Origin of the sequence: Pseudomonas sp. NPDC089918 (genome assembly GCF_050280605.1) — a bacterium.
Classification (GTDB): domain Bacteria; phylum Pseudomonadota; class Gammaproteobacteria; order Pseudomonadales; family Pseudomonadaceae; genus Aquipseudomonas.
In genome coordinates this window covers 1-115,343 of record NZ_JBNNVP010000006.1, presented here as the reverse complement: position 1 = coordinate 115,343, position 115,343 = coordinate 1, and the positions used below count along the sequence as shown (strand labels likewise).

81 protein-coding genes and 5 pseudogenes (1 of these 86 running past the window's edge) are annotated in these 115,343 nt (G+C 58.8%); 56 read left to right on the top strand and 30 right to left on the bottom strand.

Going from position 1 to position 115,343, the window contains the following annotated elements:
* The 4 genes from ACQKPC_RS06640 to ACQKPC_RS06625 all read right to left on the bottom strand — a co-directional run.
* Window positions 1-273, bottom strand: the start of a protein-coding gene (locus tag ACQKPC_RS06640) for a trypsin-like peptidase domain-containing protein (protein ID WP_427623839.1). Its footprint begins 327 nt before the window's first position; only the first 273 of its 600 coding nucleotides appear in the window; it begins with the start codon at window positions 271-273; its stop codon lies off the left edge, out of view.
* Window positions 274-603: 330 nt separating this feature from the next.
* Entirely contained in the window at window positions 604-1,833 is a 1,230-nt protein-coding gene (arsJ, locus tag ACQKPC_RS06635; RefSeq protein ID WP_427623733.1) for an organoarsenical effux MFS transporter ArsJ, read from the bottom strand.
* A 9-nt stretch (window positions 1,834-1,842) separates the two neighbouring features.
* Window positions 1,843-2,847: an ArsJ-associated glyceraldehyde-3-phosphate dehydrogenase gene (locus ACQKPC_RS06630; protein WP_427623731.1), complete on the bottom strand. Its 1,005-nt coding sequence runs from the start codon at window positions 2,845-2,847 to the stop codon at window positions 1,843-1,845.
* Between the two features lie 47 nt (window positions 2,848-2,894).
* Complete coding sequence (locus tag ACQKPC_RS06625) at window positions 2,895-3,257, bottom strand: metalloregulator ArsR/SmtB family transcription factor (RefSeq protein WP_427623729.1); 363 nt, start codon at window positions 3,255-3,257, stop codon at window positions 2,895-2,897.
* A 183-nt stretch (window positions 3,258-3,440) separates the two neighbouring features.
* Here ACQKPC_RS06625 and ACQKPC_RS06620 point away from each other — a divergent pair, with 183 nt between their 5' ends.
* The 3 genes from ACQKPC_RS06620 (at window position 3,441) to ACQKPC_RS06610 (ending at window position 6,688) form a co-directional block, all read left to right on the top strand.
* Entirely contained in the window at window positions 3,441-5,564 is a 2,124-nt protein-coding gene (locus ACQKPC_RS06620; protein ID WP_427623727.1) for a TonB-dependent receptor, read from the top strand.
* Window positions 5,565-5,889: 325 nt separating this feature from the next.
* Window positions 5,890-6,153 carry a PepSY domain-containing protein gene (locus ACQKPC_RS06615; protein ID WP_007900892.1) on the top strand — a complete coding sequence of 88 codons (264 nt, stop codon included), beginning with the start codon at window positions 5,890-5,892 and terminating at the stop codon, window positions 6,151-6,153.
* Between the two features lie 7 nt (window positions 6,154-6,160).
* Window positions 6,161-6,688, top strand: coding sequence for a cytochrome b/b6 domain-containing protein (locus tag ACQKPC_RS06610; RefSeq protein ID WP_427623724.1), 528 nt, complete (start codon window positions 6,161-6,163; stop codon window positions 6,686-6,688).
* A gap of 68 nt (window positions 6,689-6,756) precedes the next feature.
* Here ACQKPC_RS06610 and ACQKPC_RS06605 read toward each other — a convergent pair whose 3' ends face one another.
* Window positions 6,757-8,433, bottom strand: a complete 1,677-nt coding sequence (locus ACQKPC_RS06605) for an MFS transporter (RefSeq protein ID WP_427623722.1) — start codon at window positions 8,431-8,433, stop codon at window positions 6,757-6,759.
* 363 nt (window positions 8,434-8,796) lie between these two features.
* Here ACQKPC_RS06605 and ACQKPC_RS06600 point away from each other — a divergent pair, with 363 nt between their 5' ends.
* From ACQKPC_RS06600 to ACQKPC_RS06520, 17 genes are all read left to right on the top strand, one after another.
* On the top strand, window positions 8,797-9,468 hold the full coding sequence (locus ACQKPC_RS06600; RefSeq protein WP_007900901.1) for a GntR family transcriptional regulator: 672 nt from the start codon (window positions 8,797-8,799) through the stop codon (window positions 9,466-9,468).
* A gap of 113 nt (window positions 9,469-9,581) precedes the next feature.
* Entirely contained in the window at window positions 9,582-10,514 is a 933-nt protein-coding gene (locus tag ACQKPC_RS06595) for a 4-hydroxyproline epimerase (protein ID WP_008013051.1), read from the top strand.
* On the top strand, window positions 10,511-11,626 hold the full coding sequence (locus tag ACQKPC_RS06590; RefSeq protein WP_427623720.1) for an NAD(P)/FAD-dependent oxidoreductase: 1,116 nt from the start codon (window positions 10,511-10,513) through the stop codon (window positions 11,624-11,626). Before ACQKPC_RS06595 ends, ACQKPC_RS06590 begins: the two co-directional genes overlap by 4 nt.
* Window positions 11,619-11,855 (top strand): (2Fe-2S)-binding protein, encoded by a 237-nt coding sequence (locus tag ACQKPC_RS06585; protein ID WP_063340377.1) that lies wholly within the window; start codon window positions 11,619-11,621, stop codon window positions 11,853-11,855. Before ACQKPC_RS06590 ends, ACQKPC_RS06585 begins: the two co-directional genes overlap by 8 nt.
* A complete protein-coding gene (locus tag ACQKPC_RS06580; RefSeq protein WP_427623719.1) occupies window positions 11,852-13,108 on the top strand; it encodes an FAD-dependent oxidoreductase in 1,257 nt (418 codons plus the stop codon). The genes ACQKPC_RS06585 and ACQKPC_RS06580 overlap by 4 nt, the downstream gene beginning before the upstream one ends.
* 71 nt (window positions 13,109-13,179) lie before the next feature.
* Window positions 13,180-13,929 carry a helix-turn-helix domain-containing protein gene (locus ACQKPC_RS06575; protein ID WP_427623718.1) on the top strand — a complete coding sequence of 250 codons (750 nt, stop codon included), beginning with the start codon at window positions 13,180-13,182 and terminating at the stop codon, window positions 13,927-13,929.
* A 469-nt stretch (window positions 13,930-14,398) separates the two neighbouring features.
* On the top strand, window positions 14,399-14,758 hold the full coding sequence (locus ACQKPC_RS06570; RefSeq protein ID WP_427623716.1) for a DUF6124 family protein: 360 nt from the start codon (window positions 14,399-14,401) through the stop codon (window positions 14,756-14,758).
* A 467-nt stretch (window positions 14,759-15,225) separates the two neighbouring features.
* Complete coding sequence (locus ACQKPC_RS06565) at window positions 15,226-15,585, top strand: DUF6124 family protein (RefSeq protein WP_427623714.1); 360 nt, start codon at window positions 15,226-15,228, stop codon at window positions 15,583-15,585.
* Window positions 15,586-15,954: 369 nt separating this feature from the next.
* Window positions 15,955-16,773, top strand: a complete 819-nt coding sequence (locus ACQKPC_RS06560; RefSeq protein ID WP_007903735.1) for a transporter substrate-binding domain-containing protein — start codon at window positions 15,955-15,957, stop codon at window positions 16,771-16,773.
* A 10-nt stretch (window positions 16,774-16,783) separates the two neighbouring features.
* The gene (locus ACQKPC_RS06555) at window positions 16,784-18,562 is read left to right on the top strand and encodes an aconitase X (RefSeq protein ID WP_427623711.1); all 1,779 of its coding nucleotides are present in this window, start codon (window positions 16,784-16,786) and stop codon (window positions 18,560-18,562) included.
* Entirely contained in the window at window positions 18,555-19,220 is a 666-nt protein-coding gene (locus tag ACQKPC_RS06550; RefSeq protein WP_123721031.1) for an amino acid ABC transporter permease, read from the top strand. The genes ACQKPC_RS06555 and ACQKPC_RS06550 overlap by 8 nt, the downstream gene beginning before the upstream one ends.
* Window positions 19,221-19,230: 10 nt before the next feature.
* Window positions 19,231-19,881 (top strand): amino acid ABC transporter permease, encoded by a 651-nt coding sequence (locus ACQKPC_RS06545; RefSeq protein ID WP_008007292.1) that lies wholly within the window; start codon window positions 19,231-19,233, stop codon window positions 19,879-19,881.
* Complete coding sequence (locus ACQKPC_RS06540; protein WP_007903722.1) at window positions 19,874-20,596, top strand: amino acid ABC transporter ATP-binding protein; 723 nt, start codon at window positions 19,874-19,876, stop codon at window positions 20,594-20,596. Before ACQKPC_RS06545 ends, ACQKPC_RS06540 begins: the two co-directional genes overlap by 8 nt.
* A gap of 134 nt (window positions 20,597-20,730) precedes the next feature.
* Complete coding sequence (locus ACQKPC_RS06535) at window positions 20,731-21,759, top strand: trans-3-hydroxy-L-proline dehydratase (RefSeq protein ID WP_427623708.1); 1,029 nt, start codon at window positions 20,731-20,733, stop codon at window positions 21,757-21,759.
* 361 nt (window positions 21,760-22,120) lie between these two features.
* A complete protein-coding gene (locus ACQKPC_RS06530) occupies window positions 22,121-23,038 on the top strand; it encodes a dihydrodipicolinate synthase family protein (RefSeq protein WP_427623706.1) in 918 nt (305 codons plus the stop codon).
* Between the two features lie 71 nt (window positions 23,039-23,109).
* Window positions 23,110-24,507: a fosfomycin efflux MFS transporter AbaF gene (abaF, locus tag ACQKPC_RS06525; protein WP_427623704.1), complete on the top strand. Its 1,398-nt coding sequence runs from the start codon at window positions 23,110-23,112 to the stop codon at window positions 24,505-24,507.
* A 212-nt stretch (window positions 24,508-24,719) separates the two neighbouring features.
* Window positions 24,720-26,300: an aldehyde dehydrogenase (NADP(+)) gene (locus ACQKPC_RS06520; RefSeq protein ID WP_427623702.1), complete on the top strand. Its 1,581-nt coding sequence runs from the start codon at window positions 24,720-24,722 to the stop codon at window positions 26,298-26,300.
* A 69-nt stretch (window positions 26,301-26,369) separates the two neighbouring features.
* Here ACQKPC_RS06520 and ACQKPC_RS06515 read toward each other — a convergent pair whose 3' ends face one another.
* Entirely contained in the window at window positions 26,370-27,377 is a 1,008-nt protein-coding gene (locus tag ACQKPC_RS06515) for an Ldh family oxidoreductase (protein ID WP_427623700.1), read from the bottom strand.
* Window positions 27,378-27,622: 245 nt separating this feature from the next.
* On the opposite strand from ACQKPC_RS06515, the gene ACQKPC_RS06510 reads away from it, so the two are divergent.
* The 9 genes from ACQKPC_RS06510 to ACQKPC_RS06470 all read left to right on the top strand — a co-directional run bounded on the left by ACQKPC_RS06510 (window position 27,623) and on the right by ACQKPC_RS06470 (window position 38,512).
* On the top strand, window positions 27,623-28,615 hold the full coding sequence (locus ACQKPC_RS06510; protein WP_427623698.1) for a SphA family protein: 993 nt from the start codon (window positions 27,623-27,625) through the stop codon (window positions 28,613-28,615).
* Between the two features lie 59 nt (window positions 28,616-28,674).
* On the top strand, window positions 28,675-29,856 hold the full coding sequence (locus tag ACQKPC_RS06505) for an MFS transporter (RefSeq protein WP_427623696.1): 1,182 nt from the start codon (window positions 28,675-28,677) through the stop codon (window positions 29,854-29,856).
* Between the two features lie 48 nt (window positions 29,857-29,904).
* Window positions 29,905-31,350, top strand: a complete 1,446-nt coding sequence (locus tag ACQKPC_RS06500) for a carotenoid oxygenase family protein (RefSeq protein ID WP_427623694.1) — start codon at window positions 29,905-29,907, stop codon at window positions 31,348-31,350.
* Between the two features lie 310 nt (window positions 31,351-31,660).
* Window positions 31,661-32,512 carry a fumarylacetoacetate hydrolase family protein gene (locus ACQKPC_RS06495; protein WP_427623692.1) on the top strand — a complete coding sequence of 284 codons (852 nt, stop codon included), beginning with the start codon at window positions 31,661-31,663 and terminating at the stop codon, window positions 32,510-32,512.
* A gap of 3 nt (window positions 32,513-32,515) precedes the next feature.
* Window positions 32,516-33,337 carry an IclR family transcriptional regulator gene (locus tag ACQKPC_RS06490; RefSeq protein ID WP_427623690.1) on the top strand — a complete coding sequence of 274 codons (822 nt, stop codon included), beginning with the start codon at window positions 32,516-32,518 and terminating at the stop codon, window positions 33,335-33,337.
* 21 nt (window positions 33,338-33,358) lie between these two features.
* Window positions 33,359-35,005, top strand: coding sequence for a bifunctional 3-(3-hydroxy-phenyl)propionate/3-hydroxycinnamic acid hydroxylase (locus ACQKPC_RS06485; RefSeq protein ID WP_427623688.1), 1,647 nt, complete (start codon window positions 33,359-33,361; stop codon window positions 35,003-35,005).
* A 20-nt stretch (window positions 35,006-35,025) separates the two neighbouring features.
* A complete protein-coding gene (locus ACQKPC_RS06480; RefSeq protein WP_427623686.1) occupies window positions 35,026-35,874 on the top strand; it encodes a VOC family protein in 849 nt (282 codons plus the stop codon).
* Between the two features lie 74 nt (window positions 35,875-35,948).
* The gene (locus ACQKPC_RS06475; RefSeq protein ID WP_427623684.1) at window positions 35,949-37,427 is read left to right on the top strand and encodes an aldehyde dehydrogenase family protein; all 1,479 of its coding nucleotides are present in this window, start codon (window positions 35,949-35,951) and stop codon (window positions 37,425-37,427) included.
* Window positions 37,428-37,513: 86 nt separating this feature from the next.
* On the top strand, window positions 37,514-38,512 hold the full coding sequence (locus tag ACQKPC_RS06470; RefSeq protein ID WP_427623682.1) for a helix-turn-helix domain-containing protein: 999 nt from the start codon (window positions 37,514-37,516) through the stop codon (window positions 38,510-38,512).
* A 91-nt stretch (window positions 38,513-38,603) separates the two neighbouring features.
* Here the strand turns inward: ACQKPC_RS06470 and ACQKPC_RS06465 are convergent, their stop codons facing one another.
* The 4 genes from ACQKPC_RS06465 to ACQKPC_RS06450 form a co-directional block, all read right to left on the bottom strand.
* Window positions 38,604-39,305, bottom strand: a complete 702-nt coding sequence (locus ACQKPC_RS06465; protein ID WP_427623680.1) for an MlaA family lipoprotein — start codon at window positions 39,303-39,305, stop codon at window positions 38,604-38,606.
* Window positions 39,306-39,405: 100 nt separating this feature from the next.
* Window positions 39,406-40,803 carry an efflux transporter outer membrane subunit gene (locus ACQKPC_RS06460; RefSeq protein WP_427623678.1) on the bottom strand — a complete coding sequence of 466 codons (1,398 nt, stop codon included), beginning with the start codon at window positions 40,801-40,803 and terminating at the stop codon, window positions 39,406-39,408.
* On the bottom strand, window positions 40,800-43,946 hold the full coding sequence (locus ACQKPC_RS06455; protein WP_427623676.1) for an efflux RND transporter permease subunit: 3,147 nt from the start codon (window positions 43,944-43,946) through the stop codon (window positions 40,800-40,802). The genes ACQKPC_RS06460 and ACQKPC_RS06455 overlap by 4 nt, the downstream gene beginning before the upstream one ends.
* 2 nt (window positions 43,947-43,948) lie before the next feature.
* Complete coding sequence (locus tag ACQKPC_RS06450) at window positions 43,949-45,145, bottom strand: efflux RND transporter periplasmic adaptor subunit (protein WP_427623674.1); 1,197 nt, start codon at window positions 45,143-45,145, stop codon at window positions 43,949-43,951.
* 113 nt (window positions 45,146-45,258) lie between these two features.
* Here ACQKPC_RS06450 and baeS point away from each other — a divergent pair, with 113 nt between their 5' ends.
* Together baeS and ACQKPC_RS06440 are read left to right on the top strand one after the other, a co-directional pair.
* Window positions 45,259-46,677 (top strand): sensor histidine kinase efflux regulator BaeS, encoded by a 1,419-nt coding sequence (gene baeS, locus ACQKPC_RS06445; RefSeq protein ID WP_427623672.1) that lies wholly within the window; start codon window positions 45,259-45,261, stop codon window positions 46,675-46,677.
* 3 nt (window positions 46,678-46,680) lie between these two features.
* Window positions 46,681-47,364 carry a response regulator gene (locus tag ACQKPC_RS06440; protein WP_427623670.1) on the top strand — a complete coding sequence of 228 codons (684 nt, stop codon included), beginning with the start codon at window positions 46,681-46,683 and terminating at the stop codon, window positions 47,362-47,364.
* A gap of 18 nt (window positions 47,365-47,382) precedes the next feature.
* Here the strand turns inward: ACQKPC_RS06440 and ACQKPC_RS06435 are convergent, their stop codons facing one another.
* From ACQKPC_RS06435 to ACQKPC_RS06425, 3 genes are all read right to left on the bottom strand, one after another.
* Complete coding sequence (locus ACQKPC_RS06435; RefSeq protein WP_427623838.1) at window positions 47,383-47,832, bottom strand: hypothetical protein; 450 nt, start codon at window positions 47,830-47,832, stop codon at window positions 47,383-47,385.
* A gap of 107 nt (window positions 47,833-47,939) precedes the next feature.
* A complete protein-coding gene (locus tag ACQKPC_RS06430; RefSeq protein WP_427623668.1) occupies window positions 47,940-49,202 on the bottom strand; it encodes an ATP-binding protein in 1,263 nt (420 codons plus the stop codon).
* On the bottom strand, window positions 49,199-49,882 hold the full coding sequence (locus ACQKPC_RS06425) for a response regulator (RefSeq protein WP_427623666.1): 684 nt from the start codon (window positions 49,880-49,882) through the stop codon (window positions 49,199-49,201). Before ACQKPC_RS06425 ends, ACQKPC_RS06430 begins: the two co-directional genes overlap by 4 nt.
* Before the next feature lie 222 nt (window positions 49,883-50,104).
* Between ACQKPC_RS06425 and bamA the strand changes: the two genes are divergently transcribed.
* Complete coding sequence (gene bamA, locus ACQKPC_RS06420; protein WP_427623664.1) at window positions 50,105-52,471, top strand: outer membrane protein assembly factor BamA; 2,367 nt, start codon at window positions 50,105-50,107, stop codon at window positions 52,469-52,471.
* A gap of 96 nt (window positions 52,472-52,567) precedes the next feature.
* Here the strand turns inward: bamA and ACQKPC_RS06415 are convergent, their stop codons facing one another.
* The 7 genes from ACQKPC_RS06415 to ACQKPC_RS06385 form a co-directional block, all read right to left on the bottom strand.
* A complete protein-coding gene (locus ACQKPC_RS06415; protein ID WP_427623662.1) occupies window positions 52,568-54,211 on the bottom strand; it encodes a fatty acid--CoA ligase in 1,644 nt (547 codons plus the stop codon).
* Window positions 54,212-54,242: 31 nt separating this feature from the next.
* The gene (locus ACQKPC_RS06410; RefSeq protein WP_427623660.1) at window positions 54,243-56,021 is read right to left on the bottom strand and encodes an acyl-CoA dehydrogenase C-terminal domain-containing protein; all 1,779 of its coding nucleotides are present in this window, start codon (window positions 56,019-56,021) and stop codon (window positions 54,243-54,245) included.
* 7 nt (window positions 56,022-56,028) lie between these two features.
* Window positions 56,029-58,545 carry an efflux RND transporter permease subunit gene (locus tag ACQKPC_RS06405; RefSeq protein ID WP_427623658.1) on the bottom strand — a complete coding sequence of 839 codons (2,517 nt, stop codon included), beginning with the start codon at window positions 58,543-58,545 and terminating at the stop codon, window positions 56,029-56,031.
* Window positions 58,546-58,560: 15 nt separating this feature from the next.
* Window positions 58,561-59,649: a WD40/YVTN/BNR-like repeat-containing protein gene (locus ACQKPC_RS06400; protein ID WP_427623655.1), complete on the bottom strand. Its 1,089-nt coding sequence runs from the start codon at window positions 59,647-59,649 to the stop codon at window positions 58,561-58,563.
* A 150-nt stretch (window positions 59,650-59,799) separates the two neighbouring features.
* Window positions 59,800-61,158, bottom strand: a complete 1,359-nt coding sequence (locus ACQKPC_RS06395) for a DUF1329 domain-containing protein (RefSeq protein WP_427623653.1) — start codon at window positions 61,156-61,158, stop codon at window positions 59,800-59,802.
* A gap of 41 nt (window positions 61,159-61,199) precedes the next feature.
* Complete coding sequence (locus ACQKPC_RS06390; protein ID WP_427623651.1) at window positions 61,200-63,212, bottom strand: DUF1302 domain-containing protein; 2,013 nt, start codon at window positions 63,210-63,212, stop codon at window positions 61,200-61,202.
* Between the two features lie 129 nt (window positions 63,213-63,341).
* Window positions 63,342-63,908: an RBBP9/YdeN family alpha/beta hydrolase gene (locus ACQKPC_RS06385; protein ID WP_427623649.1), complete on the bottom strand. Its 567-nt coding sequence runs from the start codon at window positions 63,906-63,908 to the stop codon at window positions 63,342-63,344.
* A gap of 356 nt (window positions 63,909-64,264) precedes the next feature.
* On the opposite strand from ACQKPC_RS06385, the gene ACQKPC_RS06380 reads away from it, so the two are divergent.
* The gene (locus ACQKPC_RS06380) at window positions 64,265-65,317 is read left to right on the top strand and encodes an AraC family transcriptional regulator (protein WP_427623647.1); all 1,053 of its coding nucleotides are present in this window, start codon (window positions 64,265-64,267) and stop codon (window positions 65,315-65,317) included.
* A 235-nt stretch (window positions 65,318-65,552) separates the two neighbouring features.
* Here the strand turns inward: ACQKPC_RS06380 and ACQKPC_RS06375 are convergent, their stop codons facing one another.
* From ACQKPC_RS06375 to ACQKPC_RS06345, 7 genes are all read right to left on the bottom strand, one after another.
* A complete protein-coding gene (locus ACQKPC_RS06375) occupies window positions 65,553-66,563 on the bottom strand; it encodes a YeiH family protein (RefSeq protein WP_123497775.1) in 1,011 nt (336 codons plus the stop codon).
* Window positions 66,560-66,886 (bottom strand): Rieske (2Fe-2S) protein, encoded by a 327-nt coding sequence (locus ACQKPC_RS06370; protein WP_427623646.1) that lies wholly within the window; start codon window positions 66,884-66,886, stop codon window positions 66,560-66,562. Before ACQKPC_RS06370 ends, ACQKPC_RS06375 begins: the two co-directional genes overlap by 4 nt.
* Complete coding sequence (locus tag ACQKPC_RS06365; protein ID WP_427623645.1) at window positions 66,883-67,545, bottom strand: DsbA family oxidoreductase; 663 nt, start codon at window positions 67,543-67,545, stop codon at window positions 66,883-66,885. Before ACQKPC_RS06365 ends, ACQKPC_RS06370 begins: the two co-directional genes overlap by 4 nt.
* Window positions 67,542-68,873: an MFS transporter gene (locus ACQKPC_RS06360; RefSeq protein WP_427623644.1), complete on the bottom strand. Its 1,332-nt coding sequence runs from the start codon at window positions 68,871-68,873 to the stop codon at window positions 67,542-67,544. The genes ACQKPC_RS06365 and ACQKPC_RS06360 overlap by 4 nt, the downstream gene beginning before the upstream one ends.
* 91 nt (window positions 68,874-68,964) lie before the next feature.
* Entirely contained in the window at window positions 68,965-70,017 is a 1,053-nt protein-coding gene (locus ACQKPC_RS06355; RefSeq protein ID WP_427623643.1) for a 3-keto-5-aminohexanoate cleavage protein, read from the bottom strand.
* A gap of 87 nt (window positions 70,018-70,104) precedes the next feature.
* Complete coding sequence (locus ACQKPC_RS06350) at window positions 70,105-70,953, bottom strand: TauD/TfdA dioxygenase family protein (RefSeq protein WP_427623642.1); 849 nt, start codon at window positions 70,951-70,953, stop codon at window positions 70,105-70,107.
* A 14-nt stretch (window positions 70,954-70,967) separates the two neighbouring features.
* Window positions 70,968-71,948 carry a quinone oxidoreductase family protein gene (locus ACQKPC_RS06345; protein ID WP_427623641.1) on the bottom strand — a complete coding sequence of 327 codons (981 nt, stop codon included), beginning with the start codon at window positions 71,946-71,948 and terminating at the stop codon, window positions 70,968-70,970.
* Window positions 71,949-72,180: 232 nt separating this feature from the next.
* Between ACQKPC_RS06345 and ACQKPC_RS06340 the strand changes: the two genes are divergently transcribed.
* The 4 genes from ACQKPC_RS06340 (at window position 72,181) to ACQKPC_RS06325 (ending at window position 76,466) form a co-directional block, all read left to right on the top strand.
* Complete coding sequence (locus ACQKPC_RS06340) at window positions 72,181-73,683, top strand: PLP-dependent aminotransferase family protein (protein WP_427623640.1); 1,503 nt, start codon at window positions 72,181-72,183, stop codon at window positions 73,681-73,683.
* Window positions 73,684-73,793: 110 nt separating this feature from the next.
* Window positions 73,794-74,864, top strand: coding sequence for a sugar phosphate isomerase/epimerase family protein (locus ACQKPC_RS06335; RefSeq protein ID WP_427623639.1), 1,071 nt, complete (start codon window positions 73,794-73,796; stop codon window positions 74,862-74,864).
* Window positions 74,865-74,902: 38 nt separating this feature from the next.
* The gene (locus ACQKPC_RS06330) at window positions 74,903-76,168 is read left to right on the top strand and encodes an MFS transporter (RefSeq protein ID WP_427623638.1); all 1,266 of its coding nucleotides are present in this window, start codon (window positions 74,903-74,905) and stop codon (window positions 76,166-76,168) included.
* Between the two features lie 16 nt (window positions 76,169-76,184).
* Window positions 76,185-76,466, top strand: a complete 282-nt coding sequence (locus ACQKPC_RS06325; protein ID WP_427623637.1) for a hypothetical protein — start codon at window positions 76,185-76,187, stop codon at window positions 76,464-76,466.
* 37 nt (window positions 76,467-76,503) lie between these two features.
* Here the strand turns inward: ACQKPC_RS06325 and ACQKPC_RS06320 are convergent, their stop codons facing one another.
* The gene (locus tag ACQKPC_RS06320; RefSeq protein ID WP_427623636.1) at window positions 76,504-77,076 is read right to left on the bottom strand and encodes a hypothetical protein; all 573 of its coding nucleotides are present in this window, start codon (window positions 77,074-77,076) and stop codon (window positions 76,504-76,506) included.
* 203 nt (window positions 77,077-77,279) lie between these two features.
* On the opposite strand from ACQKPC_RS06320, the pseudogene ACQKPC_RS06315 reads away from it, so the two are divergent.
* The 5 genes and pseudogenes from ACQKPC_RS06315 to ACQKPC_RS06295 form a co-directional block, all read left to right on the top strand.
* A pseudogene (locus tag ACQKPC_RS06315) lies at window positions 77,280-77,638 on the top strand (DinB family protein); the annotation flags it as partial.
* A gap of 238 nt (window positions 77,639-77,876) precedes the next feature.
* Window positions 77,877-78,416: a winged helix-turn-helix domain-containing protein gene (locus tag ACQKPC_RS06310; protein ID WP_427623635.1), complete on the top strand. Its 540-nt coding sequence runs from the start codon at window positions 77,877-77,879 to the stop codon at window positions 78,414-78,416.
* Window positions 78,370-78,683: pseudogene (locus tag ACQKPC_RS06305) on the top strand (DMT family transporter); the annotation flags it as partial. The gene ACQKPC_RS06310 and the pseudogene ACQKPC_RS06305, both read left to right, overlap by 47 nt.
* Before the next feature lie 328 nt (window positions 78,684-79,011).
* Window positions 79,012-80,465: pseudogene (locus ACQKPC_RS06300) on the top strand (tyrosine-type recombinase/integrase).
* A 187-nt stretch (window positions 80,466-80,652) separates the two neighbouring features.
* Window positions 80,653-80,961: pseudogene (locus tag ACQKPC_RS06295) on the top strand (MerR family transcriptional regulator); the annotation flags it as partial.
* A gap of 13 nt (window positions 80,962-80,974) precedes the next feature.
* Here the strand turns inward: ACQKPC_RS06295 and ACQKPC_RS06290 are convergent.
* Window positions 80,975-82,018 carry an NAD-dependent epimerase/dehydratase family protein gene (locus ACQKPC_RS06290; protein WP_008072392.1) on the bottom strand — a complete coding sequence of 348 codons (1,044 nt, stop codon included), beginning with the start codon at window positions 82,016-82,018 and terminating at the stop codon, window positions 80,975-80,977.
* Window positions 82,019-82,650: 632 nt separating this feature from the next.
* On the opposite strand from ACQKPC_RS06290, the gene ACQKPC_RS06285 reads away from it, so the two are divergent.
* From ACQKPC_RS06285 to ACQKPC_RS06220, 14 genes and pseudogenes are all read left to right on the top strand, one after another.
* Complete coding sequence (locus tag ACQKPC_RS06285; RefSeq protein WP_008072393.1) at window positions 82,651-83,979, top strand: DUF1302 family protein; 1,329 nt, start codon at window positions 82,651-82,653, stop codon at window positions 83,977-83,979.
* Window positions 83,980-84,037: 58 nt separating this feature from the next.
* Window positions 84,038-85,717, top strand: a complete 1,680-nt coding sequence (locus ACQKPC_RS06280) for an AMP-binding protein (protein WP_008072394.1) — start codon at window positions 84,038-84,040, stop codon at window positions 85,715-85,717.
* 66 nt (window positions 85,718-85,783) lie between these two features.
* Window positions 85,784-86,203: an acyl carrier protein gene (locus ACQKPC_RS06275; RefSeq protein ID WP_008072395.1), complete on the top strand. Its 420-nt coding sequence runs from the start codon at window positions 85,784-85,786 to the stop codon at window positions 86,201-86,203.
* A 208-nt stretch (window positions 86,204-86,411) separates the two neighbouring features.
* Window positions 86,412-96,428: an SDR family NAD(P)-dependent oxidoreductase gene (locus ACQKPC_RS06270; RefSeq protein WP_427623634.1), complete on the top strand. Its 10,017-nt coding sequence runs from the start codon at window positions 86,412-86,414 to the stop codon at window positions 96,426-96,428.
* Window positions 96,429-96,462: 34 nt separating this feature from the next.
* On the top strand, window positions 96,463-99,753 hold the full coding sequence (locus tag ACQKPC_RS06265; protein ID WP_008072397.1) for a beta-ketoacyl synthase N-terminal-like domain-containing protein: 3,291 nt from the start codon (window positions 96,463-96,465) through the stop codon (window positions 99,751-99,753).
* A gap of 30 nt (window positions 99,754-99,783) precedes the next feature.
* A complete protein-coding gene (locus ACQKPC_RS06260; protein WP_008072398.1) occupies window positions 99,784-100,410 on the top strand; it encodes an HAD family hydrolase in 627 nt (208 codons plus the stop codon).
* Window positions 100,411-100,425: 15 nt separating this feature from the next.
* On the top strand, window positions 100,426-102,111 hold the full coding sequence (locus ACQKPC_RS06255) for an FAD-dependent monooxygenase (RefSeq protein ID WP_008072399.1): 1,686 nt from the start codon (window positions 100,426-100,428) through the stop codon (window positions 102,109-102,111).
* Window positions 102,112-102,162: 51 nt separating this feature from the next.
* Window positions 102,163-104,703 carry an efflux RND transporter permease subunit gene (locus ACQKPC_RS06250; protein ID WP_008072400.1) on the top strand — a complete coding sequence of 847 codons (2,541 nt, stop codon included), beginning with the start codon at window positions 102,163-102,165 and terminating at the stop codon, window positions 104,701-104,703.
* A 46-nt stretch (window positions 104,704-104,749) separates the two neighbouring features.
* Window positions 104,750-105,526 (top strand): thioesterase II family protein, encoded by a 777-nt coding sequence (locus ACQKPC_RS06245; RefSeq protein ID WP_008072401.1) that lies wholly within the window; start codon window positions 104,750-104,752, stop codon window positions 105,524-105,526.
* Window positions 105,527-105,530: 4 nt separating this feature from the next.
* A complete protein-coding gene (locus ACQKPC_RS06240; protein ID WP_008072402.1) occupies window positions 105,531-106,205 on the top strand; it encodes a hypothetical protein in 675 nt (224 codons plus the stop codon).
* Between the two features lie 25 nt (window positions 106,206-106,230).
* Window positions 106,231-107,058 carry an outer membrane lipoprotein-sorting protein gene (locus tag ACQKPC_RS06235; RefSeq protein WP_427623631.1) on the top strand — a complete coding sequence of 276 codons (828 nt, stop codon included), beginning with the start codon at window positions 106,231-106,233 and terminating at the stop codon, window positions 107,056-107,058.
* A gap of 562 nt (window positions 107,059-107,620) precedes the next feature.
* Window positions 107,621-109,030, top strand: coding sequence for a tyrosine-type recombinase/integrase (locus ACQKPC_RS06230; RefSeq protein WP_427623630.1), 1,410 nt, complete (start codon window positions 107,621-107,623; stop codon window positions 109,028-109,030).
* 447 nt (window positions 109,031-109,477) lie between these two features.
* A pseudogene (locus ACQKPC_RS06225) lies at window positions 109,478-109,999 on the top strand (methyl-accepting chemotaxis protein); the annotation flags it as partial.
* Window positions 110,000-110,442: 443 nt separating this feature from the next.
* Window positions 110,443-111,654, top strand: coding sequence for an MFS transporter (locus tag ACQKPC_RS06220; RefSeq protein WP_427623629.1), 1,212 nt, complete (start codon window positions 110,443-110,445; stop codon window positions 111,652-111,654).
* Between the two features lie 206 nt (window positions 111,655-111,860).
* Here ACQKPC_RS06220 and ACQKPC_RS06215 read toward each other — a convergent pair.
* A partial coding sequence (locus ACQKPC_RS06215) for an NAD-glutamate dehydrogenase (RefSeq protein WP_427623628.1) occupies window positions 111,861-115,343 on the bottom strand: 3,483 nt, incomplete at its 5' end.

Genomic DNA, 115,343 nt, shown 5'->3' with positions numbered 1-115,343 from the left:
GGGGCTCGCCCCCACGGCGGTGATGTGTTCACCCACACGCGGTGTGCGCCATGACGGGTAGCGGCCGTCGGCCTTGTGCTGGATGAAGACAAGGTCGCAACCGGTGCTGCAGCTGTATTTCACGTTGCGGATGAGGGGGGTGTGGCGAGTGGTGACGGCATAGTCTTCGTTCCATTGCACGGCCGAGGCCATGTACAGATAAGGCAAAGGAAAGCCCGAGAAGACTGAAAAGTATGAATCATTGGCAGGCCCCGACAAGTCGGGCTTTACCATACCGTTGCATCCTGCAAGAACAGCTCCTATTAAAAAGTAGGTCATGAATTTAATCATGATGATCACCGACTTATAAGGAGGATTGGATTTTTATTGTGGGGAAACTTTTGGTTGTCAGGTTCTTGTAGTTTTCCTCGCAACCCGGTCTGGTTGGTTATTTATGGCTTAAGTTTCAATAAATGCGTATGAATAAATTGTGCTAAGACTAATTACTTTTTGATCCATATAAGAAACTTCAACTATTTGACGCCTGAAAAATGGCACCCACATAATAAGCACACTAGAAATTAAACTTTCTTACTTGGTGTAAAGCCCATGAAACAGCGGCTTTCAGGGTAGTTGAATCGCCTTGGCATGCCGGGGTAACGCCACAGAAATCAGCGCTGCGAAAATAACAAATGCGCTGGATATCCATAAACACGCCCCCAGCCCGAAAGCCTGATAAACCCAGCCAGAGAGCACGGTGCCGATCAGCCGCCCCATGGCATTGGACATGTAGTAAAAACCCACATCCAGCGACACGCCGTCTTCCTTGGCATAGGACACGATCAGGTAGCTGTGCAGAGAGGAATTCACCGCGAACAGCGCACCAAAGACCATCAACCCGCCTAACAGCATCGCCTGTTGCGACAACCCGGTGTTCAGGCCCAGAGCGATTGCCGCGGGCAGGCCTGCCAGAGCAAATGCCCACAGAAAGGCAGCGCGACCATCAGGAACATGCCCCCGTTTCTTGCCAGTGATTCGCGGCGCGAACGATTGCACGATGCCGTAGCCGATCACCCAGGCCGCGAGGAATCCACCGACCTTCCAGAAGTCCCAGCCAAAGACGCTGCTCAAGTACACCGGCAAAGCCACGACAAACCAGACATCGCGAGCACCGAACAGAAACATCCGGGCCGCCGACAGAATGTTGATCGCCCGGCTTTTGGAAAGGATGTCGCGAAACCTGGGCTTGGCTTTGGCCTTGCCCAAATCCTTTTTCAACAGGACCAAACTGCTGACCCAGATCAGCGCCAAGACACCCGCCATGGCCAGCAATGCCCCTTTGAACCCGATCAGGGCGAGCAATGCCCCGCCAAGAAAGAAACCAACACCCTTGAGTGCATTCTTCGAGCCGGTGAGGATGGCTATCCATTGGTAAAGCGTGCCCTGCTGCCCCTCGGGCACTAACAGCTTGATCGAGCTTTTGGCGCTCATCTTGTTCAGGTCTTTGGCGATCCCCGACAGCGCCTGCGCGCCCATCACCCAAGGAATCGTCAGCCAGGCCACTGGCACCGTCAGCATCAACAACGCCACAACCTGCATCCCCAACCCGATGTTCATGGTCCGGTTCAGGCCCAATCGAGCGCCGAGATAACCGCCCAGCAAATTGGTGATCACGCCAAAGAGTTCATAGAACAGAAACAACGCCGCGATTTGCAGCGGGCTGTAACCCAACGCGTGAAAGTGCAGCACCACCAACATGCGCAAGGCACCGTCGGTGAGGGTGAAGGCCCAGTAATTGCCCGTCACGAGCAGGTACTGCCGCACTTGAGGCGTGAGGGCTGACAACGCTTTCATCACCGCGCCTTAAACGGCCAGGCCGACCATTCTGGCCAGTTCGACGGTGCGATTCGCGTAACCCCATTCATTGTCATACCAGGCATAGAGTTTGACCTGGGTGCCATTGATGACCATGGTCGACAGCGCATCGATGATCGATGAGCGCGGGTCGGTGCGGTAGTCGATGGACACCAGCGGACGCTCCTCGAAACCGAGAATGTCTTTCAGTTCGTTCTCGGACGCGTTCTTGAGGAACTGATTCACTTCTTCGACGGTGGTGACGCGCTCGACTTCAAAGACACAATCGGTCAGCGAAGCGTTGGCCAACGGTACGCGCACGGCGTGGCCATTCAGACGCCCGCGCAGTTCCGGGAAGATTTCGGCAATCGCGGTGGCGGAGCCGGTGCTGGTCGGGATCAAACTCATGCCCGACGCCCGGGCACGGCGCAAATCCTTGTGGGGTTGGTCGAGGATGCTTTGAGTGTTGGTCAGGTCGTGGATGGTGGTGATCGAGCCGTGGCGAATGCCCAGTTTCTCGTGGATCACCTTCACCACCGGCGCCAGGCAGTTGGTGGTACACGACGCGGCGGTGACAATGCGATGTTCCGCCGGGTTGAACAGCTGATGGTTGACGCCCATGACGATGTTCAGCGCGCCCTGCTCCTTCACCGGAGCGCTGACCACCACGCGCTTCACGCCTTGGTCGAGGTAAGCCTGAAGCACCGCGACGGTCTTCATCTTGCCGCTGGCTTCAATCACCAGATCGCAGCCCGACCAATCGGTGTCGGCAATCGCCTTGTTGGCCGTTACCTTGATGCGTTTGCCGTCGATGACGATGTTGTCGCCCTCGGAGTCGGCCTGGTCATTCCAACGGCCATGCACCGAGTCGAAGTTCAGCAGGTGCGCATGCGTTGCCGCGTCACCTGCCGGATCGTTGATCTGCACGAATTCAAACTCTGGCCAGCGCCAGGCTGCTCGCAGAGCGAGGCGACCGATGCGGCCAAAACCATTGATGCCCACTTTGATAGTCATGTTGGTGTGCTCTGTTTCTGTTGTCAGGGGTGGCGCTTTGGGAATCATCAAGCCGGGCAGCAAGCCGCTGCCCGTTCAGGACGGTCACCCATGTCTTCAAGGCGTTTGGCATCCGGGCTCAACCAGTGCTTGTTGGCTTCGAGCACCAAGGTCAGCACCTGATGCACCCAGTCCGGGAGATTCGGGTGCAGCCGGTAATAAACCCATTGGCCCTGCCGACGGTCCGAGAGCAATCCGCCTGTGCGCAACTGCGCCAGGTGCCTGGAGACTTTGGGCTGGCTCTCATTCAACGCACAGGTCAGCTCGCAGACGCACAGTTCACCCTCTCGGGCGATGAGCAGCATCATGCGAACCCGGTTGTCGTCAGCCAGGCATTTGAAAACAGTGGTCGGCGTCAGTTGGTCAGCCATTGGGTTTCTCAGCGTTTGGTGTACACGCGGTGCGAATGAATACAGGCATATGCGTTTTACCGAATATATGTTTCCCCGCATGTACGGGTCAACGGCAAATGTATCGGCTCCGTGTGCGAATGATATTTATTTACTTACAAAAGGTAATCGTTATCATTAGCGCAATAACTAAAAAAGGAGCTCATGGTGGCTTTACCGCGCATTTACCCGGCCTCTCTCTCATTGCTGGGGCTTTTTGCAGTACCTGATTTGCAAGCAGAAACCCAATCGGCATTGGCCCTTCCTGCAACCGCTGTGACCAGTGATTACAGCGAGCAGAGTTACAGGCCGACCGACAGCCGCAGTGCGCTGAAAATCGATGCGCCGCTGCGGGATATCCCGCAAACGGTGAACGTGATCCCCCAGAGCGTGATCAAGGATCAGGGCGCACAGTCGATGGAAGACGTGTTGAAGAACGTCCCCGGCATCGGTCTTTCCAATGGCGATGGCCAACGCGACCAAGTCACCATTCGCGGCTTCAGTGCCATCGGCGACATGTACGTCGACGGCGTTCGTGACGACGCGCTGTACTTCCGCGATCTGTCCAACGTCGAGCGCGTGGAAGTGATCAAGGGGCCGGCAGCGGTGCTCTATGGCCGTGGCTCATCCGGTGGCCTGATCAATAGCATCAGCAAGAAACCCAACTTCACCCCCAAACAGGAAGTGGGTGTCAGCTTCGACAGCGAGGGTAAAAAGCGCACGCAGTTCGACGCTGGCTGGGCCGATCAGCAGCAAAACGACAAGGCATTCCGGGTGACCGGTGCGCTGGAGAACAGTGACACCTTCCGCGATGACGGTTATATCGATCGCAAGGCCATTGCGCCTTCGGCCTACTTCAAACTCTCCGACGATCTTGAGCTGAACCTGGGGGCGACGTACCTCTACGACAAACGCTTGATCGACTTCGGCATTCCCGCGCGGGGCGATCGCCCGGTCGATGTCGATCGGGACAAGCGCTTCGGTTCCGCCGACCCGGATGACGATTACACCCGCAGCGAAGTGTTTTCGTTCACGGCCGGCGTCGACTACCGCATCAACGACGACTTCACCCTGAGCAACACCAGCCGCTACTACCACTACGATCTGGATCGCAACAACACACTCGCCGACTCCAGCCGGACCCGTTTCGTCACCGCGCCCAACGGCGAGCTGTTGGTAAAGCTCAATCGCGGCAATGTGCAGCGCAAGGAAGACGGCTGGTTCAACCAGACCGAACTGAAACAACAGGCCACGCTGGCCGGGATGAACCACAACTTGCTCTATGGCGTGGAGCTGGGGCGTCAGGTCAAGGATCAATCCGTCTTTAGTCAGAACAACGTAGCGCGGGTCCCGGTGTACCGCGATGGCTTGGTCGACGTACCGTTCCAGGCCAACCGACAAACCGCCAAGGGCACCACTACCCAGGACACGGCCGGTTTCTACGTCCAGGATCTGATCGAACTGACCCCGCAATGGAAAGCACTGTTGGGCGTGCGCTATGACGTGTTCGACCAGCAATATTCGGATGACCTGACGGGTGCCTCAATGTCCCGGACCGACAACACCTGGAGCCCGCGCGCAGGCCTGGTCTATCAGCCTGATCAGGTTCAGTCCTACTACATTTCGGTGAGTCGCTCTTATCAACCCTCCTCCGAAGTCTTCGCCCTGAGCACTACCAACCAGGACCTTGAACCGGAGCAAACCACCAACTTCGAGATCGGCGGCAAGTGGGACCTGCTCGACAATCGCCTGGCGTTGACGGCGGCGCTGTTCCGGCTGGAACGCACCAACATGAAAACGACCGATCCGGCGAACCCGACCAAGCTGGTCCTGTCGGGCGAGCAGCGCACCGACGGTCTTGAACTGACCGCCAGCGGGCAGTTGAGTGACAAGTGGCAGGTCTATGCCGGTTATGCCTATCTGGACGCCGAGATCACCAAGTCCAACAACCGAACCAATGGCGTCGCCAACGAAGGCCAGACACCAACGTTGACCCCGCGTCACAGTGCCAACCTCTGGCTGGTGCGCTCGCTGACCAACACCTGGCGCGTAGGCATGGGGGCGAACTATGTCGATGACCGTTACACCGCCCTGGATAACCAGGTGGTCATGCCCGCTTACACCACCGTCGACGCGGCGTTGCTCTACAACTTGCCGAAATGGGACATGGCGCTGCGCTTGCGCAACGTCTTCGACAAGGACTATTACGCCTCGGCCCATGGCTCGGTAGACCTGATCACCCCCGGAGCACCGCGAACTCTGGAGCTGAGCACCAACTACCGGTTCTGAGTGGAAACCTGAAAGCAAATGCCCTGCCTTCCAGGCAATGCTAATCAAGCACTGTTCCTCAGTCATGCTTACCTTTGTGGCGAGCGAGCTTGCTCGCGTTGGGCTGCGTAGCGGCCCCAAAGATCTGACAACAATCGTCGATTTTTGTGAGTGCTACGCACTCAAGCGGGAGCAAGCTCCCTCGCCACAGGTGTCGGTGACTCAAGACTCTCTTCAGTGAATAGCAACATCGTGACAACGATTCAAAGCTCGACTAACCTTCAGCGCGCACAAAGTGATTGAGAATCTCTCGCGTTGTCAGACAACAATATTTAGAGGAAAACCCATGCGTAAACTTCTGTTGCTCTCGCTTCTTGCCGCCTCCCCCTTGGCTTTCGCCGGAACTCAATGCACCACAGCCGACAAGGCCCAATGGCAGGACCAGGCCAAGTTTCAGGAAGATCTCAAGGCCAAGGGCTACAACATCAAGAAGTTCAAAGTCACGAGCGGCAATTGCTACGAGATCTACGGCTGGGACAAAGACAAGCGCAAAGTCGAGATCTACTTTGACCCGGTCACCGGCAAAGTCGTGAAAGAAGAAATCGAATAGGCCCCCTGTGAAAGCTGAAACCCTGCGCCTCTGGGACCCGCTCGTACGTATTTGCCACTGGTCCCTGGCGGTTGTCTTCATCAGCGACTACTTCCTCAATGAGGAAGGAGACGGCTGGCATCGCTGGCTCGGCTATTACGCCGTAGCTGTCGTGCTGGTGCGCGTGGTGTGGGGGTTCATCGGCCCGCCATCGGCGCGTTGGTCAGACTTCTGGCCGACGCCGACGCGGGTCGTTCAGCATGGCCGGGCGCTGTTTTCCGGCAAGGACTATCACCGCATGGGGCACTCGCCCATCGGTGCACTGGTGATGGTCCTCATGCTGCTGTTGATGACCGGCCTGGGTATCAGCGGTTTCTTGATGGAAGAAGTGGACTATTTCTGGGGCGAAGACTGGCTACGTGATGTTCACGAGTTTATGGCCAATGCACTGCTCACATTGGTTTGTGTGCATATCGTCGCAGCGTTGGTGGAAAGCCTGCGTTTGCGTGAAAACCTGCCTCTGTCGATGATCACTGGCCATCGTCGTAAGCGCTAACGCTCAAGCACGCTCCCCCACGCAAAGGTTCTTGCCCTCTCCCCCACGGGAGAGGGCGGGGGCCAACCCTATGTGTGATGTATTTCCCGATCCTTGGTTTCCGGCAGGAAGAACGTGCCAAGAATGGCCGTCATCACGGCGATGACGATCGGGTACCACAGCCCGTAGTAGATATCCCCCGTGGCCGCGACCATGGCGAACGCCACCGTGGGCAGAAAGCCGCCGAACCAGCCATTGCCGATGTGGTACGGCAGCGACATCGAGGTGTAGCGAATGCGCGCCGGGAAGAGTTCCACCAGCCAGGCGGCGATCGGGCCGTAGACCATGGTGACGTAGATCACCAGGATAGTCAGAAGCAACAGCACCATCGGATAATTGGTCTTGGCCGGGTCGGCCTTCTCGGGGTAACCGGCGTCCTTGAGGGCGGTGCCGAGGGTAGCGACGAAGGCATCGTTGCGGGCCTTGAAGTCGGCGGCCGGCATGCCGGTGCCCTCGAAGCTCTGGATCACCTTGTCGCCGATGCGGACCTGCGCGATTGCACCTGGCTCAGCCTTCTCGTTTTTGTAGGGTATGGCCTTCTTCGCCAGCACGGTCTTGGCAAGGTCGCAGGAGCTGGTGAATTTGGCCTTGCCCACCGGGTCGAACTGGAACGAGCACTTACTCTGATCGGCGATCACCGTGACCGGGTTCTTCTCCTGCGCGGCGAACACGTCGGGGTTACCGTATTGGGTCAACGCGTGGAAGATCGGGAAGTAGGTCAGCGCCGCGATAATGCAGCCGGCCATGATGATTCCCTTGCGGCCGATGCGATCGGACAGGCTGCCGAATACGATGAAGAACGGCGTGCCAATCAGCAGCGAGCCGGCAATCAGATAGTTGGCGGTCTGCGGGTCGATCTTCAGCGTCTGCAGCAGGAAGAACAGCGCATAGAACTGCCCGGTGTACCAGACCACCGCCTGGCCGGCGGTACCGCCAAGCAACGCCATGATCACTATCTTGAGGTTTTCCCAGCGGGCGAAGGATTCGGTCAGCGGCGCCTTGGACGACTTGCCTTCTTCCTTCATCTTCAAGAACACCGGTGACTCGCTGAGTTGCAAGCGGATGTACACCGAGACGATCAGCAGCAGGATCGACAGCAGGAAGGGAATCCGCCAGCCCCAGGCCTCGAAGGCTTCGGTGCCGAGAATGGTGCGGCAGGCGAGGATCACCAGCAGCGAAAGGAACAGGCCGAGGGTCGCGGTGGTCTGGATCCACGAGGTGAAGTAGCCGCGCTTGCCTTTGGGCGCATGTTCGGCCACATAGGTCGCCGCACCGCCGTACTCACCGCCCAGGGCCAGGCCTTGCAACAGACGCAGGGTGATCAGGATGATCGGTGCCGCCACGCCGATGGTCGCATAGCCGGGCAGAAAGCCCACTACGGCAGTGGAGATACCCATGATGACAATGGTGATGAGGAACGTGTGCTTGCGCCCGATCATGTCGCCCAGTCGGCCGAAGACGATGGCGCCGAAGGGGCGTACGGCGAAGCCGGCGGCGAACGCGAGCAGCGCGAAAATGAAGGACGTTGTCTCATTGACGCCGGCGAAGAAGTGCTTGGCGATGATCGCGGCGAGGGAGCCGTAAAGGTAGAAGTCGTACCATTCGAACACGGTGCCCAGGGACGAGGCGAAAATGACCTTGCGCTCCTCCCTGGTGATCCCGTGGTGGGGCGCGCTGCCTGTGGTCGTATTGTCGATTGCGGCCATGATTGTTCTCCGTCTTGCTCTTGTTATAGGCCGGAGTACTTCATTATTTTTTTACCGCACCCAGGCCCTAGGGCTATGTCATCGGATTACGGATTGCGCAAAGCATGCAAACAGGCTGACGGCCTCGCATCGCTGCAAGGTTTCTTGAAGCATAATCGGCTTCGCGCAGATATCCACTCGGCCATCCCGCCCAGACCCGGGCCGACGCGCTGCCGAATGACTATTCAGGCCCGTGAAATCCCACGCGAAGCGTCTGGGTGGCGCCCCGCTGATGCCTGTATCTTCGGGCGGCCATCGCCTGGAACTTCGCAGCGAAAGAATTTCGTATACCCTATCGCCATCTCACTCCAAACGACCGCTGCCGTGAACCTACCCAAACTCAACGCTCCCGACCTTGGCAATACACCTTCGACCTCGGAAATCATCACCCGTCATCTGCGGGACGCGATCGTCGCCGGGCATTTCGCCGAAGATGAGCCGATTCGCCAGGATGACATCGCCCGCCAGTTCAACGTCAGCAAGATTCCGGTGCGCGAGGCCCTCAAGCGGCTGGAGGCCGAGGGGCTGGTGATGTTCCAGCGTAATCGCGGGGCAATGGTCACGCGGGTTTCCGATGCCGAACTGGCGCAGATGTTCGAAGTGCGGATGTTGCTGGAGGACAAGATACTGCGCCTGGCCATTCCCAACATGACCGAAGAAACCTTCGCCCGTGCCGAGCGTATCTGTCAGGAGTTCATCGGCGAGGACGACGTGGGCCGCTGGGCCGAGCTCAATTGGGAGCTGCACGCTTGCCTTTACGAGCCGGCGCAACGGCCGTTTCTGGTCAGCCTGATTCGTTCGGTCAACGATAAGCTGGAGCGCTACTTGCGCATGCAGATGAGCCTGTCGGCCGGCAAGGAACGGGCTGATCACGAGCACCGTGAGATCATCAAAGCCTGTCGTGCCGGGGATGTGGATCTGGCAGTAAAGCTGTTGGACGAGCACATTGCCGGGGTCTGCAAGACCCTGTTCGAGCACCTGCCTCACGCGCACTGACCGCTAGAATGCTGTGCTGATTTCGTCATCGGCACAGGATAAATCCATCAAGCCGACACCCCGCTGCACAGGCCACTCTTTCGTTCACTCATCTGAACGGACGTGGCCCTCCCATGAAACGCATCACCGTGATCGACTCCCACACCGGCGGCGAACCGACCCGTCTGGTGACCGCAGGCTTTCCTGACCTGGGCACCGGCAGCATGGCCGAACGCCGCAAGCTGCTCGCCGAACATCACGATCAATGGCGCGCCGCTTGTGTGCTGGAACCCCGTGGAAGCGACGTGCTGGTGGGTGCCTTGCTCTGCACGCCTGTGGACCCGAGTGCGTGTGCCGGGGTGATTTTCTTCAACAACACCGGCTACCTGGGCATGTGCGGCCACGGCACTATCGGCCTGGTGGCGTCGTTGGCGCATCTGGGCAAGATCAGCCCCGGCGTGCATCGCATCGAGACGCCGGTGGGTACGGTGCAGGCGACCCTGCACGAAGATCATTCAGTGAGTGTGCGCAATGTGCCAGCCTACCGTTACCGCAAGGCGCTGGTGTTGCAGGTGCCAGATGTCGGTCAGGTGGTCGGCGATATCGCCTGGGGCGGTAACTGGTTTTTCCTGATCGCCGAGCATGGCCTGCGGGTGGCCGGCGATAACCTCGACGCGCTGACCGCTTACACCTACGCCGTGCAGCAGGCACTGGAGGCCCAGGGTATTCGTGGCGAAGACGGCGGGCTGATCGACCATGTCGAGCTGTTCAGTGATGACGATCACGCCGACAGCCGCAACTTCGTCCTCTGCCCCGGCAAGGCTTATGACCGCTCACCGTGCGGCACTGGCACCAGTGCCAAACTGGCGTGCCTGGCAGCGGACGACAAACTGCAACCGGGACAGATCTGGCGCCAGGCCAGTGTCATCGGCAGTGAGTTCGAAGGCTCTTACGAATGGCAGGGCGAGCGCGTTGTGCCGACCATTCGCGGCCGCGCTTTTATCAGCGCCGAAGCCAGTTTGATCATCGAACAGGATGACCCGTTCGCCTGGGGCATTCGCCCATGAACGAGGGCCTTGTGGCCGATGTGATCGTGATCGGCGCCGGCATCATCGGCGCCGCCTGTGCCCAGGCGCTGGCCCGTCGTGGCTTGCAGGTGCTGGTGCTGGACGCCGGCCTGCACGGCGCGACGGCGGCGGGCATGGGCCACCTGCTGGTGCTCGACGATAACCCGGCCGAACTGGCCCTGAGTCAATATTCCCTGCAACGCTGGCGCGAGCTGGCACCGGACCTGCCCGACGGCTGCGCCTACCGCAACAACGGCACGCTGTGGCTGGCGGCCAACGCCGAGGAAATGGCGGTCGCCCATGGCAAATACCTGAACCTGCAAGCCCAGGGCGTGGCGTGCGAATTGATCAGCGCCAGTGCCTTGAGCCAGCGTGAACCGGAACTGCGCGAAGGTCTGGAAGGCGGTTTGTTGATCCATGGCGACGGCATTCTTTATGCGCCGGCGACAGCCAACTGGATGCTCGACACGCCGAACATCCGTCAACGCCGGGCGCGGGTCAGCGCGGTCGATGACAACCGCGTCTGCCTCGATGACGGTCGCTGGTTGAGTGCCGAAGCGGTGGTGTTGGCCAACGGTATTCAGGCCAACGAACTGTGCCCGGAGTTGCCCATCGAGCCGAAAAAAGGTCACCTGCTGATTACCGACCGCTACCCCCGCACCGTCACCCACACCCTGGTGGAACTGGGTTACGTCACCAGCGCCCACAACGCCACGGGACCGTCGACGGCCTGCAATATTCAGCCGCGCCCCACAGGGCAATTGTTCATCGGTGCCTCGCGCCAATTCGGCACTACCGACCCGCAGGTCGAAGGCTGGATGCTGGCGAAAATGCTCAAGCGCGCCGCCGAGTACATGCCGGGGCTGGCCCGGCTCAACGGCATCCGCGCCTGGACCGGCTTTCGCGCCGCTAGCCCCGACGGCCTGCCGCTGGTTGGCCAACACCCGCAGCGCCAAGGCTTGTGGCTGGCCGTCGGTCACGAAGGGTTGGGCGTCACCACGGCCCCCGCCACGGCCGACTTGCTGGTGGCGCAACTGTTCGATGAAACCCCGCCGCTGCCCGCTCAACCCTATCTGCCCCAGCGTTTCCTCGGAGAACCTGTCTATGCCTGAATTGCTGCTGGATGGCCGCGCCTTGAAGGTGGCCGAGGGCACCAGCGTCGCCGCTGCCTTGGCGTTGGGCAGCGACGGCTGCACGCGCACGTCGGTCAGTGGTCAGCGCCGTGCACCGCTGTGCGGCATGGGCATCTGCCAGGAATGCCGGGTGACCATCGACGGCCGGCGACGCTTGGCCTGCCAGACTTTGTGCCGAGACGGCATGCAGGTGGAGACACGCTCATGAACGAATACGCCGATCTGCTGATCATCGGTGCCGGCCCCGCTGGCATGGCCGCCGCCCTTGCCGCCGCACCCAGCGGCGCACACATCGTCGTGCTCGACGACAACCCGCTGCCGGGCGGGCAAATCTGGCGTGACGGCCCTCAAGCCAACGTGCCCGACCAGGCCCGTCGCCTGCGTGAGCGTTTGCAGGCTTGCAGCAACATCCGCCATCACGCCGGTACCCGGGTGATCGCCAGTCCCGGTCCGAAACAACTGTTGGTCGAAGATGATGACGACGGCTGGTTGATCAGTTACGACAAACTGATTCTGTGCACCGGCGCCCGCGAGCTGCTGCTGCCCTTCCCCGGCTGGACATTGCCCGGCGTGACCGGGGCCGGTGGTTTGCAGGCGCTGATCAAGGCGGGTGTGCCGGTGCAGAGTGAGCGTGTGGTGATCGCCGGCAGCGGCCCGCTATTACTGGCGAGTGCCGCCACCGCGAAAAAACATGGCGCCCAAGTACAACGCATCGCCGAGCAAGCCTCGCGCACCGCCGTCGCCGGTTTCGCCGCGCAACTGCCCCGCTGGCCCAACAAGCTGATGCAATCGTTCAGCTTGTTCGACCGCCATTACCGAACCGCGACTCATGTGCTGGCCGCCCTCGGCACTGACCGACTGGAAGGTGTGCGCCTGCAACAGCAAGGCAAAATCGTCGAACTGGCATGTGATCGGCTGGCCTGTGGTTTCGGTTTGATCCCGAACATTCAATTGGGCCAGGCACTGGGTTATGCCATCGAGGGTCAGGCGTTGGCGGTGGATGCCTGGCAGGCCAGCAGCCGTGCCGATCATTATGCGGCAGGTGAATGCACCGGGTTTGGTGGGAGTGAACTGGCGTTGGTCGAAGGTGCAATTGCTGGTCACGCGGCGGTCGGAGACCTTGAAGCGGCCCGCCAATTATGGCCGCGCCGGGCACGCTGGCAGGGTTTCGCCAGAGCGCTGAATCAGGCATTCGCCCTCGCCCCGCCGCTCAAGTCCCTGGCCCAGCCCGACACCCTGGTCTGCCGCTGCGAAGACGTGCCTTACGCCGCATTGGCCGGGCACACTGACTGGCGCGAAGCCAAGCTGGCCAGTCGCTGCGGCATGGGCGCCTGTCAGGGCCGGGTGTGCGGCGGTGCGGTGCAGCACCTGTTCGGCTGGCAACCTTCGGCACCCCGCCCCCCCTTCAGCCCGGCGCGAATCGAGACCTTGATGTGCCTGGACGACACCCCGCCGACCTGATTCCCCCTCGGGGGTTTCGGCCACGCTGTCGAGCCTCTATGATCCCGGGGTCGCCATCAGACCCCAGCGCCATGTATCCCTCGCTCAGCACTTTCAAACCCTGCGACCTGCCAACGCTGCTGAACAGCCTGCAGCCGATTGCGCCGCTGCTCGATACCCTCTCGGATGTGGTGTTTTTCATCAAGGACAGCGAAGCCCGCTACGCCTTCGTCAACCAGACTTTGGCCCGGCGTTGCGGTTTCAAACATCGCGAGGAGCTGCTGGGGCGCACCGCCGAAATGGTCTTCCCGGAACGCTTCGGCCCGCTGTACACCGAACAAGATCGACGGGTATTGTCCAGCGGCCGCGAACTGGCCGACCAACTGGAGCTGCACCTGTATTACGGCAACCAGCCGATCTGGTGCCTGACCCACAAACTCGCCTTGCACGATGAACAGGGTCAGATCGTTGGCCTGGCCGGGATCTCCCGCGATCTGCAATCACCCCAATCCAACCACCCCGCATTCCAGAAACTCGCCGCCGTGGATGCACACATCCGCAGCCACTTCGCCCGCGCCATCAGCCTCGCCGAACTGACCGCCATCGCCGGTTATTCCGTGGCGCAACTGGAGCGTCACTGCAAACGGGTGTTCCAGCTCACCCCACGGCAGATGATTCACAAGGCGCGCCTGGAAGAAGGTTCGCGGCTGTTACTGCACACCGACCTGCCAATCACCGAAATCGCCCTGCGCTGCGGCTACACCGACCACAGTGCCTTCAGCCGACAGTTTCGTGCCTTGACCAGCCTGTCCCCGAGTCAGTTTCGGGATAATCAGCGCTAAGGATCGTTCCCACGCGCAGCAAAGGAATGCAGCCCGGGACGCTCCGCGTCCCACTCTCTAAAGCCGAACGCAGAGCGTCCGTTGAGGCATTCCCACGCAGAGCGTGGGAACGATCAACAGGCGATGTTTAATCGACACTTCCAGACACTCACCCAGGCTACACATCCTTGCGCCGTTGCCTACGACTACGCCAGAATCCGCCGGCTTGTGTGCCTTGAGGCCGGGCTCTATCGTTTCCGGGTCGCTGACGAATCAGCGATCGGATTTGACCGTCCGAATCAATCAAGGCGCGCCAGCGTCCAAGACCTAATTCAGGCATTGTCTGAAGTATCGTGTCGCGGTGGCTGTGCGTGGGACACCTTCGGGTGTGCCGGAGTCCTTGATGTCCGGTCGGTCAACCCGCGTACAGCTGCCACCTTGTTCGTTTGACCGCGAACGGCGGTAGCTCCAGTCATCAAGGAGCTTCACCATGTTCAAACCGACACCCAACCCACCTGAAACAGATCCAACATCCCCCTACGAATCCCTCGATTCCAAAAAACTCAACGAAGCCGCCGACCGCGCCCTCGATCACTACCTCAAGCCCTCCATCCCCAAAGACACCAAGCGCAAACCCAGCACCATTTACCATGTCGGCACCGAGATCGATAACGAAACCCTGCTGGTCAACGCCTGCGAATCCCTGGCGTCAGCGAGCATGATGCTCAGTGAGTTCGCCGGGTTGATGGACATGCCACATCGCAACCTGATGTTGGGGATTCAATCGGTGGTCATGCTCGGTGAGCTGGCGGTGAACCGGGTGCTGGATAACCTCGACCCGCGAGGTTAGCGAGGATGATCGTTCCCACGCTCTGCGTGGGAATGCAGCCCGGGACGCTCCGCGTCCCTTCCAGAGCCGAACGCAGAGCGTCCGTTGAGGCATTCCCACGCGGAGCGTGGGAACGATCAGCAGGCGATGTTTAAACGACACTTCCAGACACTCACCCAGGCTACACATCCTTGCGCCGTTGCCTACGACTACGCCAGAATCCGCCGGCTTGTACGCCAAAGGGCCGGGCTCTATCGTTTGCCTGTCGCTGAAAAACAGCGATCGGGTTTGGTAGCCCGGTTTTCTGGCGCATAGCGCAACCTAATACAGGGATTTTTTTGTCCTCTGTTTTTATGGTGGCTATGCGTAGGGCGCCCTTGGGCGCGCCGGGTTGCCAGATGACCGGTCTACCAACCTGCGTATGGCCGCCACCCATTCGTTTGGTAGCGAGGGTGATGGCTCCATTTTTATTATCTGGAGTTCCATCTATGTTCAAACCTACACCCAACCCACCGAAAACCGATCCAACATCCCCCTACGAATCCCTCGATTCGAAAAAGCTCAACGAAGCCGCCGACCGCGCCCTCGATCACTATCTCAAGCCCCCCATCCCCAAAGACACCAGGCGCAAACCCAGCACCATTTACCATGTGGGTGCAAAGGTCGATAACGAAACGCTACTGGTCAACGCCTGCGAATCCCTGGCGTCAGCGAGCATGATGCTCAGTGAGTTCGCCGGGTTGATGGACATGCCACATCGCAACCTGATGTTGGGGATTCAATCGGTGGTCATGCTCGGTGAGCTGGCAGTGAACCGGGTGCTGGATAACCTCGACCCGCGAGGTTAGCGAGGATGATCGTTCCCACGCTCTGCGTGGGAATGCAGCCCGGGACGCTCCGCGTCCCTTCCAGAGCCGAACGCAGAGCGTCCGTTGAGGCATTCCCACGCGGAGCGTGGGAACGATCAGCAGGGCCCGGTGTTCCTTAAAGGGGCGCCCCGCACAACCATTGCTCCCATCTGTAACACCTGCCGTTGCGGGTCCAAGCCTCCACGGCATCACTCCCCTCCAGTTGCGCCACCGCAACACCTCTACTTCAAGGCCTGACACTAAATTCGCGCCTCGGCCTGGAAATGGGCACGTTGATTGCTATTGTTAATATCGTATACGAAATCCCCAATACGATATCCAACAGCACTTCACATCAACGAGGCCTCTATGAAAAACCCCGCATTTGCCGTAGCCCTCAGCGCTGTTCTCAGTACCTCCTTCATCGCCACCGCACAGGCCGACAAGCTCGACGACATCATCGGTTCGGGCAAGCTGCGCTGCGCCGTGACCCTGGATTTCCCGCCCATGGGTTTTCGCGATGCCGGTAACAACCCGGCCGGTTTCGACGTGGACTACTGCCATGACCTGGCGAAAATCCTCGGGGTCGATGCCGAAGTGGTCGAGACGCCGTTCCCGGACCGCATTCCGGCGCTGGTCTCCGGCCGGGCCGACGTGATCGTCGCCTCTACCTCCGACACCCTCGAACGGGCCAAGACCGTCGGCCTCACGGTGCCCTACTTTGCCTTCCAGATGGTGGTGCTGACCCGCGACGACACCGGCATCAACAGCTTCGATGACCTCAAGGGCAAACCCGTGGGCAACACCAGCGGCACTTATGAGGCCATCGCCCTGGAGAAAGACGTGAAGAGCTGGGGCACCGGTACCTTCCGCGCCTATCAGTCGCAAAACGACACGTTGCTTGCCGTCGCCCAAGGCCATATCGCCGCCACCGTGGTCACCAACACCGTGGCCGCCGCCACTCTCAAGTCGGGCAAATACAAAAACCTGAAAGTCGCTGGTAACGCGCCGTACGTGATCGACTACGTTTCCCTCGGTGCCAAGCGCAACGAGTATGGCCTGCTCAATTACCTCAACCTGTTCGTCAACCAGCAGGTGCGCACCGGTCGTTACAAGGAGCTGTTCGTCAAATGGGTTGGCACTGAAATTTCGCCGACCAACCTGACCGTGCCACAGGTCTACTACTAAGGTGTCCGGCATGCCTAGGCCCACTTCTCTGACCGGTCGCAGCCTGGTCGCGGGCGCCGCCGAGGGCGCCCTGCTGTTCGCCGATATCGGGTTGAGTTTCTGGGGCGGGGTCGATCCGTATAGCGGCGAGATCATTGACCGTCATCACCCGCTCAGCGGCGAATACCTGGCCGGCCGCGTGCTGGCCATCCCCAGTGGTCGCGGCTCGTGCACCGGCAGTAGCGTGTTGATGGAACTGATCAGCAACGGTCACGCACCGGCGGCATTGGTGCTGGCCGAACCCGATGAGATCCTGACCCTGGGCGTGCTCGTGGCACAGACCATTTTCGAGCGTTCCCTGCCGGTGCTGTGCATCGGCCGGGAGGCCTTCGCCGCCCTGCGCGGCAAGGCCTTCGCTCGGGTCGAAGGCGCAACGCTGAGCCTGTTCGAGCACCTGCCGGGCAATGCCTGGCAGGCACTCGACAGCTCTTTGCCGAGCACCGATATCGTCACCGCGATCGAACTCACCGAACACGACCGGGCGTTGCTCGACGGCCAGTATGGCAAGGCCGCGCAGGTGGCCATGCAGATCGTTTTGCGCATGGCCGAATTGCAAGGTGCGCACAGTCTGGTGGACGTCACTCAGGCGCACATCGACGGCTGTATCTACACCGGACCGGCGAGCCTGCGTTTTGCCCAACAGTTGGTGCAATGGGGAGCAACAGTGCGGGTGCCCACTACCCTCAATTCGATTTCCGTGGACCAGCGCCGCTGGCGCGAGCTGGGCATCGACCCGGCCCTCGGTGAACCGGCCAGTGCCTTGGGCGATGCCTATATGGCGATGGGCGCACAGCTGAGTTTCACCTGCGCGCCCTACCTGCTCGACAGCGCGCCGAAGGCCGGCGAGCAGATCGTCTGGGCCGAATCCAACGCGGTGGTTTACGCCAACAGCGTACTCGGCGCACGCACCCTGAAGTACCCGGACTACCTCGATATCTGCATCGCGCTGACCGGTCGCGCCCCGTTGATTGGCTGCCACCTGGACGCGCAACGCAAGGCCCGACTGCAGATCGAGTTGCCCGCCCTGGGTGAATTGGACGACGCCTTCTACCCGTTGCTCGGTTACCACATCGGCGCGCTGGCGGGCAGCCGGATTCCACTGGTGCGCGGGCTGGAAAACCGCCAGCCGAGCCTGGACGACCTCAAAGCTTTCGGCGCGGCATTTGCCACCACCTCCGCCGCACCACTGTTCCATATCGCCGGAGTAACTCCGGAGGCTATCGACCCGGCGCAGGTGCTGGAAGTGGATGGGTTTCTACCCGTGGAAAAAATCCGACTGAACGATCTGTTGGTCAGCTGGCGCGAGCTCAACAGTGCCCGCGACAACCGGGTGGATGTGGTCTCGCTGGGCAATCCGCATTTCTCCCTCAGCGAGTTCGCCCACCTCGCGCGATTGTGCCTCGGTCGGCACAAACACCCTGACGTGGTCCTCGCCATTACCTGCGGCCGTGCCGTGCTGGAGCAGGCTCGCGAAGCCGGGCATATCGCCGTGATCGAAGCTTTCGGTGCCACCCTGGTCACCGATACCTGCTGGTGCATGCTCGGCGAACCGGTGATCCCGCTGGCCGCAAAAACCTTGATGACCAACTCCGGCAAGTACGCCCATTACGCACCCGGCCTGGTGGGCCGCAAGGTGCATTTCGCCAGCATCAAAGAATGCGTCGATGCCGCCTGCAATGCCACCGCCAGCGGGCGCCTGCCGGCGTGGCTACGACCTGCCGCCCTACTGGAGAGCCCTGCGCATGTTTGATTACAGCTTCCAATGGCGCTCAGCGCTGCGCGCCCTGCCGGACATGCTTGCCGGTGCCCTGGTCACCTTCGAGACCGCGGCACTGTCGATGATCTTCGGCGTACTGATCGCCCTGGCCCTGACCGTGATGCGCGAAAGCAAAAACCCGCTGCTGCGCGGCATCGGCAACGGCTGGGTATCGATCGCGCGCAATACCCCGTCGCTGTTCCAGATCTACGTCCTCTACTTCGGCCTCGGCTCGCTGGGCATGCACGTCAGTTCTTGGCTCGCCCTGCTGGCCGGGATCACCTTCAACAATGCCGGGTATCTGGCGGAGAACTTTCGCGGAGGCCTCAAGGCCGTACCGGACACACAAGTGCGCGCCGCACGTTCGCTGGGCATGAGTGCCTTCCAGGCCTACCGCATGATCATCGTCCCGCAGCTGCTGCGGATCGTCTTCTACCCACTGACTAATCAGATGGTCTGGGCGGTGCTGATGACGTCGCTGGGGGTGATCGTCGGGCTGAACAATGACCTGACCGGCGTGACCCAGGATTACAACGTCAAAACGTTCCGCACCTTCGAGTTCTTCGCCATCGCAGCGGTGCTGTATTACCTGATTGCCAAGGCGATCGTCGCGGCAGCCCGGCTGATGGCCTGGCGGTTGTTCCGTTACTGAGGAGCTGTCCATGTTTGACACCGGTTTTTCCTCCAATGACCTGTTGTTCCTGCTCAATGGTGCCTGGGTCACGCTGCAACTGACCTTCTGGTCGATCATGCTCGGCTCCCTGGCCGGCTTGCTCTTCGGCCTGCTGCGGGCCTTGCTGCCACGGGCCAGTTTGCCCCTGGCCTGGGTGCTGGACGTGTTTCGCAGCGTGCCGCTGCTGATCCAGTTCGTGCTGTTCAACTCGCTCAAAAGCATCGTCGGCTTGAACATCAGCGCCTTCAGCGTCGGCTGCATCGTGCTGGGAGTTTACGCCGCCGCGTACTTCACCGAGATCGTGCGCGCTGGCGTGCTGTCGGTGCCGTTCACCCTGCGCCGGGCCAGTCGCTCGCTGGGCCTGAGCTTCCTGCAGGACCTGCGCTGGATCGTCCTGCCGATGGCCACCCGGGTGGCTTTTCCCGGCTGGCTGAACCTGGTGCTCGGCGTGATGAAAGACACCGCGCTGGTGATGTGGATCGGCATCGTCGAACTGCTGCGCGCCTCGCAAACCATCGTCACCCGCATCCAGGAACCGTTGCTGGTGCTGTGCATCGCGGGCCTTATTTACTACGTCATGAGCCTGGTGGTCGCACGCCTGGGCGCTCGTCTGGAAAGAAGGTGGCAAGAAAATGATTGAGATCGACAACGTACATAAATCCTTCGGCGACCTCGCCGTGGTCAAGGGTGTCAGCCTGACGGTGAACAAGGGCGAGGTGGTGTCGATCATCGGCGGCTCGGGCTCCGGCAAATCGACCCTGCTGATGTGCATCAACGGCCTGGAACCGATCCAGAAAGGCAGCATTCGCGTCGACGGCGTCGAGGTCCACGACAGCGCCACCGACCTCAACCGCCTGCGGCAGAAAATCGGCATCGTGTTCCAGCAATGGAATGCCTTCCCCCACCTGACAGTGCTGGAAAACGTGATGCTGGCCCCGCGCAAAGTCTTGGGTAAAAGCAAGCGCGAGGCCGAGGAACTGGCGGTGCAGCAACTGACCCACGTGGGCCTTGGCGACAAGCTCAAGACCTTCCCGGGCAAGTTGTCCGGCGGTCAGCAACAACGCATGGCGATTGCCCGCGCCCTGGCCATGTCGCCGGACTACATGCTGTTCGACGAAGCCACGTCGGCCCTCGATCCGCAATTGGTCGGTGAGGTGCTGGACACCATGCGCATGCTCGCCGAAGACGGCATGACCATGGTGCTGGTGACCCACGAAATCCGCTTTGCCCGCGATGTCTCCGACCGCGTGGCGTTCTTTCGCAATGGCCTGGTGCACGAGATCGGCTCGCCGGATCAGGTGATTGGTAATCCGGTGCATGCGGAAACGGCGGCTTTTCTGAAATCGGTGAAATAACTGATGGCCTCATCGCGAGCAGGCTCGCTCCCACAGGGTTTGGTGGTGTACCTAAAATCGGTGACCGACGCAGGCCACTGTGGGAGCGAGCCTGCTCGCGATGAGGCCCTGACAAACGAAACAAGGAGCAGGCAATGCGCTCATCGAAAGTCATTCATGTTGTCAGTTGCCACGCCGAAGGCGAAGTCGGCGATGTGATCGTCGGCGGCGTCGCCCCACCACCGGGCGCCACGGTGTGGGAGCAATCGCGCTGGATCGCCAAGGATCAGACACTGCGCAACTTCGTACTCAACGAACCTCGCGGCGGCGTGTTCCGCCACGTCAACCTGTTGGTGCCGGCCAAGGATCCTCGGGCGCAAATGGCCTGGATCATCATGGAACCGGCGGACACGCCACCGATGTCCGGCTCCAATTCACTGTGCGTGGCCACAGTGCTGCTCGACAGCGGCATCCTGCCGATGACCGAACCGCAAACCCGACTGATACTCGAAGCGCCCGGCGGCCTGATCGAGGCTGTGGCCGACTGCCGTGATGGCAAGGTCGAGCGGGTAGAAATCAAGAACGTGCCCTCCTTCGCTGACCGCCTCGACGCCTGGATCGAAGTCGAAGGCCTCGGCTCGTTGCAGGTCGACACTGCGTATGGCGGCGACAGCTTTGTAATCGCCGACGCTGAACGACTGGGCTTTTCCATTCGTCCTGATGAGGCTGCCGACCTGGTAGCGGTCGGGTTGAAAATCACTCGCGCGGCCAATGAACAGTTGGGCTTCGTCCATCCGCTGAACCCCGAGTGGTCACATATTTCCTTCTGCCAGATTGCGGCGCCCATCGTCATGGAGAACGGCATTGCCACCGGAGCCAACGCGGTAGTGATTCAACCCGGCAAGATCGACCGCTCGCCCACCGGCACCGGCTGTTCGGCGCGCATGGCGGTGCTGCAGGCCAAAGGCTTGATGCAAGTGGGCGAGCGCTTTATTGGCCGCTCGATCATCGGTTCCGAATTCCATTGCCGCATCGATTCCCTGACCGAAGTGGCCGGGCGAGCGGCGATCTACCCGTGTATTTCCGGCCGGGCCTGGATCACCGGCACCCACCAATTGCTGCTCGATCCGAGCGATCCGTGGCCACAGGGCTATCGCTTGTCAGACACCTGGCCGGGTGCCTGAGGCCGAAGCAGAGCTTTTGTGGCGAGGATGTTTGTATGGAGAAGGTGCTTTTGTGGCCAGGCAGCTTTTTGTGGCGAGGGAGCTTGCTCCCGTTCGGCTGCGCAGCAGTCGTGAAACCAGAGTACCGATTGTTTCAGACAAACCGCGATTACAGCATTGGGGCTGCTGCGCAACCCAGCGGGAGCAAGCTCCCTCGCCACAAAAGCCCCCCTTACCACAAGGGCTGCCTCACCACACAAGCTCCCTAGCCACAGTGATTTCACCCACCAGCAAAAAACCCTGATTGATTGAAAAAAGCACTAGCCGAATATTGTCACTTGGAATATCGTATACGAAATACAAAAAAGAACCGGAGGCAACAATGAGCAAACGTATCAACTGGAGTGGCGTCTTCCCCGCGGTGACCACTCAATTCAACGATGACTTCTCCATCAACCTGGAAAAAACCCATCAGGTGATTTCCAACGTGATCCGTGACGGCGTCTCAGGCCTGGTGGTGTGCGGTTCGGTGGGGGAAAACACCTCGTTGACCGCCGAAGAAAAAATCGCCGTGACCGAAGTCGCGGTCGACGCCTCCCGGGGTCGCGTGCCAGTGATCTGCGGTGTGGCCGAGTTCACCAGCGTGCAAGCGGCCAAGGTCGCCAATGCCGTGCGCCGGGTCGGCGTCGATGGCGTGATGTTGATGCCGGCGCTGGTCTACGGCTCCAAGCCGTTCGAGACCGCCGAGCACTACCGCTACGTGGCGAAAAACGCCGACGTACCGCTGATGGTCTACAACAACCCGCCGATCTACAAAAACGACGTCACCCCGGACATCCTGATTTCCCTGGCCGACTGCGACAACGTGGTGTGCTTCAAGGATTCGTCCGGCGATACCCGTCGTTTCATCGACGTGCGCAATGAAGTTGGCGACCGTTTCGTGCTGTTCGCAGGTCTCGACGACGTGGTGCTGGAAAGCATCGCAGTGGGTGCCGAGGGCTGGGTCTCGGGCATGTCCAACGTGTTCCCGAAAGAAGGCGAAACCATCTTCCGCCTGGCCAAGGCCGGTCGCTTCGCCGAAGCCATGCCGATCTACGAATGGCTGATGCCGATCCTGCACCTCGATGCCCGTGCCGACCTGGTGCAGTGCATCAAGCTCTGTGAAGCCATCGCCGGTCGCGGCAGCGCGCTGACCCGTCCGCCACGCCTGGCACTGCCGGAAACCGATCGGGTGTTCGTCGAGCAGATCATGGCCAAGGCCCTGGCTAACCGTCCGGAGTTGCCAGACGTCGGTCTCTGAGTGATTGCCGGGCGGGTCTTTGCGGACCCGGCCCGGCTGCCTGTTTTTGCGCCTCTACAGGAAACGCCAGCATGTCCAATCCTCTACACACGCAAAGCGCAACCACCCCCTCGGGACTCAAACGCGTAGTGGCCGCCGCCATGGCCGGCACCGTCGCCGAGTGGTACGAATTCTTTCTCTACGGCACAGCCTCCGCACTGGTCTTCGGCCAGTTGTTCTTCCGCCAGACCGACAGCCCCATCGACGGCATCATCGCCGCCTTCGCCCTGTACGCGGTCGGCTTTCTCGCTCGCCCATTGGGCGGTCTGGTGTTCGGTCACTATGGTGACAAATTCGGCCGAAAACGCCTGCTGCAATTGAGCCTGGTGGTGGTCGGTATCACCACTTTTCTGATGGGCTGCCTGCCCGGCTTCGACCAGATCGGCTATGCCGCGCCGGTGTTGTTGGTGCTGCTACGGCTGATCCAGGGCTTTGCCTTTGGCGGTGAATGGGGCGGCGCAATTTTGCTGGTGTCCGAACACTGCCCCGACAATCGCCGAGGCTTCTGGGCCAGTTGGCCGCAAGCCGGGGTGCCGGCCGGCAACCTGGTGGCCACCGTCGCTCTGCTGCTGTTGTCGTCGAACCTGTCGGAGGAACAATTCCTCGCTTGGGGCTGGCGCGTGGCGTTCTGGTTCTCGGCGGTGGTGGTGCTGATCGGTTACTGGATTCGCACCAGCGTCGATGACGCGCCGATCTTCAAAGAAGCCCAGGCCCGTCAGGCGCAGACCAAGCAGCAACAGCTGGGCGTGGTCGAAGTGCTGCGTCATCACTGGCGCGCCGTGCTGGTAGGGATTGGCGCACGCTTCGCCGAGAACATCCTCTATTACACCGTGGTGACCTTTTCGATCACCTACCTGAAACTGGTGGTGCACAAGGACACCTCGGAAATTCTGCTGCTGATGTTCGGTGCGCACTTGGTGCACTTTTTCCTGATTCCGTTGATGGGGTATCTGTCGGATATCGTCGGGCGCAAACCGATCTACCTGACTGGCGCGGTGCTCACCGCGTTCTGGGGCTTTGTCGGTTTCCCGATGATGGACACCGGCAACAACTGGCTGATCATGGCGGCGATCATCCTGGGCCTGGCCATCGAGTCGATGACCTATGCGCCCTACTCGGCGCTGATGGCCGAAATGTTCCCGACCCATGTGCGCTATACCGCACTTTCACTGTGCTACCAAGTGGCGCCGATTTTCGCCGGATCCCTGGCACCGCTGATCGCCATCACCCTGCTCAACAAATATCACAGCTCGACACCCATCGCCTGGTACCTGGTGGGCGCCGCGCTGATCTCCATCGTGGCCGTCGGCCTGACCCGGGAAACCCGTGGCAAGTCGTTGCACCTGGTGGATGCCGAATCCGCTGCGCGCATTGCTGCCCTGGATAGCGCCGTGCCGGCCATGGCACGCCGGGGTGATTCGTTGGTTTGAGCGTTGTACCTGTCACACCCCGCTCTGTGGCGAGGGAGCTTGCTCCCGCTCGAGCGCGCAGCACTCGCAAAATAGGCAATTGTTGCCGCTATTTTGGGGCCGCTACGCAGCCCAACGCGAGCAAGCTCGCTCGCCACAAAACAGCGCACGGCTCAGCACCCTGATTGACCTGCAAAGGTCCTGCCTCACCTTTCCCGACAGGAGTTTTTTTGATGCCCGAGATCATCGGCCACAACTACATCGGCGGCGCCCGCAGCGCCGCCGGCAGCATCACTCTGCACAGCCACGACGCCAGCACCGGCGAAGCGCTGCCCTTCTCTTTCATGCAAGCCACCGTGGAAGAAGTGGACGCCGCCGCCCAGGCCGCTGCTGCCGCTTACCCGGCCTTGCGCAATCTACCGGCAACTCGCCGTGCAGAATTTCTTGAAGCGATCGCCACGCAACTGGATGCGCTGGATGATGAATTCGTCGCTCTGGTCACCCGCGAAACCGCGCTGCCGACCGGGCGCATTCAAGGCGAACGCAGTCGTACCACCAACCAAATGCGCCTGTTCGCTCAGGTTCTGCGCCGGGGCGATTTCTATGGTGCGCGCATCGACCGCGCCTTGCCCGACCGTCAGCCATTGCCACGGGTCGACCTGCGCCAATACCGGATCGGCGTCGGCCCGGTGGCCGTATTCGGCGCCAGTAATTTCCCGCTGGCCTTTTCCACTGCCGGCGGTGACACCGCTGCCGCCCTGGCCGCCGGGTGCCCGGTGGTGTTCAAGGCCCACAGCGGACACATGGCGACCGCCGAGCACGTGGCCGATGCAATCATCCGCGCCGCCGAGCAAACCGACATGCCCAAAGGTGTGTTCAACATGATCTACGGTGCAGGCGTCGGTGAAGCGCTGGTCAAGCATCCGGCAATCCAGGCCGTCGGTTTCACCGGCTCGCTAAAAGGCGGTCGCGCCCTCTGTGACATGGCCGCCGCACGGCCACAACCGATCCCGGTGTTCGCCGAAATGAGCAGCATCAACCCGGTGCTGGTATTGCCCGGAGCCTTGCTTGCACGCGGCGAAAAAATCGCCGGTGAACTGGTGGCGTCGGTGGTCCAGGGTTGCGGTCAGTTCTGTACCAATCCGGGGTTGGTGATCGGTATGCGCTCACCCCACTTCAGCGCTTTCATCGCGCGGCTCAGTGCCTTGATGGCCGAACAACCGGCGCAAACCATGCTCAACGCCGGCACCCTCGGCAGCTACGAAAAAGGCGTGCAGGCCTTGCTCGACCATCCGAGAATAATCCGCCTGGCGGGCCAGGATCAGCACGGCAATCAAGCGTGGCCGCAACTGTTCAAGGCCGACGCCAGTCTGCTGCTCAAGGGTGATCCGCTGTTGCAGGAAGAAGTGTTCGGCCCGACCACCCTCGTCGTCGAAGTGGCCGATAAGGCCGAGTTGCGACAAGCACTGAACAATTTGCACGGTCAACTCACCGCCACGTTGATTGGCGAAGCACAGGACCTGAAGGAACACGCCGATCTGCTGGTACTACTGGAACAAAAGGTCGGCCGGGTGCTGTTCAACGGCTACCCCACCGGCGTCGAAGTCTGCGATGCCATGGTGCATGGCGGGCCCTATCCGGCAACCTCCGACGCCCGTGGCACTTCGGTCGGCAGCCTGGCTATCGAGCGTTTCCTGCGCCCGGTGTGCTACCAGAACTGCCCGGACGCCTTGCTACCCGACGCCCTGAAAAACGCCAACCCGTTGGGCATTGCGCGACTGGTTGATGGCAACAGCCACCGCGAACCGCTGTAAAAACACAACCTCCTGTAGGAGCGAGCCCCCTCGCCACACAGCCTCGCTCCTACAGGATTTTCATCGCATTCAAGCCAGCAGTGCGTTCAGGTCGTTGTACAGCGCCTCGGGAATTTGTATCCCCTCCACCACACTGCGTGCCCGCGCCGCATAACGCCGTTGCGACGGCAAACGTGCACCCTGCCCTTCAATGCCCTGAAACAACACTTCGGCCCGGGCCAAATGTTCCTCGGTGGCCGCCCCCAGAAAACGTCGCGGATCCAGCGCAATGATCAACTCGCCATGGTACGGCGACGACTTGCTGCCCGCGTCATAGGCCAGCGATTCGGCACTGGTCAGATCACCGATCAAAGGCCCGGCGATCAACTCCACCATTGCCGCCAGCGCCGAGCCTTTGTGCCCACCGAACGTCAGCATCGCGCCGCCGTCGAGCACGACGTTGGCATCGGTGCTCGGCCGGCCCTTAGCGTCCACGCCCCAACCCTCGGGAATCGCCTTGCCGGCACGTCGATGCAACTCGATATCGCCGCGGGCAATCGCACTGGTGGCGAAGTCGAACACAAACGGATCCTGCCCCGCCCGCGGCCAGCCAAAAGCAATGGGATTGGTGCCGAACACCGGCACACGTCCCCCGGCCGGAGCCACCCAGGCATGACTCGGATTACACGCCAGCGCCACCAACCCGGCAGCGGTCAACTGCTCGATCTCCACCCACAGTGCCGAGAAATGCACACAGCGATTGATCGCCAACGCCGCAATCCCGTTGGCCCGGGTTTTCTCCGCCAGCAACCCAAGCCCGGCCTGAAACGCCAATTGCGAGAAACCACCAGCGGCATCCACCCGTACGATCGACGGCGCCTGGTCGATCACCTGCGGCTCGGCATCGGCCGACACCTTGCCGGCCCGCAGGGAATTCACGCAGCCCAGAATCCGATACAAACCGTGGGAGGCACAGCCATCGCGCTCGCCGGCGATCACCGTCGCCGCCACCGCTTGCGCGTGGGCCAGATTAAAACCGTTGTGCAACAGGATCGATTCGGCCAGTTCACGGGCTTGAATCAGGGTCAGTCGGATCATGGTCATCTCCTTGGACAGACCGGTCAGGGTGGTCTATTTGCAGGAGGGTGGCTTGATGGGTTTGGTCGCGGGGGGTGACGAAATTGGCACAGCGGTGGTGAAGGGGTGGCCTGAGGTCTTTCTGCATCATGGCACGCTCAGTCAACTCTGGCCGTTGTGCTCAAGCATCACAAAAATCCAGGAATTAAAGTCGAAGTGCCAGGGGAAGTTACCCCGCTCACAATGACAAAAATAGAGCCACTGCGATGAGCCTGACAAAATCCCTGCCAGCCTGCCTGGCACTCACCTTCGCATCATTTGCCGCACAAGCAGCAGATGGCCCTCCACCCCCCTCGGTGAACCAGCCCAGCGGTATCAACCTGGGCGGCACCAGTTTTTACGATGGTTTCGCGGGACCGCCCGGGTTGACGCATCAGACCTATCTGAAGTTCAGCACCGCAAGCAGCATCAGGGACAATGCAGGCAAGGATAATGGCGCCTTTGATAATCCGAAGATCAACGTCATCACGCTGATCAATCAGCTGAGCTATTACTCACCCGACACCATCGGGGGCGGTGCGCACTTGGGCTGGAGTTTGTTGGTGCCCATCGTCTCCCTGGATGGCGATTTCGGAGACAACGGTGCCAGGCTCCAGGATAACGCCACCGGCCTCGGTGACATCACGGTTGGGCCTCAGGTCCAGTTCGATCCGATCGTCGACGCCCACGGCAGGCCGGTTTTTGTGCAGCGTGTGGCTTTCGATACCATCCTTCCAACGGGTAAATACGACAAACATAAAGACCTGAACCCAGGCTCCAACTACTTCTCTGTGAACCCCTACTGGGCAGCGACCTGGATGCCCGCGCCGCGTTGGGAGGTGAGCTGGAGGTTGCAGTACCTGTACAACTTCAAGAACGACGACCCCGCCAGCAGCTCGGCGCAATATTTCGAAGGGCAATCCGTACGCGACACCCAGGCAGGACAGTCGGCGTGGGCCAACTTCACGGCCTCGTATGAAGTGATCCCAAAGGTCTCGGTCGGCATCAACGGGTACTACTTCAGGCAGATATCGGATGACGAGGTCAACGGAGGCAGGCTGAGCAATTCTCGGGAAAAGGTATTGGGTATTGGCCCGGGCCTGTTCTGGAAAATCACCGAAGACAAAGCTTTTTGGCTGAACACCTATAAAGAGACCGGCGTCGAAAACCGCTCCCGAGCGGATTACCAAGTGCAGGTTCGTTACGTTCACAAGTTCTGACTGACGTGTGCGCCCGCTCCTGCATAAGGAGCGGGCCCTCTTACCCGAGGTAATGCTCCATGAACGCGCTCGACTCCATCGACAGCAAAAAATCATTGGGCGCTATTTGCCTGATGATGGTCATTTCCCTAGGGACGCTGCAAATCCAGCCTATTCTGGGTGGCGCGTTGATCGATCAACTCGGCTTGCCGCTCAATGCAATAGGCGCCATTTTCGCAGCCGAACTTATCGCGATGGCCATCGCGTGCGGTGTTTGCGCACTATTTATGGCGAGCGTCGACCGGCGCCGCTTCGCCCTGGTTGCCTTACTGATCATGGCATCAGGGAATCTGGCCAGCACGCAATTCCACAGCCAGCCCTGGCTACTAATTTGCAGAATGATCTGCGGTGCAGGCGGTGGCGCTGTCATGGCGGTTGTCTACGCTACAGCAGCACTGCGCACGTCTAAAGATGCAACTTTCGCAGTCATCAATATCGGCAATCTCCTCTGGGGCATGCTGCTGGTGACCTCCATGCCCATGATCGTGCAAACATTCGGCGTAAATGGTGCGTTTTCCCTATTGGCCATCACCAGCGTGCTCGCGGCGTCGGGTTGCCGGAGGGTGCCCAAACGCTACCCGCAAGCACATCGTTCGGCCAACATCTCGACTCCGCCATTTGGTCTCACGTCCATTCTGTTGATCATGCTGTTTGCGCTGCTGTTTTTCGGACATTCCGCCCTGTGGGTTTACCAGGAGCGCATCGGCAAAAGCATTGGTCTGGAGCCGCAGCAGATTGGTGGCATTCTCGGAGGCAGCATCCTTGCTGGCGCCTTTGGAGCAGGTCTTGCCGGGCTGATCGGACGTCGCCTGGGTTTGCTGTTTCCGCAACTATTGAGCTTCGGTACAGCGTTGCTGGCGACCCTGGTCATGGTCTATGGCGACAGTGCCGTTGCTTTTGCCGCCACTGCCTGCCTGATCCATATGGTGTGGTTTTTCAGCCTGCCTTACCTGCTGTCCATGGCTGCCGAACTGGACCCTTCCGGTCGACTGGCGGGTTTGGGTAACGCCGCCATTTTTATCGGCCAAGGGCTCGGCCCATTTGGTGCAGCACTTGTCGTCGGTGAGGGACACTTCCGGGCGGTAGGATGGCTGGCCGCCTCAGCCTATTTGGCAGCCTTGATTATTTCGTGTCTGGTCGTTGCACGCTTTCGTCGAGGCGTGAAGCCTACCGGGCCGGCAATGTCCCCCCAATCGGTCTGAACGCTCTCCCTGAACATGAACGAAACCGCCTATTAATGAGATTTCCCGATGACTATTCCATTCCCTCAAACCCCTGAGTTTTCCGGCGCGCTCTATACGCCCAGCCGCGTAGAAGCAGAAGTGTTCGATCTCGAGATTGAAGGCACCCTTCCCGCCTCGATCCGTGGGACTTTTTATCAGGTTGCGCCAGACCCGCAATACCCACCTATGCTGGGCACCGATATCTTTTTCAACGGTGACGGAATGGTCAGCGGGTTCTACTTCGCGCACGGCAAGGTATCGCTGCGACGTCGCTACGTGAAGACGGATCGGTTGCTGGCCCAGCGTCGTGAGGGGCGTTCGCTCAATGGTATCTATCGAAACGTCTACACCAATGATCCGCTTGCGGCGAAGAACAACACCACCGCGAACACAACCGTCGTGCCACACAACGGCGTTCTGCTTGCACTCAAGGAAGATGCCATGCCTTGGGCAATGGATCTCGAAACGCTGGAGACCCTCGGCGAATGGAGTTTTGACGGGCAGATCAAATCAGCGACGTTCACCGCACACCCCAAGCTCGACCCGGCAACAGGAAACCTCTTGGCATTCAGCTATGAAGCCAAAGGAGAAGGCACGCCTGACCTGGCCTATTTCGAACTCTCGCCAGACGGAAAGCTGCTGCATGAGATCTGGTTCCAGGCACCTTATGCGGCCATGGTTCATGATTTCGCGGTGACCGAACGCTACGTCGTGTTCCCGCTCATTCCGTTAACAGTGGACATCGAACGCATGAAAAACGGGGGGCCACACTTCCAATGGCAACCCGATTTACCTCAGCTTTTCGCTGTCGTGCCACGCAACGGGCGCGCGCAAGACGTTCGTTGGTTCAAGGGGCCCAAGGAAGGTTTCCAGGGCCATACACTCAATGCGTTCGATGAGGACGGCAAGGTTTACGTCGATATGCCGGTCACCGGAGGGAACATCTTCTACTTCTTCCCCCAGGCGGACGGTTATGTCCCACCGCCTGAAACGCTAGCCGCCAGCCTGATGCGCTGGACCTTTGACCTGAATGGTTCGCAGGACGAAATCCAACCGCTGCCACTGACTGACTACCCCTGTGAATTTCCAAGGTGTGATGACCGCTACATCGGTCGAAAGTACGAGCACGGCTTCCTGCTCGCCTTTGATCCGCAGCGCCCCTACAACCCCGAGAATGGACCGATACCGTTTCAGTTTTTCAACTTGTTGGCTCACGTGAACCTGAAAACAGGAGCCACCGACGCTTGGTTTCCCGGTGACAGCGGATGCTTCCAGGAGCCCATTTTCATTCCGCGTTCCCCAGATGCGGAGGAAGCCGATGGCTATGTCGTTTCCCTGCTCAATCTCATCGCAGAGGGCCGTAGTGAGCTCGTCGTTCTGGACTCTCGTGACATGGAGAGTGGCCCGATTGCGCGAATCAAAGTCCCGTTCCGGATGCGCATGTCGCTGCACGGGTGCTGGGCACCAAGCTGAGCTGACGCATTCTGTGTCGCGTTGCCGAATGCAGGTTCCGTCCGCTGCTACAGATCGCTGACGGGTATTAAGCCCTCGTCCCTTTTCCAACCTCTCATAACATCGTTGCCATCCGCACCGTACGGGTGGCACACCTCCCTCATCGCCCTTTTTCCCTCGATCCTTCGGTCTGCCGAAAGCGGTAAACTTTACATAAATTTCATATTTTAGGATTTATGCATAAATCCTACTTTACAGGATTTATCTGCAAGACTAGATTAACCCTCATTGCATCCCGTGCGCATGCACCACTCTCTACCAAGGAGACTCCATGAAACTCGCGAGCTTTATTGTGCAAGGTCGTAGCACCTACGGCGTCGTCGAAGGCGATCAGGTCATTGATCTGGAATCGGTCAAGCCAACCTTTGGCACCGATCTCAAGCAAGCCATCGCCAACAATCGCCTGGGCGAGCTGACCAGCGTCGTCCTGGCGAACCTGCCGCGCATCCCTCTGACTGAAGTGACTTTCCTGCCCGTCATCCAGAACCCGGGCAAGGTGCTGTGCATTGGCATCAACTACGCCACTCATGTGCGCGAAACCGGTCGTGAGATGCCGACCTACCCGATGATTTTTACCCGCTTCGCCGACAGCCAGACCGCCCACCTGCAACCCATCATTCGCCCAAAGGCCTCGCACAAGCTTGATTTTGAGGGCGAGTTGGCAGTGGTGATCGGTAAAACGGCACGTCACGTCAAGCAAGCCGACGCGCTGGACTATGTAGCCGGTTACGCCTGCTACAACGACGGCAGTGTCCGCGACTGGCAGAAGCACACCATTCAGTTCGTACCGGGCAAGAACTTCCCGAACACCGGCGGTTTTGGCCCTTGGTTAGTCACCAGCGATGAGATCGGTGACCCACAGGACCTGGAATTGACCACTCGCCTGAATGGCGAAGTGATGCAGCACACCAGCACCAGCGACATGATTTTCGATGTACGCAAGCTGATCGAATACTGCTCCACCTTCACCGAGCTGGCCCCCGGCGACGTCATTGTCAGTGGTACCACCGGTGGCGTCGGCGCGTTCCGTGAGCCGCCGGTATGGATGAAGCCCGGCGATGAAGTCGAGATCGAGATCTCTCGAATCGGCATCCTGCGCAACAGCATCGCTGACGAGCAATAAACCATGACCAAACTGCACCCATCGGAACAACTGCCAGAACAGGATGCCGACACCAAAGGTTCGAGCCTGGAGCGCATGCTGCGGGTACTCGACCTGTTCACCGAAGAGAGCCCTATCTGGGCTGTCGACGACATGGGCGGTGCATTGGGATTCACCCGTTCGACTATTTACCGCTACGTGCGCGAACTGGCCGAGGCGAACTTGTTGTTCCAGGTCGAAGCCGGGCGTTACGCGCTTGGTGCCCGGATCATTACCTGGGACCGTCAATTGCGGCTAAGCGACCCCCTGGTACGCGCCGCACAATCACTGGAGCCGAGCTTCCCACGGTGGAGCGAGCAACAAGTCTGGCTGATCTGCCGGCTGTTCAAGGACCAGGTCGTCTGTATTCATCAGCACGGCGATTTGTTCAGTGAGGTCAGCTATTCCCGCGGTTCACCCAGACCCTTGCTTCTGGGTGCGACCTCCAAGGCGATCCTCGCCAACATGACCTCGCGTCAACACAGTCAGCTATTTCTGGAGAAACCCGACGAGGTACGCGCCAGCAACCTTGGCCAGACCTGGGAACAGTTTCGCCGTTCGCTGCAGCAATTGCGTCGTCAAGGTTATGTCGCCAGCGCAGGCGAGGTCGACGCTGGGGTCTATGGCCTCGCGGCACCGATCTTCGACGGCGATGGCAAGGTCGTCGGCAGCATCAGCTGCGTTCGCCCGATTCAAGAACGTGACAGTGCTCAGGAAGAGGGACAAGGACAGCAGATTCTCGCCCTGGCGCAGGACCTGTCGCAGCGCATGGCTGCACTCGCCAACCGTCCCAGGCAACTGGACTGAGCCATCCGGAAGGGAATAACAATGACAACCCTCAAAAGTTTCACCACCCAGGTACTGATCATCGGTGCCGGTCCTACCGGACTGACCCTCGCTAACCTGCTTGGCCAGGCCGATGTGGACACCTTGATCATTGATCGCAAGCCCGGCACCGTGACCGAGCCACGGGCCGTTTCGATCGATGACGAGTCTTTGCGCACCATGCAGGCCATCGGCCTGGATGAAGCCGTGTTGCGTGACGTGGTTCCTGGCTACGGCGTGCATTATTTCACTCGGCCCGGCGGCCGCTGCTTTGGCAAAGTCGAGCCTACCGGCAAGTTGTATGGGTTCCCCAAGCGCAATGCATTTCGCCAACCCCTTTTCGAGAGCACCTTGAAGAAAGGCCTCGAACGCTTTGCCAGTCTGAAGGCATGGTTCGGCCATGAGCTGCTGGAATTCAGTCAAGACCACCACGGCGTACGCGCGCTGATCCGTGACGCCGATGGCGAGATGATAGACGTCAGCGCTGCCTATCTGGTCGCCTGCGATGGCGGCCGTAGCCCGGTGCGCAAGCAACTCGGGATTGAGATGGTCGGGTCGAGCTTCTCCTCGCGCTGGCTGGTGGTCGATACCGATCAAGATGACGACCCGTTCTGGCAAACACGCGTGTATTGCGATGCAAGACGTCCCGTCGTCGAAGTGCCAGGCCCCCACCGTACTCGCCGATTCGAGTTCCTGCTCAAGCCGGATGAAACGGATGAGCAAGTGCTCAGCGATACTCGCCTGCAGGCGTTACTTCGCCCATTCAAGGGTGACGCCCCGGTTTCCATCGTGCGCAAGACTGTTTACACCTTTCACGCCCGGGTCGCCGAGCGGTGGCAGGTCGACCGCGTGTTTCTCGCCGGCGATGCCGCTCATCTGACCCCGCCCTATGCCGGACAGGGCATGAACAGCGGTGTTCGCGATGCGCACAATCTGGGCTGGAAGCTGATCGGCGTGCTGAAGGGAAAAATGGCTGAAACCGCCCTGCTGTCTTATGAAAGCGAACGTCGCGATCATGCGTGGGCATTGATCAAACTGGCCTTGAACCTCGGTGTGGTCATGGCACCGGCGACCGTCCTGCGCGCTCGTATGATAAGCGCTGCATTCGCCCTGATCGGCCTGCTGCCACCGTTGCGGGACTATTTCCTGCAAATGCGCTTCAAGCCTAAACCCCGGTTCACCAAAGGGCTGGTACTCACCGAAGGTGAAGCTGGAAAACTGTCCTGCGGGCAGATGTTCCCTCAACCGATGCTCACCGATACCCATGGCCACGAACGTCTCCTCGACGAAGCCATCGGCGCCGGCTTCGCCTTGATTCAATACAGTGACGCTACCCGCCAACGTATCGATGAACTCAAGCATGACCTCTGGGACCATCTTGAAGCCAAACGCATCCTGATCCTTCCCGAGCACGTCCAGGCCATGCCTTCGATTCCTGACTGCACGGTGCTCCAGGACCGTGAGGGTTTGCTCAAAGGAATACTGGGCGATTCAAACAAGTTTTTGCTGCTGCGCCCTGATCGCTATATCGCCGCCATCTTCGACAGGGCCACGGAAACAACGGCTGCCGAATCGTTGCAGTCGCTGTTGGGCATCGCCATGGCGAGAAGCAGCGAAATCGAGCCGGGCATCGCCCCCGTCTTTCATTGAACCCAGCCACAGAGGTGTTTATGCAAACACTCCAGACTTCCACACCGGCACGCCTGTGCTACCTGCACCTGGCGAGCAAAGAACCGCAACGGCAAATCGATTTCTATCGGCGGATGCTGGATATGGACAGCCTGGCGCAGGCCGACGGCAGCTGGATACTCAGCGGCCCGCAACGCGCCATGCTGGTCTCTCCTGCCGACCATAGTGGTCTGCTCGCGGCAGCTTATGACCTGGGTAATCAGGCTCGACTGGGAGAGCTGCGCGTTCGCCTGATCGAGAACGGCTGTGCGGTCGAAGACATTGACTCGCCGTTGCTCGAACCGGGGGCCTTTCTGATTCGTGACCCTCAGGGCCGGGAAACAATATTTGGCGTGGCTCGCGCCGATACCCAGGCCGATCGACCAGGCATGCCCGGCCGCCTGCAGCATGTGGTATTCCAGACCACTGAACTGGAAGCCATGATCGATTTCTACGTCAATACGGTGGGGTTTACCGTCTCGGACAATGTCGTCGATGAGCAGACCGGCCAGCTCATGACGTGTTTCCTGCGCTCGGACGATGAGCATCATACGTTGGCGTTTTTCCGCGGCTCGAAAAACGAATGGGATCACCACTGTTACGAAACCAACGAATGGAATGACATCCGTGACTGGGGTGATCGCTTCGCCAAGGAACGTATCACCCTCTTCTTCGGCCCTGGCCGACATGGGCCGGGCAACAATCTTTTTTTCATGGTGGTCGATGCCGATCGCAACCGCCTGGAGTTCTCGGCCGAGCTCGAAGTAACCGATGCCTCCCGCCAACCCGGTGTCTGGCCACAGGAGGAATACACGCTCAACTCCTGGGGACGCGCCTGGATCAGGAGTTGAGCACTTTTCACCTACAGCGTTTGCACCCTCAACTTTCTTGAACGACGCGGCCACCTGCCTGCGAAGGTAAGACTATGACGACTCAACAGCTCGCCCCCTACGCCATCAATGGCGACCAATACATCAACGGCACCTGGTGTGCAGGTCGCTCCTCTCGACGCCTGGATGACCGTAACCCCTTCAATGGCGAACAGCTGCTGGAGATGCCGCTGGCATCGATTGCCGATCTCGATGATGCCTATCAGGCTGCACATCGTGCACAAACGGCGTGGGCACAGCTGCACCCGACACAGCGCAGCGCACACCTTGAAAAACTGGCGCACGTCATCCAGAACCGCAGCGAAGAAATCATCGACTGGCTCATTCGTGAGTCCGGTAGCACCCGTATCAAGGCGAGCATGGAATGGCAGTTCACGCTGAACCTAGTTCGTGAGTGCGCCGCATTGCCGATGCAGGTTGAAGGACGGATCCTGACGAGCTACAAGCCCGGTGAACAGAGCTTTGTCTTTCGTGAACCCTTGGGTGTGGTCGGTGTGATCAGCCCATGGAACTTTCCCTTGTACCTGAGTATGCGTTCGGTAGTGCCCGCGCTCGCGCTGGGTAATACGATCGTACTCAAGCCCGCCAGCGATACGGCGGTGACCGGCGGCCTTCTGATTGCCCACCTGTTCGAAGAGGCAGGCTTCCCGAACGGTTCGCTCAATGTCGTGGTAGGCGCGGGTTCGGAGATTGGCGATGCCTTCGTCGAGCACCCGGTACCGAGCCTGATTTCATTCACCGGGTCCACGGATGTCGGTCGTAATGTCGGCCGCATTGCAACCGGTGGCAAACACATCAAACGCGTTGCGCTGGAACTGGGCGGCAACGCTCCCCTGGTGGTCCTGGATGATGCGGACATTGAGATAGCGGCCCACGCCGCAGTGGTCGGGCGCTTCCTGCACCAAGGGCAGATCTGCATGAGCGTCAACCGAGTGATCGTCGACCGCTCGCTTTATACAGACTTCTCGGCGCTGGTGGTGGAGCGCGTGCGCAACCTCAAGACTGGCGACCCCGCCAAGGCAGATACCGTGATCGGGCCTGTGGTCAATCAGAACCAGCTCGATGGCTTGCTGCGTAAGATCGATACGGCCCAGAGCGCTGGCCTGAAACGGCTTTGTGGCGGTCAGGCATCCGGGCTGGTGCTGCCCGCCCATGTATTCGGTGAAGTGGGAGCCGATCAGGAATTGGCGCGCGATGAAACGTTCGGGCCTTTGCTGCCGCTGCTGATCGCTGAAAACGAAGCCCATGCCCTAGAGTTGGCTAACGCCAGCGAGTATGGCCTGTCCAGCGCGGTGTTCACCCGGGACATGGCCCGTGGCTTGAACTTTGCCCGTGGCATTGTGGCGGGAATGACTCATATCAACGACATCACCGTCGACGACCAGCCCAATGCACCCTTCGGGGGTGAAAAGAACTCCGGCCTCGGACGCTTCAATGGTCATTACGCCCTGGATGAGTTCACCCGTGCCCATTGGGTCACCTGGCAGCCCGGAGGCCATCACTACCCCTTTTGATCATTGCCAACATTGACCCTGCCAGGATTGGGCAAGTTTTGACCCTTTTGCCCAGTCAGCAAATAACAATAAAAAAGAGGCGAAATATGAACAACTTAGCCTGTGTGTCTACCGATCAGATCGTTCGCTCCGACCGACTGATGAAGTGGAAGGAGTTCATGAGTGATCACCTGGGCCGCACGCCAGAGTATATAAAACGCCTGGAGTCGACGTTCATTGACCCGTTGCATGACAGCAACTTTCAGGGACGACTGGAGTATGGCGATTTGGGTCAGTTGCGCTTCTGTCGAATGACCGCCAGTGCCCATCGATATTCACGCCATCTGAGCAAAGCGGTCGACTCGCTCGACACCCCGCGCATGTTGATACTGCAGATTGCTGGCGTCAGTCATTTCGAGCAAAGTCAACAGAGCAGCGTATTGGCACCTGACGAAATGCTATTGGTCGACTGTGGCAAACCTTTCAACGTGACCAGCACTCAAGGCTGCGAACACTTCATCCTGCTGTTCCAGGGGACGCCCGGACAGCCCGCGCGAACAGGCGATGTGCATCTTAACGGTCGTAATGGACTGGGCCGCATGCTGATGCATTTGATCAGTGATGCTTACAACCAATACCCCTTGCTCAACAGCAACTCGGCCGGGCTGATCGGCGACAGTATCGCCGGGCTTCTGGATAACGTTCTGAAGAACAAACAGGAAGAAAAGCAACTCGAACACGACTTCCGCTTCTTCAAGCAGAACCGCCTCAAGGCCTATATCGAGCGTCACCTGGCCGACCGCGACCTGACCATCGAACGCATCGCCAATGCCGAACAGTGCTCGGTACGCAGCTTGCATCGAGCGTTCCAGGATGAGCTGGGCTGCAGCGTCAGCGAATACATCTGGCAACGGCGTTTGTCGCGCTGCGCCGAAGATCTGCGCAACCGGGAACATGCCCATCGCTCGCTCACCGAAATTGCCTATGCCTGGGGCTACGGCAGCAGTTCTCATTTCAGCCGGCACTTCAAGTCGACATTCGGCATGTCGCCCCGGCTGTTTCGTGAAACCGCCAGCGACACCCGCGCCAAATCCACCGCGGCATAACCCCAAGGCGCCGTCCATCAGCGCCGAAGCTTTGATGGACGGCTCTTGCGATCAATTCGGGATCGCCGAGCACGTTGTCGTCACGCACTGATCAAAAGTCATCCTTTACGTTTCCCCCCTTGATCTTGAACGCTCGGCTTTGCTGATAAACACTTCGGATAAAGTTGTACTTATCGCCAGTGATGAGCTTTTCAGATTTTAGATATTGAGCACGTCCGTCGATCATGCTCACACCGTACAGGCTATTACGCGTAGGGACGTCGCCGATGTAACGAACCGGGTTGGCGTAGGCATCGGGGAGGATGGCTGGTGCATCGCGAAGTGTGCTTGGCCCCAGGAACGGCAGTACAAGGTAAGGGCCGCTATTTACCCCCCAGTAACCGAGGGTTTGACCAAAATCTTCGTCACTGCGTTGCAGTCCCATAGGCGTCGCGACGTCTATCAATCCCACCAGGCCAATCGTGCTGTTGAGTAAAAAGCGACTCGTATCAACTCCGGCGCTATGAAACTTTGCTTGAAGTAAATTGTTAGCCAGATTCTTGATCTCCCCCAGATTGTTGAAAAAGTTATGAATGCCGTCTTGGGCAATGTGTGGGGTGACAAATTGATAACCTTGGGCGAGTGGCTTCAGCGTATACGTATCCAACATGTCATTGAATGAAAAGATAGGTCGGTTGATACCCTCCCAGGGATCCTTGTCGGAATCTGCGCGGCAAAGGGGTGAAATCGTTATGAAACAGGCACAGGTCAGCACCTGAACGTAACGGCTTAACTTGGAACGATATGCACACATGTTTATTCCCGATTGAATGAAGTAACCCGATTTGATGCGCGCAAGCCGTTCCATCGCTGCGGTTATGTAAGCAAGTGGCAGCGCTATTTCGCCTGAGCCATTAATTCCACCCGCCGCCCATCACCTTGTACAACGTCACCCGGTTGCTCTGTTCGGTCAGACGCAGGGTGATCAGGTCCTGCTGCGCGCTGTACAGTGAACGCTGGGCGTCCAGGGCTTCGAGATAACTTTGCGAACCGCCACGGTATAGGGCGTCGGACAGTTCGAAGCTTTTGCGGCTGGCGTCGGTCAACGCTTGCTGGGCCGTAATGCGGCGATCCAGTGTGCTGCGCACCGCCAAGGCATCGGCCACTTCCTTGAAGGCGCTCTGCAGCGTTTGCTGGTAGGTCTGCACCTGAATCTCGCGTTCGGTCTTGGCCGAGTCCAGCGTCGCGCGGTTACTGCCGCCATCGAAGATCGGCAGGCTGACGCTCGGGGCGAATGTCCAGGCGCCGCTGCCGGACTTGAACAGACCGGACAAGGCCGAGCTTGAGGAACCGGCATTGGCTGTCAGACTGATGCTCGGAAAGAACGCCGCACGGGCCGCACCGATGTCGATATTGGCCGACTTGAGCGTGTGTTCGGCGGCCAACACATCCGGGCGTCGTTGCAACAGGCTGGACGGAAGCTCGGCCGGCACCTGAACCAGCGCCGCAGCCGATTCCAGGTTCGCGCCTGGCAACAGCTCCTCGGGAATATCGCTGCCGACCAGCAGACGCAAGGCGTTGCGGTCCTGAAGAATCTGGCTTTCATAGACCGCCGCGTCGCCCCGGGCCGACTCCACGGTGGTTTGCGCCTGCGCCACAGACAGACCGGAAGAACCACCCAGTGCGTGGCTGCGCTGGGTCAAATCGTAGGTCGCTTGCTGACTGCGCAAGGTCTCCTGGGCCAGGTGCAGGCGTTCATTGTCAGCCGCCAGGGTCAACCACGCCGTGGCCACTTCGGCCACCAGGCTGATCTGCGTGCTACGCCGGGTTTCGGTCAGTGCCAGATAGTCTTCCAGCGCTTCGTCCTGAAGGTTCTGTACCCGCCCGAACACATCCACTTCATAACTGCTCAGGCCCAGTTGCGCGCTGTAGTCATGACTGGTGACCGCCGAGCCAGTGTTGGACAACGAGCCGGGCGTGCGGCTGTGAGTGCCGCTGCCGCTGGCATTGATTGAAGGCAAGGCCTCGGCTCGCTGGATGCGGTATTGAGCCTGCGCCTTTTCGATGTTCAGGCTGGCCAGGCGCAGGTCGCGATTGTTGGCCAGGGCCAGGGACTGCAAGCGCGCCAGACGGCTGTCAGTGAAGAACTGCTTCCACTCGATATCGGCGCTTACCTCCCCCTTGGGCGTACTGGCGGCAGGCAGCCATTGTTCAGAGACTGGCGCTTGCGGGCGCTCATACTGCGGCGCCAGATTGATACAGCCACCGAGCAGCGCGAAGACGGCCAGCAGTGGCCAGCGAAACTTGATCATGCATCACCTGACTGGGCGGATTGGATGGAGGTCGAAGTCGTGGAAACGCGGCCAAACCGGCGACGGATCTGCACGAAGAACAGCGGTACGAAGAAGATCCCCAGCACCGTGGCGCTGAACATGCCGCCCAGTACGCCGGTACCAATGGCCTGGCGTCCGGCGGAGCCGGCACCGGAACTCAACGCCAGTGGCAGCACGCCGAACATGAACGCCAGGGACGTCATGAGAATGGGCCGCAGGCGTTGCCGCACGGCGATCAGCGTCGCCTCCCGCAAGCTGTTGCCCTGCTCTTGCAGATGCTTGGCGAATTCGACGATCAGAATCGCGTTTTTGGCCGCCAACCCCACGGTGGTCAACAGCCCGACCTGGAAGTACACATCGTTGCTCAAACCACTGAAACGGGTTGCCAGCACCGCACCGACCACACCCAACGGCACCACCAGCATCACCGAGAATGGCACCGACCAGCTCTCATAAAGCGCAGCCAGGCAGAGGAATACAAACAGCACTGATATCCCGTAAAGCAACGGCGCTTGCGAACCGGAAAGGCGCAGCTGATAGGACTGCCCGGTCCACTCGTAACCGATGCCTTCCGGCAATTGTTTGATAATCGCTTCCACAGCATCCATGGCGACCCCGGAACTTACCCCCGGAGCAGGATCGCCGACCACCTCCAGCGAAGCGTTGCCGTTGTAACGCTCCAGCAATGGTGAGCCATAGCTCCACGAACTGCTGGCGAACGAGGAAAAAGGCACCATCTCATTGTTGCTGTTGCGCACGAACCAGTGCTCCAGGTCGACCGCCTGCATCCGCGACGAAGCCTGGCCCTGAACGTAGACCTTCTTCACACGGCCCTGGTTGAGGAAGTCATTGACGTAAGTGCCGCCCAACGCCGTGGACAAAGTGGTGTTGATGTCGCTGGTGCTCAGGTTCAAGGCTCCGGCCTTGCGATCGTCAATGCTGACCTTGAGCTGCGGTGAGTCGTCGAGGCCATTGCTGCGTACCCCCAGCAGTCGAGGGTCTTTGTTGGCCAGTTCGATAAACTTCTCCCGCGCCGCCACCAGCGCATCATGCCCCAGGCCACCGAGATCCTTGAGTTGCAGGTCGAAGCCGGAAGACTGTCCCAGGCCCCGCACGGCCGGTGGTTGCATGACGAACACGTTGGCATCGCCAATGCTCGACAGCGCCATGGTCGCCCGCTGGGCTATCGAAGCTGCGTCCTGCCCTGCCCCCGACCGCTCGCTCCAGTCCTTGAGCCGGATAAAGGCGCGGGCGGAATTCTGGCTGTTGCCGTTCATGCCCAGGCCAGAGATGCTGATCAGCGCCTCGACTTCCGGTTGTTCGAGGATGTAGCTTTCGAACTGCTTCACCACTGCTTGAGTGCGGCTGTCCGTGGCCCCCACCGGCAGCTGCACCTGAGCCATGAGAATGCCCTGGTCTTCATCAGGCAGGAACGAAGTCGGCAGGCTGAAATAGCCGGCCGCCATCGCCAACACCACCAGCCCATAGACCAGCAGACTTGCGCGTCCACGCTGAAAAATGGCCCCCACCCATCCTTTATAGACCTCGGCGCCGCGTTCGAAGCTGCGGTTGAACCAGCCGAAGAACCCGCCTTGAGCACCATGCCCCTGAGCATCGGATGGCTTGAGCAGGGTCGCGCATAACGCCGGCGTCAGCGTCATGGCCACCAGCACCGAGAGCACCATGGCCGAAACGATGGTCACCGAAAACTGCCGGTAGATGATCCCCGTAGAGCCGCCAAAAAACGCCATGGGAATGAACACGGCACTGAGCACCAGGGCAATGCCGACCAGGGCGCTGGTGATTTCATCCATTGACTGACGCGTGGCGGCCAAGGCCGACAGCCCCTGTTCGCCCATCACCCGTTCGACGTTCTCCACCACCACAATCGCGTCGTCCACCAACAGGCCGATAGCCAGGACCATGGCGAACATGGTCAGCGTGTTGATCGAATAGCCGAACAGCGCCAGTACGCCGAACGTGCCGAGCAGAACCACCGGCACGGTGATCGCCGGGATCAGCGTGGCCCGCAGGTTTTGCAAGAAGAGGAACATGATCAGCACCACCAGGACGATGGCTTCGCCCAAGGACTTGACCACCTCCTCGATGGACAGGCTGACAAAGGGCGTGGTGTCGTAGGCAATCACATTTTTCAGCTGCATTTCCGTCGGATAGAACGACTCCAACGCCTTGAGTTTGGCCTTCACCGCTTCGCCGACTTCAAGCGCATTGGCGCCAGCGGCCAACTGCACGCCCATGGCGGCGGCGGGCTTGCCGTTGAGGGCTGAACTGATGTCGTAGCTTTCACTGCCCAGCTCGACTCGCGCCACATCCCCCAGCAGCACCACGGCTCCATCGCTAGTGGACTTGACCACAACATTGCGAAACTCTTCGGCGGTTTGCAGTTTGCTGCGGGCACTGATGGTGGCATTCAGTTGCTGCCCGGCCACCGCTGGCAATGCACCGAGCTGGCCGGCGGAGACTTCGGTGTTCTGCGCCTCCAGGGCGCTGCTGATGTCCGAGGGCATCAACGCGTACTTTTCCAGCAGGGCCGGGGCCAGCCAGATGCGCATGGCGTAGCCCGAACCGAGAGTCTGCACATCGCCGACGCCATCAATACGGCTGATCTGGTCCAGCAAGGTGCTGGAAATGTAATCGCCGATCTGGGTGCCGGTCACGCTTTCATTGTCGGAAGCCAGGGCGGCAATCATCAGGAAGTCCGACCCGCCCTTGGTCACGGTCAGGCCTTCGCTCTGTACCGACTGCGGCAGTCTCGACTCAGCCTGTTGCAGCTTGTTCTGCACCTGCATCTGCGCCACATCCGGGTTCGTGCCCGCGGTGAACGTCAGGTTGATACTGGCACTACCCGCCGAGCTGCTGGAGGCCGACATGTAGGTCAGGTTATCCAGGCCTTTCATCTGCTGTTCGATGACCTGGGTCACCGAGTCTTCCACGGTCTTGGCCGAGGCGCCGGTGTAGGTGGCGGAAATACGAACCGTCGGCGGCGCGATGTCCGGGTACTGTTCCAGGGGCAACTGACTGATCGACAAGGCCCCGGCAAGCATGATGACGATGGCGATGACCCAGGCAAAAATCGGCCGATCGATAAAGAAACGCGCCATGCTCAGCCCTCCTGCGCAATGGCGACAGGCGCCGATTTCGGTGTGCGGCTGCGAGTGCCGGGGTTCTGTGCCACCACTGATTCACCGACTCGGACTTTCTGCCCGCCCTCGACAATCACCTGGTCACCCGCCTTCAGGCCCGCCTTGACCCACCACTGATTGTCCACGGCGCGGTCGATGGTCAGCACGCGCTGCTCGACCTTGCCATTGACCACCACCAGCACCGAGGTCACGCCACTGGCACTGCGGTTCACCGCCTGTTGCGGAATCAATATCGCCTGATCGTCCCGAGCCTGCTCCAGCACCGCCCGCACGTACATGCCCGGCAGCAATAGCCGGTCCGGGTTGGCGATTTCAGCCCGCAAGGTCACGGTACCGGTGCCCGCATTGACGCTGACCCCGCTGAACTTCAAACGCCCTTCATGGGCGTAAGTGCTGCCGTCATCGAGCTTGAGACTGATCCGTGCTTCGCCTTCGCCGTTGCTTTGCAGCACGCCGCTGGCCAGGTCGCGCTTGAGGCGCAACAGCTCGGTGGTCGATTGGGTGACGTCAACGTAGATCGGGTCCAACTGCTGCACCGTGGTCAGCGCACTGTCCTGATTGGCCACCACCAGTGCACCGGGGGTGACCGTCGAGGTTTCGATGCGCCCGCTGACGGGTGAGCTGATGCGGGTGTACGCCAGGTTGATGCGCGCGGTATCCACACCGGCCTGCGCCACTTGCAGTTCAGCTTCGGCGGTCAGCAGACTGGCCTGGGCATCCTCGTTGTCCTGCTGGCTGATGGCATCGATCTTCGCCAACTGTGCATCACGCCTGGCCGTGGCCTGGGCCGACTTCAACGTGGCGCGCGCCTTGGCCAGGGTCGCCTGTGCTTCAGCCAACGCAGCCTTGTAAGAGGACGCGTCCAGCTGATACAGCGCCTGCCCGGCCTTGACCTCGGCACCTTCGACGAACAGCCGCTGCTGGACGATACCGCCGACCTGCGGACGGATCTCGGCGACCATGAACGCTTGAGTGCGCCCGGCCAGCTCTGTGGTCAGCGCCTGGCTTTTGGGCTGCACCGTGATCACTGACACCTTGGGCGGTTCGATCACGGACGCGGATTCGCCGGGGGAGCAACCGCTCAACACGAGCAGAACAATCAAGGACAGTAGAACGGCGGCGGTCACCAGGGATTTGGCGAAAATTTTGGTCGACATAAATGCCTCTGCAAGACGGGATGGAGCAAGTCAGGCGCCATACTGCGAGGCAAATGTGCAGGAAAATTGAAGATTGCCCCGCGAGCTTGAATCTTCGTCGCGTCAGGGCCTAAATGGGCGGGCCATTCACCGACCTGCCCGAGCCCATGAAACTGAGCATTTCCACCAAGCTGTTTATTGCCGTACTGGCCAGCGTGCTGTTTGTCATTTTGAGCATGGGGGTGGCCAACGGCTGGAGCTTTGGCAAAGGTTTTCTCGACTATCTCAACGAACAGGCCCTGGCGCGCATGACGCCGGTGCTGCCGCGCCTGGCCAGCGCCTACGAGCACGAAGGCAGCTGGGAATTCCTGCGCAACCAGCCGGATCGCTGGTTCGAGCTCATGCGTCCGGAGCCAGGCGAAAACCCTACCGGCCCACAGCTGCCTACCCTGCCCATGTCCGACCTGACCGGCGCGGTGTTTCGCATCGCCCTGCTGGACCAGCAAAGGCAACTCGTCATGGGCTACTCGGCGATTGCCGACGACGCCCTGATGCGCCCTATCGAGGTTGCCGGTAAAACCGTCGGCTGGCTGGCGGTAACGCCGTTCCAGAACGTGACCGAAGCCGGTGGCGAACGCTTTCGTCTGTACCTGTTGCGCACCAGTCTGGCCATGGGCGTGTTCTCGTTGCTGCTGGCGATGCTGATCGCCTGGTGGATCGCCCGCACCCTGCTCGACCCGGTCAAGCGGGTGGCCGCCGCCACGCACCGATTAGCCGCCGGGGAATACAGCAACCGGGTGTCGGTGTCCTCCAATGACGAAGTCGGTCAACTGGCCCGTGACTTCAATCAGCTGGCGTATACGCTGGAACGAAACGAAAAAATGCGCCGGGAGTTCATGGCCGATGTTTCCCATGAATTGCGCACCCCGCTGTCGGTGTTGCGTGGTGAACTGGAGGCCATCGAGGACGGCGTGCGCACCCTGGATCAATCCTCAATGAAATCGCTGCAAGGCGAAGTCAGCATGCTCAGCAAACTGGTGGATGATCTGTATGAACTGTCCCTGGCCGATGTCGGCGCACTGACTTACCGCAAGAGCGAATGCGATCTCAACGAGTTGCTGGACGGTTGCGTGGCGATGTTCCAGGAACGCTGCAATGCGCGGCATCTGCGTCTGGAGCTGGAGCTGCCCACCCCGCCGCCAAGGGTGGAGGCCGACCCCAAACGCTTGCAGCAACTGTTCGCCAATCTGCTGGAAAACGCCGTGCGCTATACCGATGAAGGCGGCATGCTGCGCATTCGTGCGGCCAGCGATGGCGACGTCGTACGCATTGATTTCCAGGATTCCGGCCCCGGGGTCAACGCGGATCAGTTGCCGCGGCTGTTCGAGCGTTTTTACCGCGGCGAAACTTCACGCAATCGCGCCAGTGGTGGCGCCGGTCTGGGGTTGGCCATCTGTCACAGCATCGCCCTGGCCCACGGCGGCAGCCTCAGTGCCGATCACTCTCCTTTGGGTGGCCTTTGGCTGACCCTGCGCCTGCCACGGAACGCCTGAACCATGGTCAACGACAGCCCGATCCTGATCGTCGAAGACGAACCCAAACTGGCCGCGTTGATGCGCGACTACCTGTCCGCCGCTGGCTATGCGACCCAGTGCCTGGACAACGGGTTGGCGGTGGTGCCGGCAGTACGGGCCCGTGAGCCGCGACTGATCCTTCTCGACCTGATGCTGCCTGGGTGCGACGGTCTGCAAGTGTGCAAGGAACTGCGCAGCTTCAGCGCGGTGCCCATCATCATGATTACCGCACGGGTCGAGGAAGTGGATCGCCTGCTCGGACTGGATCTGGGCGCCGACGACTACATCTGCAAACCCTTCAGCCCCCGCGAAGTAGTCGCCAGGGTCAAGGCGATCCTGCGGCGCAGCCCGCAACTTTTGGCCTCTGCGCCACAACGTCTGCTGATTGACGAAGAGCAGTACCAGGCGTCCCTCGACGGTATCGCACTAGACCTGACCTCCTTGGAACTGCGACTGCTCAGCACCCTCGCCCGCTCTCCGGGACGCGTGTTTTCCCGGGATCAGTTACTCGACAGGATCTATTCTGATCACCGGGTGGTCACCGACCGCACGGTCGACAGCCATATCCGTAATCTGCGACGCAAGCTCGAACAGGCCTGCCCGGGAGAGCATCCGATCGAGTCGTTGTATGGGGTAGGCTATCGGTTTCAGCTCGCCGACACCTGAGCGTCGTCGAGATGGCCGTTATTGATCCGCCGCATAGATGACGGTTTGCGCGCTGTCGGATGCAGCAAGGCGGCGGGTGAAGTAGGTGTCGCCTTCATCTGTCTGAATCTCGTAGTCGACCTTGCTCGTGACACGGCCCGATGCATCAGCATGCTTGATGATTTTCAGCACCCGCTGAAACTTCACGCTCTGAGTACCGTTATGGGCAGGGCCAGTGAGTACATTGACCGTTTGAAACCAGCCTTCATTCTTTTTGTTCGACACGAGGGTGCCGGTCAGCGCCTCAAAGCGCTCCAGTCGGGTAAAGCCCCAGAGTGTCTGTTCCTCGACCGCTTTGCCTTGGGCGGTGGAACCCGTGAATACAAACAGATTGATGGCCGGATTGTCTTCGCAAAAGAAGTCATAGGGCACAAGCCCGTCGACCATTTTCTTGCCGGGAACGAAACCCTTTTTATGAACCAGAAACATGCCCACCTCCACGCTAAAACATCAGCAAACGCTGAGTAAGTTTGAGCGGAAAGTCTACTGAGGCGGGGCGTACAGGGCCGTCAAGCCAATGTAATATCGTGTAAAGATCACGCCCGATGAGGCAAGCTGATTTCCACGGTCAACCCACCAGACGACTCGTTGCGCGCCATGATCGTGCCGCCGTGTATTTCCACAGCCCTTGAAGCGATCGCCAGACCCAGCCCGAAACCGGCACTGGTCTCGTTCAAGCCGCGCTCGAACGGGTGGAAAATGTCCTGCAGTCGCTCGTTTTCAACACCCGGCCCCCGATCGGTAATCTGCACCGTCAGGTAGTCTGTGTCGAGATTGACCTGCGCCACGACAGCAACAGCCGTGTTCAGCCTGGTATAGCGCACCGCGTTTCGAATGACGTTCTCGAAACACCGATACAGCAGTTCGCCGTTGGCACGACTGACAAAGGCCGGACACGCCTGCAGGCTCACCCGGCAACCTTTCATTTGCGCCTCGAATTGAGCGTCCTCGACGATCACCGACAGCAACTCGACGATATCGATTGGCTCGCGCTCGATACTCTCGGGTCGACCCTGCATGCGCGCCAGGGTCAGCAACGCCTCGATCAGCGTGTCCATGCGCACCGACTCGCGATCGATGCGCTCCACCATTTCCAGGCGAGCCGGATCTTGCTGCAGCAGCCCGATGGCCGCTTGCATGCGCGTCAACGGTGAACGCAGTTCGTGAGAAATGTCGTGCAGTAGATGTTGCTGAGCCTCCACCAGCAGCTTCAACTGGTTGGCCATTCGATCACAATCCTCGGCCAGATCGACGATTTCATCGCGGCGTCGCCCCATCATCGGCTTGACCCGGGTTTCGAAACGCCCCTGGGCCACGTCGCTCATGGCCCGCCGAAGATACGCCAACGGCCATGCCAGGTAGTACGCCAGATACCCGCTGAACAGCGCACTCATCACCGTGCCGATGAACAACGGAATCGAGCGCCCCGGCCCCCTGTCACCTTCTTTGCCAAGGGCATGTGTAGACCTGAGCGACAGCGCAACACCGTCCTTGCTTATGACCGATCGCTCATAAGCCGGTTGCGGAACCGGCGACCCCGCCAGCAGCTGGCCTGCACTGTCATACACGCCAATGGCCTGGTCACCGGGGTGCTCCCACACCGTCAGCAGCTGCCGGCCCGACTCGACACCAAACTGGCGCAGCAGCTGTTCTTCGCTGGCAAGGATCGCTTCCAGATGAGGATCACCGGGCCTGAAACTGCCCAGCACCAGAACGCCCAACCCGACAAAAAACGTCAGGCTGGTGGCGAGCCAAAACGCCAGGAACAGTTTCCAGAACAGCCGGCTGGGTTTCATCATTCGGCGATCAACAGGTAACCGAGGCCACGCACGCTCTGAATCCAGGCTTTGGCGTCGGGACGCGGACCCAGCTTCTGGCGAATGCTGCTGATGTGCACGTCAATACGCCGGTCGTAGCGAGTCAAGGGACACCCCAAGGCATTGAGCGACAGATCCTGTTTGCTCACCACTTGCCCGGCACAACGGGCCAGTTCTTCGAGCAAGCTGAACTCGGTACTGGTCACCCCCAGCTCGCGCCCCTGCCAGAGGGCCTGGCGCTTGCCGGGCCACAAGACCAGCGGGCCGGTCCTGATCACTTCGCTGGTTGGCTGATCCACCGGCTGCACCCTGCGCATGATTGCCCGCAAACGCGCCACCAATTCCCCCGGCGAGCTGGGCTTGGGCACATAATCATCGGCGCCCAGTTCCAGGCCGGTGATCTTGTCTATGTTGTCGCCTCGGGCGGTGAGCAACACTACCGGCACCTGGCTCACGGCCCGAATGCGCCTGAGCACCTCGATACCCGACAGCCGCGGCAGCATCACGTCCAGCACCACGATGCTGTAGCGCCCGGACAGCGCCTGAACCTCACCCTCCTCGCCCGTGTGCACTGCTGTCACCTCAAAGCCTTCACGCTCCAGGTATTGGCTGAGCATTCCAGTCAGTTCCTGGTCATCGTCGACTAGCAAAACGGAGATCATGGGGAGCTCTTGAGTGTGTGTCCGCGCATTATCGCCCTTGCACTGCATACCGTCATCGCCCCGGGCCAACCTTTACCTAACTTGACACTTGGTTAACCGCACCAAACGCACCGAGCTTTTATGCTTCACCTCCACCAGCCTGCTCGCTCCGCGGACTCGTCTTGCTGTGAGATATCCGCGCCCGCCTACGCTGCTTGTCGATGTGTTCTGGATAAGATCTTGATGAATTTTTCGCGCCTGCTCTGCTCGGCTGCACTGCTACTCAATGCCACACTGGTGCATGCTCAAGGCTTCAAAATTTCCGATATTCGCATCAACGGCCTTCAGCGGGTTTCCGCAGGGAGTGTGTTTGGTGCTTTGCCGCTGAACGTCGGTGATGACGCGGATGAGCGCCGCTTGGTGGAGTCCACCCGCGCGCTGTTCAAGACCGGTTTCTTTCAGGATATCCAACTGGGGCACGATGGTAACGTCCTGGTCATCACGGTGGTCGAGCGTCCTTCGGTCGCCAGTATCGAGATCGAAGGCAACAAGGCGATCTCCACTGAAGACCTGATGAAGGGCCTCAAGCAATCCGGTCTGGCCGAAGGCGAGATCTTCCAGCGCGCCACCCTCGAAGGTGTGCGTAACGAGCTGCAGCGTCAATACGTCGCTCAGGGCCGCTATTCGGCGTCAGTTGATGCCGAGGTGATCGCGCAACCGCGCAACCGCGTGGGCCTGAAGGTCAACATCAACGAAGGCACCGTTGCAGCTATCCAGCACATCAACGTGGTGGGCAATACCGTCTTCACCCAAGAGCAATTGAGCGATCAATTCACCCTCAAGACCAGCAACTGGCTGTCGTTCTTCAAGAACGATGACAAGTACGCCCGTGAAAAACTCTCCGGTGACCTGGAGCGCCTGCGTTCCTACTATCTGGATCGCGGCTATATCAATATGGATATCGCTTCGACTCAGGTGTCCATCACCCCGGACAAAAAACACGTCTATATCACCGTCAACGTCAACGAAGGCGAGAAGTACACCGTTCGTGACGTCAAGCTCAGCGGTGACCTGAAAGTGCCTGAAGAGCAGGTCAAGTCTCTGCTGCTGGTTCAGAAAGGCCAGGTGTTCTCGCGCAAGCTGATGACCACCACGTCCGAACTGATCACCCGTCGCCTGGGTAACGAGGGTTACACCTTCGCCAACGTCAACGGCGTGCCTCAACCTCACGATGACGACCACTCCGTAGACATCACGTTCGCCGTGGATCCGGGCAAGCGTGCCTACGTGAACCGCATCAACTTCCGGGGCAACACCAAGACCGACGACAAGGTACTGCGCCGTGAGATGCGTCAGATGGAAGGTGGCTGGGCTTCGACCTACCTGATCGACCAGTCCAAGACGCGCCTGGAACGTCTGGGCTTCTTCAAGGAAGTCAACGTCGAGACGCCGGCGGTAGCGGGTGTCGATGACCAAATCGATGTGAACTATAGCGTCGAAGAGCAGGCGTCCGGCTCGATCACCGCCAGCGTCGGTTTTGCCCAGAGCTCCGGTCTTATCCTCGGTGGTTCGATTACCCAGAACAACTTCCTGGGCACGGGTAATTACGCCAGCCTGGGCCTTACCCGCTCGGGGTATCAAAGCAAGTACAATTTCGGTTTTACCAACCCCTACTTCACGCCGGACGGCGTGAGCCTGGGCTACAACCTGTTCTACAACGCCACCGACTACAACGATTATTACGATGACGGTGTTTCGTACTATTCCATCAATAGCTATGGCGCCGGCACCACCATCGGTTACCCGATCAATGAAACCTCACGGCTGAATTTCGGCCTGACTGTGCAACATGACAGTATCGATCCAGGCACCTACAGCGCCGATGAGATCTACGACTTTATCGAACGTGAGGGCAAGGAGTTCACCAACCTCAAGGCCAATCTCGGCTGGTCGGAATCGACCCTGAACCGCAGCGTACTGGCCACCCGCGGACATTCGCAAAACCTGAACCTGACGGTGACGGTGCCCGGCAGTGACCTGAGTTTCTACAAGATCGATTACACCGGGCAGGCCTTCCTGCCGGTCAGCGACGCCACCTCACTGCGGTTCCATACCAAGCTCGGCTATGGCAACAGCTACGGCTCAACAGACGGCCTGCCGTTCTATGAAAACTACACCGCCGGTGGCGAGGGCTCGGTGCGCGGCTTTGAAAGCGGCACCCTCGGCCCGCGCAACACTCCGGCCACTGGCACGTATGCCAGTGCCGGACAGTCGTATTATTCCGATCGGGACACCGAAGCACTGGGCGGCAACATCCTCATCACCGGCGGCGTTGAATACCTGTTTCCGTTGCCCTTTATCAAAGACAATAAATCCCTGCGCACCTCAATTTTCTGGGACGTCGGCAGCGTCTACTCAAACAAGTGCTATCTGAGCACCACCCAGGCTTGTGACGGTGTCGACCTCAACCAGATGGCCAGTTCCGTGGGTGTTGGCGTCACTTGGTACAGCCCATTGGGTCCCTTGAGCGCCAACCTGGCGTTTCCGGTTCAAACGCCTGATAACGCGGATACGCAGGTGTTTCAGTTCTCTATGGGGCAGACGTTTTGATCAGGTAAGTGAAGGTATGAGAAAGCGCCAACCCTGGCGGGCCTTATTAATCGATAGTACGAGTGGTCAGGGTTGACGCAGCATCGGCCGCGCCTTTCACCCCAATTCGCTTTCCCGAATCAGCTTCTTATCAATCTTCCCGACGCTGGTTTTAGGAATCTCGGCGACGAATTTGAACTGCTTGGGGATCGCCCATTTGTTGATGCGGCCACGCTCGACAAACCCTTGCAGGTGCGCCTCCAGGATCTTGCGGTCGAGATACTGCCCAGGCTCGCACACCACCAGCGCCATCGGCCGTTCGCCCCATTGCTCATCGGCAATGCCCACGACCGCGACCGACATCACCGCCGCGTGTTCACTGATCAGGCTTTCCAGTTCCAGGGAGCTGATCCACTCCCCGCCCGTCTTGATGACATCCTTGATTCGATCTTTGATTTCCACCCCTCCCAAGGCGTCGATGGAGGCCAGATCGCCGGTGTGCATCCAACCGTTGTGCCATAGCTCGGCGCCCTTTTCGGGCTCCTTCAAATAGCCTTGGGTCAGCCAGGGTGCGCGCACCACGATCTCGCCCAGAGACTCGCCATCGTGGGCAACGTCATTGCCATTGGCATCGATGATTTTCAGGTCGACCATCGGCACCGGCGTACCCGTCTTGATGCGGGTGGCCAGTTGGGCTTGCGTGGACTGTTCGAGGTCCTTATCACGCAGGTAGGTCAGGCACAGCAATGGGCAGGTTTCCGACATGCCATAACCGCTGTGCACCTGAATACCTTTGGCACTCGCTTCGCTGGCAATTCCCAGCGTCAGTGCGCTGCCACCCAAGAGCATCTTCCAGCCATCGAAACGGGTCTGGGCTGCTTCTTCACAGCTCAGGATCATTTGCAAAATGGTCGGCACACAATGGGAAAAAGTGACCTTCTCCTCACGATGCAACCTGACCAGGCTGTTGGGTTCATAGCGGCCGGGGTACACCTGCTTGAGCCCCATCAGGGTAGCGACATAAGGCACACCCCAGGCATGCACGTGAAACATCGGGGTGATGGGCATGTATACATCATTGGAACGCAGCAACGGCAGGCCTTGATAGACGCCCAACGTGCCCACGGCATTCAAGGTGTGCAAGACCAATTGGCGGTGGGTGAAATACACGCCTTTAGGGTCGCCAGTGGTGCCCGTCGTGTAGAAAAGGGTCGCGACGGAGTTTTCATCGAAATCGGGAAAGTTGTACTGGTCTGCGGCCCTGGACAACAGGTTTTCATACTCCCCCAGCACCGGTAGCGACGTATCGTTTGCCGTATCGTCCGTGAGCTGCAGGTAGCCTTTGACGGTTTCAAGCCGTCCGTGAATCTGTTCAACCAGCGGCAGGAAATCATCATGCACCAGCACCAGGTCGTCCTCGGCGTGGTTCATGGTGAAGAGCACCTGATCCGGCGAAAGGCGAATGTTCACGGTATGCAGTACCGCACCGATCATCGGTACGGCAAAAAAGCACTCCAGGTAGCGATGGCTGTCCCAGTCGAGCAGGGCCACGGTATCACCGGCCTTCACGCCAGCTGCGGTCAAGGCATTGGCCAGCCGGCGTATCCGCCGGTTGAGGGTCTGGTAGCTGTAGCGCAGTTTGTCGGCGTAGACGATTTCCCGGCCCGGTTCGTAGCGCACGCCGGACAGCAGCAATTGCTTGATCAGCAAGGGGTAGGCATAGGCGCCGTCGGCGGGCGGAATTATTTTTGTCGCCATCATGGTTGGGGTTCCCGGTCCTTTTTACGTGGGCTCAGAACTGCTCTGCATCCAATTGATAGAGGCATTCGCTGCCAGCCTTGGCCGACGCGCTCAACGAGTGGATGCGTGGCAGCAGACGGGCGAAGTAGAAGCGCGCGGTGGCCAGTTTGCTGGCATAGAAAGCGTCCTTGGAGTGCGTACTCATGGCGGTTTTGGCCATTCGCGTCCACATGTAGGCGTACGCGGTGTAGCCGAACACGTGCAGGTACTCGACCGACGCTGCGCCGATTTCATTCGGGTTGCCCTGGGCGCGGTCCAACAGCCATGCGGTCAGTTCGTCGAGGGTGTCGACGGCGGCGTTCAACGGTTTGGTGAACTCACCGAGGTCAGCGCAGGCCTTAGCGGTAAAGTTGCGGATTTCCGAAGCGAACAGCCGGTACAGCGCCCCGCCACTGCCGACGATTTTGCGCCCGGCCAGGTCCAGTGACTGGATACCGTTGGTGCCTTCGTAGATTTGCGTAATGCGCACATCGCGAACCAGTTGCTCCTGGCCCCATTCGCGAATGTAGCCGTGGCCGCCGAAGATCTGCTGGCCATGCACCGTGGTTTCCAGCCCCATGTCGGTGAGGAACGCCTTGGCCACCGGGGTCAGCAGCGATACCAGCTCCTGGGCGCGGGTGCGGGTTGGCGCGTCATCGCTGTACTTGGCGGTATCCAGTTGCAGCGCCACGTAGCTGGAGAACGCGCGCCCGCCTTCGTTCAAGGCTTTCATGGTCAACAGCATGCGCCGTACATCCGGGTGCACGATGATCGGATCGGCGGATTTGTCCTTGTTCTGCGCGCCGGTCGGCGAACGGCTTTGCAGGCGGTCACGGGCGTATTCGACGGCGTTCTGGTACGAACGCTCACCCAACGCCAGACCCTGGATACCCACGCCCAAACGTTCGTAGTTCATCATGGTGAACATCGCTGCCAGGCCCTTGTTTGGCGCATCGACGATCCAGCCGGTCGCCTCGTCAAAGTTCATCACGCAGGTGGCGGAGGCCTTGATGCCCATCTTGTGCTCGATGGAACCGCAGGACAGCGCATTGTGCTCACCCAGCGAGCCATCGGCATTGACCAGCACCTTGGGCACCAGGAACAGGGAAATCCCCTTGGGGCCGGCGGGTGCATCCGGCAACCGGGCGAGCACCAAATGAATGATGTTTTCGGTCAGGTCGTGCTCTCCCCCGGTGATGAAAATCTTGCTGCCGCTGATCTTGAAACTGCCGTCGGCCTGCGGTTCGGCACGGGTGCGAATCAGGCCCAGGTCCGTGCCGGCATGCGCCTCGGTCAGGCACATTGAACCGGTCCAGGTGCCTGCGTACATGTTCGGCAGATAGCGTTCCTTGAGTTCCTGACTGGCGTGGGCATTGATCGACAGGCACGCACCGGCGGTCAGCATCGGGTACAGGCCGAACGACAGACTGGCCGAGTTGACCATCTCCTCGACCTGAGCCGAAATGGCCTTGGGCATGCCCATGCCACCGAACTGCGGATCACCACCAACACCCACCCAACCGCCGTCGGCGAATGCCTGGTAGGCCGCGACAAAACCGTCCGGCGCCTGGACCGCGCCGTTGCTCCAGGTGCAGCCCTGCTCGTCGCTGCTGCGGTTCAGCGGTGCGATAACTTCGCCACTGATTTTGCCGGCCTCTTCAAGGATCGCGGCGGCCGTTTCTTCATCGATCACCTCGGCCAGGCCAGGCAATTGGGCCCATAGCCGGGACACCTGGAAGACTTCGTTGAGTACGAAGCGCATATCGCGCAAAGGAGCTTTGTAATCAGACATGGTTGGCTTACTCGGAAGTAGTCAGGGCATGCGGCATACCCTGGCGTTGAGAGGTGTCGGTTTCAGTGGCTTGCGCCACTTGGGCTTGCGGAACGGGGTGACGCAGCAGGAAGTACGACAGGGCAGGAATCAGCACCAGCGCGCCGAGCATGTTCCACAGGAACATGAAGGTCAGCAGGATGCCCATGTCGGCCTGGAACTTGATCGGCGACCAGACCCAGCACACAACGCCCGCCGCCAAAGTGATGCCCACCAGGCCCACCACCCGACCGGTAAACGACACGGCGTTGCGGTAAGCCTGACTCAGCGGCAGGCCCTGGCGCTGGTAATGCAGCTGCACGCTGAGCAGGTACAACGCGTAGTCCACGCCGATGCCTACGCCCAATGCGATCACCGGCAGGGTCGCGACTTTCACGCCAATGCCCATGGCCACCATCAACGCCTCGCAAAGGATCGAGGTCAGAACCAATGGCAACAGGGCGACCAGGGTCGCGCGCCAGCTGCGGAAGGTGATCAGGCAGAACAACGTCACCGCCGCATAGACGTAAAGCAGCATGGTGCGATTGGCCTCGCGCACCACAATGTTGGTCGCCGCTTCAATCCCGGCCGACCCGGCCGCCAGCAGGAACTGGCGATCTTCGCTGTTGTTCTCCCGGGCGAACTTTTCGGCGATGCCCACCACGGCATCCAGGGTCTCGGCCTTGTGGTCCTTGAGGAAGGTGATCACCGGCATCAGCGAACAGTCGGTGTTGAACAACTCCGGGGAGTTGACCGAGGCTTGCTGCGCGGCGTAGTTCAGCACGTCCTGATTGCGCTGGATGCTGTTGAGCTTGGGGTTGCCTTCATAAGTACCGGCGGTGATTTGCCGCACCGCGTTGACCAACGAAGCCGTCGCCTGCACGCCCGGATACTGCTGCAGCTCCCAGGCCAGACGGTCGGCGAGGACCAGCGTCTTGTAGTTCAAGCAGCCTTCCGGCGCGGTCTTGATCATCACCGCGAACAGGTCGCTGGACAGCGCGTAGTGGCTGGTGATGTAGGCGTTGTCACGGTTATAGCGAGAGTCGGCACGCAACTCCGGTGCGCCACTTTCCAGGTCGCCGATCTTCAACTGCAAGCTGACCATGAAGCCGCCGATGCCCATCAGTGCCGCGACCAATACCGCACCCGTGGCCCATTTGGCCGTGGTGAAGCGGTCGAGCAAGTCCCATAGTTTGCCGAAACCTTTGTGCCCCTCTGCACGCGTGTCGATTTTCAGCGCACGCTCGGCCGCCTTGGTGCCGACGCCGACATAAGACAGCGCCACCGGCATCAGCAATAGCGAGGTGAAGATCAGCACCGCCACACCGATGCTGGCGGTGATCGCCAGGTCGCGGATCACCGGAATGTCGATCAGCATCAGCACCGCGAACCCGACAGCGTCGGCCAGCAACGCGGTGACGCCGGCAATGAACAGGCGGCGGAAGGTGTAGCGCGCGGCAATCAGTTTGTGGGTGCCACGGGCGATGTCTTGCATGATCCCGTTCATCTTCTGCGCCGCATGGGACACACCGATGGCGAAAATCAGAAAAGGCACCAGCACCGAGTACGGGTCGATGGCATAGCCCAGCCAGGCGACGATGCCGAGTTGCCAGACCACCGCAATCAGCGAGCAGCCGACCACCAGCAAAGTGCTGCGCACGCAACGGGTGTAGGCGTAAATGATGATCAGCGAAGTCACGACGGCCAGGCCGAAGAACATCATCACCTGAATCAGCCCGTCGATCAGGTCGCCCATCAGTTTGGCGAAACCGATCACCCGGACTTTGTACTGGCCCTTGCCCTCCTCCCCGGCCTTGCGCGCAGCACTGTCACCGGCGAATTCGATCTTGTCGCGCAACTGCTCCTCGAGCATTTGCGAAAAGGCGTGGTAGTCGATGCGCTGACCGCTGGCCGTGGCCTTGTCCAGCAGCGGCACGATGAGCATGCTCGATTTGTAGTCGCTGGCCACCAGACTGCCGACGATACCGGCGCGGGAAATGTTCTGGCGCAGCTGTTCTATTTCTTCCGGCTTGCCCTGGTAGGTATCAGGCATCACCGGGCCACCCTGAAAACCTTCCTCAGTGACTTCGGTCCAGCGCACCGCCGGGCTCCACAACGACTTCATCCAGGCGCGGTCGACGCCTTCGGTGACGAACAACTGATCGTTGACCTGTTTGAGCACGTCGAGATAAGCGGGATCGAAAATATCGCCCTGGGTGTTCTCCACTACCACCCGTACCGAGTTGCCCAGACCGCGCAGCGACTGGCGGTTTTCCAGGAAATTCTGAATGTACGGCTGGCTCTGCGGAATCATCTTTTCAAAGCTGGGGCGAAGCTCCAGGCGAGTTGCCGCCATGTAGCCCAACACCACGGTGGCCAGCGCCATCAGCAGCATGAACAACGGACGGTAGTTGAACACCACCCGCTCCAGCCGGTTGCCGGAATGGCGGTCGAAATCCCGCAGATCGCGGATCACCGGCATGGTTTCTTGTTTGATATTGCCCATGTCTGGGTTCTCGCTCTAAGGGTTCGAGGGCTTATCAACGGACAGCGTCCGTGCACCACGGCTGCCAACCACCACCAGCGCACCGTCGGCGGACTGAGTGGCGCCGGTCACCGGTGTCGGTGCCTGTTGCTGAACCAGATGCAATTGCGCGCCTGCGCCCTGGCTGACCAGCATCTGCCCGCCCTGGGCGAACAAGCGGTAGTTGCCACGGCCATCGACCAGGCCGGCGGTGATGCTGACGCGCAGGCCAGTGTCCAGCGGGGTCCAGCTGAGACCGCCATCGGTGCTGCGCAGCACGTTGCCGCGCAAGCCATAGACGAGCACTTCTCCGGGCTTGCCGAGCACACCGAAGAAACTGCCCTGATAGGGTGTCTGCACGGCGGCGAACCGCTGTTGGGTGTCATCCCATTTGAGCAGCAGACCCTGTTCTCCAGCGATGTACAGCGCATCGCCAGTGGAGGCGATGGCGTTGAGGTGAAAGCCCTGCGGGTTATCGGTGCGGTCCTGGAACGGTGCCCAGCTCTGGCCGCCGTCTTCGGTGCGCAGGATCAGGTTGAACACCCCGACCACGTAACCGAGGCGCTCGTTGGCGAACCAGACATCGAGCAACGGTTTGTCGGCGCCCTGCGCCAGCAGGCGCTCACCTTCGGCGACCAGCAGTGGCCATTGTTCGTTGCCGGGTTCTGCACTGGCCAACGCGCCGTAATGCTTGACCAGCAAGGCACCAATCTCGCGGCCGTCCAGTTGCTTGCGCCAGGTCGCACCGGCGTCGTTGCTGTGCAACACCACGCCATCACCGCCCACCGCCCAGCCTTGGGTGGCGGAAGGAAAGCTCACGGCATTGAGGTCGGCACTGACCGGCACCGCCGCCTGCTGCCAGTGTTTACCGGCATCATCGGAATACAGAATGTGGCCACGCTGCCCGACGGCAACCAGACGCTCGCCAGCGCGGGCCATGCCAGATAGCGGGCTGTTGACGGCCAAGGCGCTGACCCTGGCCGGCAGATCCAGCACGTCGACATAAGCGGACGCCTGGCTCAGGCCCTGCAACGTTACAAGCAAGGCGCCGAGCGCCAACTGCAGATAATTTTTGTACGAACACATACCGCGTCCTCTTCGGAAAACCGCGCCGGGACACACGTCCGTGTGCCTGACGTTCCAACCTGGCGCCCAAAACGATCGGCATGCACCGACCGTCGTGCGGTCCCCTGCCTGGCAGGCAGTGGGCTGCACGGACGCTTTGTCACGGTTTGCTTAGCGAATCCCGTTACCGGCCAGGGACTCAGGCGACCACTGCGCCTTGGAGAGCGGATCGATGTACTTGATGCCGCCGTAAGGGCCAACCACACCGTTGATGTTGTAGGAACCACCCACCAGGTCATAAATCATGAAGGGCGTGGAATCCGGGATCTGCTTGTCGTAGCTCTGACTGAGGAATGCGAAAGAGCCACGGTACAGCTGACCACGGGCGTCATATTGGTCAGAGGCCAGAGCGGTCCAGCTGTCTTCATCGAGGTAGAAGCGACGCTTCTGGTAGATGTGCCGGGCGCCGGACTTGAGGTTGCCCTCCACCACCCAGACCCGGTGTTTTTCCCAGCGCACGTAATCCGGTGCCAGGTGATTGGCGGTGGTCAGCGATTTGGGGTCTTGGGCATAGGTCAGCTTGTAGGTGTTGTAGGGCACGATCATTTCCTGCTTGCCCACCAGCTTCCAGTCGTAGCGGTCCAGTGCACCGTTGAACACGAAAACATCGTCGTAGGTGCCGGCACCGGCGGTGCCAGGGTTAGGCGTGTCGTAAGCCAGGTTCGGTGCGAGCTTGACCCGACGCTGGCCAGGCAAGTATTGCCAGGCGCGGCGCGGTTGCTGCAGCGGGTTGGCGGCGTCCTTGAGCATCACCGCTTCACCGGCCCGGCGTGCGGGGCCGGTGTAAGACAGTTTCATCTGGTAGTACACGTCGGCGCTGCTGATCGGCTGCGCGAGGTTTTCGTAGATCGGATAGGAAATGAACGCCAGTCCGGTGGTCGCCAGGCTCGGCACGCCAGCGGAGTCGACGTTCCAGGAGTCGTACTTGGAGTTGATGTTGACCCCCTGGTAACGCAACAGGAAGTTCCACATCGCCTCGTTGCCCGACTGCGGAATCGGGAACGGCACACCGGGCAGTACGTTATCGATGGCCAGGCCACCTTCCAGGGACTTGGCACCGGTGGCGTTTTTCACGCCATTGTCCAGCACCGCCTTGGGCAACGAGACGGTGCGGTGGGTCGGGTAGACATTGACGTGGAAACTTGGGAAACGCTTGGCCAATTCCACCGTGGTTGCACTGAGCGAGCCCTTGTACTGATCGACGTTCTTGCCGTCGATTACCAGCAACGGTTTTTCGTTGACGAAGGGATCCGGACGCATGCTGTCACCGGATTTGAAACTGGCCGGCGGCGTGGTCAAGCCACCGTCATAGGCGGGGATGGAACCATCAGCGTTCCCGGCCTTTTCGGCCCCGACCAGGGTCAGGCTGCTGCCCAACCTGGCAGCGTCCTGAGTTGAAACAGCGGCCTGAGCCTGGGCGGCAAGGACCAAGGCCAGCGAAGCGGCCAACACGGTTTTTGCGTATTTCATCTTGTTATTCTCCTGCTTGCATTGAGCAAATCAGTGGTGCATCAAAAAGTGGTTTTCATCGTCAGGTAAACGGCGCCACGGTCCTCAGTCGTGGCACCACCACCGGAGAAGGCCGAGTAGCCGCCGCCGTAACACGCGTAGTTTTCATTGCCGCTAAAGGCATTGGGGGTGGAGCCGTCGCCGCTGCCGGCATTGGCCGCGCCGGTACTCAGACCGCTGGCGTCGCACTTGTCGGTCTTGCCGAAGGAGTCCACGTACTTCAGGTCGATGAAGTATTTGTTGTACACAACAGCACCCACGCCCACGGCATAGTTGCCGGTGTCTTTGGCACCGCCACCGGACACCGGTGACACGCCGTCGAGACCGACGTTGATGGACATCGGTGCGTTGAGGTCGACACCGGGAAACACCTGATACCAGGTCGGTGTGAAGTTGACCGCGATGCCCCAGTTGTCCCGGGTCGGCTGGTCGATGCCGCGGTAGGTGTCCTTGCCCTTGTAGAGCGCTTCGTTCTTGCTATCGAGCTTGAGCAGGTTGCTGTAGTACAACTCGGCGAGCAGGCTGGCCGAATCGAACACCGGGGTTTTCGGGAAGGTCATCAGGCCGTTGAGCGTCCAGTGCAAGGTGTCGCCGGTGGCGGCCATGCTGTCGCCCTTCTGCGGAGTGTCATAAACCACACCGGTGGCAGCCGTACGCGCCGGCAACAGACCAAGACCCGCGCCCAGGCCTAGCGGACTGTTAGTGCTGACAACCGCCGGAATACTGGCCAACGGCATGTTGTGACGAATGTTCAGGTCCGAACCGACGCTCACCCCGCCAACGTCCTTGGACAGGCTCAGGCCAACGATCTTGATGTTGTCGGCATAGGCCATTTGATAGGTGGCAGTGCTCAGCGAGTTGAGCGTGTTGATCACCGCAGGCACTTGCCCTGCCGGCCGGGTGCCATTGGGGTTGGCCGAACTCAAGCCTCTGGCATCCAGCCAGGCTTGCGGCAGGATTTCCGAGGTTTCGCGGTAATAAACACCGAGGGTGCCATCCAGCCAGGCCGGCGACCACTTGGCCATCACGCCCCAGTCTCCGCGCTTGTCCGGCGTCAGGTCGTGACCGCGACGCACATTGGTCAGCCCGTTGCAGGGCGCCAGACCACAACCCAGCGGACTGCCCGGCACCACGCCATTGGTGTTGCCCAGCAGGAACGACTGCGCACCGAAACCGACCAGATCAGAACCGCCATAGTAAGTACCGGCTTCAGGCAGGCGGGCGGCATCCCAATCCAGGAAATACTGGGCGCCCACGGTCAACTCGGGATTGACGGTGAACGACATCGACAACTGGTTACGCGGAACGAACAGCTCCTTGGCTTCGGTACCCGGCGAGGCAGCCAGTTTGGCCAGGTCCAGGCCCGATTGGCCGTAACTGTTCGAGTGCACCGGGTTGAGGATGGTCTCGCCCCAGAACACGTTGTGCTGGCCGGCCTTGACGCTCAACAGCGACTCCTCGCCCACTTCGGTGCTGTAGAACACAAAGGCATCGAGGATTTCGCCGGATGGACCGGTGTAGTAACGCTGGGCGTAGTTGCTCAGGTGCGGGCTGCCATTGCCGACATTGTCGCCGGTGACCCCGGCCAGGCGCGGATCGTTGGCAACCAGACCCGACCGTGCGTCATTGCCGTTGACGAACGGGTTGGAATTGGAACCGGTGTTCTCGTAGGCCTTGTCGTACCAACTGGCGGCGCTGACGCGAAAGCCCATGTGGTTCTGGTAGACCACATCCATTTCGGTCAACAGGTCAACACGGTTGGTGATGTTGGTCCCGGCCTTGCGGAAGTTGTAGTCGCCATCGTTGTTGTTCGGTGTCGCCAACATGCGCTTGTCGGCGCTTTCGGTGCGTACGCCGTAGTTGTACTTCACGGTGTTATCAAAACGCACAGTCCAGTCCGGGTTACCTGTGTCGAGTTCGACCGCCTGCACGACCGGCACGGCGGCGGCCAGAATGGCCGAGGCCAACAAGGTGTAACGCGAGGGTGCGAACCCGTGACTCTTATTGTTGTGCATTGCGTTGTCTCTCCGCCTTTTTGTATTTGTTTTAAGCGCAGCCGCCCTCGCGCAACCCTTGTTTCAGGGGTTTGCGTTTTTCAGGAGTGAGGGCAAATACCGGATGGCTGGGGCCAACCGGCGCCTGAACTAGCGATCCAGCTCCAGGATGAGTGCTTCGGCTTGCGGCCAGTGGCCAAACCCTGCTGCCGGATTGAGATGACCCACCTCGCCCAGGTTGAGCAGTTCACTGCCCCAGCCTTCTGCCAGGCGAGTGGCGGCATCCAGGCTGGCGAGGTGGTCGTTGGTACTGACGGCCACCAGACTGCGGAACGGCAGTGGCCCTTTTGGTAGAGGATTCCAACCCTGGGTACGCAGGGTTTCGGCAGATGGGTAGCCTTGCGGCCAATGAGCATCGAGATCCGGAGGCGTGGCCAGCAGCGCGCCCTTGATCGGCCGACTGTGCTGCGCAGCCCAGTGCGCGACCATCAGCACACCGGCGCTGTGAGCAACCAGAATCACCGGCCCGTCGATCTGCTCCAGCTCGCGCTGAATCGCTTCGACCCGCTTGGCGCAATCGAGCTTGTCGGTTTCCAGCGGCGGTACACTGCGCACTTTGCAGAGCCTTGCCTCAAGCAACGTTTGCCAATGCTCGGCAACGTGCTCACGCAGACCCGGTACGATCAGAACAGTTGCGGCAGTTTGCAGTTTGTCCACTTTCAACACCTTCGCTTTCTCGATGACTCGACTGGCTCTATCGCCAGGGGCTTTTTGTAGGACTGACATTAAAGAGCGCCCACCCAAGGCGCTTTTCATTGGACGTCAGGCACTTTTCTTTTCATGACAGATTTGCCGAGGCTGGCGTGCCCCGACCATTGGTCGAAAAGCCCCGCAGCTTCTCTGTGGGTCACTGTAATCAATGGGTGAGCGTCGATTGCTCGACAAAAACGCAGGGGCTTCTGGACAGAATCGGGCGAGCGCCCTCGACAACGTCACAACTGTTCAATTGCTGATGTGCTGGATATAGTCGCCACGCTCATCCGAATCGCAACTGGCCCAGGAAAGACCTTCGCATGCCCAAGCTTGTTCGCGCCGCTGTCTTGACCAACTACCTGGAGGTCACCCAATACCTGGGGTTCAACCCACGTGATGTGCTGGCCGGCGTCGGCCTGAGCAAAGCGCTGTTGCAAGCGCCCGAACACCGCATCCCCATTGATGCCGCCGTACGCCTGCTGGAAGATTCGGCCGCCGCCAGTGGCTGCCAGAGCTTCGGCCTGAGCATGGCCGAGTCGCGCCAGCTCTCGGACTTCGGTGTGGTCAGCCTGCTGCTCAGCCACCAGCGAACGCTGCGAGATGCCTTGCAGGTCGTGGTGCATTACCGTCATCTGATGAACGACTCATTGGCCATCTTCATTGAAGAGGCCGGCAAGATGGTGATCATTCGCGAAGAGGTGGTCACCGAATCGCCGATGCCCAGCCGGCAAGCCACCGAACTGGCCATCGGCGTGATGTTCCGCCTGTGCGCCGCGCTACTCGGCAGCCACTGGCACCCTTACAGCGTCAACTTCACGCACCAGCCTCCCGACAACCTGCAACTGCATCGGCGCCTGTTCGGTTGCAAGCTGGAGTTCGGCAGCGAGTTCAACGGCATCGTCTGCTCCGACGCCAGCCTCGACGTGACCAACCCCAATGCCGACCCGGCCATGGCACGCTACGCGCAGAGCTACCTCGACTCGCTGCTCAGCCATGAAGGTCCATCAATGCTGTTCGAGGTGCGCAAAGCCATCTACCTGCTGCTGCCGATGGGACGCGCCACCATCGAGCAGATCGCCCAGACCCAGGGCATGAACGTACGCACCCTGCAACGCCGCCTGAAAGACGACGGCTGCGCCTTCAACGACCTGATCAACGACGTGCGCCGCGATCTGGTGTTGCGCTACCTGGAAAACCCGAATTACTCGTTAGGGCGCATTGCCGACATGCTCGGCTACTCCATGGCGAGTTCTTTCACCCGCTGGTTCATCACCCAGTTCGGCATGCCGCCCGCCGCATGGCGCAGCGCGCAAAAGCACCCCGTCAAAGCTCCGCCGGACCTGAGTACCCTGCCCGGCTCCAGCGAACCCTGAAAACGGACGCAAAACAGGCAAAAAAAAACGGCGACTGCTGGCACAGTCGCCGCAAAAGAACCGGTGTTATGACACCGGCCGAGGAGTCCTGTGGCGAGGGAGCTTGCTCCCGCTGGGGTGCGAAGCAGCCCCCAAAACGGGTCGCCGCGTACTTTCTGAAAAAATGCAGTGGCCTTGGAAGAGGGGCGCTTCGCACCCCAGCGGGAGCAAGCTCCCTCGCCACTATTTTGTGTGCCTACATTCCCCAACGCAGCAACAGCAGCACCAGCACGACAAGGAACACCGTCTCCCCCACCATCAGCAGGATCGGCTTGATGCCCACCGCCGCCAGCTCCTTGAGCTGGGTTTTCATGCCCAGGGCGCTGATGGAAACCACCAGGCACCAGCGCGACAAGTCATTGACCGATCCCTGCACCACCGGGGCTATCCAGCCGGTGCTGTTGATACAAGCCAGAATCAGAAACCCGACGGCGAACCATGGCAGCAGCGGCGGCCGTTTGCCGGCCGGGTCGGCTCCCTGCATGCGGGTAATCATCGCGGCGCAGACGATCACTGGCAGCAGCATGGCAACCCGCATCAGCTTGATCACCGTGGCCGTATCGCCGGTCTCGGTCGACATGCTGTAACCGGCACCGACCACCTGGGCGACATCGTGGATGGTCGCCCCCAAGAACACGCCCGCCACTTGTGGCGACAACGACAGCCAGTTGGCAATCATCGGGTACACAATCATCGCCAGGGTCGACAGCGCCGACACCCCGATCACCGTGAATAACGTCGCGCGTTCTTTCTGTGGATGGTTCGGCAATGCCGCCGCCAGCGCCAACGCCGCCGACGCACCACAAATCGCAGTGGCCCCGCCAGTAAGCATGCCGAACAAGCGTTGAAACCCCAGCGCTTTGGCCGCAATCACCGAGACGCCGATCGTCACCACCACCACAATCACCACCAGCGCCACAGGCTTCCAGCCCAGCGCGGCAATCTGTTCGAGTGTGATGCGCATGCCCAACAACGCCACGCCAATGCGCAACACCGTACGTGCCGTGAATTCGATGCCAGCCTTGCAGGCGCCATCACCGGCCAGGAAGTTCAGCGCCATGCCCAACAGCAAGGCAAACAGCATCACCGGCGCGCCGTAATGCTCGGACAAAAAGGACGCGGCCGCCGCCACGATCAGACTGACGACAAAACCTGGCGCCAGTTCGCGCGTTCGGCTGTGGATACGGGTGAGAGCGATAGTGCTCATGGCACGGACTCCTCGGGAACGATGACGATGAATACCTGGCCGTCAATGATCTCGACGGGGTAGTTGGCGACTTTGAGCTGGGTTGAATTGAGCAAGTAACCGCTGCGCAGATCGAAGCGCAGGCCATGGGCGCAGCACTGAATCACCCGCCCCTCAAGACGCCCGCCACACAGCGAGGCGCCCTGGTGCGGGCAACTGTCGTCAATGGCGAACAGGTCACCTTCGACGTTGAATAACGCCAGGCTTTTGCCATCGAATTCGAACAGCGCACGACCACCCGCCTGCGGGAGTTTTCCGGCAGGTACAGGGACACGAAGACTCATGCCGGTTGCCGCTTGTGAGCACTTTCTTTCAGTGCCTGGCTCATGGCCCCGAGTAATGCCACTGCAGGTTGCGCGCCCACCACCGTCATGCGGCGGTCGAACTGAAAGCTCGGCACGCCACTGCTCGCCCCGAGTGACCCTGCAAATGGAGTGGCGTCACCCATCAGGCAGTCGGCCAAGGCCTCGACATCAATGCCGCAGGAGCGGGCAATCGCGAGCAAGGTCTCACGGCAACCCAGGTCCTCGCCCTTCTGGAAATAAGCGGCGAACAGGCGCTCGAGCAAGATGTCACGCTGGGCAACATTGCCCAGCTCGCTTGCTCGCTCGAAGAAACGATGAGCGTCTGCGGTGTTAGGCATTGTCGCGATGCGGCTCAAGTCAATGGCCAATCCGACCGCCGCAGCAGCCTGCTGTACCTGGGTCTGGCGCATGGCCACGGCGTCGGCATTGCCCAGACGCTTGCGATAGAAGTCGGCGAAGGGCTCACCTTGTACCGGCAACTGAGGCAGCAACTGCACGCCATGCCACACCGTGGTGATCTGCACATCCGGGTGGCGACTGCGAAACTGTACCTGCGCATGCTCCAGTTGACGCTTGCCAATCAGGCACCACGGGCAGATGAAATCGAAAAACACATCAATACGTAAACGACCACTCACAACTTCACCTCTAACGCCGCTTTGCCAATCGAATCGAGGACTTGCTCGCCCTTAAGCCGGGCAATGTCCTTGTGGTAATGACACTTGGCATAAAAGAACACGGCCGCAGCCGCGATGCTGACCAGTGGCACCAGCTGAAAAGCAGCCTGCAAGCCGATAAGGTCGGACACCCTGCCGGTGATGAACGGCCCAGGCGCCAGCCCCAGCATGTTGTTGGCCAGGGTCAGCGTGGCGAAGGCCGTGCCATGGACCGAGTAATGGGTCAGGTTGGCAACCATGGCTCCACAAGGGCCGGTCGTGCCGGCGGCAATCAACATGCCCAGGCAGATCAGTACCAATTGCACAGGCCCTGCCGGCAGCGCGAATGCCGCCGACAACAGCAGACAACTGCCCAGGCAATAGGCGATGGCCAAAGCGACTTTGCGCTCCGGCGAATGGCGACACAGTCGATCGCTGAGCATGCCGCACAGGATCATCCCCGCACCGCTGCACAGCACGATGATCGCGGCGACGCCGCCCGCCTTGTCGGTGGCCATGTCGTAATAACGATTGAGGTAACTGGGCATCCACACAATGACGGTGCCGCCGACGAACAGTTGCAAGCCACTGCCGATGTAGGCAGCGATCACCGAGCGGCTGGAAAACAGCGTACGCAACGGACGCTTGACCGCGGCAGCTGCCTTGTTCGCCGCCTGAGCAGCACGTTGCGGCGCAATGCGTGCTTCCTTGACGATGATCGGATAAAGCACCGCCAGCAGCAGACCGAACAGCGCCATTCCGGCAAACGACCAGCGCCAGCCAAGCTTGGCGGCGATTGCACCGCCCAGCGCCATCCCTAGCACCGAACCGAACATGCCACCCGCCATGAACGCACTGGCCAGGGTTGCACGCATGTGTTTTGGAAACACCGAGATCACCACGGCGATGCCGACGCTGCCGTACGCCGCTTCGCCGACGCCGACCATGAACCGTGCAATGAACATCTGCTGATAGTCCTGCGCCAATGCGCAGCCCAGCGTCGCCAGGCTCCACAGCAAAGCCATCAGCGCCAGGCTCTTGACCCGGCCGAAGCGATCCGCCAGCAATGACAGGGGAATGGTCAGCAGCCCCACCATCAGGGCGACAATGCCACTGAGCAGGCCGAGCTGGCCGTCACTCAGGGCCCATTCGCCCTTGAGCATCGGGAACACCGCGTTCAGCACCTGACGCGACATGTAATCGGAAATCAACAAACCGAACGTCAGCGCAAAGACGATCCAGGCATACTTGCGCGCAACGCCGACGCCACTGCAGTCATCATCGTCTGCGGCGATTGGGTGAAAGGCCATGCAGCCTCCTCAAAGCTTCGTTTTATTGTTGTTATCAAGCGTGTTGCAGTGCAGCGAGCGGGAGGCCATTGCCCCCCGCGTCGTCTGCCGATCAGCCGCGTTGCGGCACACCTTTCTGCCCGGCCTTGCGGTTGGGGGCCATGCCATTGGCCAATAGGGTTTCTTCGATGCTTTGGTACTGCACACCGATGCGGTAGATCTCACGGGCCTCTTTACCCGTGGCGATTTCACGACCCAGTTCATGGGCGATGCGTACGGTTTGCTTGATCTGCGCAACCGAGCCGAAACGATCGCCCTTGTGATCAATAATAGTGTCTTCATTGCCCACACGCGGGTGCATACCCATGGCCATCGACATGGTGTTGAACGGCATCACGTTTTTGAGCAGCGACTCGGAGGTCAGGGTGCAACCGTCTGGCGCGCGGTGGATGAAGTTGAAGAAGTTGAACGGATTGGGGCCATCGAAACCGCCGCCGATACCGATCCAGGTCAGGTTCAACGGGCCCTTGTAGACGCCCCTGCGCACCAGGCGCTCAAGGGTTTCCATGGCGTGCATGCCAGTCAGCTGGAAGTGCGGCTGGATGCCGTTGTCCATCAGACGCTTGAGGTGTTCGGCGACCCAGGCCGGGCCGGCCGGTACGGTCATTTCGCTGTAGGCCGCCTGATAAGCAGGATTGGCCAGGGACGTGCCTTCCAGGTATTGCGGATACAGCAGCTCCATGATGTTCATCTGGGTGGTGTTGATCGCCACCGTGACCTGATCCGGTTTTGGCGTCAGCTCGGCCAGCATGTGCCGTGTATCGTCAGACAGCCACTTGGCGGCTTCACCATCGCTTTCCGGCGCGAAGGATATCGAACCACCGACCTGGATGATCATGTCCGGCACGGCTTCACGCACGCCAGCGATCAATTCGTTGAACTTGGACAGACGCTTGGAACCCTTGCCGTCCAATTCACGCACGTGCAGGTGCAATACCGTTGCACCCGCCTCATAACACTCAACCGCCTTCTGCACCTGCTCGTCCATGGTCAGCGGGATGTCTTCAGGGAAATCTTCCGGCATCCACTCGGGGCCATACGGGGCCACGGTGATCACCACCTTTTCCATGTTTTCCGGGTGCAGGGAATCGTCGAAGAATTGCATGAGTTACTCCTGTTCTTATGATTGTCGCGCCCACCCGGGATCGTGCCGGGCAGGCGTGTTTACGAGTGCGAATGCAGTTGCGGTCGATCAGTAAGTCTTGTCGCCGATGATCCCGGCGCGTTCCATCTTGCGATGGCACGGCGGGTAATCCATGACGGCGTAGTGCTGGGTACTGCGGTTGTCCCAGATGGCGATGCTGTTGGGTTTCCAGCGCCAGCGCACCTGATACTCGGGGATGTAGGCCTGGCTGATCAGGTAACGCAGCAGCTCACTTGCGCCCGGGTTGGCGTCCTGGCCGAAGCGCACCCGCTCGGGGGTGTGGTAGTTGCTCAAGTGCGTCGTGAAGGCGTTGACGAACAGCACCTTCTCCAAGGTTTCCGGGTGGGTGCGCACCACCGGGTGCTCGGCATCCGGATACATCGCCTTGAGTGCCAGACGCTTTTCGATCGGCATGGCGGCACCGAAACTCGCTTCGATACTGTGGCGCGCGCGCAGGTCGGCGATCTTCACCTTCACGTCTTCGGGCAAGCGCGCATAGGCCTCGACCATGTTGGCCCACATGGTGTCGCCGCCCACCGGAGGGCACTCTACGCAACGCAGCACGCAGCCCATCGGCGGCGCCTCGCGCCAGGTCGCGTCGGTGTGCCAGGCGTTTTCGTAGCGGTCCATCGGCTGGTCCGGATTCTTGTAGATGCGCACCAGCCCTGGATGATCCGGATCACTGCCGGCCACCGGATGATCCTCCAGTTCGCCAAAGCGTCGGGCGAATGCCACATGCTCGTCGCGTGTGATGTCCTGATCACGCAGGAACACCACCCGATGCTTGAGCAGCTGAGCACGAATCTCGGCAAAAAGACCGTCGTCATGGACTGCATCGGCGAGGTTGACGCCCACCAGTTCCGCGCCAATGTTGCAGGTCAATTGTTCGACTTTCATGGCAGACAACTCCCTTAAATGACGAAAATCGATGAGCCCGTGGTTTTGCGTGATTCCAGGTCGCGGTGGGCCTGCACGGCATCCTGCAAAGCATAGTGCTGGTTGATCTCAATCTTGATTCGACCGCTACCCACATGGTCGAACAACTCGCCCGCCAACGCGGCTTTTTCCGCCGGGTCAGCGATGTAATCGGCCAGGGCCGGACGGGTCAGGAACAGTGAACCTTTCATCGCCAGCAGTACCGGATCGAAAGCCGGGATCGGGCCGGATGCCGTGCCGACGCACACCATCAAACCGCGACGCTTGAGCGAGTCCAGGGAACCCATGAAGGTGTTCTTGCCGACACTGTCGAACACCACGTTGACCCCTACGCCGTCCGTCAGCTCGCGAACGCGCTGGGCGACGTCTTCATGGCTGTAGTTGATGACATGCTCGCAGCCATGGGCCCGGGCAATTTCACCCTTTGCCTCGGTGGACACAGTGCCAATGACGGTCAGGCCAAGCAGCTTGGCCCACTGCGAAACGATCAGGCCTACACCACCGGCAGCGGCGTGCAACAGAATGCTGTCGCCGGCCTTGAAATCGTAAATGCGTCGCATCAGGTACGAGGACGTCAAGCCGCGCATGGTCATGGCTGCGGCAGTCTCGAAACTGATGGTTTCGGGCAATTTGATCAGCGGCGCGGCCGGGATCAGACGCTCGGTGCTGTAGGCACCCAGGGTATTGAGAAAACCGGTGTAGGTGACGCGATCACCGACTTGTACGTTGGTCACCCCTGCACCGATGGCCTGGACCACACCGGATGCTTCAACCCCCATGCCGTTGGGCATCGGGATCGGGTAAGTACCATTGCGAAAGTAGGTGTCGGCATAGTTCAGGCCCACCGCCACATGACGAAGACGAACCTGGCCTGGACCGGGATCGCCGACTTCGACCTCTTCATAACGAAGGACTTCGGGACCACCGGTTTCGTAGAAGCGTACGGCTTTGGCCATTTTTTCTTATTCTCCAGTCTCAAGTTGGGCGTGCTGCGTCGAATTGCGCTGATTGGACTGTAGGACGCCGTCTGGTGAGTCGCTTCTCATCAGACGACAATGGCTTTTCATTTCATGACAGCGGGCACTGTATCAACAGCTGCCATGGATGACTTATCCAGTGCCTCTCGATACCCTGCGGGTACCTGATGGTGTTCCAGGTCAAACCACCTCCCCCCCAGATGAGCATGTGATGAAATCCCCCGCAGGTTTGCTGCTGTCGGCTATCGAGCTGGACCGTGCCAGCGCCATCCCCCTGTACCGCCAACTCTATTTGCAGATTCGCAAACAGATTCTCAGCGGAAAGATGCAAGGGGGCGTGCGCCTGCCGTCGACGCGGACCCTGAGCAAGGAATTGGCGCTGTCGCGGATCACCATTCTCAATGCATTCGACCAGCTGATTGCCGAAGGCTTTTTGGCCTCGCGCACTGGGGCGGGCACCTATGTCGGCGATGAGTGGGAGAGCCGAGGGATTGCCGACGAAGAGCAGCGCCAGCCACCGCGCCTGTCCGACCTGAGCCAGTCCATGCTGTCGCTGCGCAGCAGTCACTTTCGCGGGGTTTCCTATACCGATTGGGATCCTGCGACCCCTACCTCATTCCTGCCCAGCCACAGTACCTACGACGCGTTCCCCCTAGCTGTGTGGCGGCGTTTGATGAACCGCCACCTGCTCAAGCCGACCAAGGCCATGCTTGGCTATGGCGAACTGCAAGGGTTACAGGCCTTGCGCGCGGCGATTGCCGAGTACGTCTTTGATGCCCGTGGCATCGATTGCAGTGCCGAGCAGGTGGTGATCGTTTCTGGGGCCCAGCAAGCCTTCAACCTGTTAGGCATGCTGTTGCTCAATCCGCAGGACAGAGTATGGATGGAAGACCCGGGACACATCGCGGCGCGCATTGCGTTGCAGGCCCAGGGGGCTCAGGTGGTCCCGTTGCGGATCGATGAACAAGGAATTGATATCCGGCAAGGCCTGGCCGAGTGCCCTGACGCCCGACTGGTGTTCACCACGCCATCTCGCCAACATCCCTTGGGCGTGACCATGAGTTATGCGCGGCGCCAGGCACTCATCGACTGGGCCGCGCAATATCAGAGCTGGATCATCGAGGACGATTGCGACAGTGAATTTCGCTACAGCGGCCGCCTCCTCCCCGCGCTCTACGCCATGGACCGGATGGCGCGAGTGATCTACGTCGGCACCTTCAGCAAAGTGCTCTTCCCCTCGCTAAGACTGGGTTACGTGATACTGCCGCAAGCCCTGATCGAACCCTTCTGTACCCTGCGCGCGGTGATGGATCGCAGCCCGCCCACGCTGCTCCAGGCGACGACGGCGGACTTCATGCGCGAAGGCCACTTCCTCGGCCATATTCGCCGCATGCGTGCGCTGTACCAGGCTCGCCAGCAAGCATTGGTCGAGCAACTTCAGCAACAGCTGGGCGGCTTCTTCAACATCACCCCGGTGGAAGCCGGCATGCACCTGATCGCCTGGCTGCCACTCACGCTTGATGACGATGCCATCGCCAGGGAACTGGCCCGGCACAACATCCACACCTATGCCCTGAGCGACTACTGCCTTGAGCATGTCCTGCCACCTGCCCTGCTCATCGGTTTCGCCGGTACGCCTGAGGGCCAGGCGCAAGAACGCGTCGAAGCGCTGGCCCGGGCCTTGAGCAAAATGGGGTACCTGCAGGCCACTTGAAGCAAGCAAGTGGTCTTATGATTTAACTGATAATGGATCTATCGAGAGTTCCTGACTGGCGCGATAAAGGCTGCGCCGGTAGACCCGGCGTCTGACCAGGAACGACTCGAATGAACAATAAGATCCAAGAGCGATTCAATGCCTTGCTCAGCCACAAGGCTGCCGAGGCAGGAACACCTCCCCTACTGACTGAAGCACTGGCCCGCCAACTGCTCGACCACCTCGGGCAGATGCGCTTGTTTGCTCATGCCTATCCCTTGCTGACCAACCTCACCCATGGCCGTGTCACGCCAGCCGATTTGCTGGATTTCGCCTATCGCCACGAGTTGCAGGGTCTGAGCCTGCACTTGCTCGACGGCGAAGAAAACAGCCTGAGCCAAATGACGCCCGCACAGTTGCAAGCGTTTGCCGACAAGGCCAATGCCCTCGCACTGGATGTGCACCTGGAAATCAGCAGCACGCTGAAAAAAGATGTCGATCAGGTGATCGCCATTGCCAAGGCGCTTGGGGTTCGCAACATCCGCGTTTACTCACGCTACGAGGGGACGCTGTCCCGGGTCATGGACGTGATCGAGTCAGACCTGCATTACCTCGCGCAGCAGGCCGATGAACACGATCTGTTCTTCGACTTCGAGCAGCATGAGGAACTCAAGAGCGCCGAGATCGCGCAACTGCTGAGCCGGCTAAACCACCCACGGCTGCACGCCTTGTTCGACTTCGGCAACATGATCAACGCCTGCGAACAGCCACTACCGGCGCTGCGCACCCTGGCACCGCACATACGCCAGACCCACCTCAAGGGTGTGCGCATCGTCCCCGAGCACAACGGTTTCGGCCATTACGGCGTGCTGCAGGGCAGCGACGATGACGACCTGCCAAGCGCCCGCATGCTGTTCGAACTGTTGATGCTCGGCGACGCAACCCCACAAGTGATCGCGTTCATTCTTGAGCAGGAAAACCACTACGTCGCCCCGGCGTTCCGCCAGACCTTTGAGGCTGCCGATCCATTCATTGCGTACCGGGAAATGAGTGACACACCACTCCCGGACGGCTACTCGCTCGAACGAATGCTCGCCGACGAACACCGTTGGGCGAACAACCAGGTCGCTTATGTACGAGGCCTGCTGGCCGAGTTCCGAACCCTGGCCGAGTTGACCCTGGCCAACCGCGTTAATCCCTGAACCTGACGTTACTACCTGATTACGCCTGGAGAACAATAATGACAACTCGTGACAAGGCCAAATGGCTCAGATTCCTGATTCTCATCCTCGGTGGTGGCACCATCTACAAACTGGCGAACCTCAAGGACGCCTTCTATATCCCCATGCAAGAATTCATGGGCTTGAGCCACACTGAAATCGGCCTGCTGCTGAGCGCCAACGCCATCATCGCCACTGCACTGTTTGTCGTCGGCGGCATGCTCGCCGACCGCTACGACACGCGCAAAATGATTCCCATCGGCCTGATCGGTACCGGCGGCCTGGGGCTGTATCTGGCGACCTTTCCGCCCTTCAGCAATCTGCTGATCGTATTCAGCCTGCTGGCCGTCTGCGCCGATTGCTTCTTTTGGCCCTCGCTGCTCAAAGCCATCCGCAACCTGGGTGACGATCAGGAACAGGGTCGGTTGTTTGGACTGTTGGAAGGTGGGCGTGGCGTCATTGATACGCTTGTGGCTTTTTCGGCGCTGGGCGTTTTCGTCGCCATGGGCTCCGGTGAAACCGGGCTGAAATCGGCCATCCTCTTCTACTCGGTCATCGACATTCTGGCCGGAACCCTGACCTGGTTCCTGCTCAAGGGCGGCAGCGCACAGTCGATCGCCAAGCCGAAGAACGGTTTGGCGAACCTGCTCGAAGCCATCAAGGTGCCGGGTATCTGGCTGGTCAGCCTCAACGTGTTCATGGTCTACATCGTCTACTGCGGCCTGACCTATTTCATTCCCTACCTCAAGGAAATGTACGGGCTGCCCGTGGCACTGGTGGGCGCCTACGGCATCATCAATCAGTACTTCCTCAAAATCCTCGGTGGCCCCGCCGGTGGCTTCATTGCCGACAAGCAATTCAAGAGCACCAGCCGCTATCTGAAATGGGCATTCCTGGCCTTGCTGCCGCTGATGGGCGTCATCCTGCTGATCCCGAAAAGCCCGAGTTTTATCTACGCAGGCATGGCCGCCACACTGTCCTTCGCGCTGATTGTGTTTTCCATGCGCGGCGTGTTCTGGGCGCCCATGGGTGAAGTCGGCATCCCTTCGCACATCACCGGGTCAGCCTTCGGTATCGGCTGCCTGATCGGCTACGCACCGGGCATGTTCGCTTACGTCATCTACGGCGCAATCCTCGACCATTTCCCGGGTCAGCAAGGCTACAACTATGTCTTCAGCTTGATGAGCCTGTTGGCCATTGTTGGATTCATGGTGTCCAGCCTGCTGTACAAGACCGTTCAGAATAAATCGGTGGCAATGGGTGGGATTGGTGCGGTGCAAAGCTGATCGGGAGTCGCCTTCATTGAACAGGCCAAAGCCTTTCGGTGGAGCGCTCACCCTGGACTTGAAATCGTTGAGGGTTGCGACTATCAGTGAGGTTCAATCCTTCGAGGGCAATCACATGCCAACGACTGAAGAATCGATAATTGCAGCAGCAAGGCTGCGCGCCGCCTACCGGGGAGAAAACGAGGCACTGGCTGCGGCTTCAGCGCTCGAAGCCCTGGCAGTGCTGAAAAAAACGTTAAAGGGAGATAAGTACCAAGAGGCGCTCGAAAGGCTGTATATCGAGTATTCAACCTCTTGATCCACCTGTGCCGCCTTAGCGGCGGCACATTGTTCACTTATAGAGGACAGTTTGAACTCGCATCTCCCCTGACGCCCGCTGCACTGGCGACTATCAGCGCCACTACACAGGCAACCAACAAGAACAGAGCAAAAGCACCCATCACATGCAAGTAAGGCAGTACGTGATTCCACGCTCGAGCTACCCCCAGGAAAGCAGCAAATAGCCAGCTGCTCATAGAGAGAGCGCCCAAGAGAGCCAGGCGAGTGCGACCGGAGTTGCGTAACAAGACAAAGGGGGCCTTCTGCAGCAGCGGGAAACCGATCCGATGCAACAAAGCACCATTGAGGCTAAGCAGCGCGACAACACTCACCTTGGCCCAGAGCTTTTGATTGAGCAGATACGCGCTCCCCTCATAGAGGTAACCCTCTAGCACCAGCAGCAAGCCACTTCCCCAAAGAGCCAATAGCGCGAGCGTGACGATTTTTTGGGTCTCGTCGAGATACTCACGCTGCATCTCACTCAACACATCCTTGCGCCAGCTCCATAGCTTTTGATCCGCCTGTAACACCCTCCCCAGAGCAATACAGGTGGCAATCAGATGACCATACACGAGTAGCATTTTGAGCATTACCTTGACCTTATTTTTATATGGGCAATGCACTCCCTCGCACCCTTTAGATGAAACTAAATGATACAGATTCATATTTGTATCAACAAGTTACACAATCAGCCATCCATCTGGAAGCGGCTGTTTTTGCGGGGTTTTTCCTAGATCGGCGCTTGCGGAGCTGACGAATCTGCTCGGTTAACGTCAGCGAGCCAACGGGTGGGGGCAATGTAATCTGGCTGAAGCGATTCGCCAAGCATCCAACGAACCACTTGGCACTGGAGCTGCCGAGGCAGCTTTCTGATCCGAATCGCCTCGATCAATTGTTGTGCTCTGATTCGAGAGCTCTCAGCGTATCGAGAATGGCTCGACCGAATAATCATCAAATGGGCTCAATGGCCCCTTCAATTAGGCAAACATGAAGGGTGTAGTGTCCGATAAGGATTTTTACAGCCTGGTCATGCATTTTTTTAACCATCAGACCCATCATCGAGGCCAGGTTACAACTCTGCTTTCGCAGGCGGGTGTCGACGTAGGCGATACGGATCTAGTCGTTTTGATTCCATCCGAGTCCCGCACTTAGCAACAACTGCTTCGCTGAGGTTCCAGGCCTTTCGTGTTAATCCCCCTTATCAAAACGAACGTACGTTCGATCATTTTTAAAGATTTTATGACTGCTGAAACGTATCATCACCGAAATTAGCCGGTTTTAACCGAAATACACTCCGCATTGCACTGCGCCATCTCCGCTGACCTCGGAATTTCTACATTTCGAGCCAGCTAGCGGAAGAGCAATACAACAAAGAAACAGCCTCACTTAGATGAATATCGATACGCCCCCCTCCAGACGACTCTCCGCTTTCGAGGCGCATGCCCCCATTGAAAAGAGCATGTTCAACGCAATACGCGCACAAAGCTCAAATACATGGGTGCTAGTCGAGCCTCTGCGATTACTTATTAACAATGAAACAACTATTAATCTAACCAAGATGGAGTACGCAGTACTCGACTTGTTAATAGGCAGCAGAGAACGGATAGTAAGTAATGATGCAATTGCCAAAAAGCTAAACAAAAACCTTGACCACTATAAGGGGCTGGCGATGTGCCTCAGCAGGCTACAAGCGAAGTTCAAGAAGTCCGCTAGAGGAGATAACCTTTTCCGCTCGGTGAGAAATCGCGGTTACTGCATCGTCCAAGCAATACACATTGAGAAGGACTTATCTCACAGACATAACGCATGCGATGAAAAAACCTGGAAGCGTTGCTCGCCTAATCTCCGCCACAGCATCTACTTGCTGGCAGGTGCATCCGCCGATTGGGTTGAGGTATGTAGCAGCTCTGGCACGAGAGGTGCGTATTAACCAGGCGACTATCGCCCTAAAGGAAAGCCAAGGTTTTGCACGCTGGTTTCCAGTGCTTATTTCGGTGGGTGGGTATGGGCTGGGGCTGGCTCAGAAGGACCTGCCCATGTCATTAAATACCTCTACGTGGCCCGGCCTTGGTCAACAGTCATCACTGTGATTGCGGCCTTCAGATATCAACAGATTCCCAGTTTTACTGCTGCAGGAGAAATCACCCTTATCATTGCCGGAATCATTCTGGTCAATATTGCAAGCGTGAGCACCAAAGCCTGCGTCCGCCCACGCGGAAGCCGTGAGGATTCCACCCAGAGCCGGTGGTTTTGTGGGGAAAAAAACGACCAAAAATAAAAAAGGGTCGCGAGATAAAATCTCGCAACCCTTTGAATTATATGGTCGGGACGGAGTGATTCGAACACTCGACCCCTAGCACCCCATCTTCTTTTTCATACTTCTTGAAAGCTTCCAAAATTTTACTCTGGATTTTTCTAAGCTAGTATTTACTTGAGCTCCAGCGGTGTTCTGCTCTACGAGAGTCCAGTAACGCCCATCAAGAGCCGACGTTTTTGTGGGGGGAAAAGTAGGGGGAACCCATTTTATGGCCAAAATCACCATCAAAGAACTCGAGTCGCTGACTCCCAACGATGCCGGCCGAATCCTCCGGGAGGATGGCAATCTAGCTGGTCGAATCTCAGTCCGTAAGGACGGTGTGTCGGTCAGCTTTTCTATCGTTATCGCTGGGGCGATCAGAACAAAGAGTACGCCTGCGGGTCCTGGCCGCGCAGATCCCTGACGGACATCCGTAAAGCACGCAACCAGGCACGTGCGCTCATCGATGAGCAGATCAATCCCAACGAGCAAAAGAAAACCGCCAAAGCACAGGCGCATGCCGCGACGAATGCAAAAGCCGAAAAGGAAAAGTCGACGAAGGTGCAAACACTAACCGTCCAGGATATGGCCAAGGCCTGGCTGTTGGATGGCGTCGCGCGTAAAGACGGCAATGCCGAGTTGCAACGACGTTTTAACAAGGACCTATACCCGGCACTCGGCAAAACATCGGTGAGTAGTGTGTCCGAGCACGATATTCGGGCGCTGATCCGGGCGGTCCTCAGCCGCGGCGCTCACCGGCAAGCCATCAGCTTTTTCGCCGACCTCACCCAGATGTTCAGCTGGGCCAGAAAGCGCCAACCCTGGTGGGCGTTACTGGTTGAGGGTGATCCGACGGAACTGGTCGACATCTCCCCCCTTATCCCTGCCGACTACGAAGCAGAAAGAAGCCGGATCCTTTCCTCGGCGGAGCTGTTGGAGTTGCACAACCGCTTCCAACACATGACCGCCGATTACCACGCCCTCCCCGCCGGTCAAAAGTACGAAGGTATTCGGCCGTTAAAAAAGGAAACCCAGCTCGCGCTCTGGATCAGCCTGGGCACGCTGTGCCGGATTGGCGAGTTGCTGCAGGCCGAATGGAAAAATGTGGATCTGGAACAGCAGACCTGGTTCCTCCCCAGTGAAAACGTCAAAGGCTCCCGGGGCAAGAAACAGGACCACCATGTCTTCCTCTCGCCCTTCGCGCTACATTTCTTTCAGGAACTCAAGACCCTGACGGGAGATTCCCAGTGGTGCTTTCCGAACAAGCAGGATGATGGGCATGTGGACGTAAAAGTGGTGAGTAAGCAGGTCGGCGATCGCCAGGCCCGCTTCAAAAACCGCAAGGCGCTGTCAAGACGGCGTAATGACGACACGCTGGTGCTTGCCGACGGCCAAAACGGCGACTGGACGCCGCATGACCTGCGCCGTACGGGCGCGACCATGTTGCAGGCCTTGGGGGTCAGCCTGGACGTCATCGACCGCTGCCAAAATCATGTACTGGCCGGCTCGCGGGTGAGGCGCCATTACCTGCATCACGACTATGCCGAAGAGAAGAAGCGCACCTGGAATCTGTTGGGCGATCGACTCAGCGCCGTGTTGTTTTCAACATACGAACATCCACCGACCGAGTCGATGATGTCTTTTCCAGACTACGCCGCCACTGGATCTCTGCCGCCCCCATAGGCCAAATTCTTCAATACTGAATCCCTCAGTTTCGTAATCAGCGGGGTCGGATTCGGGAAAAATCCCCCCGCCCTCGTCAAGGTGCGGATTCACGCTAAACTTTTGTTGCTAGCTGTTGTGACGGTTACGGGCTGACTGGCGATCAAATGTACGAGGCATTTAACGCATTTAAAAAAGGAATTTAAGCATGTTCATTGGACGACTCGCCGAGTTGACCGGCTGCACACCAAAAGCCATTCGACTGTATGAACAGATGGGTTTGATAAACGAGCCGGAACGCGACGGTCGATACCGGACCTACAACGCTCACCATCTGGAGATCGTCCACCTCATTCGTAGAGCACAAATTGCCGGTTTCAAACTGGCAGAGATGAGTCCCCTGATCAGCGCCAAAAACAAGCTCAAAGCCTTTCCTTTGGCGCTGGCAAACGAAGCCGTCAACGCCAAGCGTCAGCAAGTGAAAGAAAAAATCGCTGAGTTACAGGCGCTGGACCTTCATTTGATCGAGCTCAAAGGCGAGATGAACTCATTGTTCGGTCCTGCACCGACGTCAATTCTTCATAAGGCTGAGTCGATCGCCTGCCCAGATAAACAAAAGCTGACATCAGCGCCTCTTCGGGCGGTCGCGGGCTGAACCCCAATTCAGTCTTCGCCTTGACGATGCTGTACTCCTGCCGAACGTTATGGAACAGGCGCACCTGGCTGAGCAGTAACTGGGCAGGCTTGCCCGTCAGTTGCGCGGCCCGTTCCTGCATCCAGGCAATGCAGACCAATAGCCACTGCGGGGCTCGCGGTGGCTGGCGATAACCCGGCGAAAGCGCATTGGCGGCCTCGATCAGGTTGGCGAGCGACGATGAGCGCTCATTCGCAAGAATATAGCGCTGCCCTCCCCTGCCCTTTTCGGCGGCCAGAATCAAACCTTCCGCCACGTCGCGCACATCCACGAAATTGAAATGGAACCCTGGGTCCAGCGGGACCTGACGCTGTTTGACTGACTCCAGAAACCCCATGGTATCGGTCAGTTGGGTCGCGTTTGGCCCCACCATCGCCGAGGGCAGTACCGACACCATCCAGAGCCCCAGGTCGTTGGCGGTCCGCCAGGCCATTTGCTCGGAGAGAATCTTGGATTTGTAGTAGGCATTTTCGGCCTCGTCATTCCAATGCGCTTCATCCAGAGCACTGCCGTCATGACCAACCGCGGCGACGGAACTGACATAGACGACACGCTTGACGCCCGCCCGTGCAGCGGCCTCCAACACGCTACGTGTCCCCCGCACATTGGGCTCGACAATCTCGGTTTCCGGGCTTTTGGCCCAATGCTTGAAAACCGCCGCCACTTGAAACAGCACGTCGACACCGTCCAATGCCTTGAGCATTGCAAGCCCGTCCAGCAATTCGGCATAGACCAGTTCGCAATCAAGCCCCGCGAAGGGCGCCGTGTTACCGATGTCACGCACTCCGGCTCGGACTCTGTAGCCCTGACTGAGCAATGCTCTGACCAAGGTGTTGCCCAAGTGCCCATTGGCGCCCGTGACCAGACATAACTTGCTCACTGAAACTCCTTCTTCTGGAAGAGAACCATTCTGTTCAGGATCGAGAAAATCATAGAGTCTGTCCCGCAGGACAGAGTCAAGCGTGTCTTGGCACGTTAGTTCGAGTTATCAGAAAAACATGCCGCCGAAACATTTAGACACATCTGAGCAACACAATATTTAGAATATTTAACACCAGCAAGCATGAAACGATCGTTCCAAGTTTAAAAAAACACCATATAAAACACCACCTTATTCATCTGTCCCTTAGGACAGATGAATCGTGTTTAGCAAAAAAAAATTTCGAATCACACTTGTTGAGTTACAACGCGAGCACTGATAGCATTTCGCTACTGATCGAGAGCTCCACTCTTCGACTGATAACGCATGGACGCAGTAATGGATTTCAGCCCACAACTTTTATCTCTCCGCCAATTCTGTGAAGCGCTCTTCCCGACCGCTTTCCGTACGGCGATGTTTTTCTTGAGCGCTAACCTAAACATCAAGTCCTATCCTCACGCCCATCTTTAGTGCGTTTCCCGGCCGCTCTTGGCCCGGCAATTAAATAACTAGACAGCTTTAATAAAACGCAACCATTGCGACATTTCCGCGTGAACGATTAAAAATATAATACTTCGATCTAAGGCGTGCTCATGTTCAAACCATTCGTCTTCGCTATTTCAGCGCTGCCTGCACTTGCGCTCGCCGGAGAGTTCAACTCCGACTCGAAGATTTCATACCAGACTGCTGAAAACATATCCGTCGACAAGCTCTCCAAGTCAGAAACACGGTTCTATAACGCGCTGTCTTACGAAACCGACACCGATGCCCGTTTTCTGTTATCCACCCGCATCAGATGGAACATGAGTGGCCAACTTGAGCCAGGAGAACCCGATCAAACCGCGCTCTCGCCCATCAACGATGGCCGTAAGATCTATGACAACTATCCTTTTCAGTTCGAACTGCGTGAACTCTATTTCAGAGACACCCTGGGTGAAGACGGAACGCTGATTCTCGGCAAACAACAAGTGGTGTGGGGCCAGGCCGATGGGGTCACGGTGCTGGATATTGTCAACCCCATGAATTACCGCGAGTTCATCCTCGAAGACCCCGAAGAAGCCCGCATCCCGACATGGATGGCCAACATCGTGGTGCCGGTGGGCCAGTTTGATCTGCAATTGCTGTGGATCCCCGACCAGACCTACACCGACTTTCCGAATTACAACGAAGGCGAATTCGCCATTCGTTCGCGGCGGTTGATACCCCAGGCACCTCCCGGGTTGACGTTGCCCGTTGAGCGACGTCGCGCCGAACGCCCCGACCGGCCCATTAAAGATTCTGACGTCGGCATGGCCCTGACAACCAGCGTTGAGTCATGGGATTTCTCGCTCAACTACATGTATCACTACAACGACGCTCCGTTCTTCGAAACTCAAGTATCCATGGCGGGTACGCGCCCGGTGATTGTTGTTCGCGAGCGTTATGAAAGAACCCATACCTTTGGTGGCAGTGCCAGTACTTCAATTAATGATTTCGTCTTGCGCAGCGAGTTGGCCCACACCACTCACCGCTCGGTAATCGACTACGACCTGAATAGCGAAAACGGACGATTCCAGACCAACGACACCAGTTACGTCTTGGGACTTGATTATTATGGCGTAGAAGAAAGTGTATTCAGTGCTCAGTTCTATCAAAGCATCCTGGGTGAGACCACCGAGTACCTGCCACGCAAGAAAGTCGACAGCATCATGACCTTTCTCTACCGAAAGGACTTGCTGCACCAACGAGACAGTTTTGAAGCCCGATGGCTGACCAACAATAATGATGGCGATGGTTTGTTTCGTCTTCAGTACACATCGAAGCTGAGTAAAAACATTAAAGGAACCGTCGGACTTGATGTTTTTTACGGCGATAAGAATGGACTATTCGGACAGTTTAATAACAATGACCGCATTCAGTTAAAACTAGACTTTTACTTTTAACCCCCCTACCGCCAACGACCCCGAGTTTGCTTGGGACCGACTGCCTGCGAGAATGAAAATGCAGACCATCAATCATAGATTCAGCCATGCAATGACCCAAGGCGATGCCGTTTGGACGTTCGCTGATACGAATTGCTCGTACACGATTGCCGAAATAGGTGCGATTGTTGATACCTGCTCGTCGAAACTGGCCAGTCAGGGACTGCGGCGGCAGGACCGGGTGGGCCTGGTCCTGAACAACAGTATCGAACTGGTCGGCTATCTATTGGCTTGCTGGCGATTGAACCTGGTGGCGGTCCCCCTCAGAACCAAATCGGGCAAATATCTGAACTACGCGGATTTCCTCGCCAGTTGTGACAGCTCTTGCAGCTTCAAACTGGTGCTGTGCGACGGTGCAATCACGGCCGAGGACATCGAGCAATGGCGTTCACGCACGGGTCTTGAGATTCACTCGGAGCCCACATTCAACCCTCAATGCGTGGAAGTACTGCCGCTGGGTGCAGATGTCCAGCCAGAGGACATGGCGATCATTCAGTTCTCTTCCGGCAGTACCGGTTTCCCGAAGGGCATCATTGTCACCCATGACATGATCATGAATCAGTTGAGGCACATCGAGCTGTCCCACAACGCCAGCAGGCACGGTATCCCCATCAAAAACAGTGCCTCCTGGACGCCGATTCATCATGACATGGGCTTGTTTACCGGCGTCTTGTTGCCCATCTACGCCGCTTGCAACCATCTGCTCGCGACACCCGACTACTACATGCGCAATCCGGCGCGTTGGTTCAAGTTGCTATCAGAGAAACAGGCAGACTTGAGCTTCATCACCAATTCGGCGCTGGTGGCGGCACTTCGAACGGTGAAGCGTTTATATGGTGATGAACAAATTGATCTGTCCCGACTGCACCTCTACATCTCGGCAGAGAAAATCAGCGCGTTGGTACTAAGAAAGGTCAGGGAGCGATTCTCGCCTTTGAAGTTGCTGCCGGAACATATTCACTCAGCGTATGGAATGGCTGAAAACAGTCTGGGCGCGAGTTGCAGTAAACTGGGTGAGCTCAAGATTCTGATAGTCAGCATTAGTCCCGACGGTGATGTGAAACTCGCCGCCAGTGAAGATGAAGATCGCATTGAACTGGTTTCATCAGGACAAGCCAACGCTCGCCATCGCATTACGGTGCGCGACGCGAATGATCGCCCGTTACCGGAACTCAAGCTGGGCGAAATTAACATCGAGAGCGATTGCCTGACGCCCGGTTACTTGAACATGCCGGAGGCCACCCTCGCCAAACTGAAAGACTGTCGTCTGCGCACAGGTGACCTAGGGTTTTTCCATGAACAGGAACTCTACTTTTATAGCCGCCAGGACGATTTGATTATCATCGGCGGCAGAAACATTGTCCCGGACGACATTGAAGAAACCATCGAGAGTTTTGACTTTGTCCGCGCCTCCGGCAGTGCGCTGTTGTCGATGGAAAACAGCAACACGGGTTTGATGGAACTTCACCTGGTGCTTGAGGGGGATGCCAATGACAACAACAGTGAGCGCGCGCAAAAACAGCAAACCCTGACGTTGGCGGTTCTAGACACTCACGATGCGTTGTTGAGTCGGGTTCATTTCTGCCCACGAGGAAGCATTGAAAAAACTTCAAGTGGCAAGAAGCGCCGGCGGGTCATACGCCAGCGTCTGATCGACAAGCAACTCGTTGCTTTTTCGGCGCAGCACACCAGTCCCTGAATCACCCGGGCGCCTGTAACGCTCACCTTACCACCAATGCTATTTCACACATGGAGCAGTGACAGAATGAACGAGCATGCACTTGACCCTCTGACTTACGCGCCCCCGGCCTTATCGTCAGTCACGCGTGAAACTGTTGGAAACTGGATTTCCAGTTGGTTGACCGAACGTGATTACGATGAGAGTCAATCGATTTCCATCGACACACCGTTCTCTGAAATGGGATTGAGTTCAATCGACGCCGTTGAACTCGCCGCTGAACTTTCCCATGTTTCAAAAGTGCAATTGGATTCGACGATCGCCTGGCATTGGCCCACCCCTGATTCACTGGCAGGTTATGTGGCCGATACCGCCAGGGCCTATGTGCCAACGTCGGCCGAGGAGCCCGCAGGGCACAACGCGGCTTTCTTGCATCTGGATGAACAGGGCATGGCAGAACTTCTTGAGAGCTTACTACACCCACACAGTTTGACGCCGGCCACGTGATAACACGCGGCCAGAACTATCTGACCACTCGCTGACTTAAGTATCGAGCTGCGTTGCTCCTGAAAGAACCACTCCATTTAAATAAGCGCTGACCATCGATGTGCGGCCTCTTTCGCTGCAGGTTGGCTCGTGGTCACGGTTTGGCAATTTGCAGCACTTTTTTACTCGCCCTTTTGCGGGTGACGGCTAACTTCTTGAGATTAAAACAATGAAATCGACAGACACTACAACTTCGGGAATCAAGGAGCTTCTGGAAAACTCTGTCTCCGAAATCCTCAATCTCAGGCAGAAAGTCCAACATCTGCAATCTGGCATCAACGAGCCTGTCGCCATTGTCGGGATCGGTTGCCGGTTCCCCGGCGGAGCGAACACGCCCGACGCATTCTGGAAATTGCTCGAAGCGGGTAACTGCGCCGTTCGCAATATCACGGATGAACGTTGGTCGGCCGAAGACTATTACCATCCGGACGCCGACATTGCCGGCAAAATCTATAGCCAGCATGCCGGGCTGATTGACCGTGTCGATCATTTCGACGCGCAACTGTTCAAGCTTCCCGCCCATGAAGCCAATCTGATGGATCCTCAACAGCGCCTGTTGCTCATGGTCTGCTGGGAAGCACTGCGTAACGCCAACCAGAATCTGGACGCGTTGAAAGGCAGCAAGACCGGTGTGTTTTTCGGGATGAGCACCAGTGATTACGCACGCCTGGCCATCGATCAGAAAGCCCCCGAAAACATAGATGCTTATGCGTGCCTGGGGAATGCGCCTAGTGTCGCGGCGGGTCGTGTCTCCTACCTGTTTGGCTTCCATGGTCCGACACTTGCCCTGGACACTTCCTGCTCCTCGTCGCTGCTCTCCGTGCATCTGGCCTGCAACAGCCTGCGTTCCGGCGAGTCGACAATGGCCCTGGCCGGAGGGGTCAACCTGATCCTGGCGCCGGAAAACAGCATCGGCTTATCCCGGATGCAAGCCTTGTCCCATCATGGCCTGTGTCGCACTTTCGATGCAGAGGCCGACGGCTACGTGCGTGGCGAGGGTTGCGGTGTCGTCGTATTGAAGACGCTGACGCAAGCTCGCAAGGACGGCGACCATATCTACGCGGTCATCCGCGGTTCGGCCGTTAACCATGACGGCGCCAGCAATGGACTGACGGCCCCCAATGGTCGCATGCAGCAAGAAGTGATCGAACGGGCGCTGAAAGACGCCCGAGTCAGCGCCGCCCGTATTCACTATGTCGAAACCCATGGCACGGGTACCCCGCTGGGCGACCCGATTGAAGCCAACGCCCTGTCGCGCGCCTTGCGCCGAGACCTGTCCGATATTCCACTGGTCATCGGTTCGGTCAAGACCAACATCGGCCATCTGGAATCGGCCGCCGGCATCGCCGCGCTGATCAAGTTGACGCTCTCGCTCAAGCACAATCTAATTGTGCCCCACCTGCACTTTTCCAAGCCCAACCCCCATATCAATTGGGGCGATAACACGCTCGTGGTTCCCACGCAAAGTCGTGCCTGGCCACAAACCGACGAGCTCAATTACGCCGGTGTCAGTGCATTCGGGTTAAGCGGCACCAATGTCCACATGATCCTGTCATCGGCCGAGGAAAACACCGATACCGGCGAAGCGGATCCCGCCTCGGGCGTACTCACCTTTGCCGCCTCCACGGCTGAAACCGTGAAGCAAACGAGTCGCCGATGGAGCGAGTTCCTGCTTGAGAGCCCGCTGCCTTTTGCTGATGTCTGCAATAGCAGCAACGCCTATCGTCAGTCCGGAAAACACCAGCTCGCGGTGGTAGCCGAAACAGCAGACCATGCACGTGAACTACTTGCGCAATTTGCCGCGGGAGAATTATCCGAGCATGTTCACCATGGCATCACCCCGCTGCGCCGCCCGGCCGTTGCCATGCTGTTCTCGGGTCAAGGAGCCCAGTACGCCGGGATGGGAGAACGTCTTTACGCCACCCAGACTGTCTTCCGGGCAGCCCTCGATCAGTGCGACACGCTCTACATCGCCGAGGTCGGCCACAGTATTAAAGACATTCTGTGGGGCAGTCGCACGACAGAACTGAGCCAGACCGATTACACCCAACCCGCGATCTTCTGCCTTCAGTACGCGCTGACCCGACTCTGGGCAAGCATCGACGTCAAACCCGCCGCGGTGATCGGCCATAGTCTGGGCGAGTACGCCGCAGCCTGTGCCGCCGGTGTTTTCTCCCTTGAAGACGGCCTGCAGCTGATCATCAAGCGAGGTCAGCTGATGACCGCACTGACGTCGCCCGGTGACATGCTGGCGGTGCACGCCGAGCGGCAGGCTGTGGAGCTGATGCTCGCGCCGTTTGCCGGCCAGGTTTCGCTGGCGGCCCAGAACACCCTCAATGACGTGGTCATTTCCGGTGACGCCTCGGTGGTTGCGCAGCTCAAAGCCAGTCTCGATCAACAAGGCATCCGTAACACCGCTTTGTCGGTCTCCCGGGCATTCCACTCGGCGCTCATGCAGCCCATGCTCGAAGCGTTTCGTCGTTATGCCGAGCAGATCCGCTACAGCGCTCCCACCGTGTCGTTCTACTCCACCGTCCTGGGCCGGCGTGTCGAAAACGAGGTGTGCGAAGCCGCCTACTGGGTCAATCAGGTGGCCGCGCCGGTGGAGTTTCACGCCGCCCTGCAAGCGTTGCTTCACGAACACGACCATTTGCTGCTGGAAATCGGACCGAGCGCGACCCTGGTGGATTTGGCCAGCCGCAGCCTGCCGCCAGGCGATGCACGTGCAACGCTGTATTCTCTGCGCAAGGGGCACGAAGACAACCGGGTGCTGCGCAACAATCTGGCCCGACTCTACGTGCAAGGTGTGCTCTCGCGCATTCCCGCCAACAACGTCGTTGCACGCAAGCTCGCGCTGCCGTTCGAGGTACTCGATGAACAACCCTACTGGATCGGCGGCGGAGCAAAACCACCGCTCAAGAGCAAGAAACGCCCTGCGACGCGCCTGCACTCGAATCAGCGCCTGAGTCTCTACCGGCAATGGCACGACACCGGCAGTTTCCGCGGGCACCCACAACCGTTGATCGGTCGCTGGTTGCTGATCAGTGAGTCGGCCGACTTTCTGGCCGCCGTTCAGGACACCGCCTTCACTAAAGTGCTCCCCGCTGAACTGGATGCGAGCCTGCACGAAACCGGCCTCTCGTTTGACGGTGTCCTATATGTCGCGACCCCTACCAGTGCTGACGTTGCCCGGGCCGCCATGGCGCACATCGAGCGCTTCGTCTCGCTCAGCACCCGGATCTGCGCGGCAGAATGCCTGGTGCCCGGGGCGCGTTTTGTCGTCGCCCATTACAACCAGGGCCCGACCTCACGACTCATTCACAGCGGTGGTGTCGGACTGACCAAGACACTCGCGCAGGAATACAGCCACCTGCAATTTGCCCAACTCGACTTGTCGTCATCCGGTTCGTTGGCCGAAGACGCCCAACGCCTGCTCGATTGGCTCGCGGCCCCTGTTACAACCGGAGTGCCGTTCGAAGTGCACCTCGAACGGGACAATGCCTACGAATGCCGACTGGAGAACGCGGTTTGCGCCGGGCAGTCAGTGCCGATCGCAATCAAGGCCGACCGTAGCTATCTGATCACTGGTGGCCTCGGCGCACTCGGGTTGATGATCGCCCAGGCCCTGGCCCACAAGGGTGCCGGTCAGTTGCTGTTGATCTCACGGCGTACCACCCTGGATGAGCGGCAACAAACCCTCATCACCAGTCTGCGGGAACACGGTTGTGACATCAGGATCTTGTCGCTGGATGTCAACGACATCGATGCCCTGCGCGACCTCATCACCGAGTGCGACCAGTCGCTGCTGCCCCTGGCCGGCGTCGTGCATGCCGCCGGTGCGCTCAGCGACTGCCGGCTCGACAGCCTGGCACCCGGGGCGTCTGAACCCGTCGTTTCGCCGAAAGTGCTGGGTGGCTGGCACTTGCATGAACTGACTGCCCAGCTGAATCTGGATTTCTTCGCCCTCTTCTCTTCCGCCTCGGCGGTATTCGGCAATTACGGCCAAGGGATTTACTGCGCGGGCAACAGCTTCCTTGATGAGTTGGCGATCTTCCGCAACGCTCAAGGTCTGACCGCCACCAGCTACGCTTGGGGTCCGTGGGCCGGGTCCGGCATGGCGAGTGCAGACGCCGTCACCTCCGCGGCGCTGCACGCCCAGGGCCTGGCGCTTCTCGACCCCGTCGAAGGACTTGAGTCGTTCTTCAGCCTGCTCTCGGGTGCCTCGCCCACTCCGGTGGTGCTCGACCTGCAACCCAAGGCTCTGGAAGCCCTGCGGCACAACCCCGCCAGCCCGGCGCTGATGAGGCTCTATGGCCAACAGGTGTTGTCGGCGGCGTTGGCACAGGACGCAGAAACCATCATCTCCCCCCTGCGTGCCTACGTCGAAAGAATGCGCCCGCTGGCGCCGGAAAAAGCCATAGAACGCTTGCTGCGTGACAGCATCGCCGAAGTCTCGGGCACCGAAGTCAAAGGTGACTACAGCGCCGACTCGCCGCTGATAGAAATGGGCCTGGATTCGCTGATGGCGGTGCAGTTGCGTAATCGGCTGTCGAAAATGACCGGTGAAATCCTGCCCGTCAGTCTGTTGTTCGACTACCCGAGCCTTGCTCAACTCGGCGCCTACCTGGTATCGCTGCTCAAGGACCACGCCTCCGTCGCCGCGATGAGCGACGCGATCCCGGCGACCGCGTCCTCCGTCGAACAGGACATCGCGATCATCGGCATCGGTTGTCGCTACCCGGGTGGTGTGAATCACAGCGCGTCTTTTTGGGCGATGCTGGTCGAGGGTGTCGATGCCATTGGTGAAGTCGGCAATGCACGCTGGAACAGCGATGAGTACTTTGATGCAGACCCGGATGCGCCCGGAAAAATGTACAGCCGCTGGGGCGGTTTGCTCGATGATGTCAGCGGCTTTGATAACAGCTTCTTCAACATCAGCGCGCAAGAAGCTATCAGCATGGATCCGCAGCAACGGCTGTTGCTGGAAGTCGGTTGGGAGGCGCTGGAACACGCCGGTGTAACACCCTCGGCGGTAGAGAAAGGCGGGATCTTTGTCGGTTGCGGTCCCAATGAATACAGCCACGTCCTCAATGCGCAGGGCGGGCCCGAGACCAGTGCCTATTTCGCTACCGGGAACTCGATCAGTGTCAATGCCGGTCGCCTCGCCTATTTCCTGGGCTGGGAAGGCCCGGCCATCGCCATTGATACTGCCTGTTCGTCAAGCTTGGTCAGTGTGGCACTGGCCTGTCAGAGCCTGCGCAGTGGCGAGTGTTCGGTGGCGTTGGCCGGGGGCGTGAACCTGACCCTGTCGCCGCACACGAACGTGGCCCTGTCCAAGGCGCATATGTTGTCGCCTGATGGTCGTTGCAAGACATTCGACCAAAGTGCGGACGGTTATGTGCGCTCCGAAGGCTGTGGTCTGGTTCTGCTCAAACCGCTGAACGATGCCTTGCGTGATGGCGACAACGTACTGGGGGTGATCAAGGGCAGTAGCATCAATCAGGATGGACGCAGCCAAGGCTTGACCGCGCCAAACGGCCCGGCCCAGGAGCGCGTCATGCGTGCGGCGCTCACTCGCGCCGGGGTCGAACCCCATCGTGTGCAATACCTTGAGGCGCATGGCACCGGCACACCGCTGGGCGACCCGATAGAAATGCGCTCCATCGAGGCGGTCTACGGCGAACGTGGCACCCACCACCCCCTCTACGTAGGGTCGGTCAAAACCAACATCGGTCACACCGAGGCCGCGGCCGGCGTCGCCAGCCTGATCAAGCTGTCGTTGATGCTGCAACACCGCACCATCACCCGCAACCTGCACCTGAAAAACCTCAATCGGCACTTCAGCTCAAATGTCCTGGGTGAAACCCCCAGCGTCATTGTCGCCGATCAACTGCGTCCGTGGCCGTCGACGGATGGCAAGCCCATCGGCGCCGTCAGTTCGTTCGGTTTCAGCGGGACCAACGCTCACTTGTTGCTGGCCGCAGGCCCCGACTCACCCACCCATGCCGTCCCCGACGACGCAGGCGGGGCTTATCTGCTCCCGCTGTCTGCGCGAAACATGGCTTCGTTGACTGAACTGAAGCACAAGTACATCGAACAGCTTCAGAGTAATGAGCCCGATCTGGCCAGCCTGTGCCATAGCGCCAGTACCACTCGCTCGCATTTCGAGGTCCGTCAGGCGTTCGTCGCCACCACAGCGCAGCAGCTGTGCCAGCAGTTGCAGCTGCCAGCGGACGACACACCGCGGCCCAACAGTAACAGCCCGGCCACCGTCGCCTTTCTGTTCACAGGCCAGGGCAGTCAGTACCTGGGCATGGGACGCGCGCTCTATCTGCAGGCCCCGGTGTTCAAACAGGTTCTGGATCAGTGTGAGCAGCTTATGCGTCCTTATCTGGCGGGTTCGATCCTGGATGTGCTGTGGGCCAACAGTGCCGAACAGTTGAACGACACGTACTACACGCAACCGGCGCTTTTCGCCCTGCAATATGCCTTGGGCAAACAGTGGATGGCCTGGGGTGTCATGCCTGACTACGTCCTGGGGCACAGCGTTGGTGAATACGCCGCCGCCTGTCTGTGCGGCGTAATGACCCTCGAGGAAGCAACCAGGCTCATCTGTGCCCGCGCACGGTTGATGGTCGAGCACTGTGAAAAAGGCTCGATGCTGGTGGTCTATGCCGATTGCCCCGGCACTCAGGCACTGCTGGACACTCTTGGCGATGTCACGCACAAACTGTCGATCGCAGCCCATAACGGCCCGACCAACACCGTGGTTTCGGGCTGCTCTGAAGCGATGGCGCAGTTGATCGAGTTGTGCGCCGAACGCGGGATTGACGCACAGTCACTGCGGGTCTCTCACGGTTTCCATTCGCCCTTGATGGCACCGATGCTGGAGGCATTTCGCAGTGTGGCGCAAGGCATCCGCTTCAAGCCTGCGTCCATGACCTTTGTGTCGACGGTCACCGGGACGGTCCTAGGCGACGAATGCGCCTGCGCAGATTATTGGGTTCAACACGTGCAAGCCCCCGTGCTGTTCGATGCGGCGCTGACCACGCTGGCAGCGCTGGCGCCGCAGGTCGGGCTGGAAATCGGGCCGGCCACGCAATTGATCGGCATGGCCAGGCGCTGTGTGTCGGATGCGCCAATCTGCTGGCTGTCTTCCCTCAAGGCGAAAACCGACGATCAATCGCAAATGCTCACGTCCCTCGGTGAGCTTTACAGCCGCCAAATAACACCTGTCTGGTCAGCGTTGTTTGTGCCCACCCGCACCTATCAACGGGTCACTCTGCCGACCTACGCCTTTCAACGGCGTCACTTCTGGCCACTACAGAACGGCCCACAGCTATTCCCTTCCCGTCAGCCCCACTCCGTGGCGCAGCGCGCCGAGCTGCCGAAGCTGGGAGAGAAAACCATCAGCGCCACCGGCGATGTGATCTACCAAACCCGCTTCGGCGCCGACATGCCGTTCCCGATTACCGATCACCAACTCTACGGGACCATTGTCATCGCCGGTGCCACCCACCTGGCCATGACGGCCCTGATTGCCGAGAACCTGAACATCGCGCTCGGCTACGAGCTGAGCGACATCACCTTCCCCGGTGCGATGGTGTTCGAACCGGACGAAACCAAGCACTTCCAGTACATCGTCTCGCAACAGCAGGACGCGTGTGTGGCCGTCGCCGGGTACAGCCGGACGGAAGGTGATAAAGGCCCATGGCAGCAGAACTTCGCCTGCACCCTGAACCCGCAGACGAACCAGCAACCCGTCGGCGAGCAAACGATAGACCCGCAACACCTGAGCCAGGCACTGCACCAGCAGTTGGACGGCCCGACGTTCTATCGCGAAATGTCCCAGGCCGGTTATGAGCTCAATGGCGGCTTCCGTTGGGTAGAGCACGTGTGGCGGCGCCCGGGAGAAGCGCTTTCGCGCTTGCGTAAGCCCGAGACCGGTGAAAGCGATTACATCGTCGCACCCGGTTTGATGGACGCGTTCTTCCAGACCACTGCGGCGGCTTCCTACGAAGCGCAATTCAGCCTGTCCGGACGCGACACGATTTACATCCCGTTTGCCGTCGACGCAATGCGCGTACTCAAACAGGTCAAGGGCCCACTGTGGTGTCATGTCGAATGCTTGTCTCCGGCACCGATCGACGCCAGCGCTGCCGAACTTGAAGCGTACAGCCATCGGATCTCGGTCTACGACGAACACGGCGAGCGCGTGGTGACGGTCGAAGCGTTGCGCAGCAAGCGTGCGCCCAAATCCGTGCTGATCGACTCGCTCAAGCGCAAACAGGCGCTGACCTATCAGATCGACTGGATACCCTGCTCTACACCCACCGACCATCGGCGCTTGACGGCCCTTGACGCCGACCAACTCTGGGTCATCCTGGCTGACAGAAGTGGCCATGCCGCACGCCTGCAACAACGTTTGCACAGCATTGGCATTCGTTGCCTGTGCCTGGGCACTGATCTCGACAGCGACCTCGCTTCGTATGCTCGCTACGACATCGCGCATTTGCCGGACGGCCTCGCTGCGCTGATCGATCCATTGACCGAGGAACACTCGATTCAGCAGGTGATCGACCTCCAGGGCCTCGATACGCCGGCGGCTGACGATCACGATCTGGAGACGCAGCAACGCGATCTTTTACTGCCGGTGCTCGCCCTTCAACAGTACTGCCTCGTCAAAGGCGTCGAACCGGACTGGACCTTTGCCATGCCGGACGATTACGCATCAAGGAATGAGGCTCCTGTCTGGGCAATGCTGCGCGGACTGGCCAAAGTCATGGGTGAAGAACATCCCCAGTCGCGCATCAAGCAAGTCGCCGTTGCCGCGAATGATCCGTCAGCCTGCGTCGACACCCTGTTTGCCGAGCTCGAATTGGATGACGATGAAGGCGACATCCGCTACGTCAACGGTTCACGCCAGATCGCCCGGTTGGCGCCGATGGACTGCGATCCGGTCGACAAGACGCCCCCAGTGTTTCGTCAGGACCGGAGCTACCTGATCACCGGCGGGTTGGGCGCGATCGGGCTGAGTCTGGCGGATTTGCTTATAGAACGAGGCGCTCGACACCTGGTACTCGTAGCCCGAACCGTCAATACGGAAAAGCTCGACCCCTACCTTGCACGCTGGAACGCCGTGGGCGCATCAGTACTGATCAAGCCCTGCGATATCACGGTACGTGCGCAGCTGACTGACCTGCTCAATGAAATCGACCTCACGCAGCCAACGCTCGATGGCGTTTTTCATTGCGCGGGGATCTTGCGGGACGGCTTGCTCGGTTCCCAGTCCTGGCAAGACTTCCAGGCCCCGCTCGCGGCGAAAGCCAATGGCGCCTGGTGGCTGCACCAAGCCACCCGGGAGCGCCAACTGAGCTGGTTTGTGCTGTTCTCCTCGGCGGCGACCGTGTTCGGTTCACCGGGTCAGGGCAACTATGCCGCCGCCAACGCTTTCCTTGATGAACTGGCCGTTTCCCGGCGCGCCATGGGCTTATCCGGGCTGAGCGTCAACTGGGGCCCTTGGGACGGACAAGGCATGGCCAACACCACCGGACGCGCGGCGAACTTCCAACGCGCACCGGGAGTGGATTTGCTGCCGCCTCAAACGGCCCTTGAGCTGTTATTGAGCCTGGCCCGCACCGAGCAACCTAACCCTACCGTGATCAATATCGACTGGACCCGGATTCACGGTTCGGTCAGCGAGCGTGCGCAACGCTCGTTACTGTCCAATCTCATCAGAAAAACCGCCGCGAGCGCCGAATACCTGACGGACCTGGGCACGTTGCGCAGTGACTGCGATCAACTCGCCCCGATGGAGCGCCAGACCTACATCGAGCAGTTCGTGCTCAGGGTGGCCAGAGACATCATGGCACTCAACGAACGCCAGTTGCTGGACGTCAGCGAGCCGCTGCAATCTGAAGGCCTGGACTCGCTGATGGCGCTGGAGTTGCGCAACAAACTGGCCAGCATCGTCGGCCGCAAGTTACCCGCCACGCTGCTGTTCGACTACCCGACCGTTCGCGCTATGAGCACCTTCATTATCGATCAACTGTATCCGTCGACTGCGGCAAACGCAGAAGACTTCGCACACCTGTCGCCCCCCTCGGCACCCGCCGAAGCACCCGACAACTTCAGCAATTTGAGCGACGACGAACTCTCTGCCCTCCTGGCGGATGAAGCACTTTGAGCCGACACAACCGCACGCGAAAGGGAATGCAAGCATGACGCAACAAAACGATAGCCGCGCGCTCATGGAAAACGCGCTAAGAAAAATCCAGCGGCTCAACAGTGACATCAAAGAACTTGAGAACCGCCAGCACGAGCCCATTGCCATTGTTGGGATCGGGTGCCGATACCCTGGCGCCGACGACGGTGTCGAGCAGTTCTGGAGCAACCTGTGCGCGGGCGTGAACAGTGTCTCGCCACTGACAGACCAGCGCTGGAACCAGGCGCGCTATTTCGACCCGCAAAGCCCGGTGCCCGGGAAAACCTATTCGCCCAATGCCGGCCTGCTCGATGACGTCCTGCGCTTCGACGCCGAGCTGTTCGGCATTACACCCCGCGAAGCCGAATGCATGGACCCGCAGCAACGACTGCTGTTGGAGGTGACATGGCAGGCGCTGGAAAACGCCAGCATGGCCCCGGATAAAGTGCGCGGTTCAAATGCCGGCGTTTTTACAGGAATAATGAACAAGGACCATTCCGACCTGCTGGTCCGCCACCTGAACCTGGATGAAATCGCGGCGCACATGAACGCCGGTAATCATGAAAGCGTCCATTCGGGAAGAGTGTCGTATACCTTCGATTTCAAGGGCCCTTGCGTCACGCTCAATACGGCCTGTTCGTCGTCGCTGGTCACCGTGCACCTGGCCTGCCAGAGCCTGCGCCAGAACGAGTGCGACTTTGCCCTGGCCGGCGGTTGCAACGTCATGCTCGCACCGACCACCTCGATCGCCCAATCCCAGGCCATGATGCATTCGCCCGAGGGGCTGTGTAAGGCCTTCGATGCATCGGCCAATGGCTACGTCCGCGCCGAAGGCTGTGGTGTGCTGGTGCTTAAACGCCTGTCCCGGGCGGTGGCCGACGGTGACCATATTTATGCGCTGATCCGCGGCTCGGCGGTCAACCAGGATGGTCTGAGCCAAGGCATCATGGCGCCGAACGGCCCTTCGCAGGTCAGGGTCATTCGCAGCGCCCTGGACAATGCCCGCGTCAACGCCAAAGACGTCAGTTATGTCGAAGCCCACGGTACCGGGACCAAGCTCGGTGACCCGATTGAGCTGCAAACGCTGGGCGCGGTCTACGGACGGGCAACAGGCCGTGCCGCGCCGTTGCTGGTGGGCTCCGTCAAAACCAACATCGGCCATTGTGAATCCGCGGCGGGTGTTGCCGGCATCATCAAGGTCGCCAAAGCGCTGCAGCACGGCAAGATCCCTGCTCAGTTGCACTTCGACACCCCCAATCCGTTTGTCGATCTCAACGTCGAGAACATCGAAATATGCACGGACCCAAGAGCCTGGCCGGCCTTCAGCACGCCGGCGCCAGCAGCCGGCGTACCAGCGTCGCGTCTGGCGGCGGTCAGCTCGTTCGGTTTCAGTGGCACCAACGCCCACATCATCCTGGAGTCCTACACCCCTGCGACTCACCGTGAGCCCGGCGTTGAACACCCGCAGCAACTGTTGTTCATCAGTGCCCGCGAACAGTCGGCGCTTAAAGCGTACATCCCCAGGCTGATTGATTTTCTCGAAAGCAGCGACGAGCAGGCATTGGCCGATATTTGCTTCTCGCAAAACACTGGCCGCCGTCAGTTCGAGCAACGAATCGCCGTCAGTGGCAAAAGCCGCCGTGACCTGATTCAAGCGCTGCATCAATCGCTGACCGCTGAACGTCTCGTGACCCGGCATGACCCTCGAGGCCCGCAAATCGGTTTCGTCATGGGCAAGCTCGATCCCCAGAGCAGAGCCCGGTTGCGCCCGCTACTGGAAGCCAGCCTGCTGTTTCAAAAAGCATCGACCGAGTACCTGGACACTGCCACACAAACCCTTGGCCGCGACGTTTCCGCAGCCTTGTGGAACGCGGCAGCGAATGAACAGGACCAGGACCTGATCGACGGCGCGCTGCTCTATGGGTTCGCCATGATGTGGCGCGCACTGGGCGTCTTGCCCCGCTGGATTATCGCGTACGGTCCTGCGCACCCGGTGGCCGCCGCCCTAGTCGGCGCGCTCTCGCTGGAGCAGACGATCCTGGCGATTGCCGGCCTGGGCGCTCAGGACAAAGCCCTCGCCTACCTCTACCGGAACAAGTCCGATCGCCATCAACCGCTGCAGCTGAATATGGATCCGGAGGGGCTAGACCAGGCGCTACAGGCGGATGCCGTCAACGTCATCATTGCCATGGGGGACGCCAGCTTCATCGACGGATACCTGACACGTCACGTCAATATCACATCGGTGCAGATACCCGCGAAGTCCGGGGCCGATGTCTGGGCCGATATCGGCGCGACCCTTGTCACCTTGTATGAAGCTGGAACGCCGCTCATTGCCGCGGCGTGGGACAACCGCCCGCAACGCAAAAAAATGCCACTGCCCACCTATGCCTTCCAGGGCCGTCGTTATTGGCTCGAACGGCTGAACGCGTTGAATGACGAGCAGTCCAACGCCAACGTCCAACCTGTAGCGAACCTGGTGCTTGCCGACCCTTCCAGCATGAGCGCTCGGGAGTACGTGAAGTACCTGATTCGACAACTGGCCAAGCTGGAAGACTACAGCCTCTCTGACGAAAGCTTGTTGATCGACGACGTGGGTTTCGACTCATTGATGCTGGCGGAACTGCGTACCCGCGTCGAGAAGGCCTACCCCACCCTCGGCAAGATCCCGCTCGACCTGCTTCATACCGGCCAGCTTGGCGAACTGCTGGACTTCGTCCACACCGCCGTCGGCAAAACCCAGCCGAGCCTGGCAACGCCAGACGCCCTGAGCGGCCGGGATTTCGCCATGGCCTGGCTGACGCAGTGGAACGCCTCCGGGAACGTGGACAACGTTGGTCGAATGAACAAAAGGCATGTCCACAAGTCCAGCGAACGCAATGTGTTGCTGGGCGCTATCGCCGCCATTGAAGACACGGGCTGGTACGCCGCAGAACTGTTTCACGACCAGACCCACCCGTTCTTCTATGAGCACGCACAGGACCATATTCCCGGCTTGTACCTGATTGAAGCCGTGCGTCAATTCGGGATTGCCTGCACACACTTGTTCCAGGGCGTGCCTCACGACTTCCCGTTCGTCCTGGACGACATGCACATTCAGTTCGACTCCTTTGCCGAGCACGACAGCCCAGTGTTTCTGATCGCCGAATACATCGACCTGATGTTCAAGGATGGCCACCTGCATCGCAGCCACAGCCGCTGCCACATCGTGCAGAACGGCAGGGCCCTGGGCACCGTTGAAGGTCGCGGGCTCATTCTCCAGCCCGCGGACTATCAAACGGCCCGTTCCCTGGAAGCCACCATTTAACGCGTCAATCCATGACAGCAAGGATCACCTGTGCCTACTCAACCTAACGATAAACCGGTCATCGCCGTCTTTGACTTTGACCGCACGCTCACCGACCGCCATACCTTCTGGCGCTTTTTGCGACGGCTGATCGGCCGTCCGCGTTTCACCCTCGTCGCCATCAGCCTGATTCCCACGGCGATCCTGTTGGCGCTAAAGGTCATTCCATTGATGGCTGCTCGTGAAGTCATGATCCGTCGCTGCATGACCGGTATCAGTGTCGAAAAATACCGCACCCTGGGCGTGCTGTTCGCCCAGCAGGACATTCCCGACTGGCTGAAGCCCGAAGCTCTTGCACGGCTCAAGTGGCACCAAGCTCAAGGGCACCGTTGCCTGCTGATCAGCAACTCGGCCGATGTCTACCTGGAACCCTGGGGCAAAGCCGCGGGTTTCGACGCCGTCAGCGGTTCGCGCTTCAAGGAACGCAATGGTCGGCTGACCGGCGAACTGGATGGGCCGCACTGTCAGGCGGAAGAGAAAGTCATCCGGGTCCAGCAAATCATCGGAAACCCGCGCGACTACGTGATTCACGCCTATGGCGATAGCGAGGGCGACCGCAATCTGCTGGATATCGCCGAGTACCCCTACTACCGGTCTTTTGAACACTGCACTCAGTGACCAGGGAGGTCTGAAATGAGCCACCAAGCGAAAGGCACTACCCCCGTTCTTATTGTCGGTGCCGGCCCGGTCGGATTGCTGCTGGGTCTACAACTGCAACGCTTCGGCATCCCCCACAGGCTGATCGACAAGCGCCCGCAACGCCAGACCTTTTCCAAGGCATTCGCCATTCATTCTCGCTCAATGGAAGTGCTTGAGGACTTGGGTTTGCTGGAGCAACTGCTCGCCCGAGCTGTTCGGGTCGAGCAAATGAACATCTACAGCAATCGCAAGCGGCTGATCACCTACAACCTCGGGCAACTGGATGTGCCCTACCCGTTCACGGCCAGCATTCCACAAAACTGCGTCGAAGAAATACTGGAAACCCGCTATCTGGAGTCAGGCGGCCGCATCGAACGCGGGATCGAATTGCACAGCCTCATCCAGAACGAACACGCGGCCCACGCGACCCTTAATGACGAGCGCGGCAACCGGCAATCTCTGGAATGCACCTTGGTGGCTGGCTGCGATGGCGGGTTTAGTCACGTGCGCAAAGCATCGGGGATTGCCTTCGACGGCGCACCCTACAAGCGGCCCTACATCATTGCCGACGGCACGTTGTCGTGGAAAGGCGAGAACAGCAGCGGTCATGTGTTCACTTCAGGTGATGGTTACATGATGTTGTTCCCGCTCCCTGGCGGCAAACACAGAGTCGTCATCGATTGCGAAGACAGCACGTTGACGACCGCGGACCTGAACATCGAGCGGGTCAACGCCCGGCTGCATGAGCGAGGCTTCGAAGACATCACTCTCAGTGATCCGGTGTGGCTGTCGGTCACGACTTTTCAACATCGCCTGGCGGAGCAGTATCGGGTTGGCCGGTTTTTTCTGGCCGGGGACGCCTGTCATGTCCACAGCCCCATTGGTGGCCAGGGGCTCAACACCGGATTGCAGGACGCCTATAACCTGTCCTGGAAAATCGCCCATGTGCTCAATCACGACGCCAGCCAGACGCTGCTTGACAGCTATCAGGCAGAAAGAAGGCCCGTGGCGCAAACCGTGCTGAAAAACACCCAACAACAAATGCACATGCTGAACATGAAACATCCGTTGCTGCGTTTGTTGCGCGATGCCCTGGTGCCGACGCTCGCGACGACCCGTCGCTTCCAGAACAGGATCATGAAACAGGTCACGGGTTTTCAAATCGATTACGCGACAACGTTACTCGCGCCCCAGGCCCGGCAAACAGTCGAACAGGGGCCGCTCACCGGCCAGCGGATGCCCGACGGCACGGTGCTCGAACAAAACGGTGATGCCCGGCGTCTCTTCGAACTGCTCAAAGGCATCCACTATTCGTTGTTTGTCTTCGAGGACAACACACCGGACAGCGAAGCTCACTGTCAACAAATCGCCCACGCCCTGAGCGCTGCTCGTTGGCCGGCCAACTTCTTGCGGGCCTACCTGATACGCATCCCTGCCTCGACAGACTCAACGATCAGCGCTGGTTTCGAGGCTCGATATGACATGACGGATGTATTGCGCGAGCAACTGGGTGTCAAGAACGGAGGTCTGTTCCTGGTCAGGCCGGACGGGTATCTGGCGCTACGGTGTGACCTTGAGCAAGGTGCACAACTGAACAGTTACTTCGAGCGTTTCTACCCGGCGTTCACCGCAGCGAAACGCTTATACAGCGTGCCGACGGCATTGCCGGTCACCGGCTGATCCGCGCCCTATTCACCTGAAAAATTTTTATCAAAAACAAGGAACAGTTCAGTGACGTCCTTTTCTCAGCGCTACGCCAGTTTCATATTGAGGCACAAGAAGGCCACCCTTGGGGTCCTGGCCCTGACAACGATATTTTTCTGCTTGCAGTTGTTATCGCTGCAAGTCAACCCGTCACTGTTTCTGCTCGGCAAGGACTTCAAGGGTCGTGTGCTGATGGCCGAAGCGCGCCAGCATTTCAGCGGCTCCGGCGAGCAAATTCTGGTCGGCGTCGTTACCCAGGAAGATTCCATCTTCAATCCCGCGTCGCTGGCATCGATCAAAACGCTGACACAACAGTTCGCCAAACTGACGCTGATTGACGAAGACGATAACGAGCGACTCCAGTCGGCGGCGCTCGATGCCCAAAGCAAGGGCATGGTTGAGCAAATACTGGCCGGAGGTATCGACGCACTCGACAAAAACACGCTGAAGGCCTTGTCGTCTTACCTGGCAACGCTCGCTGATTGCCCGCAGAACGTTAAAGACTACGTCGCGGACCTCACCGTACGTGCAGCGCCTGTCGTTAAAGTCAGAAGCCTGGCCGATGTGGAAAACATCGAACTCGATGGCGACGCACTCGACGTTCACGACCTGATGACCGACGTACCGTCAGACACCCAGGCGCTGAACAACCTGTCGGAGGAAGTCTTTGGCAACGAGATGTTCAGCAACTCCTTGATCTCCCCCCAAGGCAAGGCCTCGATGATTCAGATCGAGCTAGCCGTGGATGAGGAAGACTCCCGGAACCTGCAGCGCGCTTACACCGAGGTGTTAAGACAGGTCAATGAAATCCCTTCCGAAGACTCATTCCACATTGGCGGCACGGCCACCTACTACGCGGCCATCACCGACATCGTCGAGAAGGACAACAACAAGTTCCTGCCCTTCGTCGTGCTGGTTATTTCATTGTTGCTGTACATCAGTTTCCGCCGCTGGCAGGGCGTATGGATTCCGTTGCTGATCGCCATCCTGTCGTTGATCTGGACCATGGGCCTGGTGAGCCTGACTGGGTTCAAACTGAACATCATCACCAACATGATTCCGGTTTTCATCATCTCAATCGCGGTCGCCGATTCCATCCACTTCATCAGCGCCTATTACGAACGCGTGGTCGAAAGCGATGCCGAGACGGCCATAAGAAACACGGCGCATTACCTGCTTGGCCCAATGCTCATCTGGTCGTTCACCACATTTGTCGGCTTTATTGCGATGGCGTTCACCAACCTGACGTTCATCCGCGAGTTCGGCATTTTCGTCGCCATCGGTGTTGCATTCGCCTTTGTGATTACCATTACCTTGCTGCCCGCCCTTCTCCCTTACCTGAAGTTGCCAAAACAGCAAATCCAGCAAAGCAACGACAATGGATTCATGCTGTTCGTCGACCGCTTCAGTCACGCGGCGAATCGTCTGTCACGCAACAATCCCTGGCGGTTGCTGAGCGTGAGCCTGCTTATTTTGGTGGGGGCCACGTACCTGAGTCTTCAGGTCAGGGTCGACAACGAAAACATATCGTCATTTTCAAAGTCCACCGCTGTGCGACAAGACAACGACGTGCTTAACAAATACTTCGGCGGAACCGTACCGGTCTCCATCTGGCTCAAGTCAGACACCCAGGACCGGGTCAAACAACCCGACTTTATCAATGCGCTGCGCCTGATCGAGCAACGGCTCAAGCGTCATGAGCAAATTGGCTACACCATTTCGCCTGTTGACTACTTGAATCGCATCAATGAGCTGATGTCCGACGATTCAAACTTCCGTCTACCGGCCGATGCCTCGCAAGAGCTGATCTCTCAATACTTCCTGCTTTATGAGTTTGGCAACGGCAGCGAGATAAAAGATGTGGTCGACTACACCTACAGCAGTGCCCGCATTATCGGCATGGCTTACACCGACCGAGGGACAACGTGGGAAGCCATCATTGATGACATACGCAGTTATGCCGCCACGGTGGTGCCTGAAGGCGTGACCGTCGAGGTATTCGGTACGGGGGAGCTGCAAGCAAGCAACATTCCGGAGATCGTTAAAAGCCAGGTTTATAGCTTCGTTTTCTCTTTCATCCTGATTGCCTCGATGATGATCGCGATATTCCGCTCGCTGAAATTCGGCATGGTCAGCATGGTGCCGCTCATCTTTACGCTGGCCTTTATCGGCGCACTCATGCAGGTCCTGGATATCTCGTTGGATATCGGCACCGCCATGATCTGTGGCATCTGCTTTGGCGTGGGGGTCGATTACACCATCCACTTCCTGAGCGTTTACAAGACCTACTCGAAAGTACCGGGCACGAACCATAACGAAGTGTTGGGCAAAACGGTCAACTCGGTTGCCCGGCCGATCATCATCAACTCGCTTTCATTGGCGTGCGGCTTTGCCATTCTCTGCCTTTCGAACTACGCGGCCATTGTGAATCTGGGTTTGCTGACCGCCGCATCGATGGTCGCCTGCGCGATTTTTACACTCATTCTGATACCGGCAACGCTGCGAGTCGCCGTCACTTTCGTCCCCGTAGAACAAGCGACCGGGACGCTGGAACCGATCGCCCATTAGTCACTGCGCGATGCCTGCAGCGTCACTTATTTCAAGGACTGTTTCAATGAGCCGGACATTCGTACCTTTCACCGAGCATCGCCAGGGCGCCCCCGTGCTCTTGTGTTTTGGACCCGCCGGGTGCGGCCCTAGCTTCTATCGTCGTTGGGCGAAGCTGCTCGACTCACCCACTCAATTGTTGGCAGTCCAGTTGCCTGGTCGCGAAGGGCGTCATCGGGAAGCGCGTGTTACTGACTTTTCGACGTTGACGGCTCAACTGGCAGACGAGATCAACAACCACATAAAAGGTGAGTTTTCGATCTTCGGTCATAGCCTGGGCGGTGCATTGGGGTTCGCGGTGGCTCAGGCGCTGGAGCAACGCCATGACCGTTGCGCAAAAACGGTCGTGATCTCCGCGCGCACGGTGCCGGACGAAACCCGTCTCACCGACATTGATCCGGAATCGTCGAACCGGGAACTGATCGACTTCCTGATCTCCCTGGGTTGCTTGCCTCCCCAACTGGCGGCCGACAGTGAAGCGATGGAGATGTATTTACCGATTATCCGGGACGACCTGCGCCTGAACGTTGATGCACAAAGGCACGCCTTCACCCGCGTCAACTCCCGGCTGGTGGCGCTTGCGGGCGACAAGGATGCCCTCGCGACACCTGCGCAGATGCAGCGGTGGTCGGAACACACGAATCAGGATTTTGCGCTGCACACCTGCCAGGGCGGGCATTTCTTCATCCTGGAACAGGAACCAAACATCATCGAACTATTGGCTCGTGTTGTGGAAGGGACCGACAGGCTGTCGCCCATTCTTTCACCCGGACAGGACGCTTAAGACAATGAAACGAACCGCATGGGTCGTGGGTGCGAGCGGACAAGTGGGCAGCGAATGTGTTGCCCTGATATGTCAGGACGCTCGTTATTCCAGCGTATTGGGGATTGTCCGTACCGCCACATCATTGCGCCATGAACAGTATCGTGAAGCGGTCATTGATTTTGACGATATTCAACGGTCTGGCGATTGGGGTAAATGCGACGACATTTATTTCGCACTTGGACAATCGAGCCGTGACAAGGCGCTTTTTCTCAAGGTGGATTGCCAGTACCCGGTATTACTTGCCCGGCATGCCCAACTGCACGGCGCGAGCCGCATCGGCTATGTCTCCAGCCTGGGGGCGAACCTGAACTCGTCCAATGACTACTTTCAGGTAAAGGCTCAAGCGGAAACCGAACTGTCCGGGTTGGGCTTTGAAACCGTTTGTTTCATCCGCCCTTCCATGATTTACGGAAGCAAGGATGACCGCCGCCCTTTTCAACGCCTCAGTCGCCACGCCTCCCGCTTCCTGGGCTGGGCGTTCGTTGGCGCGTTAAAAAAATACCGCCCCGTATCGGCAACCTGCGTCGCCGCCGCCTTGATTAATGCCGTTAACGGCCAGGTACGTGGCAACCATCCGATCGAGTCAAATGAAATCCCTCAGAAAGCGCCTCGCCAGGCGCTTTTCCAAACCCTTTAACTTCGCCAAATGGAATTGTATTTCAATGAAAAAGCTTAACCTCATAGCGCTCATTTTCAGTGCGGTAATCCCTTCTGCCTTCGCCCAGAGCTACACCGGCGAGCAGATTATGCTGCTCAACGAAGACTCCCGTAAAAGCCTCTCGGAGACCAGCGATGTCTTTATTACGATGACGGATGCGCAGGGCAATGTGCGCGAGCGAACATTAAAACTGCGAATTGACGATGGTGATAAAGCGGCGCGCAAATCCTATCTGGAGTTCGTGGAACCGAAAGATGTGAAAGGCACGCGCGTACTGGCACTGGAAAAATCCAACGCTGAAGAAGACCCGGATCGCTGGATCTATCTGCCGGCGCTGCGCAAAGTTCGGCGGATCGCCGGGGCGGATCAGACCCAAAGCTTTGTCGGCACGGACTTCACTTACGAGGACATGTCGATTACCGATGGCGTGGTCGGTGTCAAACACCACAGCTACAAAATCCTGCGTGAAGAAACGATCAAGGACAACAGTGGCGTCGAGCGTAAATGCTGGGTCGTTGAAGCGACGCCGACGACTAAAAAACAAATGGAGCAGGGTTTATACGGCAAAAGGATTATCTGGGTCGAACAGCAGTACTACACCGCAATCCAGGAGCAATATTTCAATAAAAGCGGGCAGCTATTCAAAATACGAACCAGCTCTGACATCCGTGAGTTTCCTGCGACGGCGGGCACCACCGAATGGCGCCCTAACCTGTTTTCGATGAAAAACCTGGAGACAGGGCACAGCACACAAGTTCGCTTCGAGCAGGTACTGGACCAACCCATAGACGCCAAGATATTTACTCGCCGCTTTATGGAAATCGGGCTGTAACAGCCCTTTCCAAAACCGAAAAGTATCCGCCGGGTCGATCCGGCGGGTATCGTGCAGTGCTTTCAAAATATGCCGCATGACTGTGAAAGGCTCCGTCGGCCTAACAAGTAAAACTGATAAACAATCTGTCGAAGCCCCGTAAGCGAAGAGCGGCGTGGGTACTCAAAGTGCCAAGAATAGTCGGCAACGTGCTACTAAAGACCGTGCCATAAAGCGCTAAAGCTGGCGTTGGATTACAAAAAAGCCACGAGAATTCCACCCAGAGCCAGTGGTTTTGTAGGGGTAAAAACGACCAAAAATAAAAAAGGGTCGCGAGATAAAATCTCGCAACCCTTTGAATTATATGGTCGGGACGGAGTGATTCGAACACTCGACCCCTAGCACCCCATTCAGTTAAGCATTAGTCATCCCTGGCCCGCGCCAATCCCCTATAGAATCCTAAAGCCCAGTAAAACAAGGCACCTTAAGCGCTTTACTCTTCCAACGATCTCTATCCTGATCTACCCTTAGCTGACGAATCGGTGGGAGTAAATGTGGGAGTAAATTTATTAGGAGGTTGATTGTGGCCAAGCTCACTGCCAAGGAATTGGAAGCACTGACCGAGCAGGATGTCGGCATCATCATACGCGACGAAGGCAGCCTCGCAGGCAGGGTCTCACTCCGCAAAAAAGGAATCGCCATCCCCTTTTACTTCCAGTTTCGCTGGGAAGGGATCTATACCCGCTTCTCGTGCGGTACCTGGCCAAACAAGTCGCTGACCGAAATACGCAAGGAGCGCAACGAAGCGCGAGACCTAGTAGCCAAAGGGATCAATCCTAATGAAAACAAGCGCGCCGGGAAGGTCAGATTAAAAGCGGAGCTGGCAGCACAACTCGCAGACGCCGATCAGCAAAAAGCTAAGGAACTAACGCTGCTAGATCTAGCGGGAGAATGGCTTCGCGATGGCGTGGCACGAAAGGATGGTAATGCCGAGCTACGGAGAAAATTCGCAAAAGATCTTTACCCCGCCCTTGGCTCTAAAGTCATCAGTACAGTCAGTGAGCATGACCTGCGGAGCCTGGTGCGTTCTGTAATAGCTCGAGGCGCTACTCGTCAGGCCATCAGTCTTTTTTCGGATATCGTTCAGATGTTTGGATGGGCCCAGAAACGCCAGCCATGGCGAACACTATTGATTGACGGAAACCCAGCAGACTTGGTCGAAATCAATAAACTTGTACCCGGTGACTACCAGGAGGAGCGAACTCGGATCCTCTCCCCTAGCGAACTTCAAGAATTACACCAACGCTTTCAAAAAATGACCGCGGACTATGCAGCACTACCTGCCGGAGAAAAGTATGATGGGGTTCGCCCGCTCAAGCCAGAGTCCCAACTTGCGCTTTGGATCTGTTTGGGAACGCTATGCCGGATCGGCGAACTGCTTCAGGCCGAATGGAAAAACGTTGATTTGGAAAATGGTGTCTGGTTTATTCCCGTGGCAAGCGTCAAAGGTAGCCGGGGAAAGAAGCAGGACCACCACGTATTCCTATCTGCGTTTGCGATCCATTATTTCAGCAAGCTTCGGCTGCTTACAGGACACTCTCAATGGTGCTTCCCCGCTAAGCATCATGATGGTCATGTCGATCTCAAGGTCGTCAGCAAACAGGTGGGAGACCGCCAATCATGCTTCAAAAATCGCAAGCCGCTTTCACGTCGCCGCCATGATGACACCCTAGTGCTGTCCGGTGGTGTGAATGGGGAATGGACACCCCATGACCTGAGACGAACGGGTGCAACCATGATGCAAGCCTGGGGCATAAGCCTTGATGTGATAGACCGGTGCCAAAACCACGTGCTGGCGGGCTCTCGAGTCCGTCGTCACTACTTACACCATGATTATGCCGAAGAGAAAAAAGAAGCGTGGAACCTGCTGAGCGAGAAGCTCACTGAGATCATGATCGACCAGGATGGTTTGGAGGGGCTTGAGAAACAATAGAAGCGGTCATCGCATATTTGCACGCTAAAGCCCTGATTATTCAGGGCTTTGTCGTTTCTGGGGTTTGGTAAAATCTTCCAGCCCACACTTCAGCCCACACCCTGGATGGAGTGTTGCTTTTCGACCAGCGGCTAATTTTTCGAATGGTCTCTTGCCTGCACCTAGGCCCTGATGAATGGGTTTAGAAGTAGCTTCCGCAAAAAGTGCCGGAACGAATGTAGAGATCGTGAACTATCCTCGACGTAGCCCACAAATTACGCACAAACAAAAACGCCGCCCTGTGAGCGGCATTTTTGTGTATTTGGAGAGGAAACGAGACTCGCATCTAGCGTCCGACACATTGAAATCTAGGGGGGTTCTTCTCTTCCTGAAGCAAGAAAGACTCAACACCCCGACCATATAGAAGCACTCGATAGCAAAGCTTCAAATATTGGCCAGATTCTCGATGTCATTCGGGGGGATATCAGAACAAACAAACCTTTTGGCATTAAGTGCCGTAATTGAAGCAGCACGGGCAGGTGAGGCAGGCCGAGGGTTCGCTGTAGTAGCTGATGAGGTTTGTAGTTTAGCGCAACGCACCCAAAGCTCCGCACAGCAGATTCAAGCAATGATAGACGAGCTCCAAGGCGGCTCACGAAACGCTGTCAATCTTATGAACGCAAGTCAGCAACAATGCACAATGAGTGTCCAAGTCGCACAACATGCACAAAGTCGACTTAGTGTTGTGACAGAGCGAATCGGTGAGATCGATGGCCAGAACCAATCTGTTGCTACTGCTACAGAGGAACAGAGGAACAGTCGGCAGTCGTGGAAACGCTAAACGTAGATGTTAACGAGCTAAATCCACTAAACCAACAAAGCACGACCAACGCAGAAGCAACATTACAAGCATACAACGTACTAGATGCAGAAGCCACTCAACTTCAGAAACTTGCGATCAGCTTCCGAATTCAGAAAAAACCACCTTAAATTACACTTCAAAACTTTCGCCTTATCTATCAACGCAGCATCTAAAAATACCGCGCTGTTTTACTCCAAACTATTACATAGTCACACATCAAAACATACACCCCTAATCAAACCACTTACTTAATCATAGCCACCGTTCGATTTATTCTTAAGTCGAACGCATATCACTATGGCCCGCAGATTAAAAAATTGACCTCCTCCCGAAAAAACCCCTGAAAAACCATCAATCATTCACTGATAAGATAGCGCCACAAGCACATTACTGCTAAGTCTCTTGATTCGCTAAGACACAAGTAAAATAATATCGACCGCTTATCAATGCTCAACTGAAATGAGATTCAGATGCCGCATATTGCATGCCGTGCGTTCATCATTCAGTCGTCAGCTCTTAGACAAGCATTAGTCAACTTGACTTAATCAATGAATTATCGAGAGAGCACAAAATGGTTTCCAACCTCCTTTACTCGCCCAGCGAAAGGACGCCGAAATACTCAACCTCCTTGCGAATCGCCCAGGGAATCACTGCTGCCTTGGCTTTCAGCATCTTGCTAGCTGGTACCAATGCCACGACCCCGATGCTACCGCTTTATCACCAGGTATTGAGTTTTACTCCGTTGATGATGTCATTGACATTTGTTTGCTATGTCAGTGTCTTAATCGGCGTATTGCTTATTTGCTCTCACCCGACATTTGTTCGATGGTCTTCACCGATGCTCTGCCTTTCACTTCTCGTTGCGGCTATTTCTGATGTTTTCCTTTCCACTGCGACCGGCTCAGGTATCTTGCTGGGACGTGCAATAGCCGGCATTGCGGGTGGTATTGGGACTGGATCAGCAGCAGCGCTGGTTGTTGCTGCTCTCGGCTCTTTGGGACGCTCTCTGTCCGCCACTGGCAACCTAATTGGAGCCGTCGCAGGTACAGCATTTGCTCAAGCGTGTATTGCATTGTGGGGAGCCGCTGCTATGCGCTGGACATTCTTATTCCATGGCGTCGTTTGTTTGTTTCTTCTCATCGCCCTGTCGATCATCCTCGTGCTACGCCATCAAGATAATAGCAAACTGTTGTGCGAGGTCAGCAAAGGTAAAGCGGTAGTCTGGAGCAGTATCCGCAACCATCCAATTGCCCTCACAGTTGGTTGCCTGTCGTGGATAACAATTAGCGCGGCGATTGTTTCTCTGCCATCGTTTTATGCAGCACTTGAGATGGGTTGGATCAGTGCATATGGGATAATTATTTTGTTAGCTTTCAGCGCCGCCGGTCAACTCTGCAGCCCGTGGCTCGGTCAAATAGCCCCATGGAGTTCCGGGGTAGCTACGATAACGGCTGGAATTATCTTTTTATTGCTCGGCGCAGATCTAAGACTGTCCTCATTAGCAACCATAGGTTTCGCAGTGATTGGAATGGGTATTGGAGTCTCGTATCGCCTGGGCCTCATCACCTTCACAAAAGGATCCTCCCCTGCTCAACAAGGAGCGCTATCCTCTTTTTACGCAGCCATAACCTACGGCGCAGCTGCAGCCTGTGCGTTAGCGCTTGGAATAGCCGGCAATGAAGTTGGTCTTCATATGACTGTAATTATATTATTTGGGATACTAGCTGCACTCACATTATTGCTATCAGGTAAAGCGCCATGCCTTGGTAATACAAGAGAGTGATTTTTTAAAACGAAATATAATGGGGAGCCAAAACGCTCCCTTTTTTTCATGTACTTCATTAACAAAAATCTTGAAAGCGTGACACAACCACTTCGAATTTTTCTTAAAAATATTAGCAAAACTCACAAGAAACAACGCTACGACAGTTATTAACCTGTAGCGAATTTTGTCACGTGAGTTCGTACTTTGAGTGCGAGTTCGAGCTCTTATGGGGCTCCACTCAGCGCAAGATCCAACAACTCACGGTTGGCCACCGCATACATGGCGTAATCGGTGCCACTGGCGGCACGGATTTCCACCAGCATGGCACGCCAGCGTTCGATCATGCCTTCGTGCTCTTCCATCCACAGCGCCAAGCGTGTTTCCACGTCCTGGGTGCCGTCGCCCTGTTGCAGGACGGAAATGGTGATCGCACGTTGTTGCCAATCGACGTCATCACGGAACGCTTCACGGGCCAGGGCCTGCCAGTTGTTTTCAACCGGCAGAGCGCTGATCTGTTGCAGGTACCAGGTGATGTCCAGCGCGCTGCCCACGGCGAAGTAGGCCTTGGCCACGTCCGCTGCGTTCTGACCGGTCACATCCGAAGCTTCGATGATCGGCAGCAAGGTGTACAGGTGAGTGGTGCCTGCAACCATGCGTGCCAGCAACTCAGGTACACCGGCTTCGACGTAGGCCTGATAACGGGTCTGCCAGCCTTCGCGGGTCGGGCCTTCCAGCAGTTCGTCGAGCTTGAGACCCAACGCCGCCAGGTGCGGACCGAAGTGCGCGACGTCACGGGCAGCGTTCTGCTCGTTGCGACGGCTGCGCAGGAACCAGCGCGTAGCGCGGCGACCCAGGCGCATCAGCTCGTCCATCAGCTCCAGTTGTACGTCGGCCGATACCTGATGATCCAGGGCTTCTATCTGCCGGAACCAGTGCGGGAGGTGGAAGATATCCCGAACTATTACATAGGCCCCCGCAACATTCGCCGGGCTCATGCCGGTCGACTCTTTGAGTCGTTGAACGAAGGTGATGCCCATGTGGTTCACCAGATCGTTGGCGATCTGGGTGCTGACGATTTCACGCTTCAGACGGTGACGGCGCATGGCAGCGGAGAACTTGCTCACCAGCGTCGGCGGGAAAGCGGTTTCCATGTCGCGGGTCAGGTAGTCGTCGTCCGGCACCAGGGAGTTGAGCAGCGCTTCCTTGAGGTCGATCTTGCTGTAGGAGATCAGCACCGACAGCTCGGCACGGGTCAGGCCATGGCCTTCCGCGAGGCGTTCGTTGATCGCTTCTTCAGCCGGCAGGAACTCGATGGCGCGATCCAGCTTGCCGCGGCCTTCCAGATCGTTCATCAGACGTTTGTATTCGGCAATCCGCACGAAGGCACGACGTGCCGCCAGGGACAGGGCCTGAGTCTGCTTGTAGTTGTTACCAAGCACCAGGTTGCCGACTTCGTCGGTCATGCTCGCCAGCAACTGGTTACGTTGCTTGTCGGTCATGTCACCGGCATGCACGACTTCGTTCAGCAGGATCTTGATGTTTACTTCGTGGTCGGAGCAGTCCACACCACCGGCGTTGTCAATGAAGTCGGTGTTGGAGCCGCCGCCATTGAGGCCGAATTCGACACGACCCAATTGGGTCATACCGAGGTTACCGCCCTCACCCACGACTTTGCAGCGCAGTTCGTTACCGTTCACCCGCAGTGCATCGTTGGCCTTGTCGCCGACATCGGCGTGGCTTTCGGTGCTGGCTTTGACGTACGTACCGATACCGCCGTTCCACAACAGGTCTACCGGTGCCTTGAGCAAGGCATTCAGCAGTTCGGTCGGGGTCAGCTTGTCAGCCTGAATGTCGAAACGCTCTTTCATCTGCGGGGAAATCGCGATGCTTTTTGCGCTGCGCGAGAAGATCCCGCCGCCTTCGGACATGATGCTGGTGTCGTAGTCCGACCACGCCGAACGCGGCAAGTCGAACAGACGCTGACGCTCGGCGAAGCTGTTGGCTGGCTCCGGGTTCGGGTCGATGAAGATGTGCAGGTGGTTGAAAGCAGCGACCAGTTGCAGCTTTTCTGACATCAGCAAGCCGTTACCGAACACGTCACCGGCCATGTCGCCGACGCCCACTACAGTGATGCTGTCTTCCTGAACATTGATGCCGCGCTCGCGGAAGTGGCGTTGTACGCCGACCCACGCGCCCTTGGCGGTAATGCCCATTTTCTTGTGGTCGTAACCAGCCGAGCCACCGGACGCAAAGGCGTCGCCGAGCCAGAAGCCGTAGTCGATGGCGATGCCGTTGGCGATGTCGGAGAAGGTTGCAGTGCCCTTGTCCGCCGCCACCACCAGGTACGGGTCATCGTCGTCATGACGCACGACGTTGGCCGGCGGTACCAGCGCGCCGTCTTTCAGGTTGTCGGTGATGTCCAACAGGCCCGAGATGAAGATGCGGTAGCAGGCGATGCCCTCGGCCGCGATCTCGTCACGGCTGCCGCCCAGTGGCAGGCGACGCGGCAGGAAGCCACCCTTCGCACCCACTGGCACGATGACCGAGTTCTTCACTTGCTGGGCTTTTACCAGGCCCAGGACTTCGGTGCGGAAGTCTTCTTCACGGTCGGACCAGCGCAGACCACCGCGAGCAACGTTGCCAAAGCGCAGGTGCACGCCTTCGACGCGAGGCGAGTAAACGAAGATTTCGAACTTCGGAACCGGCTTCGGCAGCTCTGGAATCTGGTGCGGGTTGAACTTGAAGCTGAAGTAGGACTTGTTCTGACCGTGGGCGTCGGTCTGGTAGAAGTTGGTCCGCAGGGTCGCTTTGATCAGGTCCAGGTAACGACGCAGGATGCGGTCTTCGTTCAGCACCTGAACATCGTCCAGTGCTGCCAGAATCGCGTGTTCCAGGCGTTGTTGCTTGTCTTCCAGATCATCGCTGGCAAGCTTGCGCGCCAGGTAGAAACGGGTCTTGAACAACCGGGTCAACTCGCGAGCGATGTCGGTGTGGTTGTTCAGGGTGCTGGCGATGTAACCCAGGTCGAAGCCCAGACGGATCTGCTTCATGTAACGGGCGTAGGCACGCAGCAGCGCCACATCGCGCCATGGCAGGCCGGCGGTCAGCACCAGACGGTTGAAGGCATCGTTCTCGGCATCGCCACGCACGATGTGGACGAAAGCGTCCTGCAAGGTGTCGTTGAGTTGCTGGATGTCGAGTTCCAGGCCTTCGGCGGCGGTGAACGCGAAGTCGTGAATCCAGAATTCGCGGCCATTGTTATGACGCAGGCGATACGGGAACTCACCCAGCACGCGCAGGCCAAGGTTTTCCAGGATCGGCAACACGTCGGACAACGCCAGCGGCGTATCGGCGTGATACAGCTTGCAGTGCAGCATGCGCTGGCCGGAGACCTGGGCCAGCGGCTGATAGAAGCTCATCACCAGCGGATTTTTTTCGCTCAGGCTCAGCAGGTGCTGCATGTCGACTACAGCCGAGTGGGCTGCGAAACGCTCGCGGTAACCGGCCGGGAAGCCTTTCGGGAAGTCGGCCAGCACGTTGGTGCCCTGGGCTTCGCCGAAGCTCTCGACCACCAGGCTCGCGTAGTCGTCCTGCCAGCTGCGGCAGGCCTGTACCACTTCTTTTTCCAGCAGAACCGGGTCGATGTCCAGACGGTTCTTCGGATCGACCCGCAGAATCAGTTGCACGCGGGCCAGCACGGACTCGGA

Bases quoted from the DNA above. Each gene is read 5' to 3' on its own strand.
- arsJ (WP_427623733.1), bottom strand. From the start codon at position 1,833: ATGAAAGCGTTGTCAGCCCTCACGCCTCAAGTGCGGCAGTACCTGCTC.
- ACQKPC_RS06630 (WP_427623731.1), bottom strand. From the start codon at position 2,847: ATGACTATCAAAGTGGGCATCAATGGTTTTGGCCGCATCGGTCGCCTC.
- ACQKPC_RS06625 (WP_427623729.1), bottom strand. From the start codon at position 3,257: ATGGCTGACCAACTGACGCCGACCACTGTTTTCAAATGCCTGGCTGAC.
- ACQKPC_RS06620 (WP_427623727.1), top strand. From the start codon at position 3,441: ATGGTGGCTTTACCGCGCATTTACCCGGCCTCTCTCTCATTGCTGGGG.
- ACQKPC_RS06615 (WP_007900892.1), top strand. From the start codon at position 5,890: ATGCGTAAACTTCTGTTGCTCTCGCTTCTTGCCGCCTCCCCCTTGGCT.
- ACQKPC_RS06605 (WP_427623722.1), bottom strand. From the start codon at position 8,433: ATGGCCGCAATCGACAATACGACCACAGGCAGCGCGCCCCACCACGGG.
- ACQKPC_RS06595 (WP_008013051.1), top strand. From the start codon at position 9,582: ATGAAACGCATCACCGTGATCGACTCCCACACCGGCGGCGAACCGACC.
- ACQKPC_RS06590 (WP_427623720.1), top strand. From the start codon at position 10,511: ATGAACGAGGGCCTTGTGGCCGATGTGATCGTGATCGGCGCCGGCATC.
- ACQKPC_RS06585 (WP_063340377.1), top strand. From the start codon at position 11,619: ATGCCTGAATTGCTGCTGGATGGCCGCGCCTTGAAGGTGGCCGAGGGC.
- ACQKPC_RS06580 (WP_427623719.1), top strand. From the start codon at position 11,852: ATGAACGAATACGCCGATCTGCTGATCATCGGTGCCGGCCCCGCTGGC.
- ACQKPC_RS06575 (WP_427623718.1), top strand. From the start codon at position 13,180: ATGTATCCCTCGCTCAGCACTTTCAAACCCTGCGACCTGCCAACGCTG.
- ACQKPC_RS06570 (WP_427623716.1), top strand. From the start codon at position 14,399: ATGTTCAAACCGACACCCAACCCACCTGAAACAGATCCAACATCCCCC.
- ACQKPC_RS06565 (WP_427623714.1), top strand. From the start codon at position 15,226: ATGTTCAAACCTACACCCAACCCACCGAAAACCGATCCAACATCCCCC.
- ACQKPC_RS06560 (WP_007903735.1), top strand. From the start codon at position 15,955: ATGAAAAACCCCGCATTTGCCGTAGCCCTCAGCGCTGTTCTCAGTACC.
- ACQKPC_RS06555 (WP_427623711.1), top strand. From the start codon at position 16,784: ATGCCTAGGCCCACTTCTCTGACCGGTCGCAGCCTGGTCGCGGGCGCC.
- ACQKPC_RS06550 (WP_123721031.1), top strand. From the start codon at position 18,555: ATGTTTGATTACAGCTTCCAATGGCGCTCAGCGCTGCGCGCCCTGCCG.
- ACQKPC_RS06545 (WP_008007292.1), top strand. From the start codon at position 19,231: ATGTTTGACACCGGTTTTTCCTCCAATGACCTGTTGTTCCTGCTCAAT.
- ACQKPC_RS06540 (WP_007903722.1), top strand. From the start codon at position 19,874: ATGATTGAGATCGACAACGTACATAAATCCTTCGGCGACCTCGCCGTG.
- ACQKPC_RS06535 (WP_427623708.1), top strand. From the start codon at position 20,731: ATGCGCTCATCGAAAGTCATTCATGTTGTCAGTTGCCACGCCGAAGGC.
- ACQKPC_RS06530 (WP_427623706.1), top strand. From the start codon at position 22,121: ATGAGCAAACGTATCAACTGGAGTGGCGTCTTCCCCGCGGTGACCACT.
- abaF (WP_427623704.1), top strand. From the start codon at position 23,110: ATGTCCAATCCTCTACACACGCAAAGCGCAACCACCCCCTCGGGACTC.
- ACQKPC_RS06520 (WP_427623702.1), top strand. From the start codon at position 24,720: ATGCCCGAGATCATCGGCCACAACTACATCGGCGGCGCCCGCAGCGCC.
- ACQKPC_RS06515 (WP_427623700.1), bottom strand. From the start codon at position 27,377: ATGATCCGACTGACCCTGATTCAAGCCCGTGAACTGGCCGAATCGATC.
- ACQKPC_RS06510 (WP_427623698.1), top strand. From the start codon at position 27,623: ATGAGCCTGACAAAATCCCTGCCAGCCTGCCTGGCACTCACCTTCGCA.
- ACQKPC_RS06505 (WP_427623696.1), top strand. From the start codon at position 28,675: ATGAACGCGCTCGACTCCATCGACAGCAAAAAATCATTGGGCGCTATT.
- ACQKPC_RS06500 (WP_427623694.1), top strand. From the start codon at position 29,905: ATGACTATTCCATTCCCTCAAACCCCTGAGTTTTCCGGCGCGCTCTAT.
- ACQKPC_RS06495 (WP_427623692.1), top strand. From the start codon at position 31,661: ATGAAACTCGCGAGCTTTATTGTGCAAGGTCGTAGCACCTACGGCGTC.
- ACQKPC_RS06490 (WP_427623690.1), top strand. From the start codon at position 32,516: ATGACCAAACTGCACCCATCGGAACAACTGCCAGAACAGGATGCCGAC.
- ACQKPC_RS06485 (WP_427623688.1), top strand. From the start codon at position 33,359: ATGACAACCCTCAAAAGTTTCACCACCCAGGTACTGATCATCGGTGCC.
- ACQKPC_RS06480 (WP_427623686.1), top strand. From the start codon at position 35,026: ATGCAAACACTCCAGACTTCCACACCGGCACGCCTGTGCTACCTGCAC.
- ACQKPC_RS06475 (WP_427623684.1), top strand. From the start codon at position 35,949: ATGACGACTCAACAGCTCGCCCCCTACGCCATCAATGGCGACCAATAC.
- ACQKPC_RS06470 (WP_427623682.1), top strand. From the start codon at position 37,514: ATGAACAACTTAGCCTGTGTGTCTACCGATCAGATCGTTCGCTCCGAC.
- ACQKPC_RS06465 (WP_427623680.1), bottom strand. From the start codon at position 39,305: ATGTGTGCATATCGTTCCAAGTTAAGCCGTTACGTTCAGGTGCTGACC.
- ACQKPC_RS06460 (WP_427623678.1), bottom strand. From the start codon at position 40,803: ATGATCAAGTTTCGCTGGCCACTGCTGGCCGTCTTCGCGCTGCTCGGT.
- ACQKPC_RS06455 (WP_427623676.1), bottom strand. From the start codon at position 43,946: ATGGCGCGTTTCTTTATCGATCGGCCGATTTTTGCCTGGGTCATCGCC.
- ACQKPC_RS06450 (WP_427623674.1), bottom strand. From the start codon at position 45,145: ATGTCGACCAAAATTTTCGCCAAATCCCTGGTGACCGCCGCCGTTCTA.
- baeS (WP_427623672.1), top strand. From the start codon at position 45,259: ATGGGCGGGCCATTCACCGACCTGCCCGAGCCCATGAAACTGAGCATT.
- ACQKPC_RS06440 (WP_427623670.1), top strand. From the start codon at position 46,681: ATGGTCAACGACAGCCCGATCCTGATCGTCGAAGACGAACCCAAACTG.
- ACQKPC_RS06435 (WP_427623838.1), bottom strand. From the start codon at position 47,832: ATGTTTCTGGTTCATAAAAAGGGTTTCGTTCCCGGCAAGAAAATGGTC.
- ACQKPC_RS06430 (WP_427623668.1), bottom strand. From the start codon at position 49,202: ATGATGAAACCCAGCCGGCTGTTCTGGAAACTGTTCCTGGCGTTTTGG.
- ACQKPC_RS06425 (WP_427623666.1), bottom strand. From the start codon at position 49,882: ATGATCTCCGTTTTGCTAGTCGACGATGACCAGGAACTGACTGGAATG.
- bamA (WP_427623664.1), top strand. From the start codon at position 50,105: ATGAATTTTTCGCGCCTGCTCTGCTCGGCTGCACTGCTACTCAATGCC.
- ACQKPC_RS06415 (WP_427623662.1), bottom strand. From the start codon at position 54,211: ATGATGGCGACAAAAATAATTCCGCCCGCCGACGGCGCCTATGCCTAC.
- ACQKPC_RS06410 (WP_427623660.1), bottom strand. From the start codon at position 56,021: ATGTCTGATTACAAAGCTCCTTTGCGCGATATGCGCTTCGTACTCAAC.
- ACQKPC_RS06405 (WP_427623658.1), bottom strand. From the start codon at position 58,545: ATGGGCAATATCAAACAAGAAACCATGCCGGTGATCCGCGATCTGCGG.
- ACQKPC_RS06400 (WP_427623655.1), bottom strand. From the start codon at position 59,649: ATGTGTTCGTACAAAAATTATCTGCAGTTGGCGCTCGGCGCCTTGCTT.
- ACQKPC_RS06395 (WP_427623653.1), bottom strand. From the start codon at position 61,158: ATGAAATACGCAAAAACCGTGTTGGCCGCTTCGCTGGCCTTGGTCCTT.
- ACQKPC_RS06390 (WP_427623651.1), bottom strand. From the start codon at position 63,212: ATGCACAACAATAAGAGTCACGGGTTCGCACCCTCGCGTTACACCTTG.
- ACQKPC_RS06380 (WP_427623647.1), top strand. From the start codon at position 64,265: ATGCCCAAGCTTGTTCGCGCCGCTGTCTTGACCAACTACCTGGAGGTC.
- ACQKPC_RS06375 (WP_123497775.1), bottom strand. From the start codon at position 66,563: ATGAGCACTATCGCTCTCACCCGTATCCACAGCCGAACGCGCGAACTG.
- ACQKPC_RS06370 (WP_427623646.1), bottom strand. From the start codon at position 66,886: ATGAGTCTTCGTGTCCCTGTACCTGCCGGAAAACTCCCGCAGGCGGGT.
- ACQKPC_RS06360 (WP_427623644.1), bottom strand. From the start codon at position 68,873: ATGGCCTTTCACCCAATCGCCGCAGACGATGATGACTGCAGTGGCGTC.
- ACQKPC_RS06355 (WP_427623643.1), bottom strand. From the start codon at position 70,017: ATGCAATTCTTCGACGATTCCCTGCACCCGGAAAACATGGAAAAGGTG.
- ACQKPC_RS06350 (WP_427623642.1), bottom strand. From the start codon at position 70,953: ATGAAAGTCGAACAATTGACCTGCAACATTGGCGCGGAACTGGTGGGC.
- ACQKPC_RS06345 (WP_427623641.1), bottom strand. From the start codon at position 71,948: ATGGCCAAAGCCGTACGCTTCTACGAAACCGGTGGTCCCGAAGTCCTT.
- ACQKPC_RS06340 (WP_427623640.1), top strand. From the start codon at position 72,181: ATGAAATCCCCCGCAGGTTTGCTGCTGTCGGCTATCGAGCTGGACCGT.
- ACQKPC_RS06335 (WP_427623639.1), top strand. From the start codon at position 73,794: ATGAACAATAAGATCCAAGAGCGATTCAATGCCTTGCTCAGCCACAAG.
- ACQKPC_RS06330 (WP_427623638.1), top strand. From the start codon at position 74,903: ATGACAACTCGTGACAAGGCCAAATGGCTCAGATTCCTGATTCTCATC.
- ACQKPC_RS06320 (WP_427623636.1), bottom strand. From the start codon at position 77,076: ATGCTCAAAATGCTACTCGTGTATGGTCATCTGATTGCCACCTGTATT.
- ACQKPC_RS06310 (WP_427623635.1), top strand. From the start codon at position 77,877: ATGAATATCGATACGCCCCCCTCCAGACGACTCTCCGCTTTCGAGGCG.
- ACQKPC_RS06285 (WP_008072393.1), top strand. From the start codon at position 82,651: ATGTTCAAACCATTCGTCTTCGCTATTTCAGCGCTGCCTGCACTTGCG.
- ACQKPC_RS06280 (WP_008072394.1), top strand. From the start codon at position 84,038: ATGCAGACCATCAATCATAGATTCAGCCATGCAATGACCCAAGGCGAT.
- ACQKPC_RS06275 (WP_008072395.1), top strand. From the start codon at position 85,784: ATGAACGAGCATGCACTTGACCCTCTGACTTACGCGCCCCCGGCCTTA.
- ACQKPC_RS06270 (WP_427623634.1), top strand. From the start codon at position 86,412: ATGAAATCGACAGACACTACAACTTCGGGAATCAAGGAGCTTCTGGAA.
- ACQKPC_RS06265 (WP_008072397.1), top strand. From the start codon at position 96,463: ATGACGCAACAAAACGATAGCCGCGCGCTCATGGAAAACGCGCTAAGA.
- ACQKPC_RS06255 (WP_008072399.1), top strand. From the start codon at position 100,426: ATGAGCCACCAAGCGAAAGGCACTACCCCCGTTCTTATTGTCGGTGCC.
- ACQKPC_RS06245 (WP_008072401.1), top strand. From the start codon at position 104,750: ATGAGCCGGACATTCGTACCTTTCACCGAGCATCGCCAGGGCGCCCCC.
- ACQKPC_RS06240 (WP_008072402.1), top strand. From the start codon at position 105,531: ATGAAACGAACCGCATGGGTCGTGGGTGCGAGCGGACAAGTGGGCAGC.
- ACQKPC_RS06235 (WP_427623631.1), top strand. From the start codon at position 106,231: ATGAAAAAGCTTAACCTCATAGCGCTCATTTTCAGTGCGGTAATCCCT.
- ACQKPC_RS06220 (WP_427623629.1), top strand. From the start codon at position 110,443: ATGGTTTCCAACCTCCTTTACTCGCCCAGCGAAAGGACGCCGAAATAC.